Origin of the sequence: Subtercola lobariae, assembly GCF_014640255.1 — a bacterium.
In the GTDB taxonomy this organism is placed as follows: domain Bacteria; phylum Actinomycetota; class Actinomycetes; order Actinomycetales; family Microbacteriaceae; genus Subtercola; species Subtercola lobariae.
This window is the reverse complement of sequence record NZ_BMGP01000001.1, coordinates 112,525-224,463: the sequence shown is the minus strand read 5'-3', so window position 1 is coordinate 224,463 and position 111,939 is coordinate 112,525. Positions and strand designations below refer to the sequence as shown.

Annotated in this window: 117 protein-coding genes, 4 tRNA genes and 1 pseudogene (1 of these 122 only partly in view); 40 read left to right on the top strand and 82 right to left on the bottom strand. The window is 64.6% G+C overall.

Annotated features, from left to right (window positions below; translation table 11 throughout):
- Positions 1-1,458: the 5' portion of a malate synthase A gene (aceB, locus tag IEX24_RS01165; RefSeq protein ID WP_188672399.1), read on the bottom strand. It extends 177 nt beyond the left edge of the window; 1,458 of the gene's 1,635 nt are visible here — the first part of the coding sequence; the start codon lies at positions 1,456-1,458; its stop codon lies beyond the left edge, outside the window.
- 247 nt (positions 1,459-1,705) lie between these two features.
- Between aceB and IEX24_RS01160 the strand changes: the two genes are divergently transcribed.
- From IEX24_RS01160 to IEX24_RS01120, 9 genes are all read left to right on the top strand, one after another.
- The gene (locus tag IEX24_RS01160) at positions 1,706-3,139 is read left to right on the top strand and encodes a helix-turn-helix transcriptional regulator (RefSeq protein WP_188672393.1); all 1,434 of its coding nucleotides are present in this window, start codon (positions 1,706-1,708) and stop codon (positions 3,137-3,139) included.
- A 104-nt stretch (positions 3,140-3,243) separates the two neighbouring features.
- Positions 3,244-4,203: an acyl-CoA thioesterase gene (locus tag IEX24_RS01155; RefSeq protein WP_188672390.1), complete on the top strand. Its 960-nt coding sequence runs from the start codon at positions 3,244-3,246 to the stop codon at positions 4,201-4,203.
- A gap of 39 nt (positions 4,204-4,242) precedes the next feature.
- On the top strand, positions 4,243-5,367 hold the full coding sequence (locus tag IEX24_RS01150) for a YncE family protein (RefSeq protein WP_188672388.1): 1,125 nt from the start codon (positions 4,243-4,245) through the stop codon (positions 5,365-5,367).
- A gap of 108 nt (positions 5,368-5,475) precedes the next feature.
- The gene (locus tag IEX24_RS01145; protein ID WP_188672385.1) at positions 5,476-5,943 is read left to right on the top strand and encodes an Lrp/AsnC family transcriptional regulator; all 468 of its coding nucleotides are present in this window, start codon (positions 5,476-5,478) and stop codon (positions 5,941-5,943) included.
- Positions 5,944-6,052: 109 nt separating this feature from the next.
- Positions 6,053-7,180 carry a pyruvate dehydrogenase (acetyl-transferring) E1 component subunit alpha gene (gene pdhA, locus IEX24_RS01140; RefSeq protein ID WP_188672383.1) on the top strand — a complete coding sequence of 376 codons (1,128 nt, stop codon included), beginning with the start codon at positions 6,053-6,055 and terminating at the stop codon, positions 7,178-7,180.
- On the top strand, positions 7,177-8,217 hold the full coding sequence (locus IEX24_RS01135) for an alpha-ketoacid dehydrogenase subunit beta (protein ID WP_188672380.1): 1,041 nt from the start codon (positions 7,177-7,179) through the stop codon (positions 8,215-8,217). The genes pdhA and IEX24_RS01135 overlap by 4 nt, the downstream gene beginning before the upstream one ends.
- Positions 8,218-8,222: 5 nt before the next feature.
- Positions 8,223-9,848 (top strand): dihydrolipoamide acetyltransferase family protein, encoded by a 1,626-nt coding sequence (locus tag IEX24_RS01130; protein ID WP_203585960.1) that lies wholly within the window; start codon positions 8,223-8,225, stop codon positions 9,846-9,848.
- A 43-nt stretch (positions 9,849-9,891) separates the two neighbouring features.
- Positions 9,892-10,128 (top strand): hypothetical protein, encoded by a 237-nt coding sequence (locus tag IEX24_RS01125; protein ID WP_188672375.1) that lies wholly within the window; start codon positions 9,892-9,894, stop codon positions 10,126-10,128.
- Entirely contained in the window at positions 10,097-10,357 is a 261-nt protein-coding gene (locus tag IEX24_RS01120; RefSeq protein WP_188672372.1) for a hypothetical protein, read from the top strand. The genes IEX24_RS01125 and IEX24_RS01120 overlap by 32 nt, the downstream gene beginning before the upstream one ends.
- 61 nt (positions 10,358-10,418) lie before the next feature.
- Here IEX24_RS01120 and IEX24_RS01115 read toward each other — a convergent pair whose 3' ends face one another.
- The 9 genes from IEX24_RS01115 to IEX24_RS01075 all read right to left on the bottom strand — a co-directional run bounded on the left by IEX24_RS01115 (position 10,419) and on the right by IEX24_RS01075 (position 19,533).
- Positions 10,419-11,696 carry a type II toxin-antitoxin system HipA family toxin gene (locus IEX24_RS01115; RefSeq protein WP_188672369.1) on the bottom strand — a complete coding sequence of 426 codons (1,278 nt, stop codon included), beginning with the start codon at positions 11,694-11,696 and terminating at the stop codon, positions 10,419-10,421.
- Positions 11,683-11,919 (bottom strand): helix-turn-helix domain-containing protein, encoded by a 237-nt coding sequence (locus IEX24_RS01110; RefSeq protein ID WP_188672366.1) that lies wholly within the window; start codon positions 11,917-11,919, stop codon positions 11,683-11,685. The genes IEX24_RS01115 and IEX24_RS01110 overlap by 14 nt, the downstream gene beginning before the upstream one ends.
- A gap of 138 nt (positions 11,920-12,057) precedes the next feature.
- Positions 12,058-13,602, bottom strand: a complete 1,545-nt coding sequence (locus IEX24_RS01105) for an FAD-dependent oxidoreductase (RefSeq protein WP_188672363.1) — start codon at positions 13,600-13,602, stop codon at positions 12,058-12,060.
- A gap of 144 nt (positions 13,603-13,746) precedes the next feature.
- The gene (locus IEX24_RS01100) at positions 13,747-14,730 is read right to left on the bottom strand and encodes an ABC transporter substrate-binding protein (protein WP_188672360.1); all 984 of its coding nucleotides are present in this window, start codon (positions 14,728-14,730) and stop codon (positions 13,747-13,749) included.
- A 169-nt stretch (positions 14,731-14,899) separates the two neighbouring features.
- Entirely contained in the window at positions 14,900-15,772 is an 873-nt protein-coding gene (locus tag IEX24_RS01095; protein ID WP_188672357.1) for an ABC transporter ATP-binding protein, read from the bottom strand.
- Positions 15,769-16,578 carry an ABC transporter permease gene (locus tag IEX24_RS01090; RefSeq protein WP_188672354.1) on the bottom strand — a complete coding sequence of 270 codons (810 nt, stop codon included), beginning with the start codon at positions 16,576-16,578 and terminating at the stop codon, positions 15,769-15,771. The genes IEX24_RS01095 and IEX24_RS01090 overlap by 4 nt, the downstream gene beginning before the upstream one ends.
- Positions 16,575-17,453 carry an ABC transporter permease gene (locus tag IEX24_RS01085; RefSeq protein WP_188672351.1) on the bottom strand — a complete coding sequence of 293 codons (879 nt, stop codon included), beginning with the start codon at positions 17,451-17,453 and terminating at the stop codon, positions 16,575-16,577. Before IEX24_RS01085 ends, IEX24_RS01090 begins: the two co-directional genes overlap by 4 nt.
- Complete coding sequence (locus tag IEX24_RS01080) at positions 17,450-18,625, bottom strand: alpha-hydroxy acid oxidase (RefSeq protein ID WP_188672348.1); 1,176 nt, start codon at positions 18,623-18,625, stop codon at positions 17,450-17,452. Before IEX24_RS01080 ends, IEX24_RS01085 begins: the two co-directional genes overlap by 4 nt.
- Positions 18,625-19,533, bottom strand: a complete 909-nt coding sequence (locus tag IEX24_RS01075; RefSeq protein WP_188672345.1) for a fumarylacetoacetate hydrolase family protein — start codon at positions 19,531-19,533, stop codon at positions 18,625-18,627. Before IEX24_RS01075 ends, IEX24_RS01080 begins: the two co-directional genes overlap by 1 nt.
- A gap of 192 nt (positions 19,534-19,725) precedes the next feature.
- Between IEX24_RS01075 and IEX24_RS01070 the strand changes: the two genes are divergently transcribed.
- Entirely contained in the window at positions 19,726-20,427 is a 702-nt protein-coding gene (locus IEX24_RS01070) for a GntR family transcriptional regulator (protein ID WP_188672341.1), read from the top strand.
- 117 nt (positions 20,428-20,544) lie between these two features.
- Here the strand turns inward: IEX24_RS01070 and IEX24_RS01065 are convergent, their stop codons facing one another.
- The 10 genes from IEX24_RS01065 to paaA form a co-directional block, all read right to left on the bottom strand.
- Positions 20,545-22,272 carry an FAD-dependent monooxygenase gene (locus IEX24_RS01065; protein ID WP_188672338.1) on the bottom strand — a complete coding sequence of 576 codons (1,728 nt, stop codon included), beginning with the start codon at positions 22,270-22,272 and terminating at the stop codon, positions 20,545-20,547.
- On the bottom strand, positions 22,269-23,225 hold the full coding sequence (locus IEX24_RS01060) for a TIM barrel protein (protein WP_188672335.1): 957 nt from the start codon (positions 23,223-23,225) through the stop codon (positions 22,269-22,271). Before IEX24_RS01060 ends, IEX24_RS01065 begins: the two co-directional genes overlap by 4 nt.
- Positions 23,226-23,257: 32 nt before the next feature.
- Positions 23,258-24,418, bottom strand: a complete 1,161-nt coding sequence (locus tag IEX24_RS01055; protein ID WP_188672332.1) for an NAD(P)-dependent oxidoreductase — start codon at positions 24,416-24,418, stop codon at positions 23,258-23,260.
- Positions 24,415-26,298: a dihydroxy-acid dehydratase domain-containing protein gene (locus IEX24_RS01050; RefSeq protein ID WP_203585961.1), complete on the bottom strand. Its 1,884-nt coding sequence runs from the start codon at positions 26,296-26,298 to the stop codon at positions 24,415-24,417. The genes IEX24_RS01055 and IEX24_RS01050 overlap by 4 nt, the downstream gene beginning before the upstream one ends.
- Before the next feature lie 148 nt (positions 26,299-26,446).
- Positions 26,447-27,229: an enoyl-CoA hydratase/isomerase family protein gene (locus IEX24_RS01045; protein WP_188672329.1), complete on the bottom strand. Its 783-nt coding sequence runs from the start codon at positions 27,227-27,229 to the stop codon at positions 26,447-26,449.
- An 84-nt stretch (positions 27,230-27,313) separates the two neighbouring features.
- Positions 27,314-28,594 carry a 1,2-phenylacetyl-CoA epoxidase subunit PaaE gene (gene paaE, locus IEX24_RS01040; protein WP_188672326.1) on the bottom strand — a complete coding sequence of 427 codons (1,281 nt, stop codon included), beginning with the start codon at positions 28,592-28,594 and terminating at the stop codon, positions 27,314-27,316.
- A gap of 2 nt (positions 28,595-28,596) precedes the next feature.
- Complete coding sequence (paaD, locus tag IEX24_RS01035) at positions 28,597-29,193, bottom strand: 1,2-phenylacetyl-CoA epoxidase subunit PaaD (RefSeq protein ID WP_188672324.1); 597 nt, start codon at positions 29,191-29,193, stop codon at positions 28,597-28,599.
- Positions 29,187-30,035 (bottom strand): 1,2-phenylacetyl-CoA epoxidase subunit PaaC, encoded by an 849-nt coding sequence (paaC, locus tag IEX24_RS01030; protein ID WP_188672321.1) that lies wholly within the window; start codon positions 30,033-30,035, stop codon positions 29,187-29,189. The genes paaD and paaC overlap by 7 nt, the downstream gene beginning before the upstream one ends.
- Positions 30,032-30,340, bottom strand: coding sequence for a 1,2-phenylacetyl-CoA epoxidase subunit PaaB (gene paaB, locus IEX24_RS01025; RefSeq protein WP_188672318.1), 309 nt, complete (start codon positions 30,338-30,340; stop codon positions 30,032-30,034). Before paaB ends, paaC begins: the two co-directional genes overlap by 4 nt.
- A 55-nt stretch (positions 30,341-30,395) precedes the next feature.
- Positions 30,396-31,451, bottom strand: a complete 1,056-nt coding sequence (gene paaA / locus IEX24_RS01020) for a 1,2-phenylacetyl-CoA epoxidase subunit PaaA (RefSeq protein ID WP_188672314.1) — start codon at positions 31,449-31,451, stop codon at positions 30,396-30,398.
- Positions 31,452-31,565: 114 nt separating this feature from the next.
- On the opposite strand from paaA, the gene IEX24_RS01015 reads away from it, so the two are divergent.
- Positions 31,566-32,201, top strand: coding sequence for a TetR/AcrR family transcriptional regulator (locus IEX24_RS01015; RefSeq protein WP_188672311.1), 636 nt, complete (start codon positions 31,566-31,568; stop codon positions 32,199-32,201).
- Here the strand turns inward: IEX24_RS01015 and IEX24_RS19910 are convergent.
- The 7 genes and pseudogenes from IEX24_RS19910 to IEX24_RS00985 all read right to left on the bottom strand — a co-directional run bounded on the left by IEX24_RS19910 (position 32,198) and on the right by IEX24_RS00985 (position 38,860).
- Positions 32,198-32,635: pseudogene (locus IEX24_RS19910) on the bottom strand (PDDEXK nuclease domain-containing protein). The gene IEX24_RS01015 and the pseudogene IEX24_RS19910 overlap by 4 nt on opposite strands.
- Entirely contained in the window at positions 32,533-33,048 is a 516-nt protein-coding gene (locus tag IEX24_RS19905) for a DUF1016 N-terminal domain-containing protein (protein WP_307821402.1), read from the bottom strand. Before IEX24_RS19905 ends, IEX24_RS19910 begins: the two are co-directional and overlap by 103 nt.
- A gap of 46 nt (positions 33,049-33,094) precedes the next feature.
- On the bottom strand, positions 33,095-35,323 hold the full coding sequence (gene paaZ / locus IEX24_RS01005; RefSeq protein ID WP_188672308.1) for a phenylacetic acid degradation bifunctional protein PaaZ: 2,229 nt from the start codon (positions 35,321-35,323) through the stop codon (positions 33,095-33,097).
- Positions 35,324-35,355: 32 nt separating this feature from the next.
- A complete protein-coding gene (locus tag IEX24_RS01000) occupies positions 35,356-35,706 on the bottom strand; it encodes a hotdog fold thioesterase (protein ID WP_229715076.1) in 351 nt (116 codons plus the stop codon).
- 168 nt (positions 35,707-35,874) lie between these two features.
- On the bottom strand, positions 35,875-36,774 hold the full coding sequence (locus IEX24_RS00995) for a 3-hydroxyacyl-CoA dehydrogenase family protein (RefSeq protein WP_188672302.1): 900 nt from the start codon (positions 36,772-36,774) through the stop codon (positions 35,875-35,877).
- Entirely contained in the window at positions 36,771-37,526 is a 756-nt protein-coding gene (locus tag IEX24_RS00990) for an enoyl-CoA hydratase/isomerase family protein (RefSeq protein WP_188672298.1), read from the bottom strand. The genes IEX24_RS00995 and IEX24_RS00990 overlap by 4 nt, the downstream gene beginning before the upstream one ends.
- 149 nt (positions 37,527-37,675) lie before the next feature.
- A complete protein-coding gene (locus IEX24_RS00985; protein WP_188672295.1) occupies positions 37,676-38,860 on the bottom strand; it encodes an acetyl-CoA C-acyltransferase in 1,185 nt (394 codons plus the stop codon).
- Positions 38,861-39,033: 173 nt separating this feature from the next.
- Here IEX24_RS00985 and paaI point away from each other — a divergent pair, with 173 nt between their 5' ends.
- From paaI to IEX24_RS00970, 3 genes are all read left to right on the top strand, one after another.
- Entirely contained in the window at positions 39,034-39,516 is a 483-nt protein-coding gene (gene paaI / locus IEX24_RS00980) for a hydroxyphenylacetyl-CoA thioesterase PaaI (RefSeq protein ID WP_229715029.1), read from the top strand.
- 42 nt (positions 39,517-39,558) lie between these two features.
- Complete coding sequence (paaK, locus tag IEX24_RS00975) at positions 39,559-40,878, top strand: phenylacetate--CoA ligase PaaK (RefSeq protein ID WP_188672292.1); 1,320 nt, start codon at positions 39,559-39,561, stop codon at positions 40,876-40,878.
- A gap of 261 nt (positions 40,879-41,139) precedes the next feature.
- Complete coding sequence (locus tag IEX24_RS00970) at positions 41,140-42,099, top strand: NADP-dependent oxidoreductase (RefSeq protein WP_188674154.1); 960 nt, start codon at positions 41,140-41,142, stop codon at positions 42,097-42,099.
- A gap of 87 nt (positions 42,100-42,186) precedes the next feature.
- On the opposite strand, the gene IEX24_RS00965 is transcribed toward IEX24_RS00970, so the two are convergent.
- From IEX24_RS00965 to IEX24_RS00940, 6 genes are all read right to left on the bottom strand, one after another.
- Positions 42,187-42,717, bottom strand: coding sequence for a GNAT family N-acetyltransferase (locus IEX24_RS00965; RefSeq protein WP_188672290.1), 531 nt, complete (start codon positions 42,715-42,717; stop codon positions 42,187-42,189).
- Between the two features lie 84 nt (positions 42,718-42,801).
- Positions 42,802-43,494 carry a 50S ribosomal protein L1 gene (gene rplA / locus IEX24_RS00960; protein ID WP_188672287.1) on the bottom strand — a complete coding sequence of 231 codons (693 nt, stop codon included), beginning with the start codon at positions 43,492-43,494 and terminating at the stop codon, positions 42,802-42,804.
- Between the two features lie 9 nt (positions 43,495-43,503).
- Positions 43,504-43,935 (bottom strand): 50S ribosomal protein L11, encoded by a 432-nt coding sequence (gene rplK, locus IEX24_RS00955; protein ID WP_188672284.1) that lies wholly within the window; start codon positions 43,933-43,935, stop codon positions 43,504-43,506.
- A 178-nt stretch (positions 43,936-44,113) separates the two neighbouring features.
- Positions 44,114-45,145 carry a transcription termination/antitermination protein NusG gene (gene nusG, locus IEX24_RS00950; protein ID WP_188672281.1) on the bottom strand — a complete coding sequence of 344 codons (1,032 nt, stop codon included), beginning with the start codon at positions 45,143-45,145 and terminating at the stop codon, positions 44,114-44,116.
- A gap of 89 nt (positions 45,146-45,234) precedes the next feature.
- The gene (secE, locus tag IEX24_RS00945) at positions 45,235-45,525 is read right to left on the bottom strand and encodes a preprotein translocase subunit SecE (RefSeq protein WP_188672278.1); all 291 of its coding nucleotides are present in this window, start codon (positions 45,523-45,525) and stop codon (positions 45,235-45,237) included.
- 53 nt (positions 45,526-45,578) lie between these two features.
- Positions 45,579-45,651 (bottom strand) — tRNA-Trp (locus IEX24_RS00940).
- Positions 45,652-45,790: 139 nt separating this feature from the next.
- On the opposite strand from IEX24_RS00940, the gene IEX24_RS00935 reads away from it, so the two are divergent.
- The 4 genes from IEX24_RS00935 to IEX24_RS00920 all read left to right on the top strand — a co-directional run bounded on the left by IEX24_RS00935 (position 45,791) and on the right by IEX24_RS00920 (position 49,857).
- Positions 45,791-46,834 carry an AI-2E family transporter gene (locus IEX24_RS00935; RefSeq protein ID WP_188672275.1) on the top strand — a complete coding sequence of 348 codons (1,044 nt, stop codon included), beginning with the start codon at positions 45,791-45,793 and terminating at the stop codon, positions 46,832-46,834.
- A 68-nt stretch (positions 46,835-46,902) separates the two neighbouring features.
- On the top strand, positions 46,903-47,880 hold the full coding sequence (locus IEX24_RS00930) for an NAD(P)H-quinone oxidoreductase (RefSeq protein WP_188672272.1): 978 nt from the start codon (positions 46,903-46,905) through the stop codon (positions 47,878-47,880).
- A gap of 164 nt (positions 47,881-48,044) precedes the next feature.
- A complete protein-coding gene (locus IEX24_RS00925) occupies positions 48,045-48,605 on the top strand; it encodes a flavin reductase family protein (RefSeq protein ID WP_203585975.1) in 561 nt (186 codons plus the stop codon).
- Between the two features lie 52 nt (positions 48,606-48,657).
- Entirely contained in the window at positions 48,658-49,857 is a 1,200-nt protein-coding gene (locus tag IEX24_RS00920) for a pyridoxal phosphate-dependent aminotransferase (protein WP_188672269.1), read from the top strand.
- A 2-nt stretch (positions 49,858-49,859) separates the two neighbouring features.
- On the opposite strand, the gene IEX24_RS00915 is transcribed toward IEX24_RS00920, so the two are convergent.
- Positions 49,860-50,792 (bottom strand): Fic/DOC family protein, encoded by a 933-nt coding sequence (locus tag IEX24_RS00915; protein ID WP_188672265.1) that lies wholly within the window; start codon positions 50,790-50,792, stop codon positions 49,860-49,862.
- Between the two features lie 151 nt (positions 50,793-50,943).
- Here IEX24_RS00915 and IEX24_RS00910 point away from each other — a divergent pair, with 151 nt between their 5' ends.
- From IEX24_RS00910 to IEX24_RS00895, 4 genes are read left to right on the top strand one after another with little or no spacing between them, the layout of a single operon-like run.
- Positions 50,944-51,924: an ABC transporter ATP-binding protein gene (locus IEX24_RS00910; RefSeq protein WP_188672261.1), complete on the top strand. Its 981-nt coding sequence runs from the start codon at positions 50,944-50,946 to the stop codon at positions 51,922-51,924.
- Positions 51,921-52,793, top strand: coding sequence for an ABC transporter permease (locus IEX24_RS00905; protein ID WP_188672258.1), 873 nt, complete (start codon positions 51,921-51,923; stop codon positions 52,791-52,793). The genes IEX24_RS00910 and IEX24_RS00905 overlap by 4 nt, the downstream gene beginning before the upstream one ends.
- Positions 52,794-54,155, top strand: a complete 1,362-nt coding sequence (locus IEX24_RS00900; protein WP_188672255.1) for a sensor histidine kinase — start codon at positions 52,794-52,796, stop codon at positions 54,153-54,155.
- Complete coding sequence (locus IEX24_RS00895; protein ID WP_188672251.1) at positions 54,152-54,775, top strand: response regulator; 624 nt, start codon at positions 54,152-54,154, stop codon at positions 54,773-54,775. Before IEX24_RS00900 ends, IEX24_RS00895 begins: the two co-directional genes overlap by 4 nt.
- Before the next feature lie 249 nt (positions 54,776-55,024).
- On the opposite strand, the gene IEX24_RS00890 is transcribed toward IEX24_RS00895, so the two are convergent.
- From IEX24_RS00890 to IEX24_RS00875, 4 genes are all read right to left on the bottom strand, one after another.
- Positions 55,025-56,194, bottom strand: coding sequence for a UDP-N-acetylmuramate dehydrogenase (locus IEX24_RS00890; protein WP_188672248.1), 1,170 nt, complete (start codon positions 56,192-56,194; stop codon positions 55,025-55,027).
- Positions 56,191-56,634, bottom strand: coding sequence for a MaoC family dehydratase (locus IEX24_RS00885; protein WP_188674146.1), 444 nt, complete (start codon positions 56,632-56,634; stop codon positions 56,191-56,193). Before IEX24_RS00885 ends, IEX24_RS00890 begins: the two co-directional genes overlap by 4 nt.
- Before the next feature lie 44 nt (positions 56,635-56,678).
- Positions 56,679-57,125: an FAS1-like dehydratase domain-containing protein gene (locus IEX24_RS00880; protein ID WP_188672246.1), complete on the bottom strand. Its 447-nt coding sequence runs from the start codon at positions 57,123-57,125 to the stop codon at positions 56,679-56,681.
- A gap of 97 nt (positions 57,126-57,222) precedes the next feature.
- Entirely contained in the window at positions 57,223-58,476 is a 1,254-nt protein-coding gene (locus tag IEX24_RS00875; protein ID WP_188672243.1) for a hypothetical protein, read from the bottom strand.
- 245 nt (positions 58,477-58,721) lie between these two features.
- Between IEX24_RS00875 and IEX24_RS00870 the strand changes: the two genes are divergently transcribed.
- Positions 58,722-59,735 (top strand): serine hydrolase domain-containing protein, encoded by a 1,014-nt coding sequence (locus IEX24_RS00870; RefSeq protein ID WP_188672240.1) that lies wholly within the window; start codon positions 58,722-58,724, stop codon positions 59,733-59,735.
- A gap of 127 nt (positions 59,736-59,862) precedes the next feature.
- On the top strand, positions 59,863-60,666 hold the full coding sequence (locus IEX24_RS00865) for a DUF4190 domain-containing protein (RefSeq protein WP_188672237.1): 804 nt from the start codon (positions 59,863-59,865) through the stop codon (positions 60,664-60,666).
- Between the two features lie 86 nt (positions 60,667-60,752).
- Here IEX24_RS00865 and IEX24_RS00860 read toward each other — a convergent pair whose 3' ends face one another.
- Both IEX24_RS00860 and IEX24_RS00855 read right to left on the bottom strand, forming a co-directional pair.
- On the bottom strand, positions 60,753-61,505 hold the full coding sequence (locus tag IEX24_RS00860; protein ID WP_188672233.1) for a sulfite exporter TauE/SafE family protein: 753 nt from the start codon (positions 61,503-61,505) through the stop codon (positions 60,753-60,755).
- A gap of 183 nt (positions 61,506-61,688) precedes the next feature.
- The gene (locus tag IEX24_RS00855) at positions 61,689-63,068 is read right to left on the bottom strand and encodes an NtaA/DmoA family FMN-dependent monooxygenase (protein ID WP_188672230.1); all 1,380 of its coding nucleotides are present in this window, start codon (positions 63,066-63,068) and stop codon (positions 61,689-61,691) included.
- 145 nt (positions 63,069-63,213) lie between these two features.
- On the opposite strand from IEX24_RS00855, the gene IEX24_RS00850 reads away from it, so the two are divergent.
- Positions 63,214-63,807, top strand: coding sequence for an XRE family transcriptional regulator (locus IEX24_RS00850; protein WP_188672216.1), 594 nt, complete (start codon positions 63,214-63,216; stop codon positions 63,805-63,807).
- 232 nt (positions 63,808-64,039) lie between these two features.
- Here IEX24_RS00850 and IEX24_RS00845 read toward each other — a convergent pair.
- A tRNA-Met gene (locus IEX24_RS00845) sits at positions 64,040-64,113 on the bottom strand.
- A gap of 74 nt (positions 64,114-64,187) precedes the next feature.
- Positions 64,188-64,259, bottom strand: a tRNA-Thr gene (locus tag IEX24_RS00840).
- A gap of 99 nt (positions 64,260-64,358) precedes the next feature.
- Here IEX24_RS00840 and IEX24_RS00835 point away from each other — a divergent pair.
- Positions 64,359-66,128, top strand: coding sequence for a glycoside hydrolase family 13 protein (locus tag IEX24_RS00835; protein WP_188672213.1), 1,770 nt, complete (start codon positions 64,359-64,361; stop codon positions 66,126-66,128).
- A 61-nt stretch (positions 66,129-66,189) separates the two neighbouring features.
- Here IEX24_RS00835 and IEX24_RS00830 read toward each other — a convergent pair whose 3' ends face one another.
- Together IEX24_RS00830 and IEX24_RS00825 are read right to left on the bottom strand one after the other, a co-directional pair.
- Positions 66,190-67,017 (bottom strand): inositol monophosphatase family protein, encoded by an 828-nt coding sequence (locus IEX24_RS00830; protein ID WP_188672210.1) that lies wholly within the window; start codon positions 67,015-67,017, stop codon positions 66,190-66,192.
- A 91-nt stretch (positions 67,018-67,108) separates the two neighbouring features.
- Complete coding sequence (locus IEX24_RS00825) at positions 67,109-67,432, bottom strand: hypothetical protein (protein ID WP_188672207.1); 324 nt, start codon at positions 67,430-67,432, stop codon at positions 67,109-67,111.
- Here IEX24_RS00825 and IEX24_RS19785 point away from each other — a divergent pair.
- On the top strand, positions 67,416-67,538 hold the full coding sequence (locus IEX24_RS19785; RefSeq protein ID WP_268236205.1) for a hypothetical protein: 123 nt from the start codon (positions 67,416-67,418) through the stop codon (positions 67,536-67,538). The genes IEX24_RS00825 and IEX24_RS19785 overlap by 17 nt on opposite strands.
- Before the next feature lie 166 nt (positions 67,539-67,704).
- Complete coding sequence (locus tag IEX24_RS00820; protein WP_188672204.1) at positions 67,705-69,360, top strand: DUF4214 domain-containing protein; 1,656 nt, start codon at positions 67,705-67,707, stop codon at positions 69,358-69,360.
- Positions 69,361-69,390: 30 nt separating this feature from the next.
- Here the strand turns inward: IEX24_RS00820 and IEX24_RS00815 are convergent, their stop codons facing one another.
- The 3 genes from IEX24_RS00815 to IEX24_RS00810 all read right to left on the bottom strand — a co-directional run bounded on the left by IEX24_RS00815 (position 69,391) and on the right by IEX24_RS00810 (position 70,308).
- Positions 69,391-69,708 carry a hypothetical protein gene (locus IEX24_RS00815; RefSeq protein WP_188672201.1) on the bottom strand — a complete coding sequence of 106 codons (318 nt, stop codon included), beginning with the start codon at positions 69,706-69,708 and terminating at the stop codon, positions 69,391-69,393.
- A gap of 73 nt (positions 69,709-69,781) precedes the next feature.
- Complete coding sequence (locus tag IEX24_RS19780; RefSeq protein ID WP_268236204.1) at positions 69,782-69,904, bottom strand: hypothetical protein; 123 nt, start codon at positions 69,902-69,904, stop codon at positions 69,782-69,784.
- A complete protein-coding gene (locus IEX24_RS00810) occupies positions 69,901-70,308 on the bottom strand; it encodes a hypothetical protein (protein ID WP_188672199.1) in 408 nt (135 codons plus the stop codon). The genes IEX24_RS19780 and IEX24_RS00810 overlap by 4 nt, the downstream gene beginning before the upstream one ends.
- Before the next feature lie 578 nt (positions 70,309-70,886).
- Here IEX24_RS00810 and IEX24_RS00805 point away from each other — a divergent pair.
- Positions 70,887-72,197: a hypothetical protein gene (locus tag IEX24_RS00805; RefSeq protein WP_188672196.1), complete on the top strand. Its 1,311-nt coding sequence runs from the start codon at positions 70,887-70,889 to the stop codon at positions 72,195-72,197.
- A 661-nt stretch (positions 72,198-72,858) separates the two neighbouring features.
- On the opposite strand, the gene IEX24_RS00800 is transcribed toward IEX24_RS00805, so the two are convergent.
- The 8 genes from IEX24_RS00800 to IEX24_RS00765 form a co-directional block, all read right to left on the bottom strand.
- Entirely contained in the window at positions 72,859-73,326 is a 468-nt protein-coding gene (locus IEX24_RS00800; protein WP_188672193.1) for a hypothetical protein, read from the bottom strand.
- 10 nt (positions 73,327-73,336) lie between these two features.
- A complete protein-coding gene (locus tag IEX24_RS00795) occupies positions 73,337-73,930 on the bottom strand; it encodes a hypothetical protein (RefSeq protein WP_188672190.1) in 594 nt (197 codons plus the stop codon).
- Positions 73,930-74,715, bottom strand: a complete 786-nt coding sequence (locus IEX24_RS00790) for a TIGR04255 family protein (RefSeq protein WP_188672188.1) — start codon at positions 74,713-74,715, stop codon at positions 73,930-73,932. Before IEX24_RS00790 ends, IEX24_RS00795 begins: the two co-directional genes overlap by 1 nt.
- A 150-nt stretch (positions 74,716-74,865) precedes the next feature.
- The gene (locus IEX24_RS00785; protein WP_188672185.1) at positions 74,866-77,250 is read right to left on the bottom strand and encodes a hypothetical protein; all 2,385 of its coding nucleotides are present in this window, start codon (positions 77,248-77,250) and stop codon (positions 74,866-74,868) included.
- Positions 77,250-77,546, bottom strand: a complete 297-nt coding sequence (locus IEX24_RS00780; protein WP_188672183.1) for a hypothetical protein — start codon at positions 77,544-77,546, stop codon at positions 77,250-77,252. Before IEX24_RS00780 ends, IEX24_RS00785 begins: the two co-directional genes overlap by 1 nt.
- Positions 77,546-77,884: a hypothetical protein gene (locus IEX24_RS00775; protein ID WP_188672181.1), complete on the bottom strand. Its 339-nt coding sequence runs from the start codon at positions 77,882-77,884 to the stop codon at positions 77,546-77,548. The genes IEX24_RS00780 and IEX24_RS00775 overlap by 1 nt, the downstream gene beginning before the upstream one ends.
- Positions 77,884-78,516 (bottom strand): hypothetical protein, encoded by a 633-nt coding sequence (locus IEX24_RS00770; protein ID WP_188672179.1) that lies wholly within the window; start codon positions 78,514-78,516, stop codon positions 77,884-77,886. The genes IEX24_RS00775 and IEX24_RS00770 overlap by 1 nt, the downstream gene beginning before the upstream one ends.
- Complete coding sequence (locus IEX24_RS00765) at positions 78,513-78,947, bottom strand: helix-turn-helix domain-containing protein (protein WP_188672177.1); 435 nt, start codon at positions 78,945-78,947, stop codon at positions 78,513-78,515. The genes IEX24_RS00770 and IEX24_RS00765 overlap by 4 nt, the downstream gene beginning before the upstream one ends.
- A 24-nt stretch (positions 78,948-78,971) precedes the next feature.
- On the opposite strand from IEX24_RS00765, the gene IEX24_RS00760 reads away from it, so the two are divergent.
- A complete protein-coding gene (locus tag IEX24_RS00760; protein WP_188672175.1) occupies positions 78,972-79,490 on the top strand; it encodes a hypothetical protein in 519 nt (172 codons plus the stop codon).
- 93 nt (positions 79,491-79,583) lie between these two features.
- Here the strand turns inward: IEX24_RS00760 and IEX24_RS00755 are convergent, their stop codons facing one another.
- The 6 genes from IEX24_RS00755 to IEX24_RS19965 form a co-directional block, all read right to left on the bottom strand.
- Positions 79,584-80,102 (bottom strand): hypothetical protein, encoded by a 519-nt coding sequence (locus tag IEX24_RS00755; RefSeq protein ID WP_188672173.1) that lies wholly within the window; start codon positions 80,100-80,102, stop codon positions 79,584-79,586.
- 457 nt (positions 80,103-80,559) lie between these two features.
- Positions 80,560-81,627, bottom strand: coding sequence for an AAA family ATPase (locus IEX24_RS00750; protein WP_188672171.1), 1,068 nt, complete (start codon positions 81,625-81,627; stop codon positions 80,560-80,562).
- A complete protein-coding gene (locus IEX24_RS00745) occupies positions 81,624-81,968 on the bottom strand; it encodes a hypothetical protein (protein WP_188672167.1) in 345 nt (114 codons plus the stop codon). The genes IEX24_RS00750 and IEX24_RS00745 overlap by 4 nt, the downstream gene beginning before the upstream one ends.
- A gap of 11 nt (positions 81,969-81,979) precedes the next feature.
- Entirely contained in the window at positions 81,980-82,201 is a 222-nt protein-coding gene (locus IEX24_RS00740; RefSeq protein WP_188672164.1) for a hypothetical protein, read from the bottom strand.
- On the bottom strand, positions 82,201-82,392 hold the full coding sequence (locus IEX24_RS00735) for a helix-turn-helix domain-containing protein (RefSeq protein WP_188672161.1): 192 nt from the start codon (positions 82,390-82,392) through the stop codon (positions 82,201-82,203). Before IEX24_RS00735 ends, IEX24_RS00740 begins: the two co-directional genes overlap by 1 nt.
- Positions 82,389-82,628 carry a helix-turn-helix transcriptional regulator gene (locus tag IEX24_RS19965; RefSeq protein ID WP_203585963.1) on the bottom strand — a complete coding sequence of 80 codons (240 nt, stop codon included), beginning with the start codon at positions 82,626-82,628 and terminating at the stop codon, positions 82,389-82,391. Before IEX24_RS19965 ends, IEX24_RS00735 begins: the two co-directional genes overlap by 4 nt.
- A gap of 100 nt (positions 82,629-82,728) precedes the next feature.
- On the opposite strand from IEX24_RS19965, the gene IEX24_RS00725 reads away from it, so the two are divergent.
- From IEX24_RS00725 to IEX24_RS00705, 5 genes are all read left to right on the top strand, one after another.
- Positions 82,729-83,343 carry a hypothetical protein gene (locus IEX24_RS00725; protein ID WP_188672156.1) on the top strand — a complete coding sequence of 205 codons (615 nt, stop codon included), beginning with the start codon at positions 82,729-82,731 and terminating at the stop codon, positions 83,341-83,343.
- A gap of 74 nt (positions 83,344-83,417) precedes the next feature.
- Positions 83,418-83,825, top strand: a complete 408-nt coding sequence (locus tag IEX24_RS00720) for a protein kinase family protein (protein ID WP_188672153.1) — start codon at positions 83,418-83,420, stop codon at positions 83,823-83,825.
- Positions 83,822-84,046, top strand: coding sequence for a hypothetical protein (locus IEX24_RS00715; RefSeq protein WP_188672150.1), 225 nt, complete (start codon positions 83,822-83,824; stop codon positions 84,044-84,046). The genes IEX24_RS00720 and IEX24_RS00715 overlap by 4 nt, the downstream gene beginning before the upstream one ends.
- Before the next feature lie 273 nt (positions 84,047-84,319).
- Positions 84,320-84,532 carry a hypothetical protein gene (locus IEX24_RS00710; protein WP_188672147.1) on the top strand — a complete coding sequence of 71 codons (213 nt, stop codon included), beginning with the start codon at positions 84,320-84,322 and terminating at the stop codon, positions 84,530-84,532.
- A gap of 108 nt (positions 84,533-84,640) precedes the next feature.
- Entirely contained in the window at positions 84,641-85,903 is a 1,263-nt protein-coding gene (locus IEX24_RS00705) for a site-specific integrase (protein ID WP_188672144.1), read from the top strand.
- A gap of 74 nt (positions 85,904-85,977) precedes the next feature.
- On the opposite strand, the gene IEX24_RS00700 is transcribed toward IEX24_RS00705, so the two are convergent.
- The 3 genes from IEX24_RS00700 to IEX24_RS00690 all read right to left on the bottom strand — a co-directional run bounded on the left by IEX24_RS00700 (position 85,978) and on the right by IEX24_RS00690 (position 88,374).
- Positions 85,978-86,059: transfer RNA gene (locus IEX24_RS00700), tRNA-Tyr, on the bottom strand.
- Positions 86,060-86,199: 140 nt separating this feature from the next.
- Positions 86,200-87,150 carry a lytic transglycosylase domain-containing protein gene (locus tag IEX24_RS00695; protein WP_188672142.1) on the bottom strand — a complete coding sequence of 317 codons (951 nt, stop codon included), beginning with the start codon at positions 87,148-87,150 and terminating at the stop codon, positions 86,200-86,202.
- Positions 87,151-87,246: 96 nt separating this feature from the next.
- The gene (locus IEX24_RS00690) at positions 87,247-88,374 is read right to left on the bottom strand and encodes a DUF2510 domain-containing protein (protein WP_188672139.1); all 1,128 of its coding nucleotides are present in this window, start codon (positions 88,372-88,374) and stop codon (positions 87,247-87,249) included.
- Between the two features lie 184 nt (positions 88,375-88,558).
- On the opposite strand from IEX24_RS00690, the gene IEX24_RS00685 reads away from it, so the two are divergent.
- Positions 88,559-89,047, top strand: a complete 489-nt coding sequence (locus tag IEX24_RS00685) for a YajQ family cyclic di-GMP-binding protein (RefSeq protein WP_188672136.1) — start codon at positions 88,559-88,561, stop codon at positions 89,045-89,047.
- Between the two features lie 136 nt (positions 89,048-89,183).
- Here the strand turns inward: IEX24_RS00685 and IEX24_RS00680 are convergent, their stop codons facing one another.
- The 7 genes from IEX24_RS00680 to IEX24_RS00650 form a co-directional block, all read right to left on the bottom strand.
- Positions 89,184-90,329, bottom strand: a complete 1,146-nt coding sequence (locus IEX24_RS00680) for an FkbM family methyltransferase (protein ID WP_203585964.1) — start codon at positions 90,327-90,329, stop codon at positions 89,184-89,186.
- Between the two features lie 96 nt (positions 90,330-90,425).
- Positions 90,426-91,217: an ABC transporter permease gene (locus IEX24_RS00675; RefSeq protein ID WP_229715028.1), complete on the bottom strand. Its 792-nt coding sequence runs from the start codon at positions 91,215-91,217 to the stop codon at positions 90,426-90,428.
- A 4-nt stretch (positions 91,218-91,221) separates the two neighbouring features.
- On the bottom strand, positions 91,222-92,157 hold the full coding sequence (locus IEX24_RS00670; RefSeq protein ID WP_188672133.1) for an ABC transporter ATP-binding protein: 936 nt from the start codon (positions 92,155-92,157) through the stop codon (positions 91,222-91,224).
- Between the two features lie 3 nt (positions 92,158-92,160).
- Positions 92,161-92,517 (bottom strand): GntR family transcriptional regulator, encoded by a 357-nt coding sequence (locus IEX24_RS00665; RefSeq protein WP_188672130.1) that lies wholly within the window; start codon positions 92,515-92,517, stop codon positions 92,161-92,163.
- 174 nt (positions 92,518-92,691) lie between these two features.
- A complete protein-coding gene (locus IEX24_RS00660; RefSeq protein ID WP_188672127.1) occupies positions 92,692-94,053 on the bottom strand; it encodes an FAD-dependent oxidoreductase in 1,362 nt (453 codons plus the stop codon).
- Positions 94,054-94,131: 78 nt separating this feature from the next.
- Positions 94,132-95,187 (bottom strand): polyprenyl synthetase family protein, encoded by a 1,056-nt coding sequence (locus tag IEX24_RS00655; protein WP_188674139.1) that lies wholly within the window; start codon positions 95,185-95,187, stop codon positions 94,132-94,134.
- 55 nt (positions 95,188-95,242) lie between these two features.
- Positions 95,243-96,010, bottom strand: a complete 768-nt coding sequence (locus tag IEX24_RS00650; RefSeq protein ID WP_188672124.1) for a class I SAM-dependent methyltransferase — start codon at positions 96,008-96,010, stop codon at positions 95,243-95,245.
- Positions 96,011-96,194: 184 nt separating this feature from the next.
- Between IEX24_RS00650 and IEX24_RS00645 the strand changes: the two genes are divergently transcribed.
- Positions 96,195-97,463 (top strand): D-arabinono-1,4-lactone oxidase, encoded by a 1,269-nt coding sequence (locus IEX24_RS00645; protein WP_188672121.1) that lies wholly within the window; start codon positions 96,195-96,197, stop codon positions 97,461-97,463.
- Between the two features lie 137 nt (positions 97,464-97,600).
- Positions 97,601-98,908, top strand: coding sequence for an isochorismate synthase (locus tag IEX24_RS00640; RefSeq protein ID WP_229715027.1), 1,308 nt, complete (start codon positions 97,601-97,603; stop codon positions 98,906-98,908).
- A 65-nt stretch (positions 98,909-98,973) separates the two neighbouring features.
- On the opposite strand, the gene IEX24_RS00635 is transcribed toward IEX24_RS00640, so the two are convergent.
- Genes IEX24_RS00635 through IEX24_RS00625 form a run of 3 tightly spaced genes read right to left on the bottom strand, consistent with a single transcriptional unit; the run spans position 98,974 to position 102,201 of the window.
- The gene (locus IEX24_RS00635) at positions 98,974-99,828 is read right to left on the bottom strand and encodes a PPK2 family polyphosphate kinase (RefSeq protein ID WP_188672118.1); all 855 of its coding nucleotides are present in this window, start codon (positions 99,826-99,828) and stop codon (positions 98,974-98,976) included.
- A 43-nt stretch (positions 99,829-99,871) separates the two neighbouring features.
- Positions 99,872-101,845, bottom strand: coding sequence for a 2-succinyl-5-enolpyruvyl-6-hydroxy-3-cyclohexene-1-carboxylic-acid synthase (gene menD, locus IEX24_RS00630; RefSeq protein WP_188672115.1), 1,974 nt, complete (start codon positions 101,843-101,845; stop codon positions 99,872-99,874).
- Positions 101,842-102,201, bottom strand: coding sequence for a PLD nuclease N-terminal domain-containing protein (locus IEX24_RS00625; RefSeq protein ID WP_188672111.1), 360 nt, complete (start codon positions 102,199-102,201; stop codon positions 101,842-101,844). Before IEX24_RS00625 ends, menD begins: the two co-directional genes overlap by 4 nt.
- A 101-nt stretch (positions 102,202-102,302) precedes the next feature.
- On the opposite strand from IEX24_RS00625, the gene IEX24_RS00620 reads away from it, so the two are divergent.
- The gene (locus IEX24_RS00620) at positions 102,303-102,701 is read left to right on the top strand and encodes a DUF4229 domain-containing protein (RefSeq protein ID WP_188672110.1); all 399 of its coding nucleotides are present in this window, start codon (positions 102,303-102,305) and stop codon (positions 102,699-102,701) included.
- On the opposite strand, the gene IEX24_RS00615 is transcribed toward IEX24_RS00620, so the two are convergent.
- The 3 genes from IEX24_RS00615 to IEX24_RS00605 all read right to left on the bottom strand — a co-directional run bounded on the left by IEX24_RS00615 (position 102,672) and on the right by IEX24_RS00605 (position 105,914).
- Positions 102,672-103,652: a 1,4-dihydroxy-2-naphthoate polyprenyltransferase gene (locus IEX24_RS00615; protein ID WP_307821403.1), complete on the bottom strand. Its 981-nt coding sequence runs from the start codon at positions 103,650-103,652 to the stop codon at positions 102,672-102,674. The two genes, IEX24_RS00620 and IEX24_RS00615, sit on opposite strands and share 30 nt — an antisense overlap.
- A 123-nt stretch (positions 103,653-103,775) precedes the next feature.
- A complete protein-coding gene (locus IEX24_RS00610; protein WP_188672107.1) occupies positions 103,776-104,960 on the bottom strand; it encodes an AMP-binding protein in 1,185 nt (394 codons plus the stop codon).
- Positions 104,961-104,996: 36 nt separating this feature from the next.
- Positions 104,997-105,914: a 1,4-dihydroxy-2-naphthoyl-CoA synthase gene (locus IEX24_RS00605; RefSeq protein WP_188672104.1), complete on the bottom strand. Its 918-nt coding sequence runs from the start codon at positions 105,912-105,914 to the stop codon at positions 104,997-104,999.
- Between the two features lie 106 nt (positions 105,915-106,020).
- On the opposite strand from IEX24_RS00605, the gene IEX24_RS00600 reads away from it, so the two are divergent.
- Positions 106,021-107,049, top strand: a complete 1,029-nt coding sequence (locus IEX24_RS00600; RefSeq protein WP_188672101.1) for an o-succinylbenzoate synthase — start codon at positions 106,021-106,023, stop codon at positions 107,047-107,049.
- A gap of 28 nt (positions 107,050-107,077) precedes the next feature.
- Here IEX24_RS00600 and ccsB read toward each other — a convergent pair whose 3' ends face one another.
- Genes ccsB through IEX24_RS00575 form a run of 5 tightly spaced genes read right to left on the bottom strand, consistent with a single transcriptional unit; the run spans position 107,078 to position 111,906 of the window.
- A complete protein-coding gene (gene ccsB, locus IEX24_RS00595) occupies positions 107,078-108,226 on the bottom strand; it encodes a c-type cytochrome biogenesis protein CcsB (RefSeq protein WP_188672098.1) in 1,149 nt (382 codons plus the stop codon).
- A gap of 9 nt (positions 108,227-108,235) precedes the next feature.
- Positions 108,236-109,894 (bottom strand): cytochrome c biogenesis protein ResB, encoded by a 1,659-nt coding sequence (resB, locus tag IEX24_RS00590; RefSeq protein ID WP_188672095.1) that lies wholly within the window; start codon positions 109,892-109,894, stop codon positions 108,236-108,238.
- Entirely contained in the window at positions 109,878-110,618 is a 741-nt protein-coding gene (locus IEX24_RS00585; RefSeq protein WP_188672092.1) for a cytochrome c biogenesis CcdA family protein, read from the bottom strand. The genes resB and IEX24_RS00585 overlap by 17 nt, the downstream gene beginning before the upstream one ends.
- Before the next feature lie 6 nt (positions 110,619-110,624).
- Complete coding sequence (locus IEX24_RS00580; protein WP_188672088.1) at positions 110,625-111,248, bottom strand: TlpA family protein disulfide reductase; 624 nt, start codon at positions 111,246-111,248, stop codon at positions 110,625-110,627.
- A gap of 13 nt (positions 111,249-111,261) precedes the next feature.
- Positions 111,262-111,906 (bottom strand): histidine phosphatase family protein, encoded by a 645-nt coding sequence (locus IEX24_RS00575; protein WP_188672085.1) that lies wholly within the window; start codon positions 111,904-111,906, stop codon positions 111,262-111,264.
- Between the last annotated feature and the right edge of the window lie 33 nt (positions 111,907-111,939).

Sequence of the window (111,939 nt, the reverse complement as noted above, 5' to 3'; positions counted from 1 at the left end):
GATCACCGACTCCGTCGTGATGCGAGTGCCCTCGGCCGTGACGGTGGAGTAGTGAATCCACTGCCACAGCTGTGCCCGCGAGATCTCTGCAGCCGATGCGTCGGCCACGATGTTCTCGAGTTCGACTGCTCCGATACCGCGCAGCCAGCTCTCGATGTACCGCAGGGCTACCGAGACGTTCGAGCGCACCCCGGCATCAGTCACGACCTTGTCGAGCGAGCGCACATCGAGCAGCTGCTCCGCGGTCACCTGAACCTCGGGGCGCTGCCGCTCGATTTGATTCGGGTGGCTGCCGAGCACGGCGTCGAATTCTGCGCGGGCCGTCAGAATGAGCGCGGGGTTCGCGACCCACGTTCCGTCGAATCCGTCGTTCACCTCGCGGTTCTTGTCTTCAGAAACGCGCGCCAACGACTCCTGGGTGAGCTCAGGTTTGGCTGCGTCGGGAATGAACGCACTCATGCCGCCAATGGCATATGCCCCACGCTTGTGGCAGGTCGACACCAAGAGTTCGGTGTAGCTCCGCATGAACGGCACGGTCATCGTGATGCTGGTGCGGTCGGGAAAGACGAACTGGCGGCCGCGCTCGCGGTAAGCCTTGATGAAGCTGAACAGGTAGTCCCAGCGGCCCGCATTGAGCCCGGCGCAGTGCTCGCGCAGCTCGAAGAGAATCTCTTCCATCTCGAACGCCGCCGAGATGGTCTCGATGAGCACGGTGGCACGAATCGTGCCGTGCGCCAGGCCCAGTGCGTTCTCGCTGAAGGTGAAAATGTCATCCCACAGTCGCGCCTCGAGGTGGTCTTCGAGTTTCGGCAGGTAGAAGTACGGGCCCTTGCCCGAGTCGATCAGCTTCTGCGCGTTGTGAAAGAGGTACAGCCCGAAGTCGACCAGCGAAGCGGATGCCGCCTGACGCTGCCCCGCACGGTCAGTGAACTTCACGTGCTTCTCCACCAGGTGCCAGCCGCGGGGCCGCATCACGATGGTGGGCAGCTCACCGGTGTGCAGCCGGCGAATCTCACCGTCGTCATCGGTGTAGGCGAGCTGGCGGCGAACCGCATCGAACAAGGTCAGCTGGCCGTCGATGATGTTGATCCAGGTGGGGCTGGTGGCATCTTCGAGGTCGGCACCCCACGCCTTCGCGCCAGAGTTCAGTGCCTTGACGGCGCTTTCTCGATCGACCGGGCCGGTGATCTCAACACGACGATCTTCGAGGCCCGGGCCGGCACCGGCCACGCGCCACGACGCGTCGCTGCGAACAGGCGCGGTTTCGGCGAGAAAGTGAAAGTCGCGACCGTTCTCAACGGCGAGACGGCGACGCATGCGCTCGTGCAGCCGCTCTTGGCGGCGGTGCGCGAACTGGTCGTGCAGGCGAGCGACGAAGGCGAGAGCATCCGGAGTCAGAATCTCGTCGAACCGAGCTTCTTCTGGCCCATGGATCTCGATGCGGGTGTGTGCTGACATGACATATTCCTTAGTGAGAATGTAACCGCAAAGCGGCTGAGTGAAACTGTTCTGATTCGGTCGAACTCGCGCTGTTGGCATAAACATCGGCGAATTTGCCTGTTGAATCCACTATCGGGTCGCCGCAACCCCTGCCAGCGAGAAAGTTCGGTAGAAAAACCCCAATTCTTCTGTTTCACGCAAAAAGCGTCGATGTCGCCAGCACGACTTGTGCTCACCTACCCGTGTGGGCCGCCACGATGAATACATGCTTGATTCACTTACCGTCGGCCGACGAATTCGGCAGTTACGATCAGACCGCGGGCTGACGCTCGACGCGCTCGGCACGGCCATTGGGCGTGCGGCGTCGCAGGTTTCGGTGGTCGAGAACGGTAAGCGCGAACTCAAGCTCGGCGAGATGCAGAAGTTCGCCGAAGCACTCGACGTCACGGTCGAGCAGCTGCTCAGCGAAGAGGCGCCGAGCGAGCGGGCAGCGCTCGAAATCGCCCTCGAGCGCATTCAGCGCGGGCAGCTGTACGCCACTCTCGGGTTACCCCCGGTGCCGGTGCGTAAGGCGTTGAGCGACGAGGCGATTCAGACGATTCTCGGGCTGCATGCTGAACTCGAACGGATGCACGGCGAGCGCATCGCGACCCCCGAAGAAGCACGCCGCGCCAATACCGTGTTGCGGGCGCAGATGCGTCAGCGTGGCAATCACTTCGCCGAACTCGAAACCACGGCCCGCGAGTTGCTCGATGCAGTCGGACATCTCGGCGGGCCCCTCTCGCAGCGCGTCGCCTCAGACCTCGCCACGCACCTCGGCTTCAGCCTGCACTACGTCGCCGACCTGCCCGGGTCGACCAGGTCGATCACCGACTTGAAGAACGGGCGCATCTACGTTCCGCGCGGGCAGAGCCCTGACGCCGACCCGCGAACCGTGCTGTTGCAGGCACTGGCGAGCCACGTGCTCGGCCACGAAGAGCCGAAGGGGTACGCCGAGTTCTTGCGGCAGCGTGTCGAAACGAACTACCTCGCCGGGGCTCTGCTCATCCCCGAGAACACCGCGGTCGAGTTCTTACAGCGCGCCAAAGCACAGCGCGAGCTGAGCGTCGAAGACCTGCGCGATGCGTTCAGCACCACCTACGAAACCGCTGCGCACCGGTTCACGAACCTGGCCACCGAGCACCTCGGTATTCCGGTGCACTTCTTGAAGGTGCACGAGTCGGGTTCGGTCGTCAAAGCGTACGAGAACGACGATGTGGTGCTGCCGACGGATGCCCTGGGCAGCGTCGAAGGCATGATCGTGTGCCGCTACTGGAGTGCCCGGCAGGTGTTCGACGCCGAAGACCGGTTCAGCCCGTACCACCAGTACACGGATAAGCCCACGGGTACGTATTGGTGCACCTCGCGCATCCAATCGTCGTCGCGTGGGCACTTCTCCATCAGCGTGGGCACCCCGTTCGCCGACGCTCGCTGGTTTCGCGGGCGTGACACAACCACTCGGTTCGCGTCGACGTGCCCCGACCCCACCTGCTGCCGCAAGCCGCCGACCGATCTCTCGCGCAAGTGGCAGCACCAGTCGTGGCCGAGCGCCCGCCTCAACTCGAGCCTGCTCGCGGCCCTGCCCACCGGCAGTTTCGCGGGCGTCGACAGCACAGAGGTCTACGAGTTTCTCGAGCGCCACGCTCCAGCCGCTCAGTGAGCCCATTGCGCCCACATGAGGCCGGTATACCCGACTCAAGTGGGCACAACGGGCTCACCCACACCGTCTTTCCCCCACACCCAGCGAAACGAAAGTGCAGCATCATGAACCACGGCGACCCGGAAGTCACCCTGAGGTTTCTCGCCTCGCCCACCGACGTGTCGAGCCTTGGCGGCAAGGTGCACGCGGGTCGGGTGCTCGAATGGATCGACAAGGCAGCCTACGCCTGTGCCGTGGGCTGGAGCGCAAGCTACTGCGTCACGGCGTACGTCGGCAGCATCAGCTTCGTGGCACCTATCGACTCGGGAAACCTCGTCGAAGTGCGCGCGAAACTCGTCTATACCGGGCGCACGAGCATGCACATTCGCGTCAACGTTTCGTCGGCCGACCCGAAGGTGGGTCGGTACGTGACCTCCACCGACTGCATGGTGATCTTCGTCGCGGTGGGTGCGGATGCCCGGCCGACCGAAGTCGCACCCTGGGTACCTCAGAACGACGAAGACGCAGCCCTCTACAACGACGCCGTCAATCGCATCGACATTCGCCACCGCATCGAAGCCGCCATGAAAGAGCAGACGTACACCTCGGAAAGCGAAGCCGAGATCATCACCTTTCGTTTCTTCGCGGCCCCCACCGATGTGAACTGGGGCGGCAAGACCCACGGTGGCACGGTGATGCGCTGGATCGACGAAGCCGCCCTCGCCTGCGCCTCGACCTGGAGCGGGCTCGATGCCATCACGGTGTACTCGGGCGGAATTCGCTTCTACCGGCCCATACCCATCGGCCACATCGTCGAGATCGAGGCACGGCTGCTGCACACCGGCCAATCGTCGATGCACATCAGCACGCACGTGCGCTCTCGCGACCCGAAAGAGCGCGAGTTTCAGCTCACCACACACTGCCTCACCATCATGGCGGCGCTCGACGACACCGGTCACACCACTGCGGTGCGCAGTTGGGTGCCCGAGACCGACGAAGACAAGCGGCTGGATGCCCACGCTCGCCAATTGACCCAAATACGTTCACCTGCAACCCATCTCCCTCCGCTTCTCGCCACCCATTAGGGGGTATTGAGCACTGCTCATTAATGCTACTGTCGGCCCATGACAGTCAGCATGACGAGGCGCCGGGTCGGGCCGAACCGCACATCGGCGGTCGCCGCGGGAGTTCTTTTCGCCGTGCTCGCGCTCATACTCTTCGCCGTACCGCATACCGCGCGTGCCGAGGGCGACGGCGAGTCAACCCACACGGCGGCGCGCATCACCCTGCCCGTCGGCATGTCGAGCATGGCAACCGGAGTGGCCAGCGACCCGAAAGCGCACATTCTGTATACGGCCGATCATGACCAGGTTCTGGCCGTCAATGAACTGACCGGCGTCATCACGGTGTTCGGCCTGGGGCTTGGCGGGCCTGTAGATGCTGTGGCCGTCGACCCCGACTACGACGAAGTTTTCGCAACGCAGACCGACGAGTACGGCAACACGTGGGTGCACGTCTTCGCGGGCAGCGCACACAGTAACATCGCGACGATTCCCGTCCCCGGCGGTGCGAGCGCGCTCGCCGTCGACCACCGAACGCACACCCTCGTAGCCGTGGGCTACGGCAGCGGCGGCACCGGGTCTGCGGGCACTCTGACTTTCATCAACGAAGACACCAATTCGGTCAGCTCGACCCTGGCCATCGGGCGAGACCCCGAAGCCGTGGCCATCGATCAATTCGCGCGCGTCGCCTACGCGACAAGCCAGGTCGACAACTCCGTGTGGGTCATCGACCTCGACGGCCGGGCGGTGAAATCGGTCGTCGCAGTAGGGGGTGCGCCCGCGGGCGTGGCGGTCGATCAGGTGAGCCATGAGGCGTTCGTCACGAACTGGGCTGATGATTCGGTGTCGGTCATCACGAGCATCCACAGCCCGCTCGGTGAAGACCCCGTGTATTCGGTCGCTGAAACCATTGGGGTGCCCGACCAGCCGTGGGGTGTTGCGGTCGATTCGTCGACTCAGTTGGTCTACGTCGCACCCGAAGGCGCGCACGCCGTCACGATGATCAACGAGCGCTCGGGCGCCATCAGCGAATCAGTGGGGCCGGTCGACGGCAACCCGTGGTTCGTCGCCGTCGACGAAACGTTGCACGCCGCCTTCGTGACGAGTCGGAGCGGCACCGCCATCGTGGTGGTGTCGACTGCGCCAGAGCTGGCACCGTCGCCGACCTGCACTCTCAGTTGGTGCTGAGCGCGCACAATCGTGCGCCCCGGTTCGGGTTCGGCATGACCGGTATGACGCAGGCCTGCGTAACTCGATACAGCGCGTTTGCGGGCGTCGGCGAAGTACAGTGAATGGATGACCGTCGACCGCGTTGATCGCGCCATCATCGCCGAGCTGAGCATTGATGCTCGCCTCTCGATTCGCACGCTCGCCGACCGAGTGCACATTTCGCGCACGCAGACGCACAACCGCGTGCAGCGTCTCATCGCCGACGGAGTGCTCACCAGCTTCGCCGCTCAGGTCGATCGTAAGGCGCTCGGCCTCAACGTGACAGCGATTGTGATCGTGAAGATCGGCAACGTGCCGTGGCCCGGAATGGCCGCTGCGCTGGCCGAACTTCCGTTCGTCGAACGGGTTCAGGCGGTGAGTGGCGACATCGATTTTGTGCTCACCGTGAGCGCGCCCGACAATGAGCAACTGAGTGCGGTCATCCTGTCTCAGATTCACGACATGCCCGGCGTAGTCTCCACACGATCGCACGTGATTCTCGACGAAAGAGTGGGCACGGCGCCCGGTGCGGCGCCGGACGTTTGGCCCGTTTAGGCTGCCCCACGAGAGCCGAATGGCTCGCAGTTTCGGCCGGCTCGGGCCATCTGTCGCGACCCTCCCGCGGACCATAGCGCGGGCTCTCGCGGTGCCCGAGCATTGCTTCATGAGCGACGACGTTGTAGTGCCCCCGCTTCCCACCACGAAGCCGATTCGACTGATCGCCGAAACCGGTCGGGCAGTCAAGGGCGCTCAGACGGCCGGCTTCGCCATGCCGAGCGTCGAGACCCTTCTGGGGCTCTACCGGCAGATGGTTCTGGCCCGCCGGTTCGACGCCCAGGTCACCGCCCTCACTCGTCAGGGCCGACTCGCCACCTACCCCTCGGCGCTGGGCCAAGAGGCGTGCGAGATCGCTGCCGTGGCGTCGCTGGCCCCGAACGACTGGCTGTTTCCGACCTACCGCGACACCATCGCGCTGCTTACGCGCGGTGTCAGCCCGGTGGAGATTCTCTCGTTCTTTCGCGGTGACTGGCACACCGGGTTCGACCCGCACGCGCACCACATCTCACCGCAGTCGACGCCGCTCGCCACGCAGGCTCTGCACGCCGTAGGCCTTGCCACCGCGGCGAAACTGAAGCACGACGACGTTGTCGCGCTGACCTTTCTGGGTGACGGATCGACCAGCGAAGGCGATGCACACGAGGCGTTCAACTTCGCTTCGGTGTGGCAATCGCCCACGGTCTTCGTCATTCAGAACAACCAGTACGCCATCAGCGTGCCGTTCTCGAAGCAGTCGCATGCCCGAACGCTGGCTGACCGGGCAATTGGGTACGGCATGCCGGGCTATTTCGTCGACGGCAACGATGTCGCCGCGATGTACGCCGTGATCACGGCTGCCGTCGAACGCGCTCGAAGCGGAGGGGGCCCGACCATGATCGAAGGTCTGACCTACCGCATGGAGGCGCACACGAACTCCGACGACCCCACGCGCTACCGCGAGAAGGGCGAGGTCGCCGAGTGGCAGGGGCGCGATCCGGTCGACCGGCTGGAGAAGTACCTGACCGCGGCCGGCGCACTGACCGACGATGTACGAGGCAGTATTGCCGCAGACGCCGAGGTTCTGGCTGCTGCGACGAGGGGTGCCATGAACGAGACTCCGGTGCTCGATCCACTCGAACTCTTCGACCACGTGTACTCGGCCGAACGGCCCGCGTTACTCGAGCAGCGGGCGTTTCTCGCCCATGAGCTCGCCCAGACCGAACAGACTCTCACCGAAATGGCAGGCCGCGCATGACGCTCATCGACGAGACCGCGCCGGCGGTCATCCACTCACCGCAGGCTAAGAACGAGCCTGCCGCAGCGACCTCGATCAGTATTGCCGGGGCGCTGAACGCTGCGCTACGAGACGCTCTGGCCGAAGACCCGAACGTGGTGGTGTTCGGTGAAGACGTGGGCCCGCTCGGCGGTGTTTTCAGAATCACGGATGCCCTGAATGCCGAATTCGGCGAAAACCGCGTCTGGGATTCCCCCCTCGCCGAGTCGGGCATCGTGGGAACCGCGATCGGCATGGCGATGTACGGGCTGCGCCCGGTGATCGAGATGCAGTTCGACGCGTTCGCTTACCCGGCCTTCGAGCAGATCACCTCGCACCTCGCGAAGATGCGCAACCGCACCAAGGGTCGGGTGACGCTGCCGATCGTCATTCGCATTCCGTACGCGGGCGGAATAGGCGGGGTCGAGCACCACTCCGACTCGTCGGAGGCGTACTACACGCACACGCCTGGTCTCACTGTGGTGACGCCGTCGAACCCGGCCGACGCCTATTCGATGCTGCGCGAGGCCATCAGAAGCGACGACCCGGTGATCTTTCTCGAGCCGAAGAGCCGGTACTGGGCGAAAGACACGGTGTCGCTGCCGGTAGAGACCCCGCCGATGAACCGCGCGGTGGTGCTGCGCGAGGGAACCGATGTGACGCTGCTGGCCTATGGGCCTACGGTCAAGACCGCGCTGCACGCCGCCGAATTAGGCGCTGCCGAAGGGTTGTCGATCGAGGTCGTCGACCTGCGCAGCCTGTCGCCATTCGACGACGAGACCGTGGGGGCGTCGGTTCGCAAGACGTCTCGGGCTGCCATCATGCACGAAGCCGCGCAATTCGGCGGGTACGGCGCCGAGGTTGCCGCGCGGGTCACCGAGCGGCAGTTCTTTCACCTCGCCGCACCCGTGCTGCGCATCACCGGGTTCGACATTCCCTTTCCTTCGCCCAAGCTCGAAGAGCACTACCTGCCGACCGCCGAGCGTGTGCTCGCGGCCCTCGACACTTGGGAATGGTGAGCACCGTGACCGACCTTCTCGCTCCTGTTTCGGCTTCGGCCTCCATTACCGCCACCGCGCTTGCGCGCGAATTTCTGCTGCCCGACCTCGGTGAAGGTCTCGAAGAGGCCGAAGTGGTGTCGTGGCTGGTCGCCGTGGGCGACGTGATCGCGATCGATCAGCTCGTGGTGGAGGTCGAGTCGGCGAAATCGATCGTCGAGTTGCCGTCGCCGTACGGCGGGCGTGTCGAGGTTCTGCACGCGGCCACGGGGCAGGTCGTGCAGAAGGGGTCACCGCTCATCACGGTCGTGCCGGTAGATGCGCTGGTGGCTTCGGGCGCTCCTGTTGCTCCGACCGCATCGGCTGCCCCTGGTGGTCCCGCGGCTCCGGATGCTCTCGCGCCGGCCGAAGGCGCCGACATCGTTCCCGGCACAGCGCTGCGGCCTGCGGCCGCGTCTGATCCCGAGCCCACCAGTTCGGGCGCGGTGCTCGTGGGTTACGGAACCAAGGAGTCGACGGTTCGCCTGAAGCGCCCCGAGGGTGGCCGTTTCGGCAATCGTGTGGCGGCGCCGAGTGGATCGGCGTCTGCGCCGTCTGCGCCGGCGTCCGCATCTGCGTCTGCGCCGAACGCAGTTGCCACCCCGGTCGAAGACGAGCTGATAGATGGATCGCGCCAGTCACCCGTCGTGTCGCCGATCGTGCGCAAGCGCGCCCGTGAGAACGGGTTCGATGCGAGTCACCTGCTCGGTTCTGGGCGTGATGGGCTGGTCGTTCGTGATGACGTGGAGGCGGTCATCCGGCAGCGTAAGACTGCACCGACGACAGTCGCAGCAACAGGCGCATCCGATGTGGCAACAGCGGATTCGGCGCCAGCCCGGAATGCCGACGCGCTAGCCAGTTCCGCATCGGCAAGCGCTTCGGCGACCGTCGTCGTGCCGTCGGTCGCGAGTGTCATCGGCGGCGGAGATGTGCGAATTCCGATCACCGGGCTGCGCAAGCTCGTGGCCGCGCGGTTGAGCGAGTCTCGCAGGGTCATTCCCGAGGCGACCATCTGGATGGACGTCGACGCCACCGAGCTCTTCACCGCGAAAGACCGGCTGCAGAAGTCGACCGGTGAGCGGTTCAGTCTCACCGCCCTCATTGCGCGTTTTGCGGTCGCCGGGCTCAAGCAGTACCCCATTCTGAATTCGTCGGTGAGCCAAGACGGCCGCGAGATCATTCAGCACGGGTCGATCAACCTCGGGCTGGCTGCGCAGACTCCGCGGGGGCTGATGGTTCCGGTGGTGCACGGTGCCCACGACCTGACGACGCGAAAGCTGCGTGACGCCATCGCCGACCTCGTCACCACGAGCGAGAAGGGCGATTTCGCGCCAGCGACGCTCAGCGGCGGAACCTTCACGCTCAACAACTACGGCGGGTTCGGCGTCGACGGCTCGACCCCCATCATCAACTATCCCGAGGTGGCGATGCTCGGAATCGGGCGCGTACTCGAACGCCCGTGGGTGGTCGACCACCAGTTGGCCGTGCGCCGGGTCATGCAGCTCTCGTTCGTGTTCGACCACCGCGTGTGCGACGGCGACGTGGCCTCGGGCTTCTTGACCTACGTCGCGCGCTGCATCGAAGAGCCGCTGTTGTTACTCGGCAACGTCTGACGTAGATCTGGCGTTAGTTGAGTTTTACTTATATTCTGGAGACATGGCGCAACCCCTTCTCCCCCGCATCTTCGGCGCCGGCAAGCTGCCGGCCGTCGTTCGAGACGACATTGCGACCGAAGTCGTGCTCTTTCGAGTCGAAGGCATCTGGGTGTCGGGTGAAGGCTCGTTCAAGAGCCCTGGCCGCTCGCAGGGTGCCGGGGTGCGGATGCACTTCGGTGCTTTTCGCCGTAACGTCGACTCGAATCGTGGCCACGGTCGGCAAGATGAAGCTCGCTGACGCCCCCTTCTCGGTCGACACGCCAGGGTCAGCAGCGACTCTCGCGCTCGGCGCCGACGGGTTGCACTTCACCATCGACGTCGGCCGCGCCCTTCCCCAGGGCGAAGGCACCTTCGATATTCACTGGCGAACCAGTGTGCCCGACCTGACGCTCGCGGGCTTTCCGGGCCGAAGCATCTCGCTCGCCCCCGGGGTCGAGGGCACGCAAAACCTCTTGCGCTGGATGTAACGTCGGTCGCGGCTGTGCCGCTCAATCGACTCGTCGGAACCGACATGCCAAAGCCGACGTGTCAAAGCCGACGTTTCGACTCGCTGATTTCAGCTCCGGCTCTCAGACGCGTCACGTTCCACTGCACGTGCGTGACCATGCCCGGCGATGCTCCCTTCGGCGGTTCGATAGCCGACACCGCATCAGCTAACGTGCTCAGCGTTTCGTCGACAATCGTCTCCGCGCGTCGGCCAGCAACAAGCCCCCATGAGGCAACCTCGGCGAGTATTACTTCGACAGATAATCTTCGATGGTCGAAAACGCCGTTTACTGCGAGGGCAAGATCCCACTTCACAAGACCGTCTTGAAACAGATTGGGTAGGGCGTCGTACACCTGCGCCAATTCGGTGCCACTCTCGAGATGCATGAGGGCGACGTTTTTCGCATGGGCATCGTTATCGCCGATTGAGACGGCATAGGTGAGCTGACGAATCCACTGATCAACCGCAGCATCGCCACCCGGTATGGAGCCCAGCAGCTCGGCGATGCGACGAAGCGTTGCCCTTTTCGGGTCGGCCGGCCAGGTCGCATCTTGAAACTTCACATCGGTGTTGCGCCAGTCCAAATCCATTGCTTGTGCCAGGTCTTCTTGATGCAGAAGGTGAACCTCCCCGGCCTCGACGGTGCGGTCGAATCGTTCGATGGCCAGATATTTCGTTGTGCCCGCCGTTCGAATCTCACTGTGGTACCGCGATAAACCGATTCGGCGAGTCAGTTCATGGCTGTAGAACTCGTCAAAGAGTCGACTGGGCCGCGACGCGACCTGTGGTTTCAGGATGTACGTGGAGTGCGCACGAGAATGGGGATACGCCCACGTGCCATCGAACTCGGCGACCAGAACTTTCGGTTGATAACCCGGCAGCGTGGAGCGACTGTCGTCGGGAATACCTTGGTCGCTGTCTTTAAGCGCTTGTTTCAGTCGAACCTCAAGCATGCGCTCTGAGAGGGGTTGGTAGCTCGGCTGATACGAGAGGGCTTCGTCAGCACTGCGCAGAGAAACCGCGCCCGCAATCGAACCGCCGAACTCTCGCAACAACGCGAAGAGGTCACCGGGGTCGATATGCCGCTTGGCCGCCATCTGTTCACGATGGTTACCTTCAGGAACGTAGCCCCCGAGAAAATTCGACACCGCAGCGACCGGTGGACGACGCCCGGGAAGGGTTGCGAACGACTCACTCAACAAGACGCCATCGTTGTCAAAATTCGCGTCTACCTCCAGCGCAACTCTGCTTCGATCTCGCGACACAGGTTCGACGACGCCCACGAGGCGGTCGTGAACGAATAGCTCAAGGCTCGGCACGGTCGTCTCCGTAGTGCAGCGTGATAGAGATGCCCAGCTCATGAAGCACGCGAAAAAGACGCGTCGTGTAGGTATTTGCCCTGCCAGATTCCAGCTCGACGAGATAGTCCCGGGAGAAAGCCAGGCGCTCAGCGAGGTCGCTTTGACTGAGGCCCTGATCGTCTCGCGCCGCTTTGATGACCGCAGAGATGTCGGCGGGTTTGCGAGCAGGAAGGGAGGGCATATTGTCTCCGTTGTGGGAATATCACCACAATAGTACATGTGGGGATATTCCCACAATGCTCGATGTGGGGATATTCCCACAGTGCACAATGTGGGAATATTCCCACAAAACGTGTTGCCCGGGGGCCCGCGGAGCATGTCAGCGGGTGGCCAGCGCCTCGGCAGCGGCCACGCGGCCCGCGATACGGCCCGAGTAGAGCGCCGGGCCGAACATCGTGCCCTCGAGACCGGCGACTCCGTTGATGGTGCCGCCCGCCATGCCTGCCACCTCGCCCGCGGCGAAGAGTCCCGCGATGGGTGAGCCCGCGCCATCCAGCACCCGGCAGTCGAGGTCGGTGCGCACGCCGCCGAAATTCTTCTGCGCCATGGGAAACATCTGCACTGCGACGATGCCGCCGGGCCCTACGGGGCTCAAACCGGCAAGACTGCGCCCGGTGACCGGATCGGTTTCGAGGCCGTCGGCCAGCGCCTGGTTGAAGGCGGCGATGGCGGCGACGACGCGCTCGACAGGCAGGCCGGCCCGCTCGGCGAACTCGGCCGGTGTGTCGGCCAGAATCACGTAATTCGACTCACGCCAGAACTCCGCCGTGGTCACCGGGTTGGGGCCGGCCGGCCTGGCGTAATACTCATTGTCGATCAGCAGGATGCTCGGCAGCTCTGAAGCGTCGAAAACGTTCCAGCAGGTCTGACCCGGCTGCTCGAGCAGAGCGTTCGTGCCCGAATGACCGCCCCGCTGCACTTCGTCGGAGAAGCGATCGCCGTCGAGATTGAACCAGAGCTCGGTCGTGGCGCCGCGAATTCCAAGTCCCCGTGACCCCGAAGCGTCTTGCGGATCTGGCGTTCCGGTGGGGTACACCCAGATGTTCTGCAGCGAGGCGAATTCTCCGCCGGCCTCTCGAACGAGCTGATGCCCGCTGCCGGTGGCGGTCTGAGCGCCCCCCGACAAGAAACGCGGCAACGCGGCGAGCCGAGGGCTCAGCTCTTCGAGCATGCTCCGGTTGTTGACGAAACCCCCGGTGGCGACGATGATCGCCTCGGCCGAGAGCTCGTCGAAGTCGGGCGACCCTGTGACGCGCACCCCTGCGATGCGAGCACCATTCGTGCTGCGAGCGCCATCGCCGCCCCCGTCATCGTCACCGTCACCGTCGTCGCCGTTTTCACGGCCACCGTCACCGCCCCTGACCACGTCACCGTTGTCACCTCGCACGAGCTCTACCACCGCGACCCCGGTGAGCACAACAACGCCGAGCACCCGCAATCGGTCGAGCAGAGCATCCACGATGCCCGGCCCGAACGTCACCGGAATATGCCATCTGGGCACCGAATTGCCCTCTGCGAACTGCGGAACGTTCCAGCGAATACCCATGCCCGAAAGCCAGTCGTGCACGTCGGCATTGCTGTCTCGCAGGTACGCCTCGGCCCACGTCAGGTCGGCGCTCGGGCCACCCATGCGCTGCCAGTCGGCGAGGGCGAGCTCAACACTGTCGTCGACGCCGAGGGCGGTCTGCTCGGGCGTGCCCACCATGCAGCAGGCCGCACCGCTCATCACCGAGGCGCCGCCGATCGTGGAGTTCGCGTCGAGCACGATCGTTCGCGCTCCCCGCTCGGCGCTCTCGACCGCGGCAGAGAGCCCGGCCACGCCTGAGCCAACTACCACCACGTCGTACTCGCGATTGGTCACCACTGACATTCTCCTTCGTTGTGAGCATTCGTTGTGAGCGTTCTTTGTGTGCGCGGCCGCCGAACCGGCACGCCCGCAGCTGGGTGCCTGAAACGGGCATCCACTGGCCGCTATGCGAAACCACGGCGAGTGGATGCCCGCCACCTGCTACGGCGTATAGAGAATGCCGCTCGAGGTCAGGTTGTTCGGGTTCTGGCCGTACTTCGAGTACAGCTGCAGCAGTTCGTCGTACTTGTCTGCCGTGACCTCGGTGGCCGCGTAGGCGCCGAGGGCATTCACGGGCGGAACAGCGGTCGACAGGCCTGTGTTGGGCACGAAGTTCGCGGTCTCTTGCTGATTGCTCTGTGCGTATGCGTACGACTCGAGCACCGCGGCCTGGAATGACGACACGATTTGCGGATTGGCCTTCATGTAGTCTTCGGCGCCGATGAAAACCGCGCCGGGCGTGCCGGGCAGCGACTGGTCAGGCCCGATGTAGTTGAACAGTTTCAGACCGGGTTCGGCGATCGCTTGCGCGAGGAAGGGCTGTTGAAGCAGCCCGACGTCAGCCGAGCCCGCCTTGATCGCATCGGCGATGGAGGTCAGTGGCGTCTGCAGAATCGTCAGCTTGGAGTAGTCGCCGCCGAACTTCGTCACCGAGTCGGCCTGAACAGGGTCGACCAGAGCCGACTGCGCCGCGATGATCTTCGCACTCGCCAGGGTCGAGTCGGTGTAGTCGCTTCTCACCACGAAACCCTGAAACTGGGAGTCGCTCGTCGGAATGATGTTCGCCGCGCCGACCACCTTGATGGGCAGCCCTTGCGCGACCGCCGCGACCACCGGGGCGAGGCTGGCCATGCTGAACTGGTTCTGACCGCTCACAACTTGGGGAATCGCGACCGTGCCGTTGGTGAGAACTGAGAGCGTCACGTCGAGGCCGTGCTCGGCGAAGAAGCCCTTGTTCACGCCCAAGTACATCGGCACGCTGGTCGTTGCTGAGGGGCTCACCGCAACGTTGATCTTGGTGAGGGCGCCGCTGGCACCCGGGGTGCTTGCCGCCGAGCCGGAGTCGCCTGAGGAGCTGGCGCATCCGGTCATAAGAAGGGCTGCGGCTGCCAGTATCGCGGCGGCCGCTGAAATTCGATGCTTCATTGGATCTCCATTTCACAAGTGGTGCTGTGCTGTGTGGTGACGTCGTGCGCGGCAAACGGGCACGACGACGAGCGCTCTGTGCGAACAGTGCGCTGCTACGCCGATCAGTCGACCGGCGCTGTACGGTGCTGGCGGGTCGGCTCGACGCCGACCGGCCTTCAGGTGCTGACTACGGCGAAGGCTCACCTACCGGGCGGCGTACCGCAGTGAGCACGGTGTTCCGGAGTTCGACGAACTCCGGAAGCGATTTGGTGACCAGTTGGTCACGCTGACCGCCGAGCTTCACGTCGACGACCTGGCGCACGCTGGTGGGCGATCCACTCAGCACGATAACGCGGTCAGACATGTACACGGCTTCGTCGATGTCATGCGTCACGACCACGATGGTCATGCCGTACTGCTTCTTCAGCGCCAGAATGAGGTCTTCGAGGTCGGAGCGGGTCTGGGCGTCGACGGAGGCGAACGGCTCATCCATGAGCAGGGCATCCGGCTGGTAGGCGATCGCCCTCGCGATGGCGACGCGCTGCTGCATGCCGCCCGACAGCTGCCAGGGGTAGTGCGAGCCGATGTCGCCGAGGCCGACCGCGCTGAGCGCCTCGGCCGCGAGCCGCTTCTGTTCGTCTTTCGACAGCTTCTTGCGGCGCAGCGGCAGGGTGACGTTCTTCTCGATGGTCATCCAGGGCATCAGCGAGCGGCTGTAGTCCTGAAAGACCAGGGCGAGGCGTTCGGGCGGCCCGGTCACCTCGTCGCCGTCGAAGAAGATCTCGCCCGAGGTCGGCAGCATCAGCCCGGCGATCGTGCGCAGCAGCGTGGTCTTGCCGGCGCCTGAGGGGCCGACGATAGCCACGAACTCTTCGGGCGCGACATTGAAGCTGACGGATGCGAGCACCCGCTTCACGACCCCGCGGTCGCTCGTGTACGACTTCGAGACGCTGCGCACCGACATGCGTGGTTCGGCGGTGAGGGTGGGGGTGCTGGGGCTGATCCCGGCGCTGCTGCCGGCGCCGGCGTTGGCCCCTCCCGAGGTGAGTGTGTCGCTCATCGTCTGTTCCCTTCATACATGGCCCGGTGCCAGCGCAGCACGCGCCGTTCGACGAGCTCGAAAATCACATTCAGCAGGTAGCCGATGATGCCCATCAGAATGAGCCCCGACCACATTCCGGTCAGGTCGAAACCGGCCTGCGCCTTCAGCAAGAAGTTGCCGATGCCGTTGATCGACACCACCATCTCGGTGGCGATCACCACGATCACCGAGATCGAAAGCGACACCTTCATGCCGGCCATGATCTGCGGCGAAGCACTCGGCAGCACCACCCGAAAGAGCCGGTCGCGAAACCGCAGTCGGTACGAGAAGACGGTGTCGCGAATCGTCAGATCCTGACTCCGGATGCCGTCGACCGTGTTCAGCAGAATCGGCCAGACCGCGCCGAAGATGACCAGCCCGATCTTCGTTTCGATACCCACACCGAGCGCGATCACGAACAGCGGAATCAGCGCGAGGCCCGGAACGGCCCGCACGAACTCGAGCAGCGGAGCGAAGAAGCGGTTGACGCTGGGCAGCAACGCGAACACGACGCCGAGCGTGATGCCGACCAGTGTCGCCGCGGCGTAACCGAGGAAGAGGCTCGAGAGGGTCGGCCAGATCTCAGCGGTGGCACCGCCGAGTAGCCAGGTGTGCACGAAGCGATCCCAAATGGTCGCAAGCGAGGGAAAGTAGAACGACGGCTTCTGCGCCGAGAGTATCCACCACGCCGTCACACCGATGACGGGAATGATCAGGCCGACGAACGGAAGCAGCAACCGCCTCGCGTTGATCGATCGGCGGACGCCGAGGGTTTCGGCGCTCATGAGTTCGCTCCTCGGCGAGACGGGTGCCAGTACATGGCGCGGCGTTCGATGAACGTGAAGACGCCCGTGATGATGAGGCCGATGACGGCTGCGGTAATGAGGTACACGAACGACGACGCAGCGAGTCCGTTCGCCTGTTTCACGCCGATCTGGTAGCCGAGGCCCGGTGCCGAGGCGATGATCTCGATGCCGATCGCGACGAGCAGACTCGAAACGGCGGCGAGTCGCAGGCCGGTCGCCAGGTACGGGCTCGCCGTGGGCAGGTACAGAAACCGCACCCGGTCGCGCCAGCGAATGCCGTACGCCGAGAACGTTTCGCGGGCCACCGGCTCCACGGCGCGAATGCCGTAGACCGCCTGCAGCAGCAAGGGCCAGACGCTCGCGAACACGATCAGAATGATCTTCATTTGGTTCGTCGATCCGTAGAGCAGCACGGCCAGAGGCACGAGGATGATCGACGGAATCGTTCGCATGAAGTCGACCGTCGGCGTGGTGAGCCGCCGCAGAAACGCCGTCGAGCCGATGAGAAGACCCACCGGAATCGCGATGATCACCGAGATGGCCAAACCGACGGCCCAACTGATCATGGTGTTGGCGATCGCCACCCAGTAGGCCTGCGTCGGAACCGTTTCGACAGCCGTCGACCAAAACAACCCGAGCGTGGGCCACGAGTTCTGCCCGAAGACGCCCGAGGTCGCGGCGACCTGCCAGGCCACGAGGCAGAGCACAATCAGCAGCACGATCTCGATCGTGCGCCGCAGCCGGGTGGGCTTACGGCTTCCGGATGCCCGGCGAGCCGTACTCCGATGCCGGCCGTCTGGGGCCGCGCTTCCAACCGCGACCTCGGCGGCAGCCGAGAGGGTCGACGCCGTCATGATCGCACCGTGCTTTCGGTGATGCACGAGCGGCTGATGGCGGCGATCGTGGGGGTGCCGATGGTGCCCATGGTGCTGACCAGCTGGCGCCGATAGAGCTCGAGCAGTGAAGCGAGCCCGGCCGATCCGCCCGCGGCGAGCCCCCAGACCACGGGGCGGCCGAGCAGCACTGCGCGGGCGCCGAGGGAGAGCGCCACGACGACCTCTGCGCCGTGGCGAAATCCGCCGTCGACGTAGACCTCGGTCGCTGTGCCGACGGTCGCCGCTACGACTTCGGGCAGGGCATCCAGCGTGCCCCGCGGAGTGTCGAGCGAGCGGCCGCCGTGATTCGAAACGATGACCGCTTCGACTCCGTGTTCGGCGGCGAGGGCGGCGTCTTCGCCCGTCATAATGCCCTTGAGAATGAGAGGCAGGGTGGTCTGCTCGCGAAGCCAGGCGAGGTCGTTCCAGGTGAGACTGGCGTCGTGATCCCAGGCGCCGCCGGCCAGATGAGCGCCGCGAGGCATCACGTACATCGGGCGTTCGGCGGCCACGCTCTGCACTCCGGCGATCATCGAGGGGCCGAGCAGGGGGCGCACGGGCAGATCGACCGTGATGCAGAGGGCCGAGCATCCGGTGGCCTCGGCGTTGGCGATGAGACGCGCAGTGCGTTCGCGATCGGCGCCCCAATACATTTGAAACCAGGTGGTGCCGCCCACGGCCCGCACGTCTTCCATGCTCTGGCTCGAGCCGGCGCTCAGCACCATCACGGTGTCGGCGTCACGGGCGCCGATGGCCGTGCCGACCTCGGCCTCGGTATGTGAGAGGTTGTGCAGGCCAGAGGGCCCCACGATGATGGGCATCGAAATCTCGTGGCCGAGCACGGTTGTCGTCGTGTCGATGTGGCTCACATCGACGAGAACCCGTGACCGCAGCGCCCAGCGGGTGTGCGCGGCAAGATTGGCGGCGATCGAACGCCCAGAGCCTGCGCCCTCTTGGATGAACGCGCGGGGGCCCGGCGCCCAGAGCGCTTCAGCGGCCTGCTCGAACTCTGCCACGCTGACGAAGGTTCGTGCGGCGGCGACGGCGGCGGCCTTCGTCTCGGCGTCGGCTGCGCTCTCGGCGAGGGGGCCGAAACGTGTTGCATCGGGCACCGCCTGCCGGGCATCCGAAACCGCCTGCTGGCTGCTCATCAGCGAATCTTCTCGTCTCGAATCGGCGTCTCGAGCACGCCGAGGCCGCTGATCTCCATGCGCACCACGTCGCCCTCGAAGAGAAACACGGGCGGGTCTTGAAAGGCGCCGCAGCCGGTGGTGGTTCCGGTCATGATCATGTCGCCCGGCTGAAACTCGATGACCTTGCTGAAGTCTTCGATGAGGCCCGGAATGTCGACGATCATCTCGCTGCTATTGCCCACCTGTCGCAGGTCGCCGTTCACCCAGCAGCGCAGATCGAGGTTGTGCGGGTCGGGAATCTCGTCTTTCGTGACCAGCCAGGGGCCTGTCGGGGCGCCGGTGGGGATGCCCTTCGCCCGGGTGATCTGCGAGAACATCGGGTGCAACGCCATATCTTTGAACGCCATATCGCGAGCGGTCACGTCGTTGCAGATCATGTAACCGGCGATGTGCTGGTAGGCGTCTTCGCGAGAGATACGAAACCCGCCGCGGCCGATGACAACGGCGATCTCGGTCTCGTAGTCGAGCTGCTGGGTCTGCTGCGGCCTGACGAGTGCGTCGTAAGGGCCGATGACGGTGTTCGACGGCTTGAAGATGAGTAGTGGCTCCGACGGCGACGGCGCGTTCTTCTTGCCGGCCGCCTCGTCGACGTGCGACTGGTAGTTGCCACCGGCGACGATGATCTTCGGCGGGTTCGGCACCGGCGGCCCGAGGCGCACCTCGCTCGCGGTCACTGTTTCGGTCGCCTCGGGCAACGCCGCCTCGATGATGGGCTGCAAAAAGTCGAGCATCGAGATGATGTCGTTCGTCGAGAGGTTCGTGAACCCCTGCGAGACGAGCAGCGGGCCGAGCGGCACGATCTGGCCGTTGTCGAGAAGGATGCCCGGCGCCTCTGCGCGAACTGCTCCGTAGCTGACGATCTTCACGAGTGTGCCTTTCTCTGGGGCAACGCGTGCTGACTCTGGGGTCAACCTCGGTGCCACGTTGCATTCGAACTGATGCCATCTTACAGACATCAGAGATATATTTTGGTTATTCAGAGAAAATTAAGTATGAATGCCAGCAACGTTGGGCCGCGCTGATATTCTGCTGAGACATTTACCGTGAGGAAGTCAGCCGTGGAGCACAGAAAGACCATCGAGCTTGCTCCTACACCCGTGGCGGCCGAAAAACTGCTCTCGCTGACCGACCAGGTCTACGAGCGTGTGAAGCAAGAAATCATTGAGGCGAAGTGGCGGCCGGGCACGATTCTGCTCGAACCCGAACTCGCTGCGCTGTACGGAGTCTCGAAGACGCCGGTTCGAGAAGCGCTTCGATTGCTCGTACAAGAAGACTGGGTGGTCATTCTGCCGCGCAAAGGCTATCTCGTGCGGCCTCTTCGGCTCGGTGACATCAGCGAGATCTTCAACCTGCGCCTGATGATCGAGCCCGCGCTCTTCGCCGATACGGCGCGCAATGGGGGCGCCGCCGGCGTGACCGAACTGACCAGCAGACTTTCGGAACAGCGTGCGGCAGAAGGCGACCTGCACGCCTCACTCGAGGCGGCTCGGCTCTTCCACTTGGCCGGAGCGCAGCTCGCGCGCAATCGCCGCGCCGAGAACATTCTCGAACGATTGCTCGCCGAGGTGCGGCGGCTGCACCACCTCATGCCCGACGTGGAGTCGCACATCACCTCCTCGGTCGAGATCGATGCGCATGCCGCGATTCTGCACGCCATCGAGTCGCGCGACGAGGCCGCGGCATCGGAGTTGATGCGTGAGCATCTCGCCGAGGTGGCGCGCACCATGCTCGACGCGTTCTCGGTCATCCGCATCGACTAATGCGTTCGCCGGCTCCGCGCAGGGTTGGTGTCGGCTCGACCCGTCTGGGCCTTCGTGCTGGCGCGTCTAGCCCGGCTAGCGGCCGAGCATGGTCGCCGTCTAAAGCGTTGAACCCGGCTAGCGGCCGAGCACGGTCGCCCGCTGAAGTGGCGCACCGACGATGCCGGTTGCGAGTAGCTCGGTAATCGCGTCGCTCAGCGGGCGCTCGGTGCCTTCGTCGTGAGTGATCCAGGCGACATGGCCGTCGGGGCGAATGAGTCCGGCTCCGACGTCGCCGAAATCGTAGCGTTCGGCTAGCGCAGCGTCGGCCGCGAGCAGGGGGCCCGAGCCGATGCGCACCGTTTGCAGGGCGAGGTTCGGCGGCAGGGCGGCGGCGGCTTCGATCCAGGCGTCACCGTGGGGGGCGACCACGAGCGTCAGGCGGCCCTCGAAGAGGTCGTGCGTCGACCGCTCGCCCCTCTGCGTCAGAACTCGAGCATGTGGGGCGCGGGCGCCGAGGGTCAGACGAGTGAAGGAGGGCCGGGCATCCGGAGCGGGCGCGGCAGGCACCGCGGGGGTCGCGGTCGCCGAGGGGGTCGCGGTCGCCGCCGGGGTCGCGTACGTGAAGCCAAGGTCTTGGTCGAGGGGGTCGACGTGCCCGGCCTGCTCGGCGACGAGGCGCACGATTTCGGGGCGATCGTTGGCCGCGAGCGCCTTCTTCAACGCGATCATGCGCTTGGCGTTCACGCTCGACCACTCGGCGTTCGAGCGTGCCACCAGCTGCCGCTCGCTCTCGTAGCTGTCGAGCAGCGAGTCAGGTGCGACCCCGCGCAGCACCCAGGCGAGCTTGAAGACGAGGTTGTGAATGTCGGCGAAGCCGGTGTTGATGCCGAATCCGCCGGTCGGTGGCAGGGAATGCGCGGAGTCTCCGGCGAAGAAGACGCGGCCGACGCGGTAGTGCTCGAGCACGTCGGCGCTGATGCGAAAGGTGGCGCTCGAAACGACATCGACCGTCAGATCGTCGACACCCACGGCCGAGCGGATGAGCGCCACTGCCTCATCACACGTCAAGGCGTCTGGGCGGGCATCCGTCACCGGGCGTTGCACAATGGTCACCCACCGATCGCGCCCGCCGGCCGGCGCAATGCCCACGAGCGAGTCGCCGCCCGTCTGGGTGTAGTACATGATGGCGGGCCTGTCGGCCGTATACGCACTGAGGTCACCGCGCCAGTACACGCTCTGCCAGTACGGTGCCGGGCGACCGTCGCCGAGCGTCAGGCCGAGCAGGGTTCGCACGCGGCTGCCCACCCCGTCTGCAGCGATGAGATACGACGAGTGGATGCTCAGCCGCGCTCCCCCGGGCCCGAGCACGGTCGCGATGACACCATCTGCCACGTTTTCGACCCCGACAACCTCGTAACCGCGAAGTACGTCAACCGCTTCGCACTCGATCGCGACCTGCCCGTCGAGAACCGCTTCGAGCTCGTCTTGAGCAACGCGATACCGCTCGGCGCTCGCCCAGTCGTCATCTCCCGCCGGGCCCGGGGGCGTTCGGGCGATCTCTTCGCCGCTGAGAGCTTCAGTGTAGATGAACCGGTGAGTCTCGCCGGGCATCGACCGCGCTCGGAGAGCCTCGTCGAAGCCCCAGATGCGCATCAGTTCGCTGGCGCGAAGGCGTATTCCGCGGGCCTTCGGGTGGTGGCCGAGCTCGGTTTTGCGTTCGAGCACGGCGCCGGTGAGGCCGGCGCGCTGCAGAAGGAGGGCGGCAGCCAGGCCAACAGGGCCTGCTCCGACCACGAGCACGTCGACGTGGGCGGGAACGGATGGCCGTTCCTGTTCTGCTGCTGAACCGGGGGTGACGTTCATGCGCTGTGGTCTCCTTGCGGAACGGGTTCACGCAGCGAGCGCCACAGTTCGGCGGGTCGCGCGAGGGCCGCGAGTTCGTCGGGGCCTGGGGTGTACTCGAGCCCGATCATCCCGTCATACCCGGTGATGGCGAGGGTGTCGAGGGTTTCGCGAATCGGGATGGTTCCGGTGCCTGGCCTGCCTCGACCGGGGTCGTCGGCGAGTTGCACGTGGCGTACGAGGTCAGCGTGCGCGGCGACGAAGCTCGCCGGGTCGGTGCCGGCCCGCGCCAGGTGGTAGACGTCGCTCAGCAGACCGATGTTCGCTTGCTTCGAGGCAGAACGCGCGCGACGAGTGACCAGCACGGCATCGTCGGGGTCGGTGAGCAGGTAATTCGCATGGTCGAAACGGTTGAGCTGCTCGATCACGACACCTGCGCCCACCTCGTGCGCCTGGTCGGCGAGCACAGCGAGTCGTTCGGTGAGGCGCGCGAGCGTGTCGCCGTGTTCGGAGCCGGCTGCGCTGCGGTCGCCGATCCGGCTCCCCAATAAACGCGGGTCGCCTCTGTGCGCCCCTGCGCCGGGAGCGGCCGCTCTCGCGGCTCGGGCCGAGTCGCCTCTGCGTGCCGATGCGACGGGAGCGGCTCGGGCCGAGTCGCCGACGAGTACGTTGATGTGGCGCGCCCCGGTTCGTTCTGCGAGAGCGAGCACCGACTCCCAATTACGCCAGAACGCGTCATCGGCGCCCACGACTCCGGCCAGGCCGCGGCCGCCGTACTGGGCGTCGCCCTCGCAGACGTTCAGCAACAGCAACTGCGTGCCGGCGGCCTCGAGCGAACCGGCGAACGCCGCTAGCTCGCGGCGCGATGCAACCTCGTGGGCCCACGGCCACCACGATTCCACGCTCTCATAGCCCAACCGCCTCGCGAGGGCAGGCCGCTCGAGCAGCGGTACGTCGGCCAACAGAATCGACATCGACAACGAGAACGGATGCTCGTGCATCCCCATCACGGCCGTACCCCGGCCGGCGTGGCCGACGTTTCTGCTTCGGCCCGCGGTTTGGCGGCGGCTTCGCCACGTGCGCCGGTCGCCTCTGCCGCGCTCGCGGTGGCGGCCGCTCCTGCCGAGGCGTCTGCTCGGTAGAGCTCGATGAGGGCCGCCGGGTCGGAGTCGCCGAGCCCCGCTTGCGTTGCGTCTGCGAAGAGTGCCACCGTCGTCGGCAGCAGCCGCGCACTGACGCCGGCATCAGCAAATGCCGCAGCGATCATCGTCTGCACGTGAATCAGACCGCCAATGGATGCGCCCCGGTTCGCGAAGTCGCCCCGCAACGCGAGCGGCAGCTCGCGGGTCAGCATGGTGCTGGCCGCCCATCCGGCACCGAGCACTGCCGTCGCGACTGCAGCATCGACGCCCGAGGCGCGCAGCAGAGCGGCCGCTTCGGCCGCGGCCGCCATGTGCACGCTCACCAGCAACTGATTGACGAGCTTGAGTTCGGCGCCCGTACCCACCTGGCCCGTGACATGAGTCTCACGCGAGTACACAGCGAAAAGGTCGAGCACGTGCTGCGAGAGAGCGGAGGTCGTCGGTGCAGCTTCGGCTGCGCTGGCCCCCGCTGCGGCGGCCACTCCTGCGCCGGCCTCAGCTGCACCGGCGACTCCTGCGCTGGCCACTCCTGCACCGGCCACCCCTGCACCGGCCATGATGACGAGGGTGCCGTCGGCCGCCCCTTCGGGGCCGCCCGTGACGGGTGCGTCGATGAACCGCGCGCCGCGATCTGCAGCGACGCGAGCGATGCGCCGCGCGAGACCGGGGCTGAACGTTCCGTGTTCGATGAACACCTGACCCGAGCGGCCGTTACTGACGAGTGCGAAGGGCTTTGCCGGGCCACCGGCCGCGTCTGCGGTATTGCCGATCTCAGACCGCGAACCGGGGGCGCCCAGGTAGACCGAATCTACAGCCGGGTCGTCGAGCAGGCAGCCGAGCACGATGTCGCACCGCTCTCCCACCTCTCGGAGGTCTGCTGTGCACTCGGCTCCCGCGGCGATGAGATCGGCCGCCTTCTCCGGGCTTCGGGCGAAGACGAGCACGTCGATGCCGGCGCCGAGCAGGCGGCGAACGATGTGTGACCCCATCACACCCGCGCCCACGAAACCGATGGGGGCGGTCACGACGTGACGCCTTCGAGTGCAGGTGCTCGCCCGCCGGAGAAGTCAGCACGCAGAAAGTCGAAGTCGCAGCCCCGGTCGGGTTGGAGCACGTGCTGGTAGTGCAGCCAGGAGAATCCGCGACTGGGGATGCTCGTGGTTGGTGCACGAGATGAGCCGGCGGCATCCGACGCAGCCGCAGACGGCGCGCTCGAGTGACCGCTAAGCGTCGCGGCCCTGCGCGCAGCGAGCTCGTCATCGCCCACGAGCAGATCGACGCGCCCGGCCTCGACGTCTACTTCGATGAGGTCTCCGTCGCGAACGAAAGCCAGCGGCCCACCCACGGCCGCTTCGGGGGTGATGTGCACGATCACTGTTCCGGTGGCGGTGCCGCTCATGCGGGCATCCGTGAGCCGCATCATGTCGGTGACGCCGGCTTTCGCGAGCTTGGCGGGAATGGGAATGTGCCCGACTTCGGGCATGCCCATCGCGCCGCGCACGCCGACTCCACGCAGAATCAGGATGCTCGACGCATCGACCTCGAGCGCGGGGTCGTCGATGCGGGCATTGACGTCGGCCACGCCGTCGAAAACCACCGCGCGGCCTCGGTGCTGCCGCAGCGCACTCGACGCGGCGCTCGTTTTCAGCACGGCACCACCAGGGGCAAGGGTTCCGGTGAGCAGGGCGAGCCCGCCGCCCGCGGGCGCGACCGGGTCGGCGAGGGTTCGAAGTGCGGGCACGGGCACGGCCGGCGCTCCGTTTCGTCGTTCGACGGAGCCGCCGCCCCTCGAGCCGAGATTGCGGGCGCCGCGGCGCGCCGGCTGGGCACTGCCCTGAGCCGCTTCCGTGACGGTGTCTGCCCAGGATGCGCCCGTCACGGTGGGGCGCGAGGTGTCGAGCAGCGGCGCGAGTTCGCGCACGAGGGCAGGCACCCCGCCGGAGCGCTCGAAATCGGCGAGCAGGTAGCGGCCGGAGGGGCGCACATCGGTGAGGAGGGGTGTCGTGGCGGCCCAGGTGCGAAGGGTATCGACGGTGAGTGTGAGTCCGGCGCGCCCCGCGAGGGCAACGAGATGGATCACGGCGTTCGTCGAACCACCGAGCGCGCAGACGACGCGAAACGCATTCTCGAGGGCAGCGAGGGTCACGAGGGTGGAGGGCCGGGCATCCCGAGCCACCACGTCGACGATGAGCTCACCGGCGCGTTCGGCCAGCGTGTTCTGCGCCGCACTGGTGGCCAGCAAAAGTGCCGCCCCGGGCACCGCGAAACCGAGCACCTCGGCAATGGCGGCCATGGTGGTGGCGGTGCCGAGCACGTTGCAGGTGCCGACGCCCACGTTGAGATCGCCCTCGAGTTTCAGCCACTCGTCGTCGCCGAGGCGGCCGATGCGGCGCTCGTCGATGAGCGGCCAGACGTCATCGATGGTCATCGGTTCGCCGTGCCAGCACGAGGTGGGCCGCGGGCCGGCGGTGACCATGACGGCGGGCTTGTCTGCGCTGAGGGCGCCCATGAGCTGAGCCGGAACGGTTTTGTCGCAACCCGCGAGCAAAACGACGCCGTCGATGGGTGAGGAGGAGATCATCTCTTCGACATCCATCGACATCAGGTTGCGCAGGTACATGCTGGTGGGGCGCGAGAACGGTTCGCTGAGTGAGATGGTCGGAAACTCGAGGCCGAGGCCGCCGCGGCTGGCGATACCGCGCTTGACCGCTTGGGCGAGCGTCGCGAGGCCGGCGTTACAGGGGTTGAGTTCGCTGAAGCTGGTGCAGATGCCGATCACCGGGCGTCGGCGCACCTCGTCGGCGGAGAGGCCCTCGCCGCGCAGAAAAGCGCGGTGCAGCAGGCCGTCGGGGCCGTCGTCGGCGAACAGCGATGCGCCGCCGCGAACGAGATCACGTTGCGACATTCTCCGCCTCCTGACAGCCCTCCGACACTGGTGCCTTGCGGCCCGGGCTTCTCATACACTATAGAAATATCTCTGGAATGTCTAATGTGGGCTGAGCGTTCGGCTCGTGTCAGGGATCGAGGTTGCGCAGACGCGTGTGCGGGCGCGGTCAGCGCGCGGGTGTGCCGTGGAAGACCGGCGACCGCTTCTGCTGGAAGGCCGCGAAGCCTTCGCGGTAGTCGTCGGTCAGGCAGAGGTCGCCCTGGGCGCGGTTCTCATCGGCGAGCGACGTCCACAGTCCGATGCGGTCGTCGCGGATGCTCGCGATAAGTGCTTTGCTCGCTAGAAACGCCTCGGTCGCGCCCTGCGCCACGCGGGCGACCTTCGCGCGAGTGAACGTGAGCAGATCATCCGCCGGCAGCACGCGGCTGAAGAGGCCGGCAGCCACGGCATCGGCGCCGCTCATCAGCTCAGCCGTGTAGATGAGGTCGAGGGTGCGGTGGGCGCCGAGGCGCTCGAAGAAGAGGGCGTGACCGCCGGAGTCGAGGGTGGCGCCGAGGTTCGCGAACGGCGAGCCGATCTTGGCGGTGTCAGCCACGTAGACCACGTCGGTGGCGACGAGCAGACCGAGCCCGACGCCGAGGCAGGCGCCGTGGGCGGCCGCGAAGGTGGGGGCCGGAAAGGCGGCGATCTGGCGAAGGAGCGGGGTCACGACGGTGTCGAGGTAGCCCCGCGCGTCATCGGTGGCGGGGTCGACGTTCGAGATGTCGCGCCCGGCGCAGAAGGCTCGGCCCTCGCCGCGCAACAGCAGGGCGCGCACGCCCGCGTCGGCGGCCGCCTTCAGGGCCGCCGAGAGCTCGGCGATCGCATCAGCGTCGAGCGAGTTCAGTTTGCCCGGGTCGTTGAGAGCGATCTCGGCGACATCGTCAACGATGGTGAGTGAGACAGTCATGGGTTCTCCTCGGTGAGAATCGGATGTGCGACCAGTGCTGAGCCGATGGTCACGCGCATGGCGAGCGCACGAGCATCCATTCGCCTACGCGTCGTAGTTGACCGAGACGGCGTCGCTCGTCGGAATCGCCTGGCAGGTGAGCACATACCCGCGCGCCAGTTCTTCGGGCTCGAGCGCGTAGTTCTCGACCATGTCGACGGTTCCCGAGGTGACGACGGCCCGGCAGGTGCCGCACACTCCCCCGGCGCAGGCGAACGGAACATCACCACGCACACGCAGGGCGGCGTTCAAAATGCTCTCATTGCTGTGCACCGGGCTCGTGACCGTTGCCGTGGTGCCGTCGAGGGTGAAGCTGATGGTGTGCACGGCCTGGTCTGAGCCCACCTCGACGGGCCGCCCCGCCTGACCCGCGGGGCGGTCGGGCCGCCCCGTGGTGAACAACTCATACCGAATGGCCGAGATGTCGACTCCGAGGTCGGTGAGCGTGTCGCGGCAGAGCTGCACGAGGTCGAACGGGCCGCAGATGAACCATTCGTCGATGTCAGACGGTCGGATGAGCGTGCCGAGTATCTCGCGAAACTTCTCCGCATCCAGCCTCCCCGAGAGCAACTCAGAGCTGCGACGTTCGCGGGTGAGCACGTGATAGAGCGCGAGGCGCGCGGGGTAGCGGTCTTTGAGGTCGGCGAGTTCGTCGACGAACATGGTGTCCATGGCCGTGCGGTTCGAATAGACCAGCGAGAACTGGTTCGCCGGGCTCGCCTGCAGGGTGCTTTCGATCAGCGCCATCATGGGCGTGATGCCTGAGCCGGCGGCGATGCCGACGAAATGCGTGGCAGTGGCGAGGGTGTCTAAGTCGGTCTGCGATGTGAACCGGCCCTCGGGGCTCATCACCTCGAGCTCCATACCTGCCGCGAGGTTCTCGACGGCCCAGGTGGAGAACACGCCGCCGAGGTCACGCTTGATGGCGACCTTCAGCTCGCCGCGCACGGGCGCCTGGCAGATCGAGTAGCTACGGCGCACGTCTTCGCCTTCGACGGATGTTCGAATGGCGATGTATTGACCGGGCGCGTAATCGTAGGCGTCGGCGAGCTCGTCGGGTACGTCGAACGACACCTCGATGGAGTCGTCGGTGAGTGGGCGCACCCGCGACACGGGCAGGGCGTGGAAGGTGGCGCGGCGGCGGGCGGGTGTGGCTGGGTCGTCGGCAGCGCCATCTGCGGCGAACGTTTCGTCGGCGGGGGGCCCATCGGTCAGCGCGCCGTGATCGGCGGCGCGACCCGTCTCGGCGACCTCGAAAGCCGCGTCATTGTCGAGTTCGCCGACGGTCTGGCCGGCCTCATCGGTGGTCGTGGGGGTACCGCTCATGGCTAGTGATCCTTGAAGTAGTCGAAGGGCTCCTGGCAGCGCTGGCACACGTAGAGCGCCTTGCACGAGGTGGAGCCGAAGCGGGAGAGTACACGAGTGTGCATCGACCCGCAGTGCGGGCACTGGATGCCGAGCCCTAAGTTGATGCGGCCACCAGCCGCACCCCCGACCCCTGCGCCACGCGGAGCCGGGGCGGCGATGCCGTACTCCTGCAGTTTTGCGCGGCCGGATTCGCTCATCCAGTCCGTGGTCCACGCCGGGCTCAGCACGACGTTCACCGTCGCTCCGGGGTACCCGTTCGAGGCAAGCGCCGTAACGATGTCATCGCGCATGGCGTCGATGGCCGGGCATCCGGAATATGTCGGAGTGATGTCGACGACGACGTGGGGAACACCGGGTGCGACAGTCGTAGAGCTGTTGACGAACGAAGCATCGCGCTCGCCGACGACCCGAACCGCGCGCAGCACGCCGAGGTCTTCGATCGTCAGCACGGGCACTTCGGGGTCGACGACAGTGGCCGCGACATTCCACAGCGACCGCTCGAGCTCACCCTCGGGCCGGGGCCGCGCCTCGCGCTCGAGGTCTGCCACGGCTACCATGACGCACCCGGATGCTGCCGCGCGAGCACCTGCATCTCGGCGAGCAAGGGCCCGAACGCTTCAGAGTGGATGCCCTGCCGACCCCCGCCGCGAACGGCCGACGTCTGGGGTACCGTGAGTCCGGCATCCCGAACCAGCTGAGGCACAACCGCATCGAACTCGGCCCGCAACGCCCGCGGATCGACCGCAATGCCCTCAAGCCCTTCGGCGAGCTCGGCGCCGAAGTCGCCCGACGCCACCGGCTCAGCACGGTACAACTCGTCGACGAACGGCCACATCGCGTCGAGCCCGCGCTGCATGCGAAAGGCCGACTCGTCGGTGCCGAGCCCCAGGCGCAGCAGCCATTGCGTGCTGTGGTCGAGGTGATAGTCGACCTCTTTGGTGGCCTTCGCGGCGATGGCGGCGAGCGTCTTGTCTGACGAGTGCATCAGAGCCCGGTACAGGCTGTCGAAGTACACCGATGCGATCAGCTGGCGGGCGATGGTCTGCCCGAAATCGCCGATGGGCTGCTCGAAGAGCTGGCGGCAGCGAAACTCGGGCTCGCTGCGGAAGTACGCGAGGTCGTCTTCGGTCTTACCCCAGGCGCTGCCCGCATAGGTGAGCAGGCTGCGGGCGTGGCCCAGAATGTCGAGCCCGATGTTGCCGAGCGCAATGTCTTCTTCGAGCTCGGGCCCATTGGCGATCCACTCGCCGAGCCGGTGCGCCAAGATGAGCGCGTCGTCACCGAGCCCCAGTGCGTACTGCGCCACCGCCTCGGTCGCGACGAGCCCGCCCTCGATCTCGGCTTCGATGAGTTCGGGCGTCACGATTCCGGTGGGTGCCTGCCGCTGCTTCACACTCACAGGTGCGCCACCCCTTCAGACTTCGTGTAGTAGATGGCGTGCCTGAAGTCTTTGCCCTGCGGCGACTCGAAGAACGCGCCCTTCGCGTCAGGGTCTGATGCGGTGATGTCGGATGCCCGAACCACCCACACCGAAACTCCCTCGTTGCGACGGGTGTACAAATCGCGCGCGTTACGCACCGCCATCGTTTCGTCGGGCGCGTGCAGCGACCCGGCGTGCACGTGTGAGAGGCCACGAGATGACCGCACGAACACCTCCCACAGGGGCCACTCTTCGCGGGCGCCTGAATCTCCGGGGCTCGGCATCAGCGGTTCTCCTTCGTCGTTACGGCTCGTGGGCGAGCGGATGCACGGGCATCCATCAGGCGGCCACCATCTCGTTCGCGGCGAGCGCTGCGGCCTCGGCAGCTGCGGCCTGCTTGTCGGCATAGGCACGAGCTGCCTCGCGAACCCACGCACCGTTCTCGTGGGCGGCGCGGCGCTTGGCCACACGAACCGTGTTGGCCTGGCCATTTCCCTTCAGCACCTCGTAGAACTCCGACCAGTCGAGCTCGCCGAAGTCGTAGTGCCCGGTCTCCTCGTTGAACTTCAGATCGGGGTCGGGCAGCGTCACACCCAGAATCTCGGCCTGCGGAACCAACATGTCGACGAAGCGCTGGCGCAGGTCGTCGTTGCTGAAGCGTTTGATCTTCCACGCCATACTCTGCTGCGAGTTGGGCGAGTCTTCGTCGGGCGGCCCGAACATCATGAGCGCCGGGGCGTACCAGCGGTTGACCGATTCTTGCGCCATCTGCCGCTGAGCATCCGTACCGTTCATGAGGCTGAGCAGAATCTCGAAGCCCTGACGCTGGTGGAAGCTCTCTTCTTTGCAGATGCGAACCATGGCGCGGCCGTAGGGCCCATAGGATGCCCGGCAGAGCGGCACCTGGTTACAAATGGCTGCCCCGTCGACGAGCCAGCCGATGGAACCCATATCGGCCCAGGTGGGCGTGAGGTAGTTGAAGATCGAGGAGTACTTAGCCTTGCCCGTGATCAGCTGCTCGAACATGGTGTCGCGATCGGTGCCGAGCGTCTGGGCGGCGGAGTAGAGGTAGAGGCCGTGCCCCGCTTCGTCTTGCACCTTCGCCATGAGAATGGCTTTGCGCTTGAGGCTGGGGGCGCGCGTGATCCAGTTGCCCTCGGGCTGCATGCCGATGATCTCGGAGTGCGCGTGCTGCGAGATCTGCCTCACGAGGGTCTTGCGGTAGGCAGCGGGCATCCAGTCGGTGGGTTCGACGCGCGCGTCGCTTTCGATCAACTCGAGGAAGCGGGCGAGGCCCTGCTCGTCTTCTGCGGTCGGCGCGCCGGTCGAGGCTGCGGCGGTCTGCGTGGCTGCCGCCGACTCGGGCGCGGTGCCGGGGGCTTCGAATACGTCCATCAGAGTCTCCTCGTCTGAGGCTCATCGAAGCCTCACTACTTACCGATCGTTCAGTAAAACTATCACGTGTGGGAGCGCGGGGCAAGTAGCCAATTCGGCTAGAGTCGAGTGCAAATGAACCGTGCATCCAGCCCCGAGACCGTCACGCCCACGGGCGGCGGCAACGGGCGCAACGGGCGCGCGGCCTACGACTTGCCGGCGGTGCTCGACATCGCTGTGGGTGCCTTCAACGACTACGGCTACGACGCCACCTCGATGGGGCTTCTCGCTGAGCGCCTCGGCACGAGCAAGTCGGCCGTCTACTATCACGTCAGCGGCAAAGAAGATCTGCTGCGCCTCGCGCTCGAGCGTGCGCTCGGGGGGCTGGAGGGCATCCTGACTCTGCCCGGCGCCACCGCGGGCCCGGCCGAAGATCGGCTGCGGTTCGTGCTGCGCGGGGCCGTGCAGGTGCTGGTCGATGATCTGCCCTACGTCACCCTGCTGCTGCGCCTGCGCGGCAACACCGAGATCGAACGCAACGCCCTCGAACGACGCCGCGCCTTCGACCACCAGGTTTCGCAGCTCGTCGATCAGGCTCGCGCCGACGGCTCGCTGCGTGCCGATGTCGACTCGGGAACCATCACGCGACTGCTCTTCGGCATGATCAACTCCATCGTGGAGTGGTACAAGCCCGGCGGCACCCTCACGCCCGCCCAACTCGCCGACGACGTCATCTCGGTGGCCTTCGACGGCTTGCACCGCCCCGCCTAGCCTCCATTCAAACTGTCGGGCGTCATTGGCTCGAATGCACGCACGAGCAATTCCTCGGAGGGTAGCGCCGCTTTCTCGGGGTGCGGGAGGAGGTCATAGCTCGCGATAGCGACTGGCTTGGAACTGCCCCCTAACGCGTAACGCACCACGCGGTCGTTCTTGTTGCTGCACAGCAACAGACCGACAGTCGGTTGGTGATTTGGTTTGCGAAGAACATCATCAACGAGGGTCACCTAAAAACCGAGTTGGCCCGAGTATTCCGACTTGAACTTCCCTACCTTGAGCTCAACCACGACGTAGCGAAGCTGGTCGACATGAAAGAAAAGCAAGTCTATGTAGAAGTCGTCGCCTGCGACAGCGACGTGAATTTGCCGCCCCACGTAGGCGAAGCCCGTGCCGAATTCGCCAAGGGTGTGGCTGATGCGCTCGACCATAGCGTTTTCAATCTCGGGAGCTCGGCATCGTTGAAGCTGCTGACCAGTACTCTCACGTGCCCCCAAGGCAATTGGTCCACAAGCTGTGGACCAATTGAGGTCTCGTCGGGCCAGGTCTCTGCAAATGACCGCATGTACTTCAGGTTTGTGACTGAGAACCCGGTCGTTCCGGGAAACTCCGCCTTCAGATCGGAGGAGAGACGATCGAGCACTTTGCCGCCCCACCCCTGGCTCGCGGTCTCGATTACCAGGGTTTTGCCGATCTGCCAATACAGGTGAATGAGTTCAGCATTCACGACACGTTGCACCCTATACCGCGACTCATGCAGACGCCGTTTCACTTCGCCGAACACGGCGCTGTAATTCGACGGCATGGCCTCTTGTCGAGTGCCGTCAGTCGTGAACTCGCTCATCCACCGATTATAGGCGAGTTATATTCACCTTCAGACTCGGGTCAGGCTACTCCTTGGAGACGAGGGTGAGAACGTCGTAGGTTGCCACGGGCTCGTCGTGTTGGTTGCGCAGCACGGCGTCCCAGCGCACCTCGCCATACGATTCGTTCTCGCGCGGGGTGATCTGCTTGGCGGTGAGGGTCACGTGCACGCGGTCACCGGGCGAGACGGGGGTGACGAAGCGCAGGTTCTCGAGGCCGTAGTTCGCCAAGACGGGCCCGGGCTCCGGGTCGACGAAGAGTCCGGCCGCCCACGAGAGCAGCAGGTAGCCGTGGGCGACACGCCCCGGAAAGAAGGGATTCGCCGCCGCGGCCTCCTCGTTCGTGTGCGCATAGAAGGTGTCGCCAGTGAATTCGGCGAAGTGGCTGATGTCGTCGAGGGTGATCTCACGGGCATCCGAAGCCACGGCGTCGCCTAACCGCAGCCGTGACAGCGGCTTTCTGAACGGATGCTCGGCAGCGCTCACGCCTGCCGCACCACTCTCGTCAACCGAGTCGACGCTCTCTTCGTCAGCCGACGCCGGGGCTGCACCCGCGCCCGACTGACTCGTGGGCGCGCCTTCACGCCACTCGCCCGTCAGCGCGGTGAGTACTGCGGGCGTGCCTTGCACCGCGGTTCGTTGCATGAAGTGCTTCACGGCGCGGATTCCGCCGAGCTCCTCACCCCCGCCCGCACGCCCGGGGCCGCCGTGCACCAGGTGCGGAACGGGTGACCCGTGCCCGGTGCTCGTGCGCGCGTCGTCGCGGTCGAGCACGAGTACGCGCCCGTGGAAGGGAGCGATTCCGCCGAATAACGTCGCCACGGCGGCCGGGTCGACGCTCGCGATCGTGGCAACCAGCGAGCCACCACCGAGGTTCGCGAGGCGAACGGCGTCGTCGACATCGTCGTACCCGATCACCGAGCACACCGGCCCGAAGGCCTCGATCTCGTGCACGGCCGCCGAGTCGGAGTCGTCGAACCGCAGCACGACGGGCGCAAGAAACGCGCCATCGGGCGACTCCCCCACGCTGCCGTCGGCACGCACAACCTGCGGCCCTGTGAACGCGGCGCGCTGCTCGCCCTCAGCAGCAGCATCATCAGCAGCGAACGCGATGCGCCCGCCGCCCGCCAGCAGCGCGTCGATCGAGCGCAGCACTTCGTCGCGCTGCTCGATGCTCGCGAGCGGCCCCATGGTGACGCCGTCAGCGCGCGGGTCGCCCACTACGGTGCGGGCCGTGATGCGCGCGCCCACTGCGTCGATGACGGCGTCCATCTGCGCACGCGGAACGATGACGCGCCGGATGCACGTGCACTTCTGCCCCGCCTTCGAGGTGATCTCGGTGACGACAGACGCCACGAACGCATCGAACTCAGGGGTGCCGGGCGCGGCATCCGGGCCCAAGATCGCGGCATTCAGCGAGTCGGTCTCGGCCGTGAGCCCCACCCCACCCGAAATGACGTTCGCATGCTCGAAGAGTGAGCGGGCCGTCGAGGCCGACCCCGTGAACCCGACCCGGTCGCGCAAGTCGAGGTGGTCGAGAAAGCCGCGCACCGAGCCCGAGATCAGCTGCAGCGAACCCGAAGGCAGCAGCCCCGATGCATCCATCAGCCGCACGCACGCCTCGGTGAGGTAGGCGGTCGGCGTCGCCGGCTTCGCGATGCTCGGCACCCCGGCCAGAAACGCAGGAGCGAACTTCTCGAGCATGCCCCACACCGGAAAGTTGAAGGCGTTCACCTGAAACGCCACACCAGGCACCCGCGTGTACACGTGCTGCCCGCCGAACGACCCGTCGCGCGCGAGGTTCTCGGGTGCTCCATCGACGATGACGGTCGAGTTCGGCAGCTCGCGCCGGCCCTTCGAGCCGTAGGTGAAGAGCACGCCGATTCCGCCGTCGATATCGACCCCCGAGTCGCGCTTCGTCGCGCCGGTCTGGGTGCTGACGGCGTAGAGCTCCGCCTTGTGCTCGGTGAGGTAGGCGCCGAGCGCCTTCAGAATGAGCGCGCGCTGGTGAAAGGTGAGCGCGCCGAGGCTCTTCTGCCCGACGGTGCGGGCGTACCTGACTGCGGCTTCGACGTCGAGACCCGCACTCGAGACCAGCGAGACGAGTTCACCCGTCGAGGCGTCGCGCACCGGGGCAGCGGATGCCCGGGCATCCACCCCCGGGCTCCACCACTCGCCCTCGACAAAACTGGGCAGCAGCGGCACCTCGGTGGCCGACGTCGCCGCTACGAGCGTGGAGGTTTCGGTGGTGGTCATGACGTGCCCTTCGATTGCTGAAACTGCAGAGGTTACATCGCCGCGACGATGAGGTTCGTGATTCGCACAGTGCAGAGCCGCTCGCCCGCCTCGTTGCTGATCACGACTTCATGCGAGGCGATGGTGCGGCCGAGCGAAATGGCGGTGGCGACGCCCGTAATAGTGCCGCCTCGCGCACCCTTGTGATGCGTCGCGTTGATGTCGAGCCCCACCGCGCTCTTACCGAGCGTCGAGGCGTGGATCACCGCGGCCCACGATCCGAGCGCTTCACCGAGGGCGACGGATGCTCCCCCGTGCAACAGCCCGAACGACTGGGTATTGCCGCTCACCGGCATCGTCGCCACCACTCGTTCGGCCGACTGCTCGAGCACCACGATGCCCATCTTGCGGTCGAGCTCGCCGAGCTCGATGACCCACGGCGAAGCCGGCTGGCCGCTCTGACCCGGCTCACTCTTATGGCCCGGCTGGCCCGGCCGGCCCGACTGTTCCGGCTGACCCGGCCGACCGCTCTCACCCGGCCGACCCAGACGCGCCCGCACCTCACTCATCGCTCACGCCTCCCCGTCGGCCCACACGAAGAAGCCCTCGCCGCTCTTGCGGCCGAGCTTGCCCTCGGCCACCTTCTCGCGCAGCAGCGCGGGCGGTTCGAACCGCGAACCCAGTGTCGAGGCGAGGTACTCCGAGATTCCGAGCCGAACGTCGAGGCCCACGAGATCGGTGAGCCGCAGCGGGCCTACGGGAAATTTGTAGCCCAAAACCATGGCCGCGTCGATGTCTTCGGCCGAAGCGACGCCCTCTTCGAGCATCCTGATCGCCTCGATCGCAATGACCACACCGAGCCTCGAGCTGGCGAACCCCGGCGAGTTCTTCACCGTGATGGGCGTCTTGCCGAGCGCTTCGACCCAGCCCTGAGCGGCCTCGATGAGCGACGGCAGGCTGGCCTCGCCGCGCACGATCTCAACGAGCGTCGACGACGGAACGGGGTTGAAGAAGTGCAGCCCGCAGAACCGCTCAGGCCGGCTGAGGGTCGCGGCAAGGTCGTCGATCGAGAGCGATGACGTGTTCGAGGCGAGCCACGCGTCGTCACCGAGCACCGCCTCAACCCGCTGCAACATCGACGACTTGAGCGCGAAGTCTTCGGGAACCGCCTCCACGACGAGCCCTGCGCTGGCGAACGCAGAAACGTCGGTGGTGACGTCGATGCGATCGCGCAGCGCGTCGGCATTCTCGTTCGTCGTGCCTCGAGAAACGCTCTTCAGAAGAGCACTGATGAACGCCTCGCGTGCGTGCGCTGCCGCAGCATCGTCACGCTCCAGGATGATCGCCCTGCTGCCCGCGAGCAGAAACGCATGAGCGATTCCCACGCCCATGCGGCCCCCGCCGAGCACACCCACGACGTCGGGCACGGCTACTACCTCGAGCACATCCGCCACGTCGGGCACGGAGCTCATCGTGTCTTCCTCTCGAGGAACGCTGTCATACGCTCGAACTTCGCGTCGCTTTCGAAGAGCACGGCCTGCGCCTGCTCGTCGATGGCGGGGTGCGCCGTACGCGGCGCGTGGATCATGCTCTTCGTGAAGCGCAGTGCCAGGGGGTCTTGTTTCGCGATGCGGTCGGCAAGGGCATCCGCTGCCGCCAGCAACTCGGCGGGCTCGTGCACCGACGAGACGAGACGGGCCGCGAGCGCTTCGGAGGCGTCGAGTACTCGCCCCGCGAGCAGTATCTCTTTGGCCAGCGGCTCCCCCACGAGTTCGACGAGCCGCCAGGTCGCGCCGGCCGCCGCGACGATTCCGAGGCTCGTCTCGGGGTTGCCGATCTTCGCCCTCGACGAGGCGACGCGAAAGTCGGCCGCATACGCAAGCTCTGCGCCGCCGCCCAGCGCCCAGCCATCGATCGCGGCGATCACCGGCAGCGGCAGCGCCGCAATGCGCACCATGATGCGGGAGTTGATTCCGGCAAGGGCGTCATCGCGCCGGCGTTCGCGCAGCTGCGCGATGTCGGCACCTGAGGCAAACACTCCGTCGCCGCCTGACACGATGAGAATGCGCGGCGACCGCTCGAGGTCAGCACACACGGCGTGCATCTCCGTCACCATGGTCAGGTCGATGGCGTTGCGAACTTCGGGGCGGTTCAGCGCGATATGCAAACGGTCGGCGCGATCATCCACGACCCGCAGAGTGCTCAACTCGGGTAGCTCAGTCATGCGTCGGCACCCCTTCGACGAGTGTGCCCGACTCGGGGCGACCCTGCGGCGCGGGCTCGAAGCGCGCCCCTCGTGTGCGGTTGCTGCGCCGCAGATACACAAGCGGGCACCGAGTCAAAGCGAGCGACGCGAGTATTCACGAGCATCCGCTACACCGCCTCGACCACGAGCGCCGCGCCTTGGCCGACGCCTACGCACATGGTCGCGAGGCCGCGCGCTGCGCCTTCGCGCTGCATGCGGCCCAGCAGAGTAACGAGAATCCGGGTGCCCGATGCGCCAAGTGGATGCCCGAGCGCAATAGCGCCCCCGTCAGCGTTCACGATCGACTCGTCGAGCCCGAGGCGGCGAACCACGGCGAGCGCTTGCGTCGCAAACGCTTCGTTCAGCTCGATGGCACCGATGCTGTCAAGCGACAGCCCGGTGCGTGCCATCAGCTTCTGAACGGCCGGAACCGGCCCGAGCCCCATAACTTCGGGCGAGACCCCCGCCGACGACCCGCCGATGACCCGAGCACGCGGCGTCAGCCCGAATCGCTCGACGGCCGACTCGCTCGCCACCAGAATCGCGGCGGCCCCGTCGTTCAGCGGCGATGCATTTCCGGCCGTCACGAGCGTTCCGCCCTTGACCACTGGGCGCAGGCCCGCAAGAACTTCGAGCGACGTGTTGGCGCGCGGCCCCTCATCAGCGGTGACCAGCCCGGCCTTCGTCGGCACCGAAACGATCTCGTCATCGAAGTGCCCAGCGGCCGCAGCTGCGAGCGCGCGCTGGTGCGATCGCAGCGAGAAGGCATCGGCATCCTCCCGCGAGATGCCCTCTTGAATGCCCACCTCTTCGCCCGTTTCGGGCATGCTGAACGTGAACTTGTCGCGCTTTAGAAACTCCGGGTTCGGAAACCGCCAGCCGATCGACGTGTCATACGCCAGCCCCGGCTTCGCCCACGCCTTCTCGGGCTTCGCCTGCACCCATGGTGCACGGGTCATCGACTCGACCCCGCCCGCGATCACGATGTCTGCTTCGCCCGACTTGACCATCGCCGACGCCAGCTGCACGGCCGAGAGACCGGATGCACAAAGGCGGTTCACCGTAATGCCCGGTACCGTCACCGGCAGCCCGGCGAGAAGCGCGGCCATTCGTGCCACGTTTCGATTGTCTTCACCGGCCTGGTTCGCATCACCGAAGATCACGTCGTCGATCTGATCAGGATCAACCCCGGTGCGGGCTACCAGCTCACGAATCGCGATGGCGGCGAGGTCGTCGGGCCGAACCGTCGCCAGCGAGCCGCCGTATCGCCCGATCGGAGTGCGCACCCCGCCGATCACAAATGCTTCTGCCATGGCTCCGTTACCTCGCTGACCCAACTTACTGACCGTTCGTTCTGTAAACAATGCCACGTCAACGACGCCGTCGTCAACTCCACTTACCGTACGTTCAGTCAGTGATGTAGAGTGAACGCGAACGAGCGCGATGATCAACGCGCACCCCCCACGCAACGAGGCAGAGGTTTCGGGTGAAGAGTACGAACGCCGCGGGCAACACGGGCGCTACTGGCGCTACTGGCGCTACTGGCGCTACTGGCGCTACTGGCGCTACTGGCGCTACTGCGATGATGGGCAGGGATCGAGCATCCGCTGCCCTCGGCATGACGGTCGTCACGGGCGAGCCCGGCTCTGCGGTCGTCACCATGCTCGTGCGCGACGACATGCTGAACGGATTCGACGTGATGCACGGCGGCTTCATCTTCGCCGTCGCCGACACCGCTTTCGCCATCGCCTGTAACGAAAACGAGGCCGTGACCCTAGCAGCCGGCGCCGAGATCTCGTTTCTGCGACCGGTGAGATCAGGGCAGTTGCTCACTGCCACGGCAGCCCGCCGCACGCTCAGCGGCCGAACCGGAATCTACGACGTGCAAGTCACCGACGAATCAGGTGCCATCGTCGCCGAATTCCGTGGCCGCAGCCGCACCACCAACCTGCCCATCCCTGCGCGCTGACGCGCATCCATCGCACGACACCTACACCCAACGGAGGGCCCCATGTCACCGGTCACGAACAAGACGCGAGCGCACGCCCCGGCGGCCGCCGAACTCGACCCCGAAGAGCGCATGTCGCGCGACGAACTCGAGGCACTGCAACTGAGCCGGCTGCAGCAGACGGTGCGAAGGGCCTACGAGAACGTTCCGCTCTACACCCGCAAGTTCGACGCGGTCGGCATGCACCCCGACGACATTCGCGAGCTGTCAGACCTCGAAAAGCTTCCGTTCACCACCAAAGACGACCTGCGGGAGACCTACCCGTTCGGCATGTTTGCTGTGCCGCGCAGCGAGGTCACGCGCATCCACGCCTCATCGGGCACCACCGGGCTGCCCACCGTCGTCGGCTACACGCAGGGCGACCTCGATCGCTGGGCGAACCTCGTCGCCCGCTCGTTGCGCGCCGCGGGCATCCGCCCCGGCCAGATGGTGCATAACGCCTACGGCTACGGCCTCTTCACCGGCGGCCTCGGCGCGCACGCCGGCATCGAGCGGCTCGGCTGCACGGTGGTACCCATGTCGGGCGGCAACACCCTGAAGCAGGTGCAACTCATTCGCGACTTCGAACCCGACGCCATCATGTGCACCCCCACCTACCTGCTCACCATCATCGACGCCCTTCGCGCCAGCGGAATCGACCCGCGCGACAGCTCCATCACAGTGGGCGTGCTCGGCGCCGAACCCTGGACCAACGAGATGCGCACCACCATCGAAGAGAGCTTCGGTATCGACGCCCTCGACATCTACGGCCTCAGCGAGGTCATGGGCCCCGGCGTCGGCAGCGAATGCATCGAAAGCAAAGACGGCCCGCACATCTGGGAAGACGAGTTTCGGCCCGAAATCGTCGACGCGTTGGGTCACGCGGTTCCGGATGGTCGGCAGGGCGAACTCGTCTTCACCACTCTCACCAAAGAAGCGCTGCCGATCATCCGGTACCGCACACACGACATCTCGACGTTGCTACCCGGAACCGCCAGGCCGAACATGCGCCGCATCATGAAGATCACCGGCCGCAACGACGACATGATCATCTTGCGCGGCGTCAATCTCTTTCCGACGCAGATCGAGGAGATCGCGCTCACCATCGACGGGCTGTCGCCGCATTTCGTGCTCGAACTCACCAAGCAGGGCCGCATGGATTGCATGACCGTGCGCATCGAACCGACCCCCGGCCTCAGCGCCGCCGAGGGCGAGCGCGCCTCGGCCGCCCTCGTTCGCGACATCAAGACCCGCATCGGCTCGAGCGTCACCGTCGAACTCGCGGCCCCCGGCTCGCTCGAGCGCTCGGGCGGCAAACTCAAGCGCGTCTACGACAACCGCTAAACCATACGAACGAAAGTGAGGTTTGCTGCCGGTTTGTTAGCAACAAGGTGACACCCTCGTAACATCTTTGTATCAATGGGGGGCTTTACTGGTTCACGGGGCCCCCGCGAATGCGCTACAGAGCAAGTCGATACCTCGCGATCACCAGCGGAGTTGGTCGCACCACACGGAAGGTTACCGATGACGCATCAAACAACCGGAGTGAGCCACTTGTCGAATCCGAAGGCAGACGTCTTAAGCCGCGACAACCTCCCGACCACCATGACAGCGGCGGTCATCGACAGCACCGGGTCGGCGGAGGTTCTGCACACCGCCGACGTGCCGATGCCCATTCGAATCAACGCCGAAGTGCTCGTCAAGGTCGCTGGCGCGGGCCTCAACCCGCTCGACGCCAAGACTCGAGCGGGGCGCGGCGTTGCGGCGGCCATCCCGAGCTTTCCCTACATTCTGGGCCAAGACTTCAGCGGAGTCGTCGTCGAAGCACCGTACGAGGGCCACTTTCTGAAGCCCGGCGACGAGGTCTACGGCATGCTCACCGCGCCACGCGGCCAAGGCTCGTACGCCGAATACGTCACAGTGCCGAGCCTGCAACTCTGCAAGAAGCCAGGTCGCCTGTCGCTCATCGAAGCGGCAGGAGTACCCCTCGCCGCCCTCACCGCCTGGGGCATGGTGGTCGACGTGGCAAAAGCTCACGAAGGCCAGCGGATGCTCATCCACGCCGCCTCCGGAGGGGTCGGCCACTTCGCGGTTCAGTTCGCCGCCTACTTCGGTGCCTACGTCATCGCCACCTCGTCGGCCCGTAACGCCAGCTGGCTGCGCGAGCTCGGCGCCGCGGAGGTGATCGACTACACCACGAAGAACTTCGAAGACGAGGTATCGAACGTCGACGTGGTCATCGACCTCATCGGCAACACCCACAACGACACCGGAACCCGTTCACTGCCGACCCTGCGCCCCGGCGGCCTGCTCGTCAATGCGCCGACCGGCAGCTGGCCCACGGTCATCGAAGACGCCCACCGCCTCGGCATTCGCGCCACCACCTATAAGGTCTCGCCCGACGCGTCGACGCTCACCATCATCACCCGGCTCATCAACTCGGGCGACGTACTCGTTCACGTCGACGAGGTCTTCGACCTGGCCGACGCCGCGGCCGCCCACCGCGCCCTCGAGTCGGGACACACCCGCGGCAAACTCGTGCTCAACGTAGCCGACCAAATCTAGAGCGAGCTTTCCGGACGAAAGCGACCGCCCCAACGACGCACCTCGTCCGCAACAGTCGCTCGGGCGTCGCCGCGTGACCTCGCCGAGCTAGAGGGCGCGTTCGCGCACGAAGTCCGACTCGAGTTCGGCGCCTAGCTGGAAGGTCTTGGCGCCGACGACGGCGAAGCCGCTTTTCTCGTAGAAGCGGTTGGCGCGCACGTTTTCGTTGTTCACTCCGAGCCAGATTCCGGATGCGCCCGCCTCGCGCGCGGCCTCCACCGAGAGCGACATCAGGTGCGCCGCGACCCCACGCCCATGGTGGCCTGAGAAGACGTACATCTTGCTCAACTCCGCGGTCGGCCGCAGCGTGATCGACGCAGCGACGTCAGCGTCAGTCGGCTCGCCGAGAATCACCATGGTGTAGCCGATGGGCACGCCGTCGTCTTCGGCGAGGAAAAGGATTCGGTTATCGTCGGCCAGGTACCCCACGAACCGGTCTTCGGTGAGATTGGTGGTCACGAAGTGGTTTACGTCGCCGGCTCGCGCGCGATCGGGGCAGGCGAGTGCGAAGGTGGCGGAGGCGATGAGCGCCAGGCGGGCGGCGTCGCCGTGGCCGGCGCGGCGAAATTCGAGAGTCACAGCTTCAGCCTATTGGGCTGCCCCGGGCATCCGGAAACCAAAAAGGGGCCCGCCGAAGCGAACCCCTTTTTTCGTGATCAGACCTTACGCAAGTGCGTTGACGTCGACCGGGATGCCCGGGCCGAACGTCGTCGAAACGGTGCCCTTGGTGATGTAGCGGCCCTTCGACGAGCTCGGCTTCTGGCGAACGATCTCGTCGAGCGCAGCGCCCACGTTCTCGCGCAGCTGGTCAGGGGTGAAGCTGGCCTTGCCTGCGACGAAGTGCACGTTGGAGTGCTTGTCGACGCGAAATTCGATCTTGCCGCCCTTGATCTCGGTGACAGCCTTCGCCACGTCGGGCGTAACGGTACCGGTCTTCGGGTTGGGCATGAGCCCGCGCGGGCCGAGTACCTTACCGAGACGACCGACCTTGCCCATGAGCTCAGGGGTCGAGACGGCAGAGTCGAACGAGGTGTAACCGGCGGCTACCTTCTCGATGAGCTCGTCGCCACCGACCTCGTCGGCGCCGGCAGCGATGGCTGCTTCGGCCGCGGGGCCCGTTGCGAACACGATGACGCGGGCGGTCTTACCGGTACCGTGAGGAAGGATCACGGTGCCGCGAACCATCTGGTCAGCCTTGCGGGGGTCAACACCGAGCTTGAGGGCGACCTCAACGGTGCTGTCGAACTTGGCCGAGCCGGTCTCTTTTGCAAGAACGACGGCTTCGGCGGCGGTGTAGAGCTTGCCTTCTTCGATCTTCGAAGCGGCAGCGCGGTAAGCCTTTGATTTCTGTGCCATGAGAGCCTCCTACGCCTCGACCGTGATGCCCATGGAACGGGCAGTACCTGCGATGATCAGCGACGCAGCGTCGAGATCGTTGGCGTTGAGGTCGGCCAGTTTGATCTGGGCGATCTCGCGAACCTGGTCTTTGGTGAGCTTCGCAACCTTGACGGTGTGCGGAGTACCTGAACCCTTGGCAACGCCGGCGGCCTTCTTGATGAGCTCGGCGGCGGGCGGGGTCTTCAGGATGAACGTGAACGAACGGTCTTCGTACACGGTGATCTCAACCGGAATGACGTTGCCGCGCTGGTCTTCAGTCGCAGCGTTGTACGCCTTGCAGAACTCCATGATGTTCACGCCGTGCTGACCCAGCGCAGGCCCGATGGGCGGTGCGGGGTTGGCGGCGCCGGCCTTGATCTGAAGCTTAATCAGACCTGTGACCTTCTTCTTCGGTGCCATTTTTTCTCTTCTCTTTCGTGCCGCGTCGTGCGGCGCTCCCACGGCCGGGCAATTCCCTGCAGTGGTGGTGTCGATCGCCCGTAGGCAACCTACATACTTTAGCCGATGAATGACGCGATCGCATCGTGTCATTCATCGGACGACGTCGCGCCGCAGCAGCGGCGGCGCGACCATAAACTCAGAGCTTGGTGACCTGGTCGAAGCTGAGCTCGACCGGAGTCTCGCGCTCGAAGAGCGAAACGAGAACCGTGAGCTTGCCGCTCTCGGGCTTGATCTCGCTGATCGTGCCGGGAAGACCTGCGAACGAACCCTCTTTGATGGTGATCGTCTCACCGATCTCGAAGTCGATCTCGGCCGGAATGGAACGCGAAACGGCCTTGCCGCCCTTGCCACCCGCCGACTTCGCCACCGGAACCTCGACGATCTCGACCAGGCTCTTCAACATATTGAAGGCCTCTTCGAAGCGAAGCGGTGTGGGGTTGTGCGAGTTGCCGACGAAGCCGGTCACACCGGGGGTGTGGCGAACGACCGACCAGCTGTCTTCGTTCAGATCCATACGAACGAGCACGTAACCGGGAATGCGAACGCGAGTGACCAGCTTGCGCTGACCGTTCTTGATCTCGACCACGTCTTCCATCGGTACCTCGACCTGGTAGACGTAATCTTCCATGCCCATGGAGCTCTTGCGGCTCTCGATGTTCTGCTTGACGCGCTTCTCGAATCCGGCGTACGAGTGAATGACGTACCACTTGCCCGGCATGAAACGCAGCTCGGTGCGGAACGCCTCGTAGGGGTCGACCTCTGCGGCCTCGGCCAGTTCGGCCTCCAGCTCGAGTTCGCCGGCGTCGTCGGCCGAGACGACCGCGTCAGAAACGAAGTCGTCGTCTTCGGCGTCTGTTTCGACGCCGTCGATCTCTTCTTCGTCTTCGATCGCTTCGAGGGCGGCCTCGGTGTCGAGTGCGTCACCCGATTCGAGGGCTTCGTTCACCTCATTGTCGGCCTCTAAGTCGTCGACCTCGGTCTCGATGCCGTCGGAGTTCTCATCGATGAAGTGCTCGTCGTTCGTACCGCCGTCGATGGCACGCAGAAGTGCATCAAGATCGCTCGGTGACTCGATCTCGATGTTGTCGCCCTCTTGCGCCTCTTCGACCTCACTCGACTGCTCTTCAGCAGCCCCGAGGTCGAGATCGTCGCGGTTTGACTTAGACACTAAATACGTTCCATTTCTTAGTTTTGGCTGTACGTGCGGAACTTGCGTTCCGGACCGCCCGGCGAGGACGGGCGGTCAATTGGAACTGGTCAGGAACCTAGTGGAGTGGTTCCCGGATCACCGAACACGATGACGGCCGCCCAGCTGAACAACCAGTCGAGGCCACCAACGAGCGCCATCATGATGACCACGAAGACCAGCACGACCAGCGTGTAGCTGATCAGCTCTTTTCGCGTCGGCGTGACGACTTTTTTCAGTTCTGTGAAGACCTGCTGAACGAAAAGCACGATGCGAGAGAACGGGTTGCGCCGGGCATCCCGATCGGTCTTGGCGCGTTCGACGACAGCCTCACTGGGTTCGTCGACTATCTTTCGTGCCACCGTTAGTACCTTTCACAAGCGATCGAAGAAGAGCAAGCGCCCTTTTCGATGTGCAGGGCGGACAGGACTCGAACCTGCAACCTGCGGTTTTGGAGACCGCTGCTCTACCAATTGAGCCACCACCCTAGGATGAGAAATCGCACTGCTTCACTACACTCGATGACGAGCCGGGCTGCGACAAATGGGCATAGAAAAGCATGGCAGATTTCAACTACCTTCACCTAGTGTAAGTCACATCGAAGACGACCGCAAAGAGAGCCCGGCGATGAAAACGAATGCGTTCAGAATCGGCTTCATCGCCACCCTCGGCGGCTTGCTCGCCGTTCTGCTCGGCCTGGCGCTGTCGTCGATCGCCACGATTCTGGTCTATCTCGCCGCCGCCTTGTTCATTGCGCTCGGCCTCGACCCCATTGTGCGGCTGCTCGAAAGCCGCGGGCTGAAGCGGATGCTCGCCATCGCCATTGTGTTCGTGCTCTTCATTCTGCTCATCATCGGCATTCTCTTTCTCATCGTGCCCGTGGTGTTCAAAGAAGGCACCGCGCTGGTGAACGGCCTGCCGCAGGCCATTACGAACGTGTCGCAGCAGTCGTGGTTCATCTCGCTGAACAATTCGCTTGGCGGAGCCATCAACATGTCGTCTCTGTCATCGTCGCTCGGCAGCTTTCTCAGCAACCCCACGAACCTCGCCACCCTGGGCGGCGGCATTCTGAAGGTGGGCAGCGACGTCATCGGCGGGGTCTTCGGCGGCGTCACCATCGTGATTCTGTCGCTATTCTTTCTGGGCTCGCTCGACGCCGCAAAGACAGGCATGTACAGCCTGATACCGGCATCCAGACGCCAGGGTTTCATCTCGATCACCGAGCAGATCGTCAACTCCGTCGGCAAATACGTCATCGGTCAGGTCATTCTGGCCGCCTCGAACGGCATTCTCGGATTCATCGCCATGAGCATCATCGGGGTGCCGTTCGCCGGGGTGCTCGCCGTTGTCGCCTTCATGCTGGCGTTGATTCCGCTGGTCGGCACGGTCATCAGTGCCATTCTGGTCACCGCTGTCGCACTCACTGCTTCGCCCGGCACGGCCATCGCCATCGCGATCTACTTCTTGATCTACATGCAGGTCGAGGCATACGTCTTCAGCCCACGAGTGATGAGCAAGGCAGTGGATGTTCCGGGCATCCTCGTGGTCATCGGAGCCCTGGTGGGCGGCACTCTGCTCGGCATTCTCGGGGCGCTCGTGGCCGTGCCGGTGACGGCCTCGATTCTGATCATCGTGAAACAGGTGATCGTGCCTAGACAGCAGCGGCTCTGAGCTGCGCCAAGCACGCCCTGGCCTACGCTGAGCGGGCTCTGGCTTCGGCAGGGCGTACGTTATAACGCATGAAAGCTGTAGTGATTTCGTCGTTCGGCGGCCCCGAGGTGCTTCGAATTGCTGACGTACCCGACCCCACGGTCGGCGCGGGAGACGTGCTCATCGAGGTGGCCGCGGCTGGCGTGAACAGAGCCGACATCAGCCAGCGCGAGGGGCATTACCCGGCGCCCGTCGGAGCCCCTGAGTGGCCCGGGCTCGAGGTTTCGGGTGTGATCTCCGAGGTTGGCAGCGAGGTCACCGGCTTCGCCGTGGGCGACCGGGTCTGTGCGCTGCTGAGCGGCGGCGGCTACGCCGAGAAGGTCAGCGTGCCCGCGGGGCAGGTGCTCAAGGTTCCGCAGAACGTCGACCTGATCGACGCAGCGGGGCTGCTCGAGGTGGCCTGTACGGTGTGGTCGAACGTGTTTCTGCTCGCCGATTTGCGGCGCGGCGAGACGTTGCTCGTGCATGGGGGGTCGAGCGGAATCGGCACCATGGGCATCCAACTCGGCAAAGCATTCGGCGCAACAGTCGCGGTCACTGCAGGGTCGGAAGCCAAATTGGCGGCGTGCGCCGCACTCGGCGCCGACATTCTCATCAACTACAAGACCGACGACTTCGTGGCGCGCCTGAAGGCGGAGGGGCCGGGAGCGCACGTCATTCTCGACTCGATCGGCGGTTCATACCTCGACCGCAACATTCGGGCGCTGACCACCGATGGCCACATTCTGAACATCGGCAACCTCAGCGGAGAGCCGGGCAGCCTCAATTTCGGCGTGCTGATGATGAAGCGTGGCACCATTCACGGCACGAGCCTGCGGGCGCGATCGGCGGCGGCAAAGGCGGCGATTGTGGCGAGCGTGGGCGAGAACGTCTGGCCGCTGGTAGCCAACGGCGCGGTGCGGCCCATTATCGACACACGCGTGCCGCTGGCCGATGCGACCAAAGCGCACCATCTAGTGGAATCTTCAGCTCACATCGGAAAGGTATTGCTTACTATTACAGAGTGAATCGCTAGTAAAAGCGAAGTAACTCTATTGTCAGTAAGAGCGAGCTGCGCCAACACCGTCGTGGCTTTCGAAACGAGCACCGTTCTATTCCAGGAGCAACCGTGAGCGACCCGCAGCCTTCGAACCCGTTCAACCGCGCGAACCGTGACGACGATGAGCACGCCGTGACCACCGAACACCAGCTGGTGCAGCACCCCAGTTCAGAGACGGTGACGCCCGATGAGTTCAAGGCGGCGTTTCGCAATCACCCCGCCGGTGTCGCTGTCATCACCGCCGACGCGGGCGATGGGCCGGTCGCGTTGACTGCCACCTCGGTGTTCTCGGTGAGCGCTGTTCCGCCGCTGCTGGTGTTCTCCATCTCTGAGTTGTCGTCGAGCTCGCCCACGATTCGCAGGGCAGACACCGTGGTGGTGCACTTGCTCGGCGCCGACCAGATCGACATCGCCAAGCTCGGCGCTACGAGCGGTATCGACCGCTTCGCCGACACCAGCATCTGGACCCGCCTGCCCACCGGCGAGCCGTACTTTCCGGCGGCTCACGCCTGGATTCGCGGGCGCATCGTGAACAAGATGGAGGCCGGCGGCTCGACCGTTGTCGCCGTGCAGGCCCTCGAAACGAAGGCCCCGGCACCGGGCGACGCTTCGGCAGACGCCAACCTCGCGCATCCGTTGGTGTACCACAACCGCACCTGGCACCGCCTCGACGAGAACTCGAAGATTCAGTAACGCTTCGGGCTCGCTACAGAATGCCCGTGGGCGCGCCCTCTAAGCTTGACGGGTGACTGAAAGCTCCAGAATCTCGCGCCGTATCTCTGCCATCTCCGAATCGGCGACCCTCAAGGTCGATGCCAAGGCAAAGGCACTGAAGGCGGCCGGCCGGCCGATCATCAGCTATGCCGCGGGTGAACCCGACTTCGCGACGCCCGACTTCATCGTCGAGGCCGCCGTAGAGGCGGCGCGCGACCCGAAGAACCACCGCTACACCCCGGCGGCCGGGCTGCCCGAGCTGCGCGAGGCGATTGCGGAGAAGACGCTCCGCGACAGCGGGCTCGAGGTTTCAGCCGCGCAGGTCATCGTCACAAACGGCGGCAAGCAGGCCGTCTACCAGGCGTTTCAGACGCTGCTCGACCCGGGTGACGAAGTTCTGGTGCCGACTCCGTTCTGGACGACCTACCCCGAGGCCATCGCCCTCGCCGACGGTGTGCCGGTCGAGGTGTTCGCGGGCAGCGACCAGGGCTACCTCGTCACCGTGGAGCAGCTCGAGGCCGCACGCACGCCGCGCACCAAGGTGTTGCTGTTCGTCTCACCGTCGAACCCCACCGGCGCGGTGTACTCGCCCGAACAGACCCGCGCCATCGGCGAGTGGGCCGACTCGAACGGGCTCTGGGTCGTCACCGACGAGATCTACCAGAACCTCACCTACGACGGGGTTCGGGCCATCTCTATCGTCGAGGCTGTGCCGACGCTCGCCGACCGCACCATTCTCGTGAACGGTGTGGCGAAGACCTACGCCATGACAGGCTGGCGGGTCGGCTGGATGGTCGGCCCTTCCGATGCCATCAAGGGCGCCGCAAACCTGCAATCGCACCTCTCGTCGAACGTGGCCAACGTTTCACAACGAGCTGCGCTCGCCGCCCTCACGGGGCCGCAGACCGCCGTGGAAGAGATGCGCCAGGCGTTCGACCGCCGCCGCAAGAGCATCGTGGCTTCGCTGAACCAGATTTCGGGCATCCTGACGCCCACCCCAGAGGGAGCGTTCTACGTCTACCCTGACGTGAGCGGGCTGCTCGGGCGCTCGTGGGGCGGCGTAACACCGACGACATCGCTCGAACTCGCCGACCTCATTCTCGAGCAGGCCGACGTTGCCGTGGTTCCGGGCGAGGCATTCGGGCCGAGCGGTTTCGTGCGCATGTCGTACGCCCTCGGCGACGACGCTCTCGCAGAGGGCGTAGCGCGTCTCGCGCGCCTCTTCGGCTAGCGCTACGCGCTTAGCGACGTGAGGAGGGAGTCGAACGTGTGGAAATACTCCTCATGACCGCCTGTGGCGTGATTTTGAAACCTGGCGTGAATCATGCGCTCGCGCAGAGTGCCGCCCGGTAGAAAGTGAGCGGGCAGCGCGGCGAAACCGACTTTTTCAAAAAACTGCATGGCAAAAACGTAGACGGCGCGCGAATTGCCGTCTCGAAACGCGTGAATCGTCTGCACCTCGCCCGCCAGTTCAGCCATATGGTCGAGAACCTCTTTTCTCGGCAGGTCAGTTCTGCGGGCAAGAGCAGCCAGTTGCTGATAGATCACTGAGGCGGCGTCGGCGATCTCTGGGCCAGAGAAGTAGCAGTACTTGATCATTGGAGCGCGCGAATCTCCTGGCGCGAAATTCACCGCGTCGGGCGCGAATCTGATCATCGCCCCATCGGGCCCGACGCGCTCTTTACCAGCCCACTCGAAAATGTCGCAGAAGATTCGACGGTGAATTTCTTTCATGTGATCGTAATCGAGCACACCCTCGACGGGCCGAATGGCCAATTCGACCAACCTGATTCTCGAAATCTCGAGCTCCAGGCGGCGAAATAGCTCACTGTCGTCAATTCCATTCGGGTGGGCTGAGTCGATGAGCTTGTTGCGCAGAGTCAACGTTTTCGGAATCAGATAGTCTTCGAACTCGTCGATGGCGAACGGTGCAGTCGTGGAGACGAGACCCGCGCGCGCCGCCGTAATGGCGACCGCCTGATCAGCAGTCATCGTTTCGCTCGCCACTCGACGAACGAGCACGCGGTGCCTCAGGTCGCCTGGTGCGGCGTTCACGAGAGCGAGCGCCGCGTCTGCGTAGTTGATTCGTCGCTGAACTTCGTCGGAGCTCACGCAGTAACGCTCATCGTCGACCGCGCGACGCTGTGCCTGTGAATTCTCGACCATGAGAACCTCCCCCTCATCAAACTCCGACATTTAAGGAGCGCTCAACTATCTCAGCGCTTTTGTGCCTCAAGCGCGATCCCCCAATGGGGGGATGCCCGCGTCGGCCAGGCGGAGGCTGTTGCAAACGGTCGAGGCACGCCAGCATGGTGACATGACCTCAAACGACATCGCCGTGAGCGTTCAGAACCTCACGAAGACGTACGGCGCCTTCGCCGCCCTCAAGGGAATCACCTTCGACATCGAGCGCGGCGAGACGTTCGCGCTGCTGGGGCCCAATGGGGCCGGCAAGAGCACCACCATCGAGATTCTCGAGGGCTACCGCGACCGCAGCGGCGGCGAGGTTCGCGTGCTCGGCGTCGACCCTCAGCACGGCGGCCTACCGTGGAAGGCCAAGCTCGGCATCGTGCTGCAGAGCTCGGGTGAGAGCGGCAACGTGACCGTGCGCGAGCAGCTCACCCAGTTCGCCGGCATGTACCCGAACTCGCGCGACGTCAACGAAGTCATCGCCGCCATCGGCCTCGAAGAAAAAGCCAACACGCGCATCAAGAACCTCTCCGGCGGTCAGCAACGACGAGTGGATGTTGGGCTCGGCGTCATCGGGCGCCCCGAGTTGCTCTTTCTCGACGAACCGACCACGGGGTTCGACCCCGAGGCGAGACGCCAGTTCTGGGAGCTGATTCGCTCGCTCAAGCGTGAGGGAACGACCATCCTGCTCACCACTCACTACCTCGACGAAGCAGCCCAGCTGAGCGACCGCGCGGCTGTCGTGGCCGGGGGCAAGCTCGTCGATATCGGGCCCGTCGGGTCTCTCGGGTCAGCCGAGGCGCGCGTTCCGCTTGTGCGGTGGCGCGAGAGCGGCATCGTGCGCGAGCAACGCGCCACCGATCCGGGCGCAGTGGTCGCCGGCCTCGTCGCACGTCTCGGCGAACCGGTCGAACTCGAGGTGGTGCGCCCGAGCCTCGAAGACATCTACCTCGAACTCGTCACGGCCGAGAACGCCGAAGCCGAGGCCCGAGTGGCCGCGAACACCACGGCGACCGACGGCGCGGTCATCGCGGGCACGAACCCTGCCGCGGGCGCCTCGCCCACCACCACGTCTTTCACCACCACGAAGGAGAACGAACGAGCATGAGCACCGCAACCCACACCTCACCCGCGCTCTCAGCGAGCGCCGCCGCCTTCGGCATGGGCCGCACTGTTCGGCTCGGCCTCAGCCGCATCGGCTACGAGACGAAGATCTACTTTCGGCAGACCGACACGCTGTTCTTCACCTTTCTGTTCCCCGTCATCATGCTGACCATCTTCTCGGTGGCCTTTCAGGGCATGGGCAACGTGGGGGCGAACCCCGACGGCACCGGGGGCATCAGCCAGGCAGCGGCGTACCTGCCGGGAATGATCGCCGCGGGCATCCTGCTCTCTGGCGTACAGAATCTCGGCGTCGACATCGCCGCCGAACGCAGCGACGGCACGTTGAAGCGCCTCGGCGGCACACCGCTGCCGGTACTCTCGTACTTCTTCGGCAAGATGGGGCAGGTCTTCGCCACCTCGATTCTGCAGATCGCTCTGCTGCTGCTCGTCGCCGTGGTGGCGTTCGGCGTCTCGCTTCCGACCGACCCGGCCAAGTGGATGACCTTCGCCTGGGTCTATCTGCTCGGAATCGCCACCTCGGCGATTCTCGGCATCGCCATCTCGCGCCTGCCGCGCACCGGTAAGAGCGCCACGGCGGTCATCATTCCGCCGGTGCTGATTCTGCAGTTCATCTCGGGCGTCTACCTGCAGTTCTCGCTGCTGCCGAACTGGTTGCAGACCGTGGCCAGCATTTTTCCGCTGAAGTGGATCGCACAGGGAATGCGCTCGGTCTTTCTGCCCGAGACGTTCGCCTCGGTGGAGCCGGGCGGCAGCTGGAATCTGGGCGCCGTGGCCATCGCGCTACTGATTTGGCTGGTCGCCGGGCTGGTCATCTGCCGCGTGACGTTCCGCTGGATCCGCAAAGATAGCTGAATGACTCGCTTCAGCTGGTGGCACGTAGCAGTCGGGGCGACCGTTCTCGCCCTGGCTCTCGTGGTTCTGCCAGACCTCGCCGACTCGCCAGGCACGACCATCGGTGCGTGGAGTTGCCTTGCCGTGCTCGGCGGCGGCTACGCACTGTTCGGCTGGCGCAGCTTCACGGCCGACGACCCCGCTACCGACGAATTCGCGGCGGCGGCCGGTGACCGCAGAGCGCGCGCCTCCGCCCTCGTCTTTCCGCTGCTGGCCATCGCGTGCACGAGCGTGGGCGTGGCGCTCAACCCGTCGATGGCCATTCTGCAGGCCATCACCTTTCCCATCATCTGGTTCTCGATCGAACCGCTGAGCCGGGCGGTGGTGCTCAACGTGCTGCTCGCGGTGGGTGTGACGGTGGGGTTCGTGGTGTGGGGTGGCACGGGCCTCCAGAACGTCGTGCAATCTGCGGTGATCGAAGGCATCTCGTTGCTGTTCAGCCTCGCGCTCGGCTTCTGGTTCAGCTTCGCCCTCGACAAAGGGCGCGAAAACACCAGGCTGCTGAACGAGCTGCGGGCGGCTCAAGACGAACTCGCGGCCCTGAACCGCGACAGCGGCATTCTGAGCGAACGCGAACGGCTCGCCGGCGAAATACACGACACCATTGCGCAGAGCCTCACCGGGCTTGTCATGGTCGCTCAGCGAACCAGCACGCTGCTGCCGGATGATCTGACCACCGCCCGGGAAAACCTCGGCCTCATCGAAGACATCGCCCGTGATGCGCTCGTTGAAACCCGGGCGCTGGTCGCCGCCAGCGCGCCGGTCGACCCCGCCGGGGGTCTGCTGCCCGCGCTCGACCGGCTTATCGCGCGTTTCACGCGCGAAACGTCGGTGGCCATCACGCTCGATGCGGCCGACTACGTGACTCAATCGAACGAGGTGGAGGTGGTGCTCTTGCGGTCGGCTCAAGAGGCTCTCGCGAACGTGCGCAAGCACTCGGGCGCGACGACGGTGACGATGCGGCTGTCGACAGCCTCGGATGGTGCGGTGGTACTGACGGTGGGCGACAACGGCTCGGGAATCGATGGCGCGGAACCCCTCGACAACGGCTTCGGCCTGACCGGAATGCAGCAGCGGCTGGCGCTGCTCGGCGGCACCCTCACGGTGGGGCAATCGGCGGCCGGCGGGGTGCAGCTCGCGGTGACGTTGCCAGGTGCCTCGGGTACCAGCACGGCGGGAGGGGTGCAGCTCGCGGTGAGAGTGCCGGGCCTGGCGGGTACCGGCACGCAAGCCGGCGGCACGGCCGTCACCAGCGCGGGTGAGTTCGAACCGGGCGACTCCGCCAGCCCCGGCGACGGCAGCCCGACAGAGGTGGCGTCGTGATTCGGGTGTTGGTGGCCGACGATCATCCCATTGTGCGCAGCGGGATTGTGGCGCTGCTGGCCGGCGAAGCCGACATCGACGTGGTGGGGCAAGCGGCCGACGGGCTTGAGGCCGTCAGGCTAGCCGCCGAACTCGCACCAGACCTGGTAGTGATCGACCTGCGGATGCCCGGCCTCGGTGGCGCCGACGCCACTGCTCAGATCGTGGGCCGCCAGCCGAGCATTCGCGTGCTGGTGCTCACCACCTACGAAACCGACGACGACATTCTGCCGGCCATTGAGGCCGGCGCAAGCGGGTACCTCGTGAAGGCCGCACCTCAAGGCGAGATACTCGCCGGTGTGCGGGCGGTCGCGGCGGGGCAGACCGTCTTGGCGCCCTCGATCGCCACGAAACTCGTCGAGCGGATGCGCGGCGAGCGCACCCCGGCCCCCAAGCTCAGCGCACGCGAACTCGACGTTCTGCGGCTGGTGGCCGCGGGCAGCAGCAACCCCGAAATAGCCAAGGCTCTCTTCATCGGCGACGCCACCGTGAAAACGCACCTGCAGCACACCTTCGAGAAGCTCGCCGTGACCGACCGCACCCGAGCTGTCACCCGCGCCATGGAGCTCGGCCTGCTCTGAGCCCGCCCCACGATCTGAGCCCGCCCCACGATCTGAACCCGCCGCACGAGGGGTCGGCGCGGAGGCACGGCTAGCCGTGTGTTGCTGCGCCGCCCGCCGCGCAGCCCAACCATCAGGCGTTTTGCAGACGGAACGTGCGGGTACCCACCCAGATACCCGCCGCGAAGAGACTCAACGTCCACACCCCACAACGTCGTCACCGTACTCATGACCTCTGACACCAGCAGAAACCCCTGATCAGACGCGCACTCAGTCGTCGTCTGCAGTGCCGAAGCCCACGAACACCGGCTCGGGCGAGAGGTTCACGCCGAACTCGGCCTGAACGCGCCATTGAATCAATCGCGCGAGTTCGGCGATCTGCTCAGCCGTCGCGCCGCCGCGGTTCACAATGGCCAGAGTGTGTTTGCTCGAGATGGCAGCCTGCGACCCCGGTAGCGCGAACCCGCGCCGAATTCCGGCCTGCTCGATCAACCACGCCGCACTCAACTTCACCGTGTAGCCACCCCCGGCCGCGGCTCGCGCGGCAGGTAGCTCTGCGTAGGCGCCAGAACCGGCGAGCGGGATGATCGTGTCGGGCTCTTCGGGCTCGGTGAACCACCGCGGGGCATCCGATGGCAGCGCACGGGCGAACGATTCGCTGACGACGGGGTTCGTGAAGAACGACCCCGCGCTCACCGAGTCGGGGTCGGCGGGGTCGAGAACCATGCCCTTGCTGGCTCGTAGCCTGAGCACGGCCTCACGAACCGCCCCCACGGCGACGCGCGCGCCGAGCTCGACCCCGAGGGCCTTCGCCAGCTGGTCGTATTCGATGGGCCGCCCGAGGGCCAGCGCTTCGCGCCTGTCGTCGCTCTCGCTCAGCCGCAGATCGAGCGACACGACCACGCCCCTGCGCCCGCGCTTGAATACCGACGTGCGATACCCGAAGCCGAGCTCGCCCGCCGCCAGCCACTGAAGCTCGCCCGTCTCGTAGTCGAGAAACTCGACGCCAACGAGGGCTGTCGCGAGTTCTTGCCCGTACGCGCCGATGTTCTGAACGGGCGCGGCCCCCGTCGAGCCCGGAATACCCGACAGCGCCTCGATACCGCTGAGGCCCTGACTCACGGCGTAGGCCACCACCTGATCCCAGGGCTCGCCGGCTTGAACGCGCAGAATCGCGGCGCCGGGCGCATCCGCTGGCCCGGGCTGGAGGCGTTCGATGCCGCTGGTCGCTACCAGAATCACGGTGCCGGCGAACCCCTCGTCTGAGACGACCACGTTCGACCCGCCGCCGAGCACCAGCCACGGCTCACCGTCGCCCCATACCGAGAGGCACGTGTTGACGAGCTCACGGGCATCCGTCACCCTGATCAGTCGCTCGGCCGGGCCCCCGACACGAAGGGTCGTGTAGGGCGCCAACAGAGTCGCTGCGGCGTCGGTCATTTCGCCGCGCGAACGCGCACCTGGGCTTTGCCGAGCACCGTCTGGTCGTTGAAGGTCACCACGAGGTCGATGCGTGCCGTACCCAGCTCTGCGTCGACCTGACCGACCTTCGCCACCACACTGACGGTCGCGCCCGTTTCGGCGTCGACGTAGACCGGCCGGGTGAATCGCACCTGGTAGTCGTCGATCAGGGCCGGGTCGCCCAGCCAGTCGAGAACGGGCTGAACGGCGAGGCCCATGGTGAGCATGCCGTGCGCGAGCACTCCGTCGAGCCCGACCGACTTCGCGATGTCGTCGCGGTAGTGAATGGTATTGAAGTCACCGGATGCCCCCGCGTACCTCACCAGTGAATCTCTCGTGAGGCTGAACTCCCGCTCGGCCACCACATCGCCCACGCTGAGTTCGGCGAAGCGGTTCTCGCTGCGAGGCGCGCTCCGCACACCCTCACCCGCGCTCGCTGCTGTTCCTGTTCCGCCCCCGCCGCTCACGAGTCACCTCGCACAACCAGCGTCGACGTCGACGTCACAACGTGCTGACCCGAAGCGTCTTCGATGCGCGACTCTGAGGTGATCATGGCATTGCCGCCGAGCGTCTTCACGCTGGCGATGGTCATGGTGGCCGTGAGCTCATCGCCGGCGACGATCGGCCTCGTCTGCGTGAATCGCTGGTCGCCGTGCACCACGTGCGACAACTCGATGCCCGCGTCTTCGTCGGCCAGCAGCTGCGCCAGGGTGAGCTCTTGCAGCACGATGGCGAAGGTCGGCGGCGCCACCACGTCGGCATAGCCCGCCTGTTGCGCGGCCGCCACATCGAAGTTCAGCGCATTGGTCGAGAAGACGGCCCGCGAGAACTCACGAATCTTCTCCCGCCCGACGAGATAGCTCGGGGTCGTGGGGTAGACCCGCCCCTGCAATTCTGGGTTGATTGGCACCGGTCAAGTCTACGAGGCAGCCGCGCGGGGCGCTGTGCTGCTCGACGCCGCTCGCGAACACGCGGGCCGAACGTGCCGCAGACGAGAGGTGCCGCGTTCAGCCGGCCGGCCCGGAGGTGGGCGACTTCTGCGGTGAAGAACTGACGCCGTACGACCCGTCGGGGTTCCAGAACACCACGTCTTGCGCCGCCGACCGGTACGGGTAGCTGCTGCTCACGCCATTCACTCGCAGACTTGTGATGCGCAACTCGATGCCCATCGACGCGAACTCCTCTTTAGTGACGCAGGTGGCACTCTGCGTGCCGTCGGTGTACACGGCGAGCAGGCACGGTTGGTCGATGCGGTTCTCCACCGCATAGACCGTGAGATCGGTGTCGGCCACACCGAGCAATCGCAACGAATCCGGCTTGTAGTACGGGTCGATGTTCGCCGGCGGAATCGACGGCGCCAACGTCGGGTCTTCGAAAATGGTCAGTCCGAGGCTCGTTCCTCCTGCGGTCTCGGTGGCCGACGGGCTCGGGATGCCCGTACCAGCTGCCCCCGGCAGAAGCGCGAACCCGGGCGTGGCTTCTGGCGCCACCTGCTCGACCACCACGAGCGCCACTCCACCGAGCAACAGCACCCCACAGGCCACGGCCGTCCACATCCACACCTGTGAGCGCCTGCGCCAGGTCGTAGCGCTGCGGCCGTTCGCGCGCGTGCCGCCGAGCGCACCCTCGGCATTCGCCGCGGCCCCGTCGTCGAATTCGTCATCGAGCGATTCGTCATCGGCGAGGGCAGCGGCACGGGCGAGTGCCGCGCTGCGTTCTGCCGCGCGCGTCTCGGCGCGGGCAAGTTCTGCTCGGGCATCCTGAACCGCGGCGTCGAGCGCCTCAGCATCGGCCTCGAGCTGGCGTTCGAGCACAAAGAGAGGCGCAGCGCGTGCCGGCATCAGCACGCTCTCGTTCGTCGCCGGGTCGACAATGCTCACGTCTGGCGAGTCGACGCCCGAGCGTGAGTACGCCCGAACCTGCAAATCGGCGCGCTCTGACGCGGGGTCGATGGCACCGCTCGGGGCGTCGGTGAGTGGATGCGCCCGCCACCACAGCGCGTCGGCCACCGTGTGACGCCCCCGGTATGCGTCGGCGAGCGCCGTGGCCGCCCGGTCGTCTTCGACGATTATTTTTAGAAATCGGGCAGCGTTGGCCGCGCTCACGGGCGCAGCGGGCGGCTTTCGGGCCGCCTCGGGCGCGGCCTGGGCCTCCGCCACTGCAGCGGTGACAGGTGCATCGGCGCCTTCTGCGTCTGCCCTCCGCAGCTCGGGCGAAGCCTGCGGCGAGCGCGGCGGGTCGTCAGGTGTCTCCGCCGACATACCCGCACCTCCTGCACTGCTGACGTGTTCTTCATTCTGCTCCCGCAACGAGCGCGGCGGGTCGCTGCGCAGAGAAAACGTCAATGAATCGGCGCAGCGAGCATCACGTATTCGGCGCCGACCGGGTTTGGGAAGGGTCAGCCCACACAGTTGACGACCATCGCGCAGCAGAACGTGGCCGAGATGAGGCGTTCTGTGACTGCGATTCGCCGTTTCGCCCCCGCGGTCTCGGCCAGAATGGGGGCATGACAGCGCGCGCGAACTCGTACGACTATGCCCTCGACTGGGTGAAACGCTCGGTAGAGACGGGCCCGCTGCCCGTCGCCGTGTTCGGGGCCGCCACCTCCACCGGCATTCAAGAGATCGCCGCATTCGGCACCGACGAGGGTCGCCGGGCTGCGGTCGACGACACGTTCGCGCTCTTCTCGGTCACGAAACCCCTGGTGGGCCTCGCGGCGATGCGTGCCGTCGAACGTGGCCAGCTCAGCCTGAACGCGCAGCTCGCTCAAGCCGTACCTTCGCTCGCGGCGACCGCGGCGGGCCAGGTCACCCTCGAACAGCTGCTCAGCCACACGAGCGGCCTCGCGGAGTCGCCGCTCGACGCGCCCGACCCTCGGGCGCTGCTCGAGCAGGCGAGCGTCATCTTTCCGCCTGGAACAATGACGCAGTACTGCAACCTCGGCTTCGTGGGCGTCGAGAAGCTGCTCGAACAGGCGACCGGAGTTTCGCTCGCAGAGCACATCGCCGCGTTCAACGACCTCGACGGCGTGAACACTCTCGAGCTCTCGACCGGGGCTGGCCGCGACGCTCACCGGGTGCACGGCACAGAGGCCGCGGGGCTCGACTTCGACCAGATGGCGCGGGTCGTGCATCCGGCAGCCGGCGCCTACGCCACCGCCTCAGACCTGCTGGCGCTTGGCAGTGCACTGCTGCGAACGAGCACCGAACGCTCGAGCGCGGTCGTGCATCCGGCCACCCTCGACGCCATGCGGGTCAACCGAACCGCCGGCCTGCCGCGCCTGAACTCGCGCCCGAACGACCCGCTCGAACAAGACTGGGGCCTCGCGTTCAACCTCCAGAAGTCATCGGCGCTGCTCGAGCACACCTTCTACGGGCACGGTGGATGGTCGGGGTGCCAGCTCTCGATCTACCCCGAACACGACGCCTGCCTGGTGCTCATGACCAACATTCTCGACCTGCCCGACCTGGGTGTGCGCACCGACGAACTGCACAACGCCTTCGTGACCGGCCTGCACTGAGGGCTCGTTCTGCCCTAGTTCGTCTGCAACTCCCAGCGCAAGAGGGCGACCGCAATCGCCTGCTCGTGCAAACATGAGGGTAGCTTTCAGCACAAACCGCTGAGCCCTCACGCCAAGGAGCTGACAAATGACCATCGAGACCCCGCCTCCAGGCCCTCCTGTTCCTCCCGGTCCGCCTGTTCCTCCGGGCGGCGGAGTGCCCCCGGGCGACCCTTACGGCACACCCGACCCGTACGGCGCACCGAACCCTTATTACGCGCCGCCCGCGGCCGACAAGACCAACGTGCTGGCCATCGTCTCACTCATTCTCGGCGTCGTTTCGTACTTCACCGGATTCTTCTTGGGCATCGGGGCCGTCATCACCGGGCACATCGCCCTCAGCCAGATCAAGAAGACCGGCACCAAGGGTCGCGGGTTTGCCATCGCCGGCCTGATTCTCGGCTACCTCAGCATTCTGGCCGGCATCATCACGGTCATCGTGCTGATTTTCGTGTTCGCCGCCATCGGGGCGGCACACAACAATCTCAACAACCTCAACAACTCGCTGCTGAACCCCACCTCCTCGAGTTCGCCCGACGACGGATCGAACGACGGCTCCATTCAGACCACCGACCAGGCCTGCACGCTGCTGAACAGCGAGGTCTCCGATTCGGCCACGGCGCTGAGCAACAATTTCTCTGAGCTCGAGAGCGACCCCGCCGCCGCCGTCAATGCTCTGCAGAACCTGTCAGACGACTTCACCACGGCCGAGGGTGAATTGACGAACCCCGACGTGCTCGAGGCCGCCACCCAGGCGAACGAAGATCTCGAGACGATGATCGCCGACATTCAGGCGTTTCAGGCCGACCCGACCGTGGGCACAGACACTATCGTCACCGACTCGCAGGCGGTGCAGACCTCGTTCAGCGCCATCGGAACGCTCTGCCCGTAACGCCGCTGTGCCCGTAACGGTGCTCTGCCCGTAACGCTGCTGTGCCCGCAATGCTTCGCGAGTCGGTGATTCAGCGAGTCGGTGATTCAGTGATTCAGAAAGAGCCACACGGCGAGCGCTAGCCCGCACGCGGCGATTGCCGGTCGCAATACAGCGGCCGGCACCCGCCGCGCAACCGAGGGGCCGATCAAACCGCCGGCGAGCGCTCCGATGCCGAGCGGCCACACTGCGGGCCACACCACCGAGCCGACCACCGCGAACAGCACGGCCGGCAGAATGTCAGACGCCACCAGAATCACATTCTTCAGCGCGTTCGCCCGGTGCAGCACGGGTTCGGTGGTGAACAGCAGCAAGGCGATCAGCAGAATGCCTGAACCCGCGCCGAAGTAGCCGTTGTACACAGCCACGCCTGCTCCGGATGCCCGAACCACCGTCTTGTTCGCCCTCGAACCCACTCGCGCCTGCCACCGCGAAATGGCGGGCTGCACGAGCAAGATCACCGAGCCCGTTGCCACCAGAAAAGGCACCACGTTGTCGAACACCGCACTCGGGGTCACCACGAGAAGCACCGCTCCGGCAAGAGAGAACAGTGCCGTCGGCGGCAGCCAGGTGCGCAGGGTCGACGAGTGCCCGGTGAGATCTAACCGGGCGCGCAGGGCTGATCCGAACCCGCTGCCGAGCAGCGCCACCGAGTTCGTGACGTTCGCGGCGAGCGGCGGAATGCCTACGGCGAGCAGCGCCGGGTACGCCACCAGCGACGTGATTCCGCCGGCCGTGCCGATCACGCCCGCGACGACCCCTGCTCCCAGCAGAAACCACCACTGAATCGCGCTATCCACTCCCCTACCCTGTCACGGGTGCCGGGGCTGCGCGGTCACTGCTCAGCCGGGTGCTGCGCGGCCATGGCTCGGCCGGGGGCTGCGCGGTCACTGCTCGGCCGGGGGCTGTGCGGCCATGGCTCGGCCGAGGGCTGCGCGAAAACGCGGGCGACCGGTGCGGGCACGGCCCGGGTGAGGGCGGCCCTACTCCGCCCCGTGAGTGGCGCGGTAGTGGGCCCCGGGGTGCGTCTCAGGGAGCCGGCTACTACCGTTGCCGAGAATCCGCTCGCGCATCGTGCCACCCCGCGGCGTCTCGGGAACCAGGCCGCGCTCACGAAGAAGCGGCATGACTGTGTCGATGAAATCACGATAGGTGGGCATGCCGCCGTAGGTGTATTCGATGAGAAAGCCATCGATGTCGGTCTGCTCGACGATGGCCTGCAGCTGGTCGGCCACCGATTCGGGCGTGCCCGTCACGCGCATTCCGCCGATGGAGCTGGTGATCTCGGCGAGAATCTGCGCCACGGTGGGGCTCTCGTCGCCCTTCTGAAAAACGCCGAGCATGCTCTTGCCGATTTCGGTCGTGACGTCGGCGAGGGTCGCGTCGAGCGGAAATGACATCAGATCGACGCCGCTCCAGCCCATGAACAGGGCCGCAGCCGCCTCCCAGCTCGGCGTGGCATCCAATTCGGCTCGCAATCGTAGAGCCTCTTCTTCGGTGTCGGCGACGATGATCGATACCGCGTCGATGACCTTGATGTCTGATGCGCTGCGCCCGTTCTCCACAGCTCGGGCACGCAGGTCGGCGACGACGCTCGCGGCCACCTCGGGGTCACGGTCTTGAATGAAGATGCACTCACCGAACCGGCCGGCGAACGTGCGCCCCGCGGGCGAAGTGCCGGCCTGCAGCAACAACGGCGTGCGCTGGGGCGACGGGATGGCCGTGAAATACCCATCGAGATCGAAATAGTCACCGTGGTGGGTGATGCGGTGCACCTTGCTCGGGTCGGCGAACGTGCGCGTGGACTTGTCGAAGACGACGGCGTCGTCTTCCCAGGCGCCCTCCCACAGCTTCAGCGAGAGTTCGATGAATTCGGTCGCCCGCTTGTACCGTTCGGCGTGCGGGGTGACGCTGGACTGACCGAGCATCTTCGACAAGGCGATCTGGTTGTCGCTCGTCACGATGTTCCACGCGATTCTGCCGTTAGTGATGTGGTCGAGGGTCGTGAACGCGCGCGCATTGAGGTAGGGCTGCTGCGCCGTCGTCGACGCCGTCACGACGAAACCGAGCCTGTCGACGGTTGCCGCCAGCCCGCTGACGAGCATGAGCGGGTCGTGCACGGGAATCTGCACGGCCTCCTTGATGACCACTTCGGGCACCGATCCGTCGGGTCGCATGGGGTACCCGAGCGCTTCGGCCAAGAACAGAAAGTCGAAGCCGCCCGCCTCGAGTTCTCGTGCCATGTTCTGCCAATACGGCAGAGTGGCGAATCCCTCGGTGTCGCCCTTCGGGTGGCTCCACCCGTTGCTGATGAAGTTCGGGGTGAATTCCTCGAACGCACCGAGAAAGATCTGCTTGGTCACTGCGGGTACGGCCTTTCGTTGTGTCGTGCTGAGCCAGCTACCCTGAACACATGGGGTTCTCAGCATCAACTGACATCGTGATTGCTGTCACTACTCAGAATCGCTCTTTCGTGTTACCCCAGCATTCACAGTTTGTTACGATCCGATGACATCTGACCCTTCTGATTCAGCCGACTCGGCCCTCGTTCAGCGTCTCGGCGCGCAACTCAAAGCGCTCCGCGAGCGTCGTGGCCTGACAACGCGGCAGCTCGCGGCCCAAGCCGGCATCAGCCAAGCCTTTCTCAGCCAGCTCGAACGTGGCCTCAGCTCGCCCTCCATCGTCACCACCTACCGCCTGGCCGACGCGCTCGACGTACTGCCGGGCGCCCTCCTTCCGGCCCCCGCAGGTGAACTCGTGACCGTCGTGCGCGCCGACGAGGGCAGAATGCTCTCGGTGGCGAACCGCCCCGACGCCGTTCAAGGCCGGGTACTGTCGATGGGCAGCAACAGTGCCCTCGAGGTGATCGACTACGTCATCGAACCGGGCAAATACATCTCCGAATGGTTTCAAACGGCCGGAGACCTCGCCGTCTACGTGATCAGTGGCGAACTCGACGTAGAGGTCGAGTCGGCCGGCACCTGGCGCCTCGGCCCCCGCGACCTCATGATGCACCCGTCGTCACTCCGGCACAGATGGATGCTCCCCGGCACTCACCCCGCCCACGTGCTGCTCACGGTGGCGCACCCGCCAAAAGCCTGACCCGGGCATCCCGCCGACCTCTGTAACACGATGCGCTAGGTGCCGCGGGCCGGGCATCCATCGGCCTGGTGAGGCTGCTACGACGAAAAGCGGCAGGTGTACCGGCCTCATTGCGGAGTAGTGGACTCACTTCGTCAATCAGCGGCGCGCGGGAAGCGGGCGGCGGCAGAGGCGGCAGGCACGGTCGGCACATAAAAGAAGCCCCCGAGACGGCGAGATCTCGAGGGCTTCGTAGCGGGAGCGGGACTTGAACCCGCGACCCCACGATTATGAGCCGTGTGCTCTAACCAACTGAGCTACCCCGCCATACCCCCCATACTCTCACGAGCAGAAGGGCGGTGCGCTGCGCCCGAGGCCGAAGGCCGATGGAGCTAGCACAGAGCCCCCTGTGGGAATCGGACCCACTACCTCTTCCTTACCAAGGAAGTGCTCTACCAATGAGCTAAGGGGGCGCACATACTTACCGCCGACTGGCGGTGTTTTGGCACCGTAAGAGAATAGCATCCCGTGGTGGCCCGAAAAGACGAAGAGACGCCCAGTAGGGTTTTAGCATGACCACCGCGCAGAATCCCGAGGTCGGCGACCCGACCGAAACGCTCACCTTTGTCGGCCTCGACGCCGAAACGCTGGTGACCACGGGCAGCGAATGGTGGCGTTCTGCGGTCATTTACCAGATCTACCCGCGCTCGTTCGCCGATTCAGACGGCGACGGCCTCGGCGACCTGGCCGGAATCACCGGCCGCCTGCCTGCTTTGAAAGAGCTGGGAGTCGACGCGATTTGGCTGTCGCCGTTCTTCACGTCGCCCCAGCACGACGCTGGGTATGACGTTGCCGACTACTGCGACGTCGACCCGCGGTTCGGCACGTTGGCCGATTTCGACTTTCTGCTGGCTAAAAGTCACGCCCTGGGCATTCGGGTCATCGTCGATCTCGTGCCGAACCATACGTCGTGGGATCATCAGTGGTTCAGGGAGGCCAAGGCCGCGGCTCCCGGCAGCCTTGAGCGCGATCGCTACATCTTTCGAAACGGCCTCGGCCCGAACGGCGACACTCCCCCGAACAATTGGGAGTCGGTGTTCGGCGGCGCCGCCTGGACGCGGCTGACCAACGACGACGGCACCCCCGGCCAGTGGTACCTGCACCTCTTCGACCAGAGCCAGCCCGATCTGAACTGGCAGAACCAGTGGGTGCGCGAGCAGTTTCGGGGCATTCTGCGCTTCTGGCTCGACCGCGGCGCCGACGGTTTTCGCGTCGACGTCGCCCACGGCCTCGTCAAGGCTGACGGCCTGCCCGACTACACACCCCCCGCAGAGGCGGGCAGCATGGGCGGCGGCGCGAGCATTGCAGACGCCCTGTCAGAGAAAGTGGATGCTCCCACCCCGCCTTACTGGGCGCAAGAGGGCGTTCATGAGATCTACCGTGACTGGAACCACGTGCTGAGCGAATACGCCGGCGAACGCGTGCTGTGCGCAGAGGCGTGGGTCGAGCCGCTGCACAAACTCGCGCACTGGGTGCGCGACGACGAGATGCAGCAGGCCTTCAACTTCACCTACCTCGAGGCGAACTGGTCGGCCCGCGAACTGCGACTAGTGATCGACGGATCGATCGAGGCGTTCGCGAGCGTCGGCGCCCCGAGCACCTGGGTGCTCTCGAACCACGACGTGGTGCGGCACGCCACGCGCCTCTCGCTCGGCCCCGGCCACCTGCAGGGTGACGGCGTCGGGCCGAAGTCGACCGGCCTACCCGACCCCGTCGACGGGCTGCGCCGAGCGCGTGCAGCAACCGCCGTGATGCTCTCGCTGCCCGGCAGCGCCTACATCTACCAGGGCGAAGAGCTCGGCCTGCCCGAATCGATCTACCTGCCTGACGAGGCGCGCCAAGACCCCACCTGGTTTCGCACGCACGGTGAACGCTACGGGCGAGACGGATGCCGCGTGCCCATCCCCTGGCAGGCCGACGCCCCGAGTTACGGCTTCGGCCCCGGCGACGCCTCGTGGTTGCCGCAGCCCGATGACTGGAACCAGTACGCCCGCGACCAGGAGAGCGGCGTCACCGGCTCCACGCTCGAGCTCTACAAGCTCGCCCTCGCCCTTCGCGCCGAACACGATCTCGGGTTCGGCGCGATCACCTGGCTCGACGATCTCGGCTTCGGCCCCGACGTCATCGCGTTCACGAATCGCGACGTAACCGTCATCGCGAACACCGGCGCAATGCCGGTGGAGATTCCCGTCGAGGTGCTCGGCGAGCTGCTGCTCGCCAGCGGGGCGGTCGACGAGGCCGTCGTCGGCCCCGACACCACGGTCTGGCTCCGCACGCTCTGACCCACCCCTCACCCGCGCCACCGTCTCACGCCCGGCGAGTGCCTCTCGTGGGCTGCGCTGACTAGAGGCCGGCCTCGTCGAAGAGGGTGCGGATGATCGGCTCGAGCAGCGCCGCGAGCAGCGGTTCGGCCGCGAGCGTGAAGTCACGCCCGGCCGCCGCCTGGCCGAAACCTGACACCCGGGCTCCGGCCTCGGCGGCGATGAGTGCTCCCGCGGCGTGATCCCACGGGTTGAGCCCGCGTTCGTAGTACGCGTCGTAACGGCCCGCGGCGAGGTAACACAGGTCGAGTGCCGCTGCGCCGATGCGGCGGATGTCGCGAACCTGGCCGATCAATCCGGCCAGAACGAGACCCTGTTTCACACGAACGTCAGAGTTGTAACCGAACCCGGTCGCAACGAGAGCCTGCGAGAGGTCGACCGGCGGGTTCACGTGCAGCGGTTTCGTGCCCAAGTGGGCTCCCCGGGCATCCGTCGCCGTGAACACCTCGCCGAGAACTGGGTTGACGACGCAACCGGCGAGCGGCCGCCAGGTTTGCGGGTCGGGTTCGCCCTCGACGACGGCGATGCTGATGTTGTAGGCCGGAATTCCGTAGAGGTAGTTCACGGTGCCGTCGATGGGGTCGACCACCCAGGTCAGGCCAGAGGTGCCGGCCGACGCCGAATCGATCGACTCTTCGCCGAAGAATCCGTCATTCGGGCGGGCTTCGGCGAGCGAACGGCGGATGAACTGCTCCACCTCGCGGTCGGCGAACGTCACCACGTCTTCTGGTGACGACTTGCTCGCCGCAACCTCCACGCCGGCGGCGCGTCTCGCAGCCGCCAACTCGCCGGCCGCTACGGCGATGCGGCGGGCGATCTCGAGCAGTTCGCGGTTCGGGTCAGCGGTCATAGCTGCTCTCGTTTGGATCGATGTGCCGGTACAGGACCGAAGGGACAGCGGCGGGGGTGAGGGCGGGGCGGGGGCGGAAACGAAGGGTGGCTTACCCAGCGTTGACCACGACCCCCACTGCGCCGCACTCGGTGCCAAGGCCGGTGAAGGCCTTCTGCCCCTGCGCGACGCCCTCGGCGCTCGTGTCGGGAATGAGTGATATCAAAAGCTGCATGGTGACCACGACCGGCTGCCACTGAGCGTCGGCCGCCGCGGCGGATTGGGCGATCGTGAGCGCCTGCGCTTGGGTCGCAGGGAACGTCGACGAGTCTTGGCTGAGGCTGGTCTGCCAGGCCTGGCATGCCAAGACCACATTCGCCCGCGCGGCAGCCGGGTCGGCACCTGGCGCGGGGATCTGAGTGGGCGAGCTGGTCACCGGAGCGGTCGTTGCCGTCGGCGACGAGCTGTTCGTGGCACTGGATGTAGGCGTCGGCGACCCCGTCGAGGTCGATGTGGCCGTCACCGGCGGGCTCGTCTGCTGAGCCGAACACGCCGTCGCACCCGCCATCAGAGCGAGCGCACAAACGACCGCCGCGACCGATGTGATTTTCATGTGTGGCGGCCTCATTTGTGTTTTCGAAGGAGCACTCGCCGACGAGTGAAGCGAGTTGTTTGTATTCTAAGTATGTAAGCACAGGGGGACATGCAATGAAGCGCACCGTAATCGCGGCTTTGACGGCACTCGTCGTCGCGGCATCGGCCGTGACGGGTTTCGGTGCCACGCTGAGCGCAGCGAGCGCTTCGAGCGCCGTGAGCGCGGCAACCACGTCGAGTGCTGCATCCGAGGTGAGCGCATCGGCGCTCACCGCCGTCTCGCCCGTCACCGGTGATCCGCAGCAACTCGCCAAGGTGATCGTGGCTGCGCACAACGCAGGCAACTTCTCCACCGACCCCACCAGCATCTACGATCGCGAGGTCGCCCCGGTCGCTTCGGGGCAGGTCATCAGCGGCTGCGCAGTGGATGTTCGCATTCTGCAGGTCATCGTGCTGACCCTCAACCGCTTCGGCTCATTGCGGGTGTCTGACCTCGAGCGCCCGTGTATCGGATCGAGCCTCAACTGCGGACCGCCCACCTATTCCGTGCACTGCCTGAACCCAGGCGAAGCAATCGATTTCGCGAACGTAGGCGGGGTCGGGCTCGACGGCAATAACACACAAACCCGCAACCTTCTTTCGTACCTCGACTTCTTCGTGCCGCCAGGAACCAATGCCGGCCAGCAGGAATGCCGGTCGAACAATCCGTTGCCGCTGAACAACATCAACCAGTTCTCTGACACGTGCAACCATCAGCATCTCGACTTCAGAAACACCAACGCGCCGCTGAGCGCCTCCGCGCTCGCCACCATTCTCCCGAGCCTGTCGCAGGCCTCGGCCTACGTGACGCTGTTGTACAACGACTACCTGAACCGCGTGCCGTCAAGCGACGAAGTGCGCGGGTGGGCAGTGCAGTTGGCCAACGGGTCGCCCCGAAGCTCGGTCTCTGACGGGTTCGTCAACAGCGACGAGTACCGTCTCATCCGTATCACCAACGCCTACCGCACGGTGCTCGGCCGCAGCCCGGATGCCCCGGGGGAGCAGAACTGGCTCGACGGAATGCACAAGGGACTGCTGACGACAGACGACGTCGACAAGTCGTTCTACGCCTCCGATGAGTACTACGCACAGCACGGCGGCACCGACCTCGGATTCGTCACTTCGCTTTACCAGACGCTGCTTCACCGCTCGGCCGGGAGCAGCGAGTACGCGTTCTGGACGAACCTGGTGGCGCAGTACGGCCGCACTTGGGTCATCACCCAATTCTGGTCATCGACCGAAACCATCTCAGAACGCATCAGCCTGATGTACCAAAAGTATCTCGGTCGAGTGCCCGACCCGGGCGGTCTGCAGCACTGGGTGGGGCTGGCACTGCAGATCGGCGATTCCGGGCTGCGCAGCGCTCTCACGAGTAGCGATGAGTACTGGGCCATCGCTCAGGCGGGAGCAGGCTCGAGAGCGTCCATCTCACCGCAGGCGGTCGCCCAAACGGCACCTCAGCTCGCTCCGGCTCCTGTTGCGCCGACGCCGATCGCGCCGCCGCCCGCCGCTCCAACATCGACCACTCCCACGCCGGTGACACCCACGCCCGTCACGCCCACGCCTTCGCCCGTCACGCCTTCGCCGCTGGCAAGCCCGCCGACCCCGAAGCCGACATCCACACCCTCGCCTACACCGTCAACCGCGACACCGCCGCCGGCAGCACCAGCCTCCGTCGCTCCCACGCCGTCGGTGCCTCCGAAGTCGACGCCGAGCGCGGCACCGAAGTAGTCGGGCTCAACCCACAGATTTCAGCCAGCGTCAGGCATTCGTGAGGCTAATGACCGCATCACGCCAGGACTGAGGTTCACCAGGCACGTCGTGCTTATGAGCGTGACCCGTCACATGAACCGAGTAGGCTCCCCCGGCAAAAGCAGCCTCAGCACACTCGCCCGCGGGTAGCTGATGAATACGGCCCACCTCGTGCCAATCGACGAGCCGGTAGACGCTCAGACCCCAGCGATCGTCATGCTCGTTCGTCAGCAGGTACTGGTGCTTGCCGTACGTAAAGTACGTCTCTTCGTGATGTTTGCGGGGCAGGTCATCGATCTCGTCGAGATTCGGCGGCAGGTCGCTCATGCCCAGAACTCTACCGGCCCAGAACTCTACGGGTGAGTGGATGCTCGGCAGGCCAGCGATCGTACTCCCGCGCTCAGCGCGTCAGAGCGTAGGCCACGACCACCGCGAGGTACGTCGCGGCAGCTGAAAACATCAGAACGCGCTCGCGGCGGCGTTTCTCCCGAACATGCTCGTTGTCACCGAACTTGTCACTCATCTCGGGGTTCGATCGGGTGAATCCGACCCGGTCGACGGCGTTGCCGCGATCTCGGTTCGAAACTCGAGCAGATCGCGCAGCGCACCGGGGGGATTCACCGTTTCGGCTGCGGCCTCGAGAAAGGCCTGCGCCAATTCGTCGTCGATTGTGTCGCTGACAGCAGGGGCATCCACCAGCTTGCCGGTGAGGGCGTCAACGTGCACGATGACGATGACTCGCTGCCCATCGGCCGAGCGAGACGAATATGCCAATCGGAGCATATTACCGTCGCGCGAGCCCACGGGGCTGACGGAGACGGCATCGATGGGGCGGCTGGGCGCGAGTGGGGCGTGCACCGTGCGGTCGGGCAGATAACACTCGAAGCCGTTGGCTTCTCTGTCGTAGGAGAGGGCAAGTTGGGTCATAACGCATATCCTTCAATCGAAGCGGCACGCGAGCGAGATGATCTCGTCGACATCGCAATCGATGGGCGTTTTCGAACAACTCGCACTCGTGGTCAGGCGGGCGACTACCCCATCGCCCGGCCGGGCCCCAGCAATCTTTGAGCCACTGCGAAGCAGAAAGTAATTGCGGTTTACGTAGGATATGGGGCGGCGATGCCACGCCGCATCCCCCCTTCCGGGGCAGCGCTATGGGAGAGAGACTACCCCCTCATGGGGGTCAGACGTCAAGGCACTTCCTGGCGAGCAAAAACCCTACTAGCGGCATCCAACCCAAACGACGCAGCTTAACGAACGAAGGGCTCCCGGATGAACCGTGGAGCCCTGCGACGAACGTGGCAAGTGAGGGATTCGAACCCCCGAAGGCTCAGCCGTCTGATTTACAGAGAACTGGCACGGGTCTCAGCTAGTCACTTTGATTCGTCTCTAGCCCGCAATACCGCGCGTATTTCACGCTCTCGACGCGACCAGCTACCTTCAGTTCCCACCTGTTCCCGGGCAGTTTGCACACACAAACGCACACACGCTAGCGAGGCTGCGCTATGGTCACAAGAATCACTTCAAGGGGGAGAACATTGCTGCGCTCTGATTTCGAAAATCACCCACTCTGGGAGCTACTTCGCGAATCCGGGCGATTGGTGTCCGAGATTCTCGACGAAGGCGACCCGAGCGACGTGGCATCCCTCGAAGTTGTCTCGATCATTCAGGCGCATCTGTGGAGCTTTCACAAACAGCGTGCCCGAAATTCGACGATGTTCACCGCTCGAATGCTCATTGACACGCAAGCCGCATGGCAGGGTGTTGTCGATCATCTGACAAGCAGATCAGCCATCAATCCGGATGCCGGCGCAGAGGTTGCCGCTGCTGCCGCGAGCGCAGAATTAGCTCTCCTGACTCTCGCTCCGTGGCCCCGCCTATTTGCTGCGCCGGCAGAGGCTGAACGGGAGCAGACCATATTCGAAGATCTTCTCGAAGCGCAACGACTTTCGATCGCTTCCCTCGGCATCTCTCATGGGCACCTGCGCGAAGAAATCGATGAGTTCATCGAAGAGACAACGCGGGTCAAAGATGAAGCAATTGCTGAATTGAGTAGCACCACGGCGAGAGCAGTCACGCTCGAGGGACAGCTAGTCAATCAAGCAGCCCGCGTCGACTCGGCTGTCGATCGAGCAGAAGCCACCACGAGTGAACTCAGGAAAAAGGACGACGATGCGTGGGAGGCGTGGGTCGCCGAGGCTCGTGTGAAGTTCGATGAACGGTTCGATCCTCTACTCAACGAAATCGGATCAAAACTCACCATCGCCCAGGAACGGCTTACAGAGTTAGAGAAAACGGAGGGCGAGTTCAAAGCTTTAGCGTCGGCCTCAGCTGCCGACAAGCTCGCCGGTCACTATAAGAAGGAGGCGGATAGCGGGCGTAGTTATGGAATCCGCCTGTATATAGGTGGCGTGGCAGCATTACTACTCGGTGCGATACCGCTGGTTCTTTCCGCCTTCGGAATCCCACACGAGATCAGCTCGTCAGAATGGCAAGAAGTCGCTATTCGACTATCGATCGGCGCACTATTTGTCACTGCCGCGACCGTAGCCATCAAACTTGGCGCTGACTTCTTTCGCGAGGCAACCAAAGCAAAGCGCATGGAGCTAGAAATGCGCACGATCGGCCCATTTTTGTCGACGGTTGCGGATCGGACAGAAGTCGACCGAGTTCAGCTAGCAATCGTTGAGAGCGTATTCGGTCAGGGCTACTCCATCCAAAACGTTGACGCCAAGGACGAGACAGTCAACGTGACGGCAGTTGGATCATTGCTGGACTCTCTCACGAAGCTCTTCAAGACCACCTCTGGATCGTAGCTAGGTGATCCGGAAGCTCTCGTTGCGGGCGCAGTCGGGGTTGAAGCACATGTAGTCGATCGCGTGGTTCGGGTCCTGAGGAACGAAATGATCGACCTCACGTACAAAGCCGCTCCGCTTACAAGTTGGACACTTGATTTCTGCTTTCATATTTCGATCATTCACCTCTCCGGGGCGACACGCCGATGCAAAAAAGCTGAATCACTCACGCCCGCCCCACAAGTCCGCGTGCCGGGTCGCCGGAATCGGCGAAGCAGTCGAAAGGACCACCGGCGAGGTGAGCAACTAGTTGAGCTATCCTCCAATTGTGGCGCATTGTCGTGCCCCGTGTCTATTGTTGAACCCACGTTGGCCGGAACGCTCTTGAGAGGGCGCAGATGGTCGGTGACGGGCCTATCCGTATCGGGTGGCACGAATGGGTGATCGTGCGGAATAACCCGCGCTACCCGAAGGCCTTGATACGTCGCATCGACCCGGGTGAACCTACCGAACACTTCAGAGTCGTTTCGTTCGATCATGATCCGACTCGACGCAAACTGTTGGGCCGGTACCGCACCCTCGAAGCCGCGAATGACTCCGTGCTCTACGACACACCCGTGACTAATGTGCCGTCGCATTTCGGGATGTACGAGAACAGGCCAGGATACATGTAGCCCAGATCCTAAAGAGCCGCCAAGTCCAAATCTTCTGGAACAGCGATGAACTTCTGAGCCAGCTTGCTTCGAGCCTTCCGTGTAGCACTAGTACCGAAGCTAATCACCTCCTGAACCAACACATGTGCGACATCAATTCGGGGGCCTTGTCCGGCACCAGCGGGCGGCCAATAGTCTTCGACAGCCTCGAACGGATGCTCCTCTTGATGCTCGACCTCGCGCACTTCGAAGGCGCTGGCCATCGCCAGAGCAGTGCGAATCTCGTCCGTGACCTCTGAACAGGGAATCGTTGCAGCGTTGAGTCGTGAGACTTGGAAGGCGGAACAACCGACTTCGCCAGCGTCATCTGAATCGAAAACGAGGGCACCCGACCGTAAGCGCGTCAGTGCAGGATTCATCTCATCAGTGATGCAATGACTCTCATCAGACGGGTTAAAGCGTCGTATGAGGACTTCCTGTTCCCCGAGCGCTCCCATCGACGTCGCCTTAGTCGGCAAGAATGCTGACTAAGGGCACGTCAAAAGATTGGTTCCTAAGCTCTCTGCTCATGCTCTTAAGCAGCTTTAGGCCCTGGTTCTTCCAGGTGCTAGAAAGGAAGCGCTCAATAGGAAGCGGTTCGCCTTCAAACAGAAGGTCTCCGTTAGCATCTGTCGCCCACGCCTCAATGCCCTCTTCTGGTGAGCATGAAATAGTCAAGGAACGACCGCCGACGAGCCACTCGATCTCCAACGCGCCACCGCCCACGTATGCAATCTTGGGTGTCGGCGAATTATCGAAAACCATTGCCTCGACCGCCTGATACGTCTCCATCACTACATTCCGACCCACTGGATTCGACGCGGCAATGATCTCGACAAGCCGGTTCAGGCTGCGTTCGAGGTGTTCTTGCTTACTCACGTACCTGCCGCGACGATAGACGAGCACACGAACGGAGCTAGTCAATAGAGCATTCGACGTGCCCTCGCGAAACCCAGTAAAGAGAAGTGTCGCTGGAAGCGCGTTACCAAAAGCCTGCGCGAAGTCCCACCGCGACTCAACATGCGATCTTCCTATCAAAGTGTCGCCCGTTATCGCAGTCATCAGATTTCCATTCCCCACCTAGAGTGCATCTCAGATGTGGTAGCTGCCGCAAATGCAACGACGCTTGTCTCATGCGCAAAAGCTAGGCCATCGTAAGTTGCGTCCAGACTATCCGCGCTGTCAAGCGCGATGCGCGTGACCACCGTCAATATAACGCCGACCGCATTCGGCTCCGCAAAGGGCTCGGCCGTAATCGTCAAATGCCCACCAAAACGGGAATCTTCGGAAGAGACCGCCCTAATCGTCTGAAAATGCGTTGCCACATGCGCGCCAGGAAGAGCTTCACCGTCAGTCAGAAGCGAAAAGTATTCGTGTGCTTGCTCGCCGGCGTCGAATTCAATCCGGTTGACATAAGTGCTCTCGGCTATCAACGGGATTACCTCTTCGTCGCCAAGCCCAGCGACAGATGACCCGAGCCGATCGAACAACTCACGATGCTTGGCCACGTGCACTGCGTAATGCGGGTACTCGCGACCGTTCGGCGCTTGACGCCAATTGAGAGTCAATCGGTCGTTCTGCAATTGCGCGACTGATGACTGATCTTCCGTGATCATCCGCAGCCGAACTACGGGCTGAATCGGCTGAAATCCGGCAAAGGTAGACGTTTGCGGGACGAAGATCATCTCTTCGTGGCGCGGGAATTCGGCTTGAATCTGTTGGTTGAAAGCTCCAAGAAACAGGAATCCTATCGCCGCGACCGGGGCGAATTCGACGGAAACGACTGCCTCAGTGACAGGCGGATGAGCGAACGAGGGCACCCGACTAAGCCCGTTCCCAGCCACCATGCTGCAACTCTACCCACATGACGTGGGCTTCGGCTGGAAACGACAGGCTCACTCCAATGCAATACGTGTTTATTGCCCCGTACCTCCGCACTTAGAACGTGCCTCCCTGAGGACCACCACTAGCCACAGTCGCATCAGTCTCGTAGGGCATCAGAACGCAGCTTTCTGCTGACCAGTCGACAAACCGATCTGCCTCGACTTGGCTGCCTGGTTGACGACGATGCGTGCTTCACCGTTCGCCATTTCCCGCAGCATCCCAAACAGGGAGCCGTCCATGTAGATAGGTCGGTCGCCTGGTGCCTGCTGTGCCGGCTGAGCCGACGCCTGCGCAACCTTGTAGGGGTCGACGCCAGCGTTCATCATCTTCAGCTCGGGTCGGAACTGGGTTGCGTACGGTTCCTTCGTTACCTCTTCGCCAACCGACAACATCGCGGGCACCGAATCGGACTTCGCCGAACCTCGACCCCACACCGTTCCTGCTTGGCCGCCGTCAGCGAAGTGAGAGACAATCGTGCCGCCATTCGCGTCGTTCGCTATCGCTGCTGCCTGCTGTTTCGCCGCAGAGGATGAACTGGAATTGAGGGAACCCGAGGGTGCATTAGTCTCCACGAAATGCTCTTCGGTCATCACAGTGGTGATGCTGCGGGGCAGGTTGGCGTACTCAGCGGCGAGGGCCGCGACGGTCGCGGAGGCGTTATCGATGACGTTTGTGACCGTGTTCACTTCAGGCTTGATTTTCAACTGCGAGTCCACGAACGCATCAACCGCGGCGGTATCGAACCCGAGAGCGGTGAGGTCATCTTCGATCGCCTGCTTCGACGCCATCAGAGCCGCCTGGCCGTCCTGATTCGCTTTCACCGTCGCGATGCTCTTAGCAACCTCAGACGAGACCACGTTCGCTGCAGACGACTCAGCGTCTTGGATCTGCTGGGTGATCATCTGATGATTCGCCAACCCGGTGGCCGTGTTGATGTCCAGGCTGGTGACCGTCGCGTTGTCCATGGTCTTGCGGTTCGTGTTGATGGTGTCAGCCATCGTCTGGAAATCACCCGCGGTCTTCTCGGCGATCTGTTCCGTGGTTTGGGCGACCCCGTTGATCAGATCCATTTCGGCCTTGTACGCCTTCGCCGCATCCGATGCCGCGCTCTGCTGGGTGGTCAGGTTCTTGTACGCGTCAGCGGTCAGGCCCAGGGTTCCCGTGAGCGCATCCGCCGCCAATGATGCTGCGGTGACTTGCTGGATACCGAGCTTCTGCGAATCGGCGAGACCGTCCGTCGATACTGCCGCCACCTTGTGGGCACCCGAGAGTATGGCCAGGTCAACCGAAAGCCCCCTGGCGACGGTGCCCTCCGAATCCATGCTCTGAACCAGAACATCACCCAGAGGCTTCAGAGCGGTCACCACGTCGATTACGGCCGTCGCCGCATCCTGAATCGTCTGCACCACGGGAGGCAGTTCCGTGGTGGCGTAATCGACGAACTTCTGCAGACCGCCGTCCTTTGTCCACTCGTCGAAACCGGCAGCCATCTTGTCGACAACCTGCGCACCCTCGATGAACAGCGGGTTCATGACCTGCAAACCGTTCACAGTGCCATCGACCACGGAAGATAAACCGTCACCGAGCAAACCCGTGAACCGTGACACCTCAGAGTTCAAGGTCGGCATCGCCGAATTGATGTCATCCTCGATCTTCTTGAAAGCCCCCAGCGCTCCCGTCGCCGCCGTCGAGGCAAGCCCGTCGAGATCGCCCTTCAGCTCCTGCAAACCGGACGAATACACTTCACCAGTCGCAGTACCGTCATCCATCGCATTCTTGATACCCACCACCGCGAGGACACCCGCAGCGCCCATACCAGCGAGACCACCCGCGATACCGGCTGTAGCGGCGACCGCAGGGCCAGCCAGCGAGATGACAGCCACGACCGCACTGGCCATCAGAGCGATCTGCGGGCCTGAGCTTGCCGCGGCATCCCCCAAAGCTGTCGTCGACACTGACGCGGCATCTTGCGCGGCAGCCTCTTCGACAGCCGATACGCCCGCTTCCTGCTGCGCGGCAGTAAGCGCCTCCGTGGCTGCTACGGCTTTCGCTGCGGCGGCCGCTGACCTGTTCTGTGTTTCGGTGACTGCGAGTTCAGCGGCGGCGAGACGTGCGCCCGAGTCCGCGCCGCTGCTGCGTAATTCGTCAAGACGCATCTGCGCGATAGACGCCCTCGCAGCAGCCGACTCAGCCGAAGTCAACGCCGCCGCCAAACGGGCCTCCGCAGCCGACTCAGCGTCCGTCTTAGATGAGTCACCGCCGCCCGTGGTCTCCGTGTTGATACGGATGGTGGAGGTTGTCGTGCCGCCGAGGCTTTTCTCGGCCGCTTTCACGGTCTCGATCGCGGTGAGAGCTTCGCTTACCTCAGCGTCGACCTTGATCTTCGGGTCGACCGCGCCGAGTTCTTTCGCTCTCGCCTCAACCTCATCGAATTTCGCGAGAATATCGGACGGGTCAGCTTTGATCTTCGCGACAATGCTGCCCTCTTCGGTCGACATCACAACCCCACTTTCATGTCACCAAACACCGCATCAACGTCATGAGACAACAACTGCTGCTGCGCCGTCGCGAGAGCCTGCTCCTGGCCGTAAATATCGACCATCGTCGCCGAGAACGAACCGATCGCGAACGTCGCCAGCGCGTGCAGCTCGAGCACAGGATCATCCGTGCCGTTCACATGCGCCTGAATCGACGCAGCCAACGTCCGAGCGTTCGGAGAAGCGATTTGTTCAACCATCACAGCCTCAAAAAACCGTGCCGCAGAACGAAGCTCGGGGGGCGGCCAATTCGTCATCACTGAACCGCCTCTCGAATCGCGTCCTCTTGCGCCGCGACCTCTTCGTTTGTGCTCTTACCCACCCAATCCAAAAGCGCCAACTTCGCCGCCGGCATATCCGCCCGCAACGACGCGAACACCGTCGAATCAACCTGTGCCCGCGCCTGGGGAAGTGACATTCCGTAAAACTCGGCCGTCAGGCGATCCTTCACCGTCGCCACCCTCACAGACTCCGCCGCATCAGCCCGGTACCTCGTCGCCCCAAGGTAGTCGTCAAGCTCACCAGCCTTACGAGCGGCAACCCGCTGCTCAGGGGTAGCCGTCTTGCACCACGCATCATCCCGCTGCACCGTCATCAGTACGCCTTCCCGATGTGGTCCAGCACGTTGTATGCGTCACGATTCTCAGCCGGAACAGGCATCAAATAGCCGTTCATCTGCTGGTTGAACTTCAGGCGAAACACGTTCCCGACCTCGGCCGACTTGATCGTCACATCATCGATGTTCAGATCGCCTCCGTAGCTGCGGTTCATGCCATCCACACGCTCAGCGGTTCCGTTCGGGATACCCAGCGCATCCATCCGTGCACGCCAACCCTGAAGCTGCGCATCGTGTTCCGCACCCGCATCGACCAGTGCACGAGCCGCGGCATCGAATGTCTCGAGGAGTTCGATCATGTGCGACCCGTTCTCAGGAGCCTCGCGCAGAATCTCCGCTTTCAGCGCCATTCGCTTCGCGTCAAGCGACTTTTCTTCAGCGCGAACCAGCTTCCGGTCAGCGGCAGCCTTCCGAAGCTTCGCGAACCGCGACAACGACTCCGCCGCCGAAATATGTTCCGCCTCGATCGACTCGTCACCATCCTCAACCGCAGCCTCAAGACGCTGAATGTCACCCTCGGTCTGCGCCACCAGCTTCGCCGCGATCTCCGCGTCCGCCTTTGCCAGTTCCAACTCATCAACAGCAGCCTGCGCCGCCAACTTGGTACTCATAACTTCCCTCTCGTAAACCTGTAACTATCGAAATCTGTTGAGCTGATGCGCCAATCACGCCCAGCCTTCGAAGCAATCAGCCGGCCCGACGAGATCTGCTTACGGACGGCCCGGGCAGTACATCCGTAAGCATCTGCAACCTCGTTCACTGTGAGCCAGCTGATCGGCTCAATATCAAGCCTATTCGCCCTCTCATCAGGGGTTCCGCTAGGGGAACCATCGTCGGACTCAGCGAAATCAGTCGCCTTTTGCAACGCTTCGAGCAGCAAAATCACGTCATTCTGTAAGCCACCCCCACGGCCCGACTGCCGCATCCCATTCAGATCAGCCACCGCAACACGCACCAGCCAGCCTGCAAGTCGAGGAGGCACCACCACCGAGCCGTCAGGACGCAGCAGAGCCGCCACTAAGCGAGACGATTCCTCGCTCACGTCACAGCCCCTACGCTGAGAGACATGCATTGGTGGGATGTAGTAATCCTCGTAACCTCCGTCATCGCCGCACTCGGCGTCATCCTTGAGATCTGGTACCGCTGGTGGTCAGCGCCGCCCCGGCAAGTGAAATTTGTTCTCGTCATCGCAGCCCAATCGGTCAATGGAATGCACGAAATCCAGGTGCGGGTCAGGGCGATGGGTTCGCTCGTGATGTTCGAACCTGTTATGGAAATAACCGGGTCAGATGCCGCCAAAATGCCGCGCCCGCCGAATATGCCGAACGTCTTCGACAGTCGATCCGAGACGGTGGCGTTCACACTGTCCATTCCCGACGACGCACCGCCGGCCTACGCCACGGTCGAAATAAGGTGGGTGGATCAGAGCAATCGATCAACTCGACCACGTGCGACCCGGGCGGAAATTCCGGGAGGGGCTCGCGAGGACTGGAAGCCTTACCGGCTTCCGAAACTGCATAAGCAGCCCGGACGCTGGCAGCAACGCCGAGAAGCCCAAGGCCAAACGCGAAACCAACTCCGCTAGCAACCCAAAAACGAGATCTCAAAAACACCTCGCAAAAATTTCGGGCACTCCTGCGGCTCACTCGATCCGAAAAAGGGGGGGTGGGGTGGGGTGTCATGATTGTCGCCGCCGATCCCAGTCGGCCGCGATCGACTCGCGAAGGTTCGCCTGTAGCTGCTTAGCGTCAGCCCTCTTGGCCAGCGTCTTACGTGCGGCTGCTATCTGCTCCTGCACATCCTCAGGCACGTCTGGGTAGAGGCCGATGCGGATGGCTAACCCGCGTGCACGTACTTCGGCCTGGCGTAGCATCTCGAGCGGTGGATCTCCGACACGGCCAGCGCCGGCTTGCTTCTCCATGCTCATGTCTTGCATCCACACCTCGAGCAGGCGGGCGCGAGCTTCAGCGCGGCAGTAGTCCATCAGCGGGCCAGCGAAGCGTGGCGTGCTCAGATAGTCCAGGCCCGCGGTGGCTCGGAGATCCTTAGCTATCTGCCTCGCTATCGGCTCTACGTGGCGTTCGCTGCGGCTGCCGTGAATGACAGTGCCACGATTGCCGAGCGCAACTTGGTTACCTGGTTGGAATGGTGGCCGTTGACCCTTGAACTCAGGAACCCAACCTTCTGGTGCATCCATCACAACACCTCCGCAATTGACTCGGAGTCAGATGCCCAGCCCAGAACCGTTGCGAACACTGGGAACTTCAGCGTGTGTGTGCGCCGTGTGTGCAGTTCAGTGGGGAAATTCTCCAGCAGGTTCGTGCGCGGGGTGTGTGCCGTTCTCGCGAGACCGACGCAGACAGACCGCCCACGACTCGTTTTGGTGTTCATCGGTAGTTCTCCTCTGTTGTTTCGTGGTGTTGGTTGTCGTCTGCTCGGGGTGTGTGTTTGAGATCCGAGAAGATCGGTTCGAGGTCTTTTGGCATTGGTACTTTTCTCCGTTTCGGGGTGGGCGTTTCCCGTTACCCTCCTAAAGGAGGGGGTAACAGGTAACAGACGCTGGTTACCCGTTTCCCGAGCGTTACCGGGTAACAGGGTTGGCCTTTGTTTTGGCGGAAGTTGAGCCGTTTCAGGGGTGGTGCGGGTAACGCTTTTCATCGGGTAACACCGTTGGTGGTCGGGTAACGCTTTTCGCGCCATATTGCGAGTGCTGGGGCTGCTCGTCTGGGTGACCATTTGAGGCGTGCTTGGACGTCTCGGACGCTTCTGGGTTTGGGGTTGAGTTGGTCGAGTTCGGCGGCGTCTGATTCGACGGTTGGGTCGGTTGTGGTGTCGTCGGCTTTCGGTGCCCAGAATTTCCAGTTCGTGGCTTCGCCGTTTTGGATGAGTTGGAAGACGGCGGCGAGTGGTTCGCGTTCACCGTGTGGCGAGTTGGCGCGTAGAGCTCCGTGGCGGTCTTTGGCGATGGTGAGTGCTGCTTTTCCTCCTCTTCCTGGTGCGAAGGCATCCTTTACGGTGAAGCGGAGCATGGCCCCGTCTACTGCCCGCTTTTTCGCCGCCGTTCCGCTGCTGCCGTAGCTTCTCGAGTCGGTGCCTTTCGCTTCGTGGTCGATGGCGAGTACGGCGGTGCCGGCGAGTGTGAAGGGTGTTATCGCTGCTCGGTGTACGCGGGTGTAGTCGTCGGCGTCGTTGGAGTTGGCTCCGAACATGGGGAGCAGTTCGCCAATGGAATCGAGTACGCAGAGGGCGGGTGCCCAAGTTTTGGTGTCTTCGATGATGGCGAGCAGTTCGGTGGAGTCTTCGGGTGCCGCGTACCTGAATTTGTTGGTGTCGCTGAGGGTGTCAGCGCCGATGCCGAAGCTTCTGAATCGTGCGATTGTGGCGGGTGCGCCGTTGTGGTCGATGTCGATGATCAGTACGGCTCCGTCGGCGAAGAGTTCGTCTGCTGCCACGCACGACGCTGCGAGCGTTTTCCCGCTCTCTGGTGGGCCGAAGAAGACGTTCGCCGCGGCCGGGTAGATGAGCGACAGCCCGTCGGTTCGGTTCCCAATCGTGGGCTGAGGGGGTTCAGGGGCACCTCCTGAGAGCAGCAACCCAACGTCGGCGTAAAGCCTCGGCGTGAACCCTGTTGAGTTGTTCGACGGGAAGCCCTGACTCAGCAACCAGTCGGCCTGCATCTGGTCGTCAGCAGCGGTCGACGTTTCGTAGCTTTCGGCGGTCACGCGGCGCGCCCTCCGTAGCTGCCGCCCTCTGCGTACATCGCCTCACGGATGTTCTCGAGTTCGGGGAACGGGAGGCCAACCTTGAGAATCGTGCGCGGGTTGAAGTGAAGCGCGTACAAACGGTTGGCGTCAGCATTGGCCTGGTCGATTTCTGGCCGCTTGTTCCGCTCACCCTGCCGAACCCCGAATTCCCAGAACTGCAGAAGAGCAGGGCTGAGCTGGTGCGTGCTTACGGTGCCGACAATGAGTGCGACGCCAAGCTGTTCGATGAACGTCTCACCTCTCGGACTGAGGGTGATGCACTCGGGGAAGTCGGTCGGTGGTGCTATCGTGTGGTTCAAGAGATCGCTTCCTAAGCTTCGGTGGCGTGGCCCTGGCGATGTTCCAGCACCGATGCCAGGGCTTTCTTGTTTTCGCGGTATCTCTCGATGTCGCACTCGAGCTTGTCGAGTAGCCGAGACAGAACGCGGTCGGGGATCGGCTGGATGTGGCGGAATCCGCCACGCATGACATTTCTGACCGCCGTGTTGCCTGTCGGGTCCGAGTACCAGAGCGGTGTTTTGTCCTCTCGCATCAGCTCTCCTCCAGCCCGAGAAGTTTGAGCAGCGGCGCAACTGGCACGATGTACCTCTGCCCGATGCGCAAGGTGGGTATCTCGCCAACTTTGGCCGCTGCATACACGGAATTCTTAGAGAGATTCAATAGCTCCCCTGTGTCGGGCCAGAGATTGATCGTGGCTTTGGTGCGGATCTCGTCGATGGTCATTTCTCGCCTGCTCTCTGAAGAGTCATGAGGAGCGCCCACGACTTCAGCGCGTGTTCGCCGATTGGGCTTCGACCGCCCGACTCCCACAGCGAGATCGTCGCTGGGCTGACTCCGACCCCCTTCGAAAATTCGGCCTGACTGATTCCCGCCTCAGTTCGAATGCGGGTGGCCTCCCCCTCGCGGAAGAGGCGGCGAGCTTCGACGATCCGTCGAATCCGTAGCTGGCTTTGTCTCATGACCTGAACGTAACAAGGGCTTTGCATAACCACTACCCTCCAGTAGGCGCGCAAAGGTAAGGGTATTGACAGAACCATTACTCAGTGGTTACATCAGTACATGGCACCAAGAAAATCCGCGCAGGCTCATCAACTGGCATGGATGGTAGGCGAGGCTCTCGACGACACACCAGCTGAGGTTGCCCACGGCATCTTTCTGCCCCACACTCGTGCGAAAGTGACGACTAAATTCAAGGGCTACGACTTGGAGGTGATCGTTCGAATCGAAGACCGCCAGCCCGTCTGCGATCTGTTGTCGATCAAGGCATCTCGTGGGGGCCCCTCGGTCACGGCGACCACGCTGCGCGAAATCCCTGTCGCCTCCATCATCGAACAGACTCTCGCAGGCGTGTTCGGTTATCCATTTCGTTTCGATGGTGACGAACGTGTGGAGGTTGCCACACAGAGTCTGGTGAATGAGCGCGCAAGTCGAGAACCTCGGCGCGTGCTCATGCCGAGGGTGGTAGCGGCATACCGCGAGGCGCTCGCGAACGAAGCGACTCGATCGAAGCCAATCGTCGCTGTCGCGCAAAGGCTCAACTATCAGCCTGGTTACATCAGCCGCCTCGTTAGTGAGGCCAGAAAAGAAGGGCTACTAGGAGCTGCCAGCCCCGGCATGGCCGGTGAACAAGAACTTCCTTCCCCATCTGAGAAGGACAGGCCTACGGGCCAATGAGAAAACCCCCGAATCTGCGCTAACAGACCGGGGGCAAATGAAACGCAACAACCAACCAAGGAAGAAGCAGAATCATGAACACTGTAACAAACGACCTCATCATGGCCGAAGCCGAAGCGCGCGAAGCGCTCGTTCTGGAAGCCATGGCCGAGCAAGCGGAGGCTGTGGCTGCCGTCTGCCCGTTTCGCTCCCTCGGCTGCGACGGTTTCGGCCATGAAGTCGACCCAGACGAACCAAAAAACTGGCGTCACAGAGTCTTCAATGAGCAATACAACAACAACTTGGTCATCGAAATTCACTGGCACCCAGAGACACAGCGATTTTTTGGGGCGTATTGGATCACCGATGCCGCCGAAGACATGGATGCCGAATCCATCAGAACGCGGAGCGACGAGTGGGCCGGGTTCCATGAGTATGCCGAGAGGATTGCCGCCAGGATCGATGCGTTAAATTCGCTCAACATTGAGGGAGTCAACTCGTGAGCGCCACAACCATCCGGGTCGAGTTTCCTCCCCGAATGATGAGCCGCGAACTTGCCGCCTACTACATCGGCAAGTCTGTGCGCGATCTAGACGCTTTGCGTGAGCAGAACGAGATCACGCCGAAAGGTACGGGGCGGCGCGTTCTGTACGACAAGCGCGATCTAGACCGGCACTGCGACAACCTGCCCGAGCGTTCTTCTTCGAGGAGCCAGAAACAATGAACACGATAGTCGTCGTTGACCGCCCGGAACTCTCCGCCTATTACCTCCGAACGGCGGTGAAGTGATGGCTGTCGCGTATTCCGTCAAAGGTGCCGCTAAAACTGCGGCCATCTCCGAACAGACCGTTGTAATGGCGATACGAAACGGTGAGCTAATCGCGAGAAGGGTCGCGGGAAAGATCGTCATCGTGAAGCGCGACATCAAATCGTGGCTCAACTCATGCCCAGATGCTATGGCGCACCTCAGCAGCAATTTGGGTGAGGAGGATGCATCTTGAGCGTCGTAGATGCCCGTTTCTCGGGGGGCCATCTCACCGTCGACACCCACGAACTGCCGTCAGGCGACCTGCTCGGTGTCAGATTCAGCACACCCGGCCTCGACCTCCCGTTGTTCCCAGACGAAGCCCGAACCCTCGCCGTGAAGCTCATCGAAGCAGCGGCACAAGCAGAACGAAACGAACCCAACGATTGGACAGACGATGAGTGAGACGTGCGGAATTTCCGCTCAGGTGGTGCAGGGTGTACCACCTGAGCAACATTGCTCACCCGCTGTCATCCGAGGTGTCAGAAATCTGCCAACTCGAGAGGAGCGATCATGAGTGACATCTACCGGCGCTGCGGGTGCCGAACGGCCGACGGCAAGGCCTTCGGCCCGCTCCCTGATCGTGCCACCGACAAACAGAAGGCCGCGGCGTGCCCGACGCTTGTTCGCGATTCCAAGCACGGCTCATGGGGATTCGCGGTCTCAGCGGGCACCAGCGCTGGCAGCGGTAAGCGTGTGCAGGTGCGCAAGATGGGCTTCGCGACGAAACGTGAGGCGCAGCAGGAACGCGCGAAAGTCATCGACCAGATCGCCACGGGCAGGTACAAGGGCGACCAGAAAATTACGATGGCCGCATACCTGCCCGACTGGCTCGACAGGCGTGTCAGAGATGGCATGCGACCATCAACGGAGCTGATGTATCGACGCTACGTCCTGCAGGATATTCTGCCCGCTCTGGGTGCTGTGAAGCTCGCAGAGCTGCGCAAGTTCCACGTCGATAAGTTCGTTCAACAGCTACGTGCTGACGGTCGTGGAGCCACCACAATGCGGCGGATACACGCTGTCCTGTCGTCGGCGTTATCGTCCGCTGAGCGGCTTGATCTCGTCGACTTCAACGCCGCATCGAAGATCGAACTACCCTCAACAAGCAAGTCGAAAACGAGAATCTGGGAGCCGGATCAGGTGCGCGCGTTCCTCGACGCAATCGCCGACTCGCGCCTAGCACCCGTCTTCGAGTTGGCGATCTTCACCGGGCTACGTCGAGGGGAGCTGGCTGGCCTCCGTTGGGCCGATGTCGACTTCACCAAACGGGAACTCGTGGTGAGGCAGCAACGTGTCCAAGTTGGACACACGGTGCTCGACGGTGCGATCAAGACCGACTCGGGGCAGGATCGCAAAGTGTCGCTCGGAAGCGAAGCGATCGGCGCTCTGGTCGCATGGCAGATCAGGCAAGAGGGCGAGCGGGCCGAGTGGGCAGCCGCCTACCAAGGCGCGGGTCACGTGTTCAGCTACGAGGACGGTCGACCGCTGCGGCCGGCGCACATCTCGAGAACGTTCGATACCCTCGTGGAACGGTCAGGGCTGCCGCACATGCGCCTGCACGATCTACGCCACGAGCACGCTTCTTTGCTTCTCTCAGGCGGCGTCGACATCGCAGTAGTCAGTAAACGGCTGGGGCACTCGACGATTGCCGTGACGAGTGATCTCTATAGTCATTTGCTGGCGGACGCGAACCGTGCAGCGGCGGATGCCATGGAGTCTGTGCTACCCCCGAAAACCTCAGTTGCACACAAACTGCACACATTTGCCGAATAGAGGACCTCTAGAACAAATGAAAAGAGCCCTGGTCTTTGCGGAAAACCGCATCTGACCAGGGCTTTTATCTTGAGTGGCAAGTGAGGGATTCGAACCCCCGAAGGCTCAGCCGTCTGATTTACAGTCAGATCCCTTTGGCCGCTAGGGTAACTTGCCAGGCGCACCCGACCACGTTCAACAACATAACCGAAGGCGCTTGACAACAATACTTGCCCAAGCCGCTGCTGCGAAATCGAGAACGGGGTGGTCGGGGTACTTTTTCGCGACCAGACGCGACCAATCAGACGCCGGCGCGATCAGGTTGCAGTAGCCGCGGCGAAACGGTTGGCCGCCTGCGAAACCTTGAGCGCGTAAGAGCCGGCGTCGTTGTATGCCGCGACGGCCTTCTTCCACCCAGCATCGGTCGAGAGGTCTCCGCCGGCATGGCAGAGGTAGTTCGCGGTGGCGAGAGTCGCGTCGTCGATGTTCTGCGGGTCTACTTTTCCGTCGGCGTTGGCGTCGGTACCCCAGTTTCGCCACGCCTGCGGAATCATCTGCATCGGCCCCACGGCACGGTCGCCCGTAGCGTCGGCGTCGATCGCTCCGGCATCACTGTCAGGCACGGTGTTGAACCCGTTGCCGTCGAGCGCTGGGCCATAGATGGGTGGGGTGACGGCCCCGTCAACGCCCACCGTGCTGCCGCCGTGGGTGCCGTTGCCCGACTCGACTGAGCCGATTGCAGCAAGAGTGTTCCAGCCCAGATGGCAGCCCGGGTTCTCTGTTTGCTTCGCGATGGCGACGCCAGCGTAGGCCTGAATGGCGCGCACCGAAATGTTGGTCTCGGTCGAGATGCGAGTCGCCCACGCCACGTCGGCCAGCCCCGGAAGCCCGGGCAGCGCTCCGGCGGTGTCGCCCGCCTGGCTCACCGCGGCAGACTGCGGCGGAACGACGATGCTCTGCGGGGCATCCGGAACCTCGTTCTTGGCACCCACGCTCAAGGCGCCATTCACCGCCTGACCGATGGCATCGCCGAGCGGCGCCGCAACGATCACGCCGGTCACGAGCATGGCAGCGATGACACCCGTGACCGACAGCGCGATAACAACCCCGCGGCGACGGATGCCCGTAAGGGCCCTTTTCGAGCGTGAACTCTTCGCGGCCTGCCTGGTGCCGCTCTGTGCCGCCCGGGTCGCGCCAGACCGTTGACCCTGTGGCGCGCCGCGTGGTGCGGCTTTCGCTGAGAGGCGACGATTGGCTGAGGCGTTCACCTGCGCCACCCTACAGACGAGAACTCCGAAGACGCCCGAGGGTGTCTGAGAGGTCGACTAGGTGAAACGTGCGGGCGCGTTGTGAACGGAAAGGCGTTATTTGTTCCAGTGGTAGCGACCCTTGGAGTCGGGGCCGCTGCCGCCACAGGTGTAGCTGCGGCCGTTGGAGTTCGTGACGGTGACGCCGACATCGGAGTCGGAGCAGTAGCCGCCGGGGTCGACGTCGGCAGAGGCGGGGGCGGGTGCCGGGGCCGCGGGTGCAGGCACGGCGGGAGCGGCCGGGGCGGCGGGAGCGGGTGCCGCCGGGGCTGGCACCGCGGGCGCCGGTGCCGGGGCCGCGGGGGCCGCTGGGGCCGAGGTCGCCGGGGCTGGTGCCGGCGGGTTCAGCACGAGGGCGACCGCCGAGCCGGGCGCGATGAGGGTTCCCGGTGCGGGCTTCTGGGCGGCAACCGTCCAGCCCGTCCAGTCGGCGTGGGCCGAACCGTCGGCCGCCGCCACGGTCACGACGAAACCTGCCGTGGTGAGAGATTTTAGGGCATCCGCCGCCGCCTGCCCCAGGTAGCCGACCTCGGGAACAGGTTTGGCCGTGGGAGTTGGCGTGGGGCTGGGCTTCGGAGTCGCTGAGGGCGTGGGGGTGTGCGAAGACACCTGGGCCGCGGCGACGTCGGGCGCGGGGGCGGCGTTACCGGAATGCGGAGAGGCAATGGCTCCGACGATGAGCAAAATCGCTCCGAGACCAACGGTGAGACCGCCGGCACCCCGGCTGCGGGCGAGGTTCAGCCAGCTCGGGCGTCTGGTGACGACGGTGTAGATTCCCGCCGCGCCGACGAATAGACCGGCCGTGAGCAAAAAGGCACCGAACCCGCTCGACACGAGGGCGATCAACGCCACGATCACGGCGATTGCGCCCACCACGTACGTCGCGACGGTGGGGCGCCAGGCCGCTCGACTCGCCCCGACAGGCGACGCGGCGAGCACGGGCGCAGCCACGGCGGGCGCAGCCGCAGCCACGGTGGCGGGCACGGGCACGGCCAGCGCGGGCGCAGGCACGGCGGCCGGCGCAGGCGCAGGGTTAGCGGCGCGCGCAGGCGCAGGCCGGGCGGCCGGCGCGGGCGCCGCGGCGGGCGCGAACTGCTGCGTCCAGCTCGTGCCGTTCCACCAGCGCAACTGCGCCGGGTTCTCGGGGTCGGGGTACCACGCTGCGGGAATGGCGGGAGTCGTCATCGAATCACAATCGGTCGGCTGGTGCGGGCGTCGCGGAGGATGCGCCGAACGCGCGTGGCGCAACCGCGCCGGTGATTCCCCCGAACGAACTCTATGGTCGATGGGGGCTCGCCGAGCATCCCCTCTTCTAGGGGCGATCTCGGGGCAAGCGGGGCATTCACACCGCCCTGAGTAGAATCGGGCTATGGCAGATTCAAGTTTTGACATCGTGAGCAAGGTCGACAAGATGGAGGCCGATAACGCCCTGCACCAGGCGCAGAAAGAGGTCGAGCAGCGCTACGACTTCAAGAACGTGGGCGCGTCGATCGACTACAGCGGCGAGAAAGTGCTGATCAAGGCGAACTCCGAAGAGCGCGCCAAGGCCATTCTCGAGGTGTTCGAGGCGAAGCTCATCAAGCGCAGTATCAGTCTGCGCAGCCTCGATGCCGGCGAACCGTTCGCCAGCGGCAAGGAGTACCGCATCGAAGCGAGCTTCAAGAACGGCATCGAGCAAGATGCGGCAAAGAAGATCTCGAAGATCATTCGTGACGAAGCGCCGAAGACGGTCAAATCGCAGATTCAGGGCGACGAGCTTCGGGTGTCTTCCAAGTCTCGGGATGACCTGCAAGCCACCATGGCCCTGCTGAAGTCAACTGATCTCGACGTGGCCGTGCAGTTCGTCAATTTCCGCTGAGCGCTGGCCCGCCGCCACCCGCTTCCGCACCCCTTTGGAACAACTGCACCCACTCGACGGGGTGCACATGTTCCAAAGCGGTGCGCATTGCGTCGAAAAGCGCGGACGCGCCGAGGAGCGCGGCTCGACTCGCGAGCTAGCGCACGATGCGGCCGTACACCTTGCGCGGAATGCTCGCCAAGCGCCACGTCTTCGTGTGCGTGATGGCGTCGATCTCGCGCTGAAGCGCTGCCTGCTGCTCGGCCGCCTCTGAGCGAAGCGCGTCTCGCTGAGCCTCAGCCTCGGCGAGCTGGTGCCGAAGCGCATCGGCGTCGTGCCTCAGCACGTCAGCCGATTGCTCCGCAACAGCCCCGGCCGCCTGCGCTGCTGCAAGATCGAACTCGAGTTCGCCGAACAGAGAGTCGCGTGCTCGCACGTGAGACACGGGCACGACGAAATCGCTGTCTCTCGGGTCGAACGAGACGACGATCAGGCCATCGCCGCTCGCCGACTCCCCCACCGAGTGTTCAGCGATGATGTGCGCACCCGATTCGATCAAGAGCGCCAAGGCATTCTGATGCGTCAGCGCATCACCCGAGATGCGATAGTGGTGAGTCGAGACGATGAGAAAGCGAACCCGCCCCGCTGCGAAGTCTCCGCGGGCGCGCGCCAGCGCGATCGTTTCGGCGCCCTGGACATCGCACAGCACCACATCCACGTGGTCGAGTGCAGCATCCGCCATCAGCGACGCCAGATCTGCCGTGACGATGTCGCGCTCGAGATTGTCGCTCTCAGTGCGGATTCGAATCGTCGCGCCCGGGTCATCGCCGATGGCCGCCTGGATGAACGTGATGCGGTCAGCCACTCCGTTCAGTTCAGCGTTGCGGCGACCGAGGTCGAGATTCACCGGGTCGGGTTCGATCGCCAATACGCGACCGTCGGCGAACTCCGTGCAGAACCAGATGCTGTAGTAGCTCCAGAAGCTGCCGAACTCGATCATGGCCTGAGCGCCGCCGGTGTCGTGCAATCGCTGCATGATGCGAGCGAATGCGAGCTCCTCCTGCGGTTCATGATGCCCGTTCAGCACTCGGATGATCTCGGTCATCCATGGGCCGGCATACCCGTCTGCCTCCACGAGCACTCCGTTGTGCATGATCTGAACGGGCGTGCCTTCGTGGTCATAGACCTCGCCCGCGCGGTCTACCTTGGGAAGGTCGTCGGCGTCGTGGCAGTCGATCGTCGTCTGCATGCGGTGCACGAGGTCGGGGCTGAACGGCTCGAACTGAGGAACCTGACTGTGCACGAATGAACCTCGACTCTGTGGCGATGCGACTGGGTGAATACGGGCCGTGGCGACGTATCTGCGGCGATGCAGAATCGGTAGTCTATCGGCTCTCGGTCAATTGACCGGGGTAGCGCGGCGCAGGATACGGAAGCCGAAGAACGCCGAGATGACGGTGATCACGAGCGACCACAGCACCACTCCGTACACGCCCGCGTTGAGAAACCAGGTGCCGACGGCAGGCCAGCCGTTCGCGAAGGTGATGAGTGCCGCCGCCGCGACGCCGATCAGAACGATCGAACCCCAGAGCACGATCATCCCGGTGGCGCGCCACCGCAGGTATACCGTTGAGATCGCCGCCCCCACGAAGAAGAAGAATAAAAAGGCGAAGAACTCCGATGACAGGCGCTGGCCGAGGCTGCCAGTGCCGAACCACACCGTCGAGAACATGTGCCCGCCAAGGCCCCAGCCGGTCGTGGCTTCTTCGATATAGCTCATGATCGTCAAGATCACCGAGTAGATGGCTGCGAGCACTCCGAAGAGGAGGGCGGTTCCGAGGTAGAAGTCGCGCCGGGTGATGCTGAAGCCGAGCGCGAACGGAAAGGTTCGCAAGACCACTTGGATGGCGATGACGAGCATGTAGATGAAGATGTAGAAGGTCGACCCGCTGTACTGAGTACCCTCGACGTATTGGTTGCCCCCGGCCGCCGTTCGCGCGGCTTCGGGCGTCGACGTGTAGATCAGCAGCCAGATCACGTAGTTCACCGCGAAGATGAACGTCAGAATGAGTAACGGGGTGCCGAGGGTGGTCCACTTATTGGTGAGGTGCAGTCGCAGCACGTTGATTGCACGAGGGGCGCTGGAGGCGACACGTGCGGTGGCCGGCTGATCTGCGGCGAGGGTTGTCATCGGTCTACTTCTCTCTCTGCGTCGAGGTCGTCGAGGTACCGAGCTGCGCCGAGGTACCGGAGTGCGCCGAGGCGGCCTGAGCCGTTTCGCTCAGCGAGACCACAAGTTGTTGCAGCGAAACAGGGGTGATGTCGAGACCGGCCGCCGCTGCCGCAGCCCGGTCTTCATCGCTCAGTCGGGAGAGCGTGGCCTGGGCGAGTGCGCCGAGGCCTTGCCGACTGAGTACGGTACGCCCCAGGGTGAAGGCGTCGACTGCGCGAGCCGTGCCCGCCACGGTGGTTGCCGACCCGCGCAACTCTTCGGCATCCGAATCGACCAAGATGCGACCCTCGTCGATGACGATGACGTGCTGCAAGAGGTTCTGCACTTCATCGATGAGGTGCGTCGACAAGATGACGGTGCGTGGATGCTCGGCGAAATCTTCGAGCAACCGGTCGTAGAACAGCTGACGCGCTACCGCATCGAGCCCGAGGTACGGCTCGTCGAAGAACGTGAGGGGGGCGCGTGACGCCAGCCCCACGATGACGCCGAGCGACGAGAGCTGCCCGCGCGAGAGCTTCTTGATACGGCGGTTCAGCGGCAGTCGAAACTCGGCGACGAGCTGCTCCGCGAATGCGGAATCCCAGTTCTCGAAGAACAGCGGAGCGTTCGTGAAGACGTGCTTGGCGCGAAAGTCTTCGGGGTACTTCTGGCTCTCTTTGATGAAGCAGATGTTCTGCAGCACCCGTGCATTCTCAACCGGCGGGGCACCGAACACGCTGATCGAGCCCGAACTCGCGAAGTCTTGCCCGGTGAGCAGCTGCATGAGGGTGGTCTTACCGGCGCCATTGCGACCGAGCAGGCCGTGGATGATGTCTTGTTCGAGCGAGAGAGTCACGTCGTTCACGGCGAGAACGCTGCCGTAGCGTTTGGTGAGGTTCGCGATTTCGACGACACTCATGATTCACACCTCGTCTTTCTGAAGAAGCTTTGCGATCTGGTCTCTGGTGATGCCGAGCTTCGCTGCCTCGGCGATGAGCGGGCGCAGGTACTGTTTTTCGAACATGTCGCGCCGGGCGGCAAGCAGGCGCTCACGCGCGCCGGGTGAAACGAACATGCCGATGCCCCTCTTCTTGTAGAGAGTGCCGTTCTCGACGAGCACGTTCACGCCCCTGCCGGCGGTGGCCGGGTTGATGCGGTGAAAGGCGGCGAACTCGTTCGTCGATGGAACCTGGCCCTCTTCGGGCAGGCTGCCGTCGATGATGTCGTTCTCGATCTGCTCGGCGATCTGAACGAAGATGGGTCGGCCGTCTTCGATCATCGTGGCTCACTCTCGGTTGCTTGGTTAGTTACTACAGTAGTTAACCAACCACGTTGGGATGCCCGTGTCAAGAGTGAACGCGAAAAAGGGCGGCGATTTCGCTAGAGCTCGGCGTAGAGGCCGGTGCTGGTGCGAAATCGCCGCCCATTTTGCGCGACGTTGGGTGTGCGGCGGCTACGCCTCGGGGGTCTGGTTCGAGACGGCGACCATCTCGTCGCGGGCGACCACCTTAATGCGGGTGCGCCCGGCCGCGGCGCCGAGGCCGAGCTCGTACTGGTCGAGGTGGTGCCAGCCGTCGACGGTGGTGAAAACCACCCCACGCGAGTCGAGCAGGGTCACGATCGACTCTTCCGCGGGGTCGGCCGGCGTCCACCACGAGGCCTGGTCACGCACGAGGTGCGAGAGGGTCTCCATGGCGTCAGACTTGGTGTGCCCGATGAGCCCCACGGGGCCGCGCTTGATCCACCCCGTGGCGTACACGCCAGGAACCACTTCGTCATGATCATCCAGAACCCGCCCTTCACGGTTCGGAATCACCCCACGCCGCTCGTCGAACGGCACGTCGGGCAGCGGCGAACCGAAGTACCCCACCGCGCGGTAGAGCGCCTGAATCGGCAGCTCGCGAATCTCGCCGGTGCCTTCGACTCCCCCGGCGCCATCGGGCCGGGTTCGTTCGTACCGGATGCCCGTGACCGCACCATCGGCACCGAGTACCTCAAGGGGCTTGGCGTAGAAGTGCAGATGAAGCCGCCTCGACGCGGTGCCGGCCGGGCGCGTACGCCATTGGTTCATGACCCGGTTGATCACCATGACCTGCTTGTTCGACGCTATCGCCGCCTCTGACGCGGGGTCGAGGTCGAAGTCTTCATCGGCCACCACGATGTCGACGTCGGGCACCTCGCCGAGCTCGCGCAGCTCGAGCGGCGTGAACTTCACCTGCGCGGGGCCGCGGCGCCCGAAGACGTGCACGTCGGTCACGGGCGATTCTTGCAGCCCCTCGTAGACGTTCGCCGGAATCTCGGTGGGCAGCAGATCGTCGGGGTGCTTCGCCAGAATGCGAGCCACGTCGAGCGCCACGTTGCCGTTACCAAGCACCGCAACCGACGAGGCCGTCAGCGGCCAGGTGCGCGGCACATCGGGGTGCCCGTCGAACCAGCTCACGAAATCGGCGGCGCCGTACGATCCATCGAGGTCGATGCCCGCAATGTCGAGCGTCGCATCGCGAATGGCGCCGGTGGCGAAGATGACCGCGTTGTAGTGCTTTTTCAGGTCAGAAAGAGTCAGATCGACGCCGTACCGCACGTTGCCGAAGAACCTGATGTCGCCGCGGTCGAGCACCTCACGCAGCGCGCCGATGATGCCCTTGATGCGCGGATGATCGGGGGCGACCCCATACCGAACCAGCCCGTAAGGCGCAGGCAGGTGGTCGAAGAGGTCGATCGACACGTCGAAGTGCCGCTCGGCTTTGATGAGCAGGTCGGCGGCGTAAATACCGGCCGGCCCTGCGCCGACGATGGCCAGGCGGAGCTTGGTCATGAGGGTGATTCCTTACGTTGTCTGTTCGCGGGCGATCTCCGTCGCAGCGCGAGTGGTCAAGTGCGAGCCGCGCGCGGCTCAGGCCGAGCGCTCGACCATGGTCTCGGCGAACCGCATGAGAGCCTTTTTGACGGTGCCCTCGGGCAGCGGGTCGAGCGCCGACACGGCGTCTGCCGCCCACCGGTGCGCCTCGGCAGTGGTCTCGAGAGTCACCGGATGCGCGCGAAGCTCTGCGATCAGAGCGTCGACCTCTGCCGCGGGGGTGGCCGCGATGGTGTCGGGGTCGAGCCGACGAAGCAGTTCAGCGGCCTGGGGGTCGGTGGGGGCATCCCGTCGCAGGTACAACAGCGGCAGAGTCACGACGCCGGCACGAATGTCGGTTCCGGCGGTTTTGCCCGTCTTGTCGCTGGGCGGCGCGAGGTCGATGACGTCGTCGATGAGCTGAAACGCGATGCCCACCTTTTCGCCGAAGTCGAAGACGGCTTGCTGGTAGGCCTCGGGCGCGTTCGATACCAGCACGCCGAGCTGAGCGGATGCTGCGATGAGCGACCCCGTTTTGTCGGCGAGCACGCGCAGGTAGTGTTCGATCTCGTCTTCGCCGGGCCGCGGGCCGACGGTTTCGTGCAACTGCCCGAGGCAGAGCCGCTCGAAGGTATCGGCCTGCAGGCGGATGGCCCGTTCGCCGAGAATGGAGAGCAGTTTGCTGGCCCTGGCGAAGAGCAGGTCGCCGGTGAGAATGGCGATGGAGTTGCTCCATACGGTGTGCGCTGTGGGTACGCCGCGGCGCTGCTCTGCTTCGTCCATCACGTCATCGTGGTAGAGCGAGGCCAAGTGAATCAGTTCGATAGAGGTCGCGGCCGTCACCACGTCATCTGTAACGCCGTCGCCGAGCTGGGCGGTGAGAAAGGCGAGGATGGGGCGAATTCGCTTTCCGCCCGCGTCGAGCAGGTAGCGCGCAGACACCTCGGCCATGCCGTCGTGAAAAGCGGTTTCTGAGACGAGGCGCTCTTCGAGGCGCACGATGCCGTTGTCGATGGCCTTCGAGGCTTTACGGTCATCCGCTGACGCGAAAAGACGCTCGGTGAGCGAAAACGGCGATGACGGGGTCTGGCTGCGGCGTGCGCCCTTCGACAGGCTGGCGCCCCCGGAAAGGTTCAGGGACCGATTGGTCGGGTTCACGGAGTCAAGCCTACTGAGTCACGTCGGCGTCGAAAGACTCGGGCGGGGGGCTTGCGGTTGCCGAAACCGTCGCCGGATGCGGCTTTGTGCCCCGGTGGAGGGCCACGATGCCGGCAGTCAGGTTGCGGTAGCCGACGTTTGCGAACCCGGTTTCGCGCAGCCACTTCGAGAGGGTGCTCTGGTTCGGCCAGTCTTTGATCGAGTCGGCGAGGTAGAGGTAAGCGGCGGGGTTCGAGCTGGCGAGCTTGGCGAGCGCCGGCATCACGCGTTGCAAGTAGGCCGAGTAGCCGATGCGAATGGGCGCGATGGGCGGGGTGCTGAACTCGCAGATCACGATGCGGCCGCCCGGCTTGGTGACACGAAAGAGTTCGGCGAGCGCGACTTTCGGCTCGACGATGTTGCGGAGGCCGAACGAAATGGTCACGGCGTCGAATTCGTCGTTCTCGAACGGCAGGTTCATGCCGTCGGCCACCACGAATTCGACGTTCTGGTTGCCGGCCTGCTGGCGTTTGCCCACCTCGATCATTCCGGGCGAGAAGTCGGCGGCCACCACGTGGGCGCCGGTCTTCGCGAGGGAGGCGCTCGAGGTGCCTGTGCCGGCGGCGAGGTCGAGAATGCGTTCGCCGGGCTTCGGGCCCACTGCGTTCGTGGTGGCCACCCGCCAGAGCAGCGCGTTACCGACCGAGAGCACGTTGTTGGTGCGGTCGTAGTGGGTCGACACGTCGTCGAACATCGCAGAAACCTGCGCGGGTTGCTTGCTGAGGTCGGCCTTAGACACGCCTTCAGTTTACGGGGCGCATCTGCGGCTCTCGGCAAAGGCTCAGCATGAGCGCAGGTGCGCGGCTGCTGCGCGGCCACGAGGGGTGCGGAGCAGCGCAACCGGCGAGGTGGCCGGGCGAGGCTTGAGCGCAGGTGCGCGAGGATGGAGGCGTGAAGGTACGAGTGCGAGAAAGCAGGCCGGTATGACGTCGAGTGCCGGAGTGAACTGGGCGGGCAATTATGAGTTCGGGGCCGCGCGAGTGCATTCGCCGCGCGACGTGGGCGAGGTTCAAGCCCTTGTGGCCGGCTCGCCTCACGTGCGCGCCCTCGGCACTCGTCATTCGTTCAATGATCTGGCCGATGCATCCGCTGACCTGATCAGCCTGGTCGACCTGCCGCCCGACATCTCGATCGATGAGGATGCCCGTACCGTCACCCTCGCGGCCGGCACCCGCTATGGCACCCTCGCCGCGGCGCTGCAGCAGCAGGGCTGGGCGCTGCACAACATGGGCTCGCTGCCGCACATCTCGGTGGCGGGCGCTATCTCGACAGCGACCCACGGCTCAGGCAACCGCAACGGCAACCTCGCCACCGCCGTCAGCGGCCTCGAGTTCGTGACCGGGCGCGGTGAACTCGCCACGGTTACTCGGGCAACGCCGGCGTTCTCAGGCATGGTGGTTTCGCTCGGTGCGCTGGGCGTCATCACGCGCCTGACTCTCGACATTCAGCCGAGTTTTCAGATGCAGCAAGACGTCTACGTCGATGTGCCGTGGCATGCCCTGCTCGAGTCATTCGACGAGATCACCGGCGCGGCATACAGCGTGAGCCTGTTCACCGATTGGCAGGGCGACTCGCTCGCTCAACTCTGGCTGAAGACCAGGCTGGGCGGCGCAGAACCTCGAGTGCTGCCGGCGACCCTGTTCGGCGCCCGGGCTGCCGCATCGAAGGTCATGTCGCCGGCCGATGCGAGTCGCGACAACACCACGGTGCAGGGCGGCGTGCCCGGGCCGTGGTCTGAGCGACTGCCGCATTTCAGGTTCGAAGAGACGCCGAGCAACGGTGACGAATTGCAGAGCGAGTTCTTCGTCGATCGCGCGCATGCCGCAGCAGCGCTCAGCGTCGTGCGATCGATGAGCGACCAGATCGCGCCGCTGCTGCACGTTACCGAGCTGCGCACCGTCGCGGCCGACGAATTGTGGCTGAGCATGGCATACGACAGAGATTCGCTCGCCATCCATTTCACCTGGAAGAATTCGCCCGCCGCCGTGCACTCTCTGCTTCCCGAGCTCGAGGCCGCGCTCGCACCGTTCGGAGCCCGGCCGCACTGGGGCAAGGTGTTCACTCAGACGGCCGAGAGCATTGCGCCGTTATACGAGCGGATGCCCGACTTCGCCGCCCTCGCCGACGTGTACGACCCCGACCGGCAGTTTCGCAACACGTATCTCGAACGGGTGCTGGGGCTGTCGCAGTAGAAGCGGTTCATTCGGGTCGACCGCCAAGCGACCGCATCCTGCGCCGCAGCTGAACGCCGGCCGCGAGCCTGCTGCGCGGTCGGCCGTCGCGCGACGCTCTGCACAGTAAGGCGCCCGGCGGCGCGTAGCCTTGATTCGTGACCGAAACTGCACGCGCGACCCCCCGGCTGTACGTAGAAACTCAGGCGGTCGGTGACATTCGGCTGCTGATTCCGCTGCTGAACGCTCAGTCCCCGCTGCTCTGGATTCGCAAAGGCCAGGGCATGGCCGGCCTCGGCACGGCCCTGCGCCTCGAGTTCTCAGGCGCCGATCGCTTCACCGCCGCGTGCGAGGCCTGGCGCGAGGTTGCAGCGGCCGCAACCGTTCACGATCCACTCGATTCGCCCGGCACAGGCCTCATTGCGTTCGGAACCTTCGCGTTCTCCGCGAAATCCGCTCACAGCAGTGTGTTGATCGTTCCCGAGGTCGTCATCGGCAAACGCGACGGCGTCTTCTGGGTGACGCGGGTGCGGGTGCTGGCCGAAGGCGAGAGCGCACCCGCGTCGCCCACTGCCGCCGGGCCGACGGCTCGGGGCGAGGTGCGCTCGGGCGGGCATCCGGTGCCCCCCGCGACCTCATTCGGGCCCGAATACCGCATCTCGCTGCTTCCGGGCGAGGCGAAACCCGACTCGTACCGCGAAGCCGTCGAGGCCGCCGTGGGGCACATCAACGCGGGCGAACTCGAGAAGGTCGTGCTCGCGCGTGACCTCGTGGGGCATCTGCCGAAAGACTCCGACCTGCGGCGCGTGCTGCTCGACCTCGCGCTCGGTTACCCCGACTGCTTCACGTTCGCGGTCGACGGGCTTGTCGGTTCGAGCCCCGAAACGCTCGTGCGGGTCTACCACGGCACCGTGAGCGCGCGCGTGCTGGCCGGAACCATTTCGCGCGGCCGCGACGCCGAAGCCGACCACGACCAGGCCGTCGCCCTCGCCACCAGCCCGAAAGATCAAGACGAGCACCGGTTCGCGGTGGCAAGCGTGATGAACGCGCTCGCGCCGCACTCACGCACGCTCATTGCGAGCGAGTTGCCCTTCACCTTGAAGCTGCCGAACCTCTGGCACCTTGCAAGTGACATCGAGGGCACCCTCAGCGACGGATCCACCTCGCTCGATCTCATCGCGTCGCTGCACCCCACAGCGGCTGTGGCCGGCACGCCGACTCAGGATGCCCTGCGGCTCATCGACGAACTCGAACCCTTCGACCGTGGTCGCTACGCGGGCCCGGTGGGCTGGGTCGGCGCCGACGGTGACGGCGAGTGGGCGGTCGCCCTCCGCTGCGCCCAAGTCGATGCCGAAGGCACCATCACGGCGTATGCCGGCGCGGGCATCGTCTCGGAGTCGAACCCCGAGCGCGAGTACCTCGAGACGCGCATGAAATTCCGCCCCATCGTCGAGGCCTTCGGCTGACGCCCGGCGTTCACAGAAACTCCCCTCAACTGCGGGTTTTTGAGGAGTTTCGTGATCGCAGGGGCTTAGGTGAGGTCGAGGCGGGCGCGTTGCTCTTCGACGTCGAAGGTGGCCGCAGGCCAGTCTTGGTTGAGGTTTCGCAGGGCATCCATCATCAGACGCTGCACGGCGAGCCGGGCGTACCATTTGCGGTTGGCCGGAATGACGTACCAGGGCGCCGTGGTGGTCGAGGTCTTGTCGAAGACGGCCTGATAGGCGTCTTGATACTGATTCCACAGCTCGCGTGAGTCGATGTCGTCGGGGTTGAACTTCCAGTACTTGTCGGGCCGGTCAAGGCGTTCGGCCAGCCGGCCCTTCTGCTCATCGGCGCTGATATTCAGCATCACTTTCACCACCGTTGTGCCGTGCGCCATGAGCTCTGACTCGAATTCGTTGATCTGACGGTAGCGCTCCTCGATCACGTCTGCGGGGGCGAGGTTCAGCACCTTGCCCGCCAGAACGTCTTCGTAGTGCGAACGGTCGAACACCCCGATCTGGCCCGGAGTGGGAACATGTTTTCGGATGCGCCAGAGAAAGTCGTGCTTGAGTTCTTCGGGCGTGGGCTTCTTGAAGCTGGCGTGCATGACGCCCTGCGGGTCGACAGAACCCACCACGTGCTTCACGATGCCGCCCTTGCCGGCCGAATCCATGCCCTGAAGCACCAGCAGAATCGAGCGGGAGTCGTCGTACAGGCTGTTGGCGAAAAGCTTCTCCTGCAGATTGCCCACCTCGGTAGCGTTCGCGGCCAGAGCGGCCTCGCCGGCGGTCTTCGTGCCCGCGAATCCCGGAGTGGCACTGGCGTCGCTGCCGTGCAGTTCGTAACCGGCACCAGCCCGCAGCAGTGGAGCCGGGTCTTCGTTCCAGTTCTTCGCAGCCTTCATGACTCACCCTTCGTCAGATCAGTTCAGGCTACTGGCCAGCGGCTCACCGAGCGAGAGGCACTTCGAGAATGCTCGGACCGGTGACGGGAGCCGTCAGAGCACTGTCGAGCTCGCTCCGGGTCGCCGCCTTCGAGTACGCCCAGCCGTAGGCAGCCGCGAGGGCTGCCAGGTCGACGTTCTGCGGGGTCATCATGACGCGGTCGAAGGCATCGCGATGGGCTGTGGCGGCGACTTCGAGGGTGTCGAAGATTGTGCCGCCCCCGTCGTTACCCACGATGAGCTGAATCCTCGGGCGACGCTCGCCCACGCCGAACAGCAGACTGCCGACGTCGTGCAGCAGGGTGAGGTCGCCGAGCAGCACCCGGGTGACGCCGGTCTGTGCCGCGAGATCTCTGTCGGCCGCGCGCGCCGGCCGGCCGGCAGCTACGCCAGCAGGGCGGGCGGCATCGGCAGCTTCGCCAGCCGGGCGGGCCGTGAGGCTTTCCACGCTGTGCAGCGAACCGCCGGGGTTTTCTGCGACGAGCAGCGAGGCGGCGGGGCGCTGACTTGCCAGGGCGATTCCCGCGGCGGTGGCGATGGTACCGTCGATGCCGGCGAGCCCCCGATTGGAATGCACCGAAATCTTCTTGCCCGGTGCTGAACGGTCGAGATCACGAATGAGGCGTGATGCACCGATGATGAGGCGATCGTGCGGCCAGGTCACCCGCCAGGCGGCGAGCACGAGCATCCGCCGGGTGACCGGAGCACGTAACGCTGCCAGCTCGGCGACGCGGTAGTCGCGGCGTTCGGCGATGTCTACTGAACGCGCCGCTTCGATGTTCGGCGGAGCGATGTCGTCGTGCTGCGCCTCAACGATGGCGCGGCTGGTGAGCACCCAGTCGCGAAGCCAGGTGCGGTTTCGTTCTCGTTCTCTGTCTCGTTCTCGTTCGAGCTCGCCCACGCGTTCGGGGCCGTGTTCGGCTTCGGCGACGAGCGATGGCTCGACGCCGTCGTCGGGCGACAGGGGCGCTACCGTCACCTCGTCTGCGAAGGTCGCCACCCGGTGACCGGGGTTGAACACGGCGAGGTCGTCGGCGCGCTGGCCCACCACGGTCACCTCGACGTCGGCGCGAAGCAGTAGTTGCGGCACTTCGCGCGAGAGAGATGGATGCCCGAACACGACTGCTCGCGTGACCCGACCCCCGAATTCGGGGTCGGCCAGCAACTCGCGGTAGGCGATCACGAGATTGCGGCCGTAGCGCGCGCCGCTCGACGGCTCAGCGATGAGCGGCCAGCCACCCTGATGGGCGAGCTCTTCGGCCGCAGCGCCCGCACCGTCGCCCGCGATCACCACGGTGCGTGCTTCGCGCGTGAGCTGGAGCGATACGAGGTCACGCTCGACTGCGCGGGCGTTCGTGGGTTCGTGGGTTGGAGCTTCGAGAGCAGTCAGATCGGCAACAACGCCCGAGAGCGGTTCGCGAAACTGCAGATTCACGTGCACCGGGCCAGGAGCAGAGGCGGCAGTGACTGACGAGCCGCCACCGACCGCGGCCGCCCAGGATCGTTCGGCAATGTCGCGGGCGACTTCGGCTTCACCTTCGGCGCCGGTTGGAGCATCCACGTCGAATGAGGCGCGAACGAAGCGGCCGAAGATGTCGGGCTGCCAGGTGGTCTGGTTGCTTCCCGTGCCGCGTAGCTCGGCCGGCCGGTCTGATGTCACGAGCAGCATCGGAACGTTCGAGTGGCTCGCCTCGAGTACCGCGGGCAGGAGATTCGCTACCGCGGTGCCGGAGGTGGTCACGACAATGGCGGGTCTTCTCGTTTCGGCAGCCACACCGAGGGCGGTGAACCCCGCGGTGCGTTCGTCGAGGCGAACCTGGAGGTCGAGCATCCGTGCCCGGTCGAATTCGGCCAGAACGAGGGCGAGGGCCTGCGAGCGAGAGCCAGGAGTCAGAACCGCGTCAGTCACGCCGAGGGCGACGAATTCGCGCAGGATGGCGAGCGCGAAGTCTGCCGCAGGGCTCGAAGCCGCGGTCACCGGTCAGATCTGCCGTTGTCGGTTCTCGTGTCGGGGTCGTCTTTCTCGGCGAACTGCTGCTCGAGCTCGCGAAGCTGCGCGTCAGAAACCGGATCGGCCCTGAGCGCCCCCAGAAACTCGGGGTCGTCGTCAGGCCCTACGGTGCGGTACTGCACCTGACGCTTCGAGGCTTTGCGCCCGCGACCGATCAAGAACCACAGCACCCCGCCGACGACGGGAAAGAGAAGAACGATGAACACCCACGCGATCTTCGGCAGACCACGAACGCGCACTCGGGCAAACAATATGCAGTCGACGAGCGCGTACACGTAGAAAGCCACCGCAAGTGCGACGAGACCAACCAGGAGACGAGCCATAGTCAAACCTTACGCCTTGAAAATGGGGAGTTCGCTGCGCATGAAGATGTGCTCGGCGCTCTCGCAGGGAGCGGTCAGAACCGCGCTTGTAAGCTGTATCTGTGAAAACAGGACGTACATGGGTGGTCTACACGCTGATTCGCCTCGGCATCTTCGCCGTGGTGCTGGCGATCCTGCTGATCACCCAGATGACGCCGTGGATCGCCGCCGCCGTGGCTGCCGTGATTTCGCTCTGCGCCTCGTACATTTTTCTGAAGAAGCCGCGCGAAGAACTCGCCAACGGGCTCTACGAGGCACGCCACGGCAACGGCAAAGTCGCACCACGCGCACCTGAGAAGGCCGGGTCTGACGAAGACCTCGAAGACACAGTGGTCGACGAAGCGGGCACGGGTAAGGGCACGAGCACCGCCACAGGCACGGCCGCCAGCACAGGCGCAGACACGGCGGCCGGCACTGCCGCCGCTACCGCGTCAGAACGTCAGCGCAGCAGCGAGGCCTAGGCCGAACAGCAGCCCCGTCAGACTGGTGAGTTGCAACGCCAGAATGAACTCTTTCGCGGTCTTGCCGGTGAGCACGATGAGCATCGCCGGCAGCGACAGCAACAGCGTGAAGAACACCAGCGGGGCCAGCGGAAACACCAGCGAGAAGAACCCGAGTATCAGGTACGCGATCACCAAGAAGACCACGAAGATGATGCGGGCGGCGCGGTGATCGACCAGCACCGCGAGGGTGCGTTTGCGGGCGATCTTGTCTTGATCGATGTCGCGGATGTTGTTGACCATCAGCACCGCGCACGCGATGAACCCCGCGGCAGCGCCCGCGAGCACGCTCCAGTCGTTGTAGGTTCCTGAGAGGATGTACGTCGTTCCGACGGTCGCCACTAGGCCGAAGAAGATGAACACGAAAACTTCGCCCAGGCCGTAGTAGCCGTAGGGTCGCTTGCCTCCGGTGTAGAAGTAGGCGGCCGCAATGGCCACAGCGCCAGGAATCAGCAGCCACCAGTACTGCGTGAGCACAACGATGGTGATTCCGGCTGCAGCGGCGAGCCCGAAGAACACCAGCGCAACCACGAGAACCCGCCTCGGATTCGCAACGCCCGACCCGGTCAGTCGCGGCGGCCCCACACGGAATTCGTCGGTTCCGCGCACCCCGTCTGAGTAGTCGTTGGAGTAGTTCACGCCGATCTGCAAGAACAGGGCCACTGCCAAGCACAGCAGCGCAAGACCCCAGTCGATGGTGCCCAGCCGCGCGAGACCGCCGATCACACCGTCACCCGTGATGAGCGTCGCCGCCCCTACGCCGAGCGCCACGGGGGCAATGGCCAGAGGCAGGGTGCGGATGCGCGCGCCCGCGATCCACATCGCCGGGGTCGGTTTCGTCAGCTTGTTCGGGGCCGAGTGCTGCCTTTTGCCCGCCGGATGCCCGGATTTCTTACGCTTCGTTTGAGCCACCAGAAGATACTACCGAGCACACTTCGGCGCGGGCCGCGCGGCCGCTAAGCGCATGGCCTGCTTCGCGTCGATGCCGCGCGGCGGGGGTGGCTTCGTTCGCACTGCCTGTCAGTCGCGCGCCTGCTACGGCTTCGCGAGCGTGCGCGCCACCGCGAGACGGTCGGGCTTGCCCGAGGCGAGCGTCGGCAGCGGTTCCAGCCGAACGATTCGCGAGGGTGCCGCCGGCCGACCGACAGCTTCAGTCACCGCCGACTGCAGCACGGCGAGGTCGCCATCACCGAACGGCTCACTGGTCACCACCACTGAGGTCTGCCCCCACTGCTCGCTCGGCACCGGAACCACGATTGCCGTGTGAAAACCCTCATGCGCCTGAACAATGCGTTCGACTCGGTCGAGCGCCACCTTGATTCCACCCGAGATGATCACGTTGTCGAGCCGGCCCGAGACCGCCACCTGCACGCCTGCCGGCCCACTCGTGACCTCACCGCTGTCAGCGGTGCGATACCACCGCCGGCCCGCATCGCTGTAGAACTTTCGAGCCGTCAGCTCGTCGTCACCGAGGTACCCCTCGGCGAGCATCGGGCCCGCGAGTTCGAGTTCCCCTCCGGTGGTTCGCGCCGACGCCTGCCCAATGGGGTGGCCGTCGTAGACGCATCCGCCGCTCGTCTCGCTCGACCCGTACGTTCGCTTCACGTTCAGGCCGAGATCAGTCGCGCGGGTGAACAACGCTGCGGGTACTGCTTGGCCACCGATGAGCAGAGCATCCAGTGCCCGCAGCGACTCGCGGATGCCCGTGTCGCTCTCACCCGCATCAACCAGCCGCGCGAGCTGAGCCGGCACGATCGACGAGAACTTCAGCCCTGCCTGCAACTCATCGACGCAAGCGGCGAAGGCCCGCGCGCTGAAGTGGCCGGGCGGCAGCACCACCGGCTTCGTGGCGGCGACGATCGAACGGATCAGCACCTGGGTTCCGGCGATGTAGTGCGTCGGCAGTGCGAGCACCCACTGCCCAGGGCCGCCGAGCTCAGACTCGGTGGCTCCCGCGCTGGCCAGCAGAGCGTCGGCGCTCAACGCCACGCGCTTCGGAACGCCCGAACTGCCCGAGGTCTCGATCACGAGCGCGACGTTCTTCGGCACCTCGTCGGGTAGTTCGGCGGGCCCCGGGGCGCCCGAAGCGTGCCGCGAGTGGGGCGCGACCGCAGGTTCTCGCGGCAGAATGGCGGGCCCTGTTCCGCTCAGCGCGGCGCGCACAGCGATCGAAACCTCAGCAGCGTCGCCGGCCGGCAGAACCTCAAGTCGCCTCGTCATTTTTCTACCCTAATTCGGCGGCAACCCACCCGAGCGTCAGTAGTGGTACGGAAACGGCGCCCAGTCGGGTGCGCGCTTTTCGAGAAACGAATCACGCCCCTCGACGGCCTCGTCGGTGCCATATGCCAGCCGCGTCGCCTCGCCGGCGAACACTTGCTGCCCCACGAGCCCATCATCGACCGCATTGAAAGCGAACTTGAGCATGCGGATGGCCGTGGGTGACTTCGTGAGAATGGTGCGCGCCCAGTCGAGCGCCTCCACCTCGAGCGACGCGTGCGGCACCACCGCGTTCACGGCGCCCATCTCATAGGCCCGTTGGGCGCTGTACTCCCGCGCCAAGAAGAACACCTCGCGAGCGTTCTTCTGCCCGATCTGCCGGGCGAAGTACGCGCTGCCGTACCCGGCATCGAACGAACCCACGTCGGCATCCGTCTGCTTGAATTTGGCGTGCTCTGCGCTGGCGATCGTGAGGTCGCACACCACATGCAGCGAATGGCCGCCGCCCGCAGCCCAGCCCGGAACCACCGCTATCACCACCTTCGGCATGAATCGAATCAGCCGTTGCACTTCGAGAATGTGCAGCCGGCCCGTGGATGCCGCGTTCGCACCAGCCCCGTCACCCTCGGCGTATTGGTACCCATCACGCCCCCGAATGCGCTGATCGCCGCCGCTGCAGAACGCCCAGCCGCCGTCTTTGGGGCTCGGACCATTGCCGGTCAGCAACACCACCCCGATTCGAGGATTCTGCCGCGCGTCATCAAGTGCCCGGTACAACTCATCCACGGTGTGCGGGCGAAAAGCGTTTCGCACCTCTGGCCTGTTGAACGCTATGCGAGCTACCTGGCCGGCGCGGTCGTGATGGTAGGTGATGTCGGTCATCGCCTCTGAGCCCGGCGCGAGCATCCATTCTGCGGGGTCGAAGATCTCAGAGACGAATGCTGCTTCAGTGGCCATGTCTTCAGCCTAACGGCGCGGGTTCGGGCTCGAACCGCTGAGTGCGACACGGCGCGAATCGGCCCAGGCCCCGAGCACCCGGTCGCCAGACCGGGCACAATGAGGCATGGCCTTCACGCACCGCCCCTTGCCGACGCTGACCGAATTGCTCGCCTCAGCCAGTGTCGTCTCTCTTCCGCTCAACACCCGGTTCAGGGGGGTGGATGCCCGTGAAGCCCTTATTCTGCGCGGCCCCGAAGGCGCCACCGAGTTCTCGCCCTTCGTCGAGTACGACGACGTGGAATCGCTGGCGTGGCTGGCCGGAGCCATCGACTTCGGCTGGGTGCCCACCCCCGCGCTGCTGCGCGAAAGCGTCGCCGTGAACGCGACCCTGCCGGCCGTCGCTCCGAGCGCCGTAGTCGGCGTTCTCGCCCGGTACCCGGGCTGCCGCACCATCAAAGTGAAGGTGGCCGAGCGCGGGCAGACGCTCGACGACGATCTCGCCCGTGTGCGCGAAGCCCGCGCGATTCTCGGCTCGGAGGGCCGCATCAGGCTCGACGCGAACGGCGGCTGGAACGTCGATGAGGCCGAGAAAGCGATTCACGCTCTGGCCGAGTACGACCTCGAATACGTCGAACAGCCGTGCCCCAGTATCGACGATCTGTGGGAGATTCGGCAGCGCGTGAAGTACATGGGTATTCCCATTGCGGCTGACGAGAGCGTGCGAAAAGTGGATGATCCGCTGGAGGTTGCGCGCCGGGGCGCCGCTGATCTCCTCGTCATCAAGGCGCAACCGCTGGGGGGCATCCACTCTGCCCTCGACATCGTCGAACGCGCCGGGCTGCCGGTTGTGGTGTCATCGGCGCTCGATTCGTCGATCGGTATCGCCATGGGAGCGCACCTCGCCGCGAGTATTCCCGTTCTGGAATATGACTGCGGCCTCGCCACCGCCGCGCTGCTCACGACCGACGTGACCGCAGAGCCGCTCATTCCGGTCGACGGCGCCATACCTGTGCGCCGCCCCACCCTCGACGAGTCACTCGTGCAGCAGTCACTCGCTGCGCCCGACCGTGACGCGTGGTGGCGCGACCGCCTCACCCGCGTCTACGGCTTGCTCGTCGAACTCTCGGAGTCATCAGGCCGCCACGGCGCCTAATTCGCGCGCCTGAGGAGCCCGGGCTGGTTTACAGGCCCGAGTATGAGTGCAGGCCGTGGAAGAAGACGTTCACAATGCCGAAGTTGAACAGCACGGCCGCGAAGCCGATGATGGCGAGCCATGCCGAGCGTGAACCGCGCCAGCCCCGCGTGGCCCTGGCATGAATGTACCCGGCGTAGATGACCCAGATGATGAAGGTCCACACCTCTTTGGTGTCCCACCCCCAGTACCGGCCCCAGGCGCGCTCGGCCCAAATAGCGCCGGCGATGAGCGTGAAGGTCCAGAACACGAACCCGACGATGTTCACCCGGTAAGCGAGATTCTCGAGCCGAGTCGAATCGGGCAGTGACGCTAAGAACCTGAGCTTCAAGAACTTCAGCGCAGAACCTGACACCTCACGCCGCGACTGCAGCAACTGGATGCCCGACAGCGCGAACCCGAGCGCGAAGAACGCCGTGCCGAGGCTCGCCACGAATACGTGGATGACCAGCCACGCCGACTGCAGCGCCGGCGGCAGCGGAGCGATGACCACGTAGTAGTTGACCGTCGAAATGCCGAGCAGAACGAGAACGAGACCAGTGATGAACGTGCCGAGAAAGCGCAGATCGACACGGGTGTTGACGACTAAGAACACGCCCACGATCAGCACGGTTCCGGTCATCGAGAACTCGTACATGTTGGCCCACGGAACCCGCTGAGCCGCGATACCGCGCAGCACGTCGGCCGTTACCTCGAGGGCCAGACCGATGACAGTGAACGCCATGCCGAGGCGCAGGCTGAGCGATCGTTTCGACACGCTTCCGTCAGCGGCGACGCGGCCGCCCTTGAGCGTAGAAGTGCCGCCCGATCCGCCGGTCTCGCCCGTGTCGGTTGCGGATGCCCGGCCTGCCGTGCTCGTACTGACGACGCTCTCGGGCCTCTCGACGACCGCAGTGGTACCCGCGCTTGCTGCACCAGAACCCACCGCGCTAGCTCCCACGGCACCGGCACCGGCAGCCGTGCCAACGGTCTCGAGCACATGCGGGGCCGTCGTCACCGTTCCGTCGATGCCGACCGAGTTGCCCGCCGACACCTGCGACGACCGGCGTGCAAGATCGAGCGCGAACGCGATGAAGGCAACCGCGTACACCACGATCGCGGCGTACAAGAAGAAGATCGAATACTCGTCAAGTGTCACGGGGTAAGCCTAAGCGTTTGTATCGGCGGCGGGAACGTCGCTGAGAACTTTGGAATGGCGCTCGGCGATCTCGGCTACAGCCGAAGCAAGCCGCGGATCTTCGCCGCGAGCGAGGCCGGCGTACTCGAGGCTGAGTGTGCCGTCGGCGTTTTCGCTCGCCTTGACCCACACCCGGCGGCGCGGAATGAACAGCGAAATGAGCAGGCCCGCTAGCGCAGACGCCGCGAACAGCAGCACCCAGCCCTGCGTCGGGTCGTGGTGGATGTCGAGCGAGGCATACCGTTTGACCGAATCGAAGCTGATCGTTCCGAGCCCACCCGGCAGCGCCTGGCTGTCGCCGGGCTTCAGCTCGATCGACTGCACACCGGTCGTTCCGCCGGTCAGCTGCGTCATCTTGTCGGTATCGAGCGAGTACACCGAGGTGGGTACGCCGCCGTTCAGCCCGAGGTCTCCGTCATAGACGTTGAGGGTGAGCACGGGATAGTCATCGTCGGGGTATGTCGAGTAGAAAGCGCCGGTGGTCGAGGTCGCCTGAGTCGGGTAGAAGAAGCCGATCATGCCCAATTGAGCGGCCAGACCATCCGGAATCTTCACCACACCCACGCTCGTGAGGTTGGCGTCTTGCGGCAAGAACGGCACCGAATCGGTGAACACCACTTTGCCGTTCGGGTCTTTCACGGTGATCTGCGGCGCGTAGCCGTTGCCGAGCAAGTACACGTCGGTGCCGCCGATCTCGAGCGGCGAGTTCACCTTGATATCGGATTGCTGCGGCGCCTGGCCACGTTCTTGCGTGGTCACCTCGGCGTTGTAGTCGATCGGCTGGCCGAACGCCCCATCGGCCTTCGTTTCGTAGGTCGCCGTGAACTGGTCGAGCTTGATCGAGTACGGGTCGAGCGAGTTCTCGGTGAAGAAGCGCCCGGGGTTGAAGGAGTCGTACGCTGCCAGCGTGTTCACGAACACACCGCCGTTCTCGACCACCACGCGCTGCCCGCTGAAACCGAACCCGCCCCCCACACCCACCGTGATGAGGATGCCCACCAGCGCTGCGTGGAACACGAGGTTTCCCGTTTCGCGGGCATAGCCGCGCTCGGCCGAGACCGACGCGGTTTCGTGCCCGTTCTTGTCGGCAGAACTGAATACCACGACGCGGTAGCCCGACTTACGCAGCAGCTTGCGTGCCGAGTCGACCGCTTCGACGGCGCCGACGTTCACCTCGGCAGTGCGTTTCTGAAAGCCCGCGAGGCGCGACAGACGCGCCGGGGTGCGTGGCGGCTTGGCGCGCAGTGCGTCGAAGTGGTGCTTCGCACGCGGAATGACGCACCCGACGAGCGAGATGAACAGCAACAGGTAGATGGCCGAGAACCACACCGACGTGTAGACGTCGAAGGCCTGAAACTTGTCGAGAATCGGTGCGAGCGAGGGGTTGTCGGTGAAGTACTGCGTCACGCCGTTCGGGTCGGCGGCGCGCTGCGGCACCAGCGACCCCGGCACCGCGGCCAGAGCGAGTAGCAGCAGCAAGAAGAGTGCCGTGCGCATGCTCGTGAGCTGGCGCCAGAACCAGCGCAGCCAGCCGACGAAGCCGAGCTTCGGCTGAACGATGATTCCGTCGTCGTTCGGGGCCGGCGCTTGAGGCGCCGGGGAATCGAAATGATCAGATGGCCGGGACAAAACCGGTGATCACCGCCTGCAGTTGGTAGGTCCAGATGGTCCACAGGCCGCTCACCATCAAAATGCCGATGACGACGAGGCCCACACCCCCCAGAATGTTGATGAAGCGTATATGCCGCTTGAGGAATTTAACGGTGTGCGTGACCCAGTTCAGGCCGAGCGCCACCAGCAAGAAGGGAATGCCGAGGCCGAGGCAATAGAACAGGCCGAGCAGGGCGCCGCTCCACGCGGAACCGCCGCTGAGGCTGAGCGCCTGAATGGCGCCGAGGGTCGGGCCGATGCACGGGGTCCAGCCGAGACCGAACACGATGCCGAGTATCGGAGCGCCGGCGAGGCCGGTGGCCGGCCGCCACGACGGTTTGAACGTGCGCTGCATGAAGCTGAACTGCCCGATGAAGACGAGACCGAGCAGAATCACCACAACGCCGAGCACGCGGGTGATGATGTCACTCCACACCAGCAGCCAGACACCCAGGGCGCCGAAGAGAGCGGATGCCGATACGAACACCAGCGAGAAGCCGAGCACGAACAGGCTGATGCCGAGCAGAATTCGACGCCGGTTGGCCCGCTCACCCGGCTCGCTCAGGCCCCCGACGTAGGCGAGATAACCCGGAACCAGCGGCAGCACGCACGGTGACGCGAACGACACCAGTCCGGCCAGAATCGCAATGGGAATCGCCACGATCAGCTGGCCGTTCAGCACCTCATTGGCGAACGGGTTCATCGCGGGTCAGCTCGTCTCAGCGACGGCATCGCCGATCAGCGTGTCGAGAATGTCTGGAGCGGTCGCCTGACCGAGAATTCGCGCCGCGACGCGGCCCTTTTTGTCGATCACCAGCGTGGTGGGCACCGCGTTGGGAGCGACCTCGCCGCTCAAAGCGAGCTGCACAGCACCATCGGTGTCGATAACCGACGAGTAGGTGATGCCGAACGCGGTGTTGAAGGCCTGGGCCGTCGCCGTCTGGTCTCGCACGTTCACGCCGAGAAACGTCGCGCCGTTGCCGGTGTACTTGGCGTTCAGCTTCTCGAGGGCGGGAGCTTCGGCGCGGCAGGGTGCGCAGCCGGCGTACCAGAAGTTCAGAACGAGCACCTGACCCAGGTACTGCGACGAACTCACCGTCTGGCCCGTGTCGGTTGTGCCCGTGAAGGTGACCGGAGCGCCCCGATTCTCAGCGGCGATCTCCGTCACTGTTCCGTCACCGGCGATGTACTGCTTGCTGTCGCCGCTTCGGTATTGCGCCGCGAGTGGGTCGCTCGAGCAACCGGCGAGCAGCCCCACCGCGATCACGGCGGCGGCAACAGCGAGAAGGTGACGGCGTCGCTTCAGCGGCCGGGCAGAGTTCACGTGCGTCATAGTGGTGGTCGTCTCATACTGCTCCGTCGTCGACGGCGTCGGCGAGCAGGTCGGCGGCAGGGTCTTCGTAACCAACCTCGACGAACGCGCTACCGCGACGTTCGAAGGTCGTAATACTCGACAGGTTGCAGCGGCGTTTGCGCGGGTCGTGCCACAAGCGCAGCCCGGCTACTTTCAGGTGCGTGGCCCAGATGGGCAGCTGGTGGCTCACCATGATGACATCGCCGCCCTCGACGGAGTCATAGGCGTCGTTCATTGCGGCGAGCATCCGCGTTGTGACACTTGCGTAGGCCTCACCCCAGCTGGGCTTGAAGGGGTTGGCGACCCACGACCAGTTCTTCGGATTGCGAAGCGCTCTATTTCGCATGTGCGGGCTCATGTCTTCGAACTTGTTCGTGGGTTCGATGATTCGCGGCTCGGTTTGGATGGGCAGATCGAACGCGGCCTGCTGCGGTGCCGCCGATTCCTGAGCGCGCTGAAGCGGTGAGGCGAAGAGCGCTGAAACCGAACGATTACGGGCCACAAGCTCGTCGGCAGCCGACTGCGCGATCTGCCGGCCGAGGTCAGAGAGACCGAATCCGGGCAGGCGGCCGTACAGAACATGTTCGGGGTTGAAGACCTCGCCGTGACGAACGAGGTGTAATTGGCTGGCTACCACGCCCATTAGTTTACGTAGCGTAGAAGTCGCGAA

Excerpts from the sequence above, each read along its gene's own strand:
- IEX24_RS01160 (WP_188672393.1), top strand. The coding sequence starts at position 1,706 with ATGCTTGATTCACTTACCGTCGGCCGACGAATTCGGCAGTTACGATCA.
- IEX24_RS01155 (WP_188672390.1), top strand. The coding sequence starts at position 3,244 with ATGAACCACGGCGACCCGGAAGTCACCCTGAGGTTTCTCGCCTCGCCC.
- IEX24_RS01150 (WP_188672388.1), top strand. The coding sequence starts at position 4,243 with ATGACAGTCAGCATGACGAGGCGCCGGGTCGGGCCGAACCGCACATCG.
- IEX24_RS01145 (WP_188672385.1), top strand. The coding sequence starts at position 5,476 with ATGACCGTCGACCGCGTTGATCGCGCCATCATCGCCGAGCTGAGCATT.
- pdhA (WP_188672383.1), top strand. The coding sequence starts at position 6,053 with ATGAGCGACGACGTTGTAGTGCCCCCGCTTCCCACCACGAAGCCGATT.
- IEX24_RS01135 (WP_188672380.1), top strand. The coding sequence starts at position 7,177 with ATGACGCTCATCGACGAGACCGCGCCGGCGGTCATCCACTCACCGCAG.
- IEX24_RS01125 (WP_188672375.1), top strand. The coding sequence starts at position 9,892 with ATGGCGCAACCCCTTCTCCCCCGCATCTTCGGCGCCGGCAAGCTGCCG.
- IEX24_RS01110 (WP_188672366.1), bottom strand. The coding sequence starts at position 11,919 with ATGCCCTCCCTTCCTGCTCGCAAACCCGCCGACATCTCTGCGGTCATC.
- IEX24_RS01100 (WP_188672360.1), bottom strand. The coding sequence starts at position 14,730 with ATGAAGCATCGAATTTCAGCGGCCGCCGCGATACTGGCAGCCGCAGCC.
- IEX24_RS01095 (WP_188672357.1), bottom strand. The coding sequence starts at position 15,772 with ATGAGCGACACACTCACCTCGGGAGGGGCCAACGCCGGCGCCGGCAGC.
- IEX24_RS01090 (WP_188672354.1), bottom strand. The coding sequence starts at position 16,578 with ATGAGCGCCGAAACCCTCGGCGTCCGCCGATCGATCAACGCGAGGCGG.
- IEX24_RS01085 (WP_188672351.1), bottom strand. The coding sequence starts at position 17,453 with ATGACGGCGTCGACCCTCTCGGCTGCCGCCGAGGTCGCGGTTGGAAGC.
- IEX24_RS01080 (WP_188672348.1), bottom strand. The coding sequence starts at position 18,625 with ATGAGCAGCCAGCAGGCGGTTTCGGATGCCCGGCAGGCGGTGCCCGAT.
- IEX24_RS01065 (WP_188672338.1), bottom strand. The coding sequence starts at position 22,272 with ATGAACGTCACCCCCGGTTCAGCAGCAGAACAGGAACGGCCATCCGTT.
- IEX24_RS01060 (WP_188672335.1), bottom strand. The coding sequence starts at position 23,225 with ATGTCGATTCTGTTGGCCGACGTACCGCTGCTCGAGCGGCCTGCCCTC.
- IEX24_RS01050 (WP_203585961.1), bottom strand. The coding sequence starts at position 26,298 with ATGTCGCAACGTGATCTCGTTCGCGGCGGCGCATCGCTGTTCGCCGAC.
- IEX24_RS01045 (WP_188672329.1), bottom strand. The coding sequence starts at position 27,229 with ATGACTGTCTCACTCACCATCGTTGACGATGTCGCCGAGATCGCTCTC.
- paaE (WP_188672326.1), bottom strand. The coding sequence starts at position 28,594 with ATGAGCGGTACCCCCACGACCACCGATGAGGCCGGCCAGACCGTCGGC.
- paaD (WP_188672324.1), bottom strand. The coding sequence starts at position 29,193 with ATGGTAGCCGTGGCAGACCTCGAGCGCGAGGCGCGGCCCCGGCCCGAG.
- paaB (WP_188672318.1), bottom strand. The coding sequence starts at position 30,340 with ATGCCGAGCCCCGGAGATTCAGGCGCCCGCGAAGAGTGGCCCCTGTGG.
- paaA (WP_188672314.1), bottom strand. The coding sequence starts at position 31,451 with ATGGACGTATTCGAAGCCCCCGGCACCGCGCCCGAGTCGGCGGCAGCC.
- IEX24_RS01015 (WP_188672311.1), top strand. The coding sequence starts at position 31,566 with ATGAACCGTGCATCCAGCCCCGAGACCGTCACGCCCACGGGCGGCGGC.
- IEX24_RS19905 (WP_307821402.1), bottom strand. The coding sequence starts at position 33,048 with ATGAGCGAGTTCACGACTGACGGCACTCGACAAGAGGCCATGCCGTCG.
- paaZ (WP_188672308.1), bottom strand. The coding sequence starts at position 35,323 with ATGACCACCACCGAAACCTCCACGCTCGTAGCGGCGACGTCGGCCACC.
- IEX24_RS01000 (WP_229715076.1), bottom strand. The coding sequence starts at position 35,706 with ATGGGCATCGTGGTGCTCGAGCAGTCGGCCGAACGAGTGGTGGCGACG.
- IEX24_RS00995 (WP_188672302.1), bottom strand. The coding sequence starts at position 36,774 with ATGAGCTCCGTGCCCGACGTGGCGGATGTGCTCGAGGTAGTAGCCGTG.
- IEX24_RS00990 (WP_188672298.1), bottom strand. The coding sequence starts at position 37,526 with ATGACTGAGCTACCCGAGTTGAGCACTCTGCGGGTCGTGGATGATCGC.
- IEX24_RS00985 (WP_188672295.1), bottom strand. The coding sequence starts at position 38,860 with ATGGCAGAAGCATTTGTGATCGGCGGGGTGCGCACTCCGATCGGGCGA.
- paaK (WP_188672292.1), top strand. The coding sequence starts at position 39,559 with ATGTCACCGGTCACGAACAAGACGCGAGCGCACGCCCCGGCGGCCGCC.
- IEX24_RS00970 (WP_188674154.1), top strand. The coding sequence starts at position 41,140 with ATGACAGCGGCGGTCATCGACAGCACCGGGTCGGCGGAGGTTCTGCAC.
- rplA (WP_188672287.1), bottom strand. The coding sequence starts at position 43,494 with ATGGCACAGAAATCAAAGGCTTACCGCGCTGCCGCTTCGAAGATCGAA.
- rplK (WP_188672284.1), bottom strand. The coding sequence starts at position 43,935 with ATGGCACCGAAGAAGAAGGTCACAGGTCTGATTAAGCTTCAGATCAAG.
- IEX24_RS00935 (WP_188672275.1), top strand. The coding sequence starts at position 45,791 with ATGAAAACGAATGCGTTCAGAATCGGCTTCATCGCCACCCTCGGCGGC.
- IEX24_RS00930 (WP_188672272.1), top strand. The coding sequence starts at position 46,903 with ATGAAAGCTGTAGTGATTTCGTCGTTCGGCGGCCCCGAGGTGCTTCGA.
- IEX24_RS00915 (WP_188672265.1), bottom strand. The coding sequence starts at position 50,792 with ATGGTCGAGAATTCACAGGCACAGCGTCGCGCGGTCGACGATGAGCGT.
- IEX24_RS00910 (WP_188672261.1), top strand. The coding sequence starts at position 50,944 with ATGACCTCAAACGACATCGCCGTGAGCGTTCAGAACCTCACGAAGACG.
- IEX24_RS00905 (WP_188672258.1), top strand. The coding sequence starts at position 51,921 with ATGAGCACCGCAACCCACACCTCACCCGCGCTCTCAGCGAGCGCCGCC.
- IEX24_RS00900 (WP_188672255.1), top strand. The coding sequence starts at position 52,794 with ATGACTCGCTTCAGCTGGTGGCACGTAGCAGTCGGGGCGACCGTTCTC.
- IEX24_RS00890 (WP_188672248.1), bottom strand. The coding sequence starts at position 56,194 with ATGACCGACGCCGCAGCGACTCTGTTGGCGCCCTACACGACCCTTCGT.
- IEX24_RS00875 (WP_188672243.1), bottom strand. The coding sequence starts at position 58,476 with ATGTCGGCGGAGACACCTGACGACCCGCCGCGCTCGCCGCAGGCTTCG.
- IEX24_RS00870 (WP_188672240.1), top strand. The coding sequence starts at position 58,722 with ATGACAGCGCGCGCGAACTCGTACGACTATGCCCTCGACTGGGTGAAA.
- IEX24_RS00865 (WP_188672237.1), top strand. The coding sequence starts at position 59,863 with ATGACCATCGAGACCCCGCCTCCAGGCCCTCCTGTTCCTCCCGGTCCG.
- IEX24_RS00850 (WP_188672216.1), top strand. The coding sequence starts at position 63,214 with ATGACATCTGACCCTTCTGATTCAGCCGACTCGGCCCTCGTTCAGCGT.
- IEX24_RS00835 (WP_188672213.1), top strand. The coding sequence starts at position 64,359 with ATGACCACCGCGCAGAATCCCGAGGTCGGCGACCCGACCGAAACGCTC.
- IEX24_RS00830 (WP_188672210.1), bottom strand. The coding sequence starts at position 67,017 with ATGACCGCTGACCCGAACCGCGAACTGCTCGAGATCGCCCGCCGCATC.
- IEX24_RS00820 (WP_188672204.1), top strand. The coding sequence starts at position 67,705 with ATGAAGCGCACCGTAATCGCGGCTTTGACGGCACTCGTCGTCGCGGCA.
- IEX24_RS00815 (WP_188672201.1), bottom strand. The coding sequence starts at position 69,708 with ATGAGCGACCTGCCGCCGAATCTCGACGAGATCGATGACCTGCCCCGC.
- IEX24_RS19780 (WP_268236204.1), bottom strand. The coding sequence starts at position 69,904 with ATGAGTGACAAGTTCGGTGACAACGAGCATGTTCGGGAGAAACGCCGC.
- IEX24_RS00810 (WP_188672199.1), bottom strand. The coding sequence starts at position 70,308 with ATGACCCAACTTGCCCTCTCCTACGACAGAGAAGCCAACGGCTTCGAG.
- IEX24_RS00805 (WP_188672196.1), top strand. The coding sequence starts at position 70,887 with ATGGTCACAAGAATCACTTCAAGGGGGAGAACATTGCTGCGCTCTGAT.
- IEX24_RS00800 (WP_188672193.1), bottom strand. The coding sequence starts at position 73,326 with ATGGGAGCGCTCGGGGAACAGGAAGTCCTCATACGACGCTTTAACCCG.
- IEX24_RS00795 (WP_188672190.1), bottom strand. The coding sequence starts at position 73,930 with ATGACTGCGATAACGGGCGACACTTTGATAGGAAGATCGCATGTTGAG.
- IEX24_RS00790 (WP_188672188.1), bottom strand. The coding sequence starts at position 74,715 with ATGGTGGCTGGGAACGGGCTTAGTCGGGTGCCCTCGTTCGCTCATCCG.
- IEX24_RS00785 (WP_188672185.1), bottom strand. The coding sequence starts at position 77,250 with ATGTCGACCGAAGAGGGCAGCATTGTCGCGAAGATCAAAGCTGACCCG.
- IEX24_RS00780 (WP_188672183.1), bottom strand. The coding sequence starts at position 77,546 with ATGACGAATTGGCCGCCCCCCGAGCTTCGTTCTGCGGCACGGTTTTTT.
- IEX24_RS00775 (WP_188672181.1), bottom strand. The coding sequence starts at position 77,884 with ATGACGGTGCAGCGGGATGATGCGTGGTGCAAGACGGCTACCCCTGAG.
- IEX24_RS00770 (WP_188672179.1), bottom strand. The coding sequence starts at position 78,516 with ATGAGTACCAAGTTGGCGGCGCAGGCTGCTGTTGATGAGTTGGAACTG.
- IEX24_RS00760 (WP_188672175.1), top strand. The coding sequence starts at position 78,972 with ATGCATTGGTGGGATGTAGTAATCCTCGTAACCTCCGTCATCGCCGCA.
- IEX24_RS00755 (WP_188672173.1), bottom strand. The coding sequence starts at position 80,102 with ATGGATGCACCAGAAGGTTGGGTTCCTGAGTTCAAGGGTCAACGGCCA.
- IEX24_RS00740 (WP_188672164.1), bottom strand. The coding sequence starts at position 82,201 with ATGCGAGAGGACAAAACACCGCTCTGGTACTCGGACCCGACAGGCAAC.
- IEX24_RS00735 (WP_188672161.1), bottom strand. The coding sequence starts at position 82,392 with ATGACCATCGACGAGATCCGCACCAAAGCCACGATCAATCTCTGGCCC.
- IEX24_RS19965 (WP_203585963.1), bottom strand. The coding sequence starts at position 82,628 with ATGAGACAAAGCCAGCTACGGATTCGACGGATCGTCGAAGCTCGCCGC.
- IEX24_RS00725 (WP_188672156.1), top strand. The coding sequence starts at position 82,729 with ATGGCACCAAGAAAATCCGCGCAGGCTCATCAACTGGCATGGATGGTA.
- IEX24_RS00720 (WP_188672153.1), top strand. The coding sequence starts at position 83,418 with ATGAACACTGTAACAAACGACCTCATCATGGCCGAAGCCGAAGCGCGC.
- IEX24_RS00705 (WP_188672144.1), top strand. The coding sequence starts at position 84,641 with ATGAGTGACATCTACCGGCGCTGCGGGTGCCGAACGGCCGACGGCAAG.
- IEX24_RS00690 (WP_188672139.1), bottom strand. The coding sequence starts at position 88,374 with ATGACGACTCCCGCCATTCCCGCAGCGTGGTACCCCGACCCCGAGAAC.
- IEX24_RS00685 (WP_188672136.1), top strand. The coding sequence starts at position 88,559 with ATGGCAGATTCAAGTTTTGACATCGTGAGCAAGGTCGACAAGATGGAG.
- IEX24_RS00675 (WP_229715028.1), bottom strand. The coding sequence starts at position 91,217 with ATGACAACCCTCGCCGCAGATCAGCCGGCCACCGCACGTGTCGCCTCC.
- IEX24_RS00670 (WP_188672133.1), bottom strand. The coding sequence starts at position 92,157 with ATGAGTGTCGTCGAAATCGCGAACCTCACCAAACGCTACGGCAGCGTT.
- IEX24_RS00665 (WP_188672130.1), bottom strand. The coding sequence starts at position 92,517 with ATGATCGAAGACGGCCGACCCATCTTCGTTCAGATCGCCGAGCAGATC.
- IEX24_RS00660 (WP_188672127.1), bottom strand. The coding sequence starts at position 94,053 with ATGACCAAGCTCCGCCTGGCCATCGTCGGCGCAGGGCCGGCCGGTATT.
- IEX24_RS00645 (WP_188672121.1), top strand. The coding sequence starts at position 96,195 with ATGACGTCGAGTGCCGGAGTGAACTGGGCGGGCAATTATGAGTTCGGG.
- IEX24_RS00635 (WP_188672118.1), bottom strand. The coding sequence starts at position 99,828 with ATGAAGGCTGCGAAGAACTGGAACGAAGACCCGGCTCCACTGCTGCGG.
- IEX24_RS00625 (WP_188672111.1), bottom strand. The coding sequence starts at position 102,201 with ATGGCTCGTCTCCTGGTTGGTCTCGTCGCACTTGCGGTGGCTTTCTAC.
- IEX24_RS00610 (WP_188672107.1), bottom strand. The coding sequence starts at position 104,960 with ATGACGAGGCGACTTGAGGTTCTGCCGGCCGGCGACGCTGCTGAGGTT.
- IEX24_RS00605 (WP_188672104.1), bottom strand. The coding sequence starts at position 105,914 with ATGGCCACTGAAGCAGCATTCGTCTCTGAGATCTTCGACCCCGCAGAA.
- IEX24_RS00600 (WP_188672101.1), top strand. The coding sequence starts at position 106,021 with ATGGCCTTCACGCACCGCCCCTTGCCGACGCTGACCGAATTGCTCGCC.
- IEX24_RS00585 (WP_188672092.1), bottom strand. The coding sequence starts at position 110,618 with ATGAACCCGTTCGCCAATGAGGTGCTGAACGGCCAGCTGATCGTGGCG.
- IEX24_RS00580 (WP_188672088.1), bottom strand. The coding sequence starts at position 111,248 with ATGACGCACGTGAACTCTGCCCGGCCGCTGAAGCGACGCCGTCACCTT.